Raw genomic sequence first — 112511 nt, forward strand, 5'->3', positions numbered from 1 at the left:
GCCGAAAACACACGCCCAACCCCAGAATCCAAACCCCCGAAGGAATCCATCAACACAGAGCCAGACGCACACAAACGTCACAACAATCTATGCATGACACACTGTTGAGTTCTCAAACATCACACGCTTCGAGGTTTCCCGTTGCCGGTTCGTCCTCGAGCTGATGCAGTCCGCGACTCTAGACTCTGACCCCGGTCTGTACCAAACCCGCAAGGCTTGCTTTTCTGACCGGCGCCCGAACCAGGAGTTCGAGACTTGGTGGTCGCGGGGCCGGAAACCCCCCGGCTGACCGCCGTGTTGTCTCCCGCCGCACCCGGCGACAGAGGGAACATTACGCACTCCCCCGCGGAAGCACAAATCGAAACGACGTGACCCGGGCCACAGGACGCCCCGAGGGGCTGTGCGGGCCCCGGAAGCAGTCGTGGGCGGCCTCCAGGAGGCCGCCCACGAGGGACTCTCTCAGCGCACTCTGACGCCGGCGAACCGCTTCTTCCCGCGCCGCAGCACCAACCACGAGGACGCGATCAGGTCTGCTGTCGCGGGCACGTGGCCGGGATCGTCGACCCGGACGTTGTTGACGTACGCGCCGCCTTCGGCCACCGTGCGTCGGGCCTCCCCCTTGGACTTGGCGAGGCCGGTGATGGTGAGCAGCTCGACCACGTCCGGGATGCCTCCGGTGCCGTCGACGTCGACCGTGCCGGCCTCGCCCAGGGCGGCCGCCAGCGTCGCGGCCGTGAGCGCGGTGACGTCGCCGCCCCCGAAGAGGGCCTCGGCCGCAGCCTTGGCGCTCTCCGTCTCCTCCGCGCCATGCACCAAGGTGGTGACCTCGTCGGCCAGCACCTTCTGCGCCTCGCGGAGGAATGGCTTCTCGGCGTGCCGGGCCTCGAGCTCCTCGATCTGCTCACGCGGCAGGAACGTGAAGACCCGCAGCAGCTCACCGACCTTCTCGTCCTCGACGTTGAGCCAGAACTGGTGGAAGGCGTAGGGCGGCATCATCTCGGCGTCGAGCCACAGCGCGCCGCCCTCGGTCTTGCCGTACTTGGTGCCGTCGGCCTTGGTGATGAGGGGCGTGGCGAACGCGTGGGCGGTACCGCCTTCGGCGCGGCGGATCAGCTCCACACCGCCCGTCAGGTTGCCCCACTGGTCGGAGCCGCCGAACTGGAGCGACACCCCCCGCTCGCGGTAGAGGGTCAGGAAGTCCATCGACTGGAGCAGCACGTAGGAGAACTCGGTGTAGCTGATGCCGGACTCGAGCCGGCGCCTCACCGTCTCGCGGGCGAGCATCCGGTTGACCGGGAAGTGCTTGCCGACGTCACGGAGGAAGTCGATGACCGACAGACCCCCGGTCCACTCGTGGTTGTTGACCATCGTCGCCGCGTTCGCGCCCTCGAAGGAGAGGAAGGGCTCGATCTGGCCGCGGACCCGCGCCGTCCACTCCTGGACGGTGTCCAGCGAGTTGAGCGTGCGCTCCCCCGAGTCGCGGGGGTCGCCGATCATCCCGGTGGCACCGCCGACCAGCGCGAAGGGCGTGTGGCCGGCGCGCTGGAGCCGCATCGCCGTCACGATCTGGACCAGGTTGCCCATGTGCAGGCTCGGCGCGGTCGGGTCGAAGCCCACATAGAACCGGACGCTGCCCGCGCTCAGGGCTGTACGCAGCGCCTCGCGGTCGGTGGACTCGGCCAGCAGGCCGCGCCACTCCAGGTCGTCCAGAAGCGTGGTGTCGACGGACACGTCGATCCTTTCGTCGTGCGGTGAGATGGGACGGTTCCCGCACCAAGGGTGCCCCATGGACGACAGGACGGCCCAGTGGGCCGTCGTCGATCGACGCGGGTACGTTGCGAGGACGATGACCACCAACCAACGGGTAGCGGGGCGGTACGCGCTCCAGCAGGAGATCGGGCGCGGCGCGGGCGGTGCCGTGTGGTCGGCGCACGACGAGGTGCTCGGCCGCCGGGTGGCGCTCAAGCGACTCGGCTCGACCGCAGGGATCGGTGGCGACGCGGTCCGCGCCGAGCGCGAGGCGCGGCTCGCGGCCCAGCTGGGGCATCCGAGCGTCGTCGCCGTCCACGACCTCGTGACCGACGCCGACGGCGCCTGGCTCGTCATGGAGTACGTCGACGGCCAGGCCCTGTCCGCCGTCGTACGGGACGCCCCCCTCGCCGCCGACGACGCGGCCCGGCTGCTGGCGCCCGTCGCCGATGCGCTCGCCCAGGCCCACGCGCTCGGGATCGTCCACCGCGACGTGAAGCCCTCGAACATCCTGGCCGGGCCCGACGGTGCAAAGCTCACCGACTTCGGCATCGCCCGCGGCGCCGAGGACGCGACGCTCACCCGGACCGGGCTGGTGACCGGCTCCCCTGCCTATCTGGCGCCCGAGGTGGCGACCGGCGGCCAGGCGACGCCGGCGAGCGACGTCTGGTCGCTGGGCGCGACCCTCGTGCACCTGCTGACCGGGCGGCCGCCGTACCACCGCGCCGACCTGGACAACGGTCCGCTGGCCGTGGTCTACCGGATCGCCCACGAGGACCCGCCGGTCGTCCCGGACGCGGGGTGGCTGGCGCCGCTCCTGGCCGCGACGATGGCCAAGGACCCGCGGGCACGGCCGACCATGGCGGCGGTGCGCGACGTCCTGTCCCGCACCGCCGTCGCCGCGGAGCAGACGATGGCGCTGCCGGCCGTTCCCCGCACCCGACGCACGACCGGGGTCGTCGCCGGTGCCGCGGTCGCGGTGGTGCTGGTCCTGCTCGTCGTTGCCGTCCTGGTCCTGCGGCCGGGCGGGGACGACGACACGCCTGTCACCCGGGAGACGCCCGGCACGGCCGGCACGCCGAGCGGGCCGGCCACGTCGGCGGCCGCGCGGACGGCCGCCGAGCTCGAGGAGTTCGCCCGCACGTACGTCGCCACGGCCAGCCAGGACCCGGGTGCGGGCTTCGCGATGCTGACGGCCCGGTACCAGGCGAGCAGCCCGGACTACGTCGGATTCTGGGGGCGGGTGAAGAACCCGCGGCTGATCGCGGTCACGGCGGATCCCGCGGCGATGACCGTGACCTACCGCTACGCCTACGTCCTCCAGGGCGAGGGCCGCCGGACGGAGCGGGTCACGCTGCAGCTGGTCGACGAGTTCGGAAAGCTCCTGATCGACGGCGCCACCGCTGGGTAGCCTGCTCGCAATGAGCGGGTACGGCGTGCTGTCACCGGACGACGCGGCCCGGCTGCTGCTGCCGGTGGCCGAGTCGGTCGCGGCCGTGCACGCCGCCTCCGGCCGGCACGGCGCGATCTCGCCCGCGGCCGTCGAGGTCGACGAGAGCGGTCGGGCGCTGCTCGTCGACAGCTCCCGGGTGGCGCCGGACCCCGCCTACACCGCGCCCGGTGGGGCCGACGACGTCTGGTCCCTCGCGGCCGTGCTCCTGCACGCCACGACCGGCCATCCGCCGGGGGCCTACGGCACGCCACCCACCGTGCCGCGGACGACCGGGTGGCTGGCGCCGCTGATCGAGCTCGGGTTGAGGCCTGAGGCGCGCGAGCGCCCCTCGGCCGCCGAGCTCGCCGACTACCTCCGCGCCCGGGTCGCGCCGCCCGCCGAGCGCCGGCCCCTCCCGGTCGGGGCGCTGGTGCTCGCCGGCGCCGCCGTGCTCGCGCTGCTCGGGGTCGTCGGTGCTGCCCTCCTCTTCACCGGCGGCGACGACGCGCCCCGCACCCGGCCGGAGAGCTCGGACGCCGCGAGCACCGAGGCGGAGGAGGAGCCGACGACCGCGGAGCCCTCGGCGGATCCGACGCCACCCACCGCGGCGGAGCTGGAGAGCTTCGCCCGCGACTATGTGGCCACCGCCAGTGGCGACCCGGACCTCGGCTTCACCTGGCTGACGGCGGCCTATCAGCAACGCAGCCCGCGCTACCAGCAGGTCTGGGCATCGATCCGCGACCCGCGGCTGCTGTCCGTGACCGGCGATCCGCGGGCCATGTCCGTCAGCTACACCTACCGCTACCGGCTCGCGGGCGGTGGCACCCGCACGGAGGACATCACCCTCTTCCTGGTCCAGGACGGCGACCGGCTGCTCATCGCGGACGCGACGGCCCACTAGCGCTGGAGCGGGGACTCCTGGGTCCGGATCGCGGCCTCGACCCGGTCCCGCGGCCCGGCGACGAAGACGTACTCGACGTTGCGCAGCCGGCCGACCTGACCGACCCGCTCGCCGGCGGCGTTGTGGATGCCGATCTGCGCGCCGACGTACCGCTTCCGGTCGAAGGCGAGTACCTCGACGCTCGCATGGCCGGCGTCGTGGAGCCAGCGGGTCATCTCCTCGGGACTGACCCAGGACTCGTCGTTGTAGGAGACCAGCACCACCTCCGCGCGCAGGCGGCCGAGCAGGTCGGCGAGAGCCGCCGGCATCGCGCGGCGGTTGTTGAAGACGCTGCGCCGCTCGCGGACGTCGACGCGCTTGCACGCGATGCCGTAGTGCTCGGGTGCGTCCCAGCGGACCAGGGTCTCCCAGATGTGGTAGTTCGCGAAGTAGCGGTGCTGGTTGTAGGGCGGGTCGACGTAGGCGAGGTCGACCGGCTCCAGCTCGTCGACCACGGTCATCGCGTCGCCGTGAACGGTCCGCCCGGGACCGGACAGCAGGGCGGGGCGGCGCAGGTCGAGGTCGGCGTTCGAGCGCGGCGCCCACTGCTTGAGGTAGGCCATCTGCACGCCGGTCGTCGAGTCGACCCGGTCCGCGGCCAGCAGCAGGCTGGTCAGCAGCAGCGGCCGCAACGGGCTCCCCGGTGGGTGGTCCCGCTCGATCGCGTCGCGGATGGCGTCGATGCGGCGGCCGTTGCGCGGCTGGAAGAAGCGCGCCTGCTCACAGAAGGTCGCCGTGACATAGCCGCGCTCGCCGGGCAGGGCGGCGAGCCGCGCGAGCTCGGCGTCCAGGCCGTGGAGGTCCACCGTGTCGGCGTCGGTGGCGACGAAGCAGTCGCTCAGCACCGCGGAGTACGACGCCAGGTCGGCGGCCGTCACCCGCAGCCCCTGGCGCTTGAGCTCCTGCGCGACCCGCGTCGTACCGGTGAACAGGTCCACGGCCGTCCGGGCACCGGTCGCGACCGCCAGCTCCCCCAGCACGGGCACGAGCGTGCGCTTCGAGCCGAGGTACTTGATCACGACGGCAGCCTAGGGCGCCGGCTCGCGGGTACCGCGCGGTGATGGGTCGGATCCGGGTGGGCACGTCGGGCTGGTCCTACGCGTCCTGGCGTGGTGACTTCTACCCGAAGGGCCTCGCACAGCGGCGCGAGCTCGCCTATCTCGCGGAGCGGTTGTCGTCGGTCGAGGTGAACGGCTCGTTCTACGCGCTGCAGCGGCCGTCGACGTACGAGCGGTGGCGGGACGAGACGCCCGACGACTTCGTGCTGGCCGTCAAGGGCAGCCGGTTCATCACCCATCTCAAGCGGCTGCGTGACGTCGAGCAGGGGCTGGCACGGTTCTTCGGCTCCGGTGTGCAGGAGCTCGAGCACAAGCTCGGGCCGGTCCTGTGGCAGCTGCCCGCCTCACTCCCCTACGACGCCGCCCTCATGGGCGACTTCTTCTCTTCGCTGCCGCGCTGGGCACGACATGTCGTCGAGTTCCGGCACCGCAGCTTCTGCGTCGACGAGGCGTTCGCCCAGATGCGCGAGCAGGGGATCGGCTGCGTCGTCTCCGACTCCCCCGGACGCTGGCCGATGGCCGAGGTGGTGACCAGCGACGTCGTCCACGTCCGGCTGCACGGACACACCGAGCTCTACGCCAGCGGCTACGCACCGCGCTCGCTGGACCGATGGGCGCAGAAGTGCCGGCAGTGGGCCGAGCGCGCCGACGTCTTCGTCTACTTCGACAACGACGCCCGTGGGCGCGCACCCCATGATGCCGTGGCACTGAGCCGGCGGCTCGGCCTGACCTCCTGAGTCCCCGCGCCGAGTGCCGCGGGGCCCGGCGGGTACCGCCCGGTCATGTCCATCCTCGTGACCGGCCTGTTCGTGGCGCAGCTGCTCGTCGGGGGCTACCTGTACAGCTTCGTCCTGGGCGCCGGCCAGCGCAGCAGCAACGCGCGCGCGACGCGGATCCCCGATCTCGTGGCGTTCGTGCACCCCCTCGCGGCCATCGTCACCTTCTCCTGCTGGCTGGCCTACCTGGCGAACGACGACAAGACGTTCGCCTGGGCCACCTTCGCCCTGCTGCTGCTCACCGCGAGTGGCGGTGCGGTGATGGCGCTCAAGACGCTGACCGGTTCGCCGGTCGTCGACCGGCCCTCCCCGCGTCAGGGCATCCTGGATCCCGGCGACCCGGCGGAGGTGCGGGTGGCGGAGAAGCAGATCCCACGGGCCGCCGTGGCCGTGCACGGGCTCATCTTCCTGGTGCTGACGGTGGGGACGCTGCTCGTGGCCCTCGACGCCGTGGACTGACATCCTCAGGACATGACCGAGACCCCTTCACCGCTCCAGCCGCTCGACGAGGACTGGCAGCGTGCCCTGTGCGTCGTCGCGCACCCCGACGACATGGAGTTCGGCGCCGCGGCCGCGGTTGCCCGCTGGACCGGACAGGGCAAGCACGTCGTCTACTGCATGGTGACCAGCGGCGAGGCCGGCATCGACGGGCTCGCCCCCGATGCGTGTCGCGAGGTGCGCGAGGAGGAGCAGGTCCGCTCCGCGCAGATCGTCGGCGTCGACGTCGTCGACTTCCTGCGCCAGCCCGACGGCGTCCTGGAGTACGGCGTCGCGCTGCGCGGCGTGATCGCCGCCGAGGTCCGGCGGCACCGGCCGGACATCGTGATCACCGGCAACTTCCGCGACACCTGGGGCGGGCGGAACCTCAACCAGGCCGACCACATCGCGGTCGGCCGGGCGGTCGTGGACGGCGTACGGGACGCAGGGAACCGGTGGGTCTTCCCCGATCAGCTCGCTACCGGGCCGGGCGGTCTCGAGCCGTGGGGCGGGGTGCGCGAGGTGTGGGCGTTCGGCTCACCCGAGTCCACCCACGCCGTCGACACGACCGACACCTTCGACGCCGGCGTGGAGTCGCTGAAGGCGCACGCGGCCTACATCGACGGGCTGGGGTGGGAGAACTGGGACCCACGGGAGTTCCTCGAGGGCATGTCCCGATCGACGGGCTCGCGTCTGGGCGTCGCCTTCGCCGCCCCCTTCGAGGTGTTCCCCATGGGCTGGGGCGAGTGAGCCGCCACTAGGGTGGGGCCCCTCGGGGCGGTAGCTCAGTCGGTCAGAGCAGAGGACTCATAATCCTTGGGTCGTGGGTTCGAGCCCCACCCGCCCTACGCAGACGCACCACCTCGCGCACGCCGAGAGCCAGCACCGACAGCGCCACGATCAGCACGGCACCCCCCTTTGGCCGGTCATTCGGGGCGCCGTCCAACAGCAGTCCGCTCGCGAGGAGGGCCAGGAGAAGGCCCAGGACGAACAGCGGCGCGACATGCCAGCGGCGGGTCTCGCTCACCGGGGCGACCCACATGAGAGCCAGATTGCGCACCAGGCAGTAGCCGAGCCAGGAGGCGAGGAGGGCCGACAACACCCACCAACCCCACGGAGCGCCCTCGGACTCGCGGTGGCCGAACATGCCGACCACCGCGGGAAGGAACAGTCCGCCTTGGAGCAGCACCCAGGGCAGACAGATGCTGATCGCGGTCCCCTGCCGACGTGCCACAGGGTGCAATCTAGTAGGCGGCGGAACCGAGCGGGACGGGATCGAGCAGCGAGGCCAGCCGGACGGCGGGGGCGGAGCCGAACTCGGCCCGCTCCGTCTGCGTCATGGTGGCGACGCAGCGCCGCCAGGACTCCACGCGGGCGAGCCGGCCGAGCTGGAGGGCGGCGGGGAGTGCGGCGCGCAGGTCGGCGGGAGCGGCGAGGTCCGACCAGATCTCGAGGGCGGCGTCGGCGATCCGCCACAGCCGCGGGTCGCCGACGGGCAGGTCGAGGGACTGGCGAGCCATGGCCAGGGGGACGTAGAGGCCGGCGAGCGGGTCGCCGATGACGGCATCGCCGTAGTCGAAGAAGCGCAGGGTGCCGTCGGGAGCCAGCACGACGTTCTCGGCGTGCAGGTCGTTGTGGAGCAGGGTCAGCGGCAGGTCGAGGTCCTCGACCAGGTCCGACCAGCGCTCCACCGTCGGGAGGAGCGCCTCGAGCAGGACGGCGACCTCGGGCGCCAGGCGGCGCGGGTCGTCGGGAGCCAGGGCGGCGAGGCGGCCGACCGCGTCGGCGACGTACGTCGTGGCGTCGGCGGGTGCGAGCACGGTGAGGTGGAGGTCGTCGACCTCGGCGACGACGCGGCGCTGGAGGTCCGCGGCGTCCGCCGCGATGCGGGCCCAGGTCGCGAGATCCCTCGCTCCCCCGCGGTCGTGGACGGTCGGCCCGAGGTCGGCAGTGAGTAGCAGGTCGCGGTCGGCGTCGACCGCGAGGACCGGCACGACATGGTCCGGGGCGAGCCGCGCCAGCCTCGCCATCAACCGGGCCTCGTGGGCCTGGCCCGGGCAGTTCTGCTTGGCGTACGAGGACCGGCCACCGGCGGTGACCCGCCATACGGCCGACCAGGGCCGGACAGCGACGACCTCGACCCGCTCGGGGACCCCGACCGCGGCGGTCAGGAACGCGCACAGCTCGGCGCGGAACTCCTCCGTCGCCCATATCGCGCTCGTCCAGGTGCTCGTGCTCACCCCAGCAGCGTCACCCCGCGAGGGCCGCCGGCGCCACCGGTTTCCTCACGGGCAGCGTCATCGGCGGATGGTGACGCCGGCGGGCGGCCCCATCAGGACCCCGTCGCCACCGCCGAACCCGCCGCTGAGACCACTCCCGAAGCCGCCGGGACCCTGCTGCTGGGAGTCACCGCCGGGCAGCTCAGCATCCAGGTCGGCGAGGACCACCTCGTCCCCCTCGTCGAGGCCGTCGGTGATCTCGATGTCGGTGGCCCCGACCAGGCCCGTCGCGACCCGCGTGAGCTTGGCCTTCCCCGTGCCGTCGACGACCGTGACGGCCCCGTCGCTGACCGCCGAGGCGGGCACCACGACGACGTCCTCGGCGGAGCCCACCACGATCGCGACCGTGGCCGGCATGCCCTCGGCGAGGGCGAGGTCACGGTCGTCGAGCAGGACCTCCACGGCGTACGTGGGGGCGGCGGCGGACGTGGAGGAGCTGGACGCGGTGTGCTCGATCCGGCCCACGGTGCCGGCGAGGGGCTCGGTCGCGCCGGCCGGAGTGACCTCGGCGGCCGTCCCGGTCGCCAGCTCCTCTGCCTGGGCCGCGCTGACCTCGACGGTCACGGTCGTCAGGCCGGGGGCGACCAGGGCGCCGACGGTGTCACCGGTCGCGACCCGGTCGCCGGGACCCACCCCCAGCGTCACGAGCGTGCCGTCGGCGGGCGCGCGGACGATGGCGCCCCGGAGGTCGGCGCGGGCCGACGCCAACGAGGCGGCCGCCTTGTCGATGGCGGCCTGGTCCTCGGCCAGGGTGGCCGCCGTGACGGTACGGGTGGGCTCGCCGGATCCGGCTCCGGCCGTGCCGCTCGGCGAGCTGCTCGCGGCGTCCGGGCCGGCGCTGGGGGTCGCGTCGGGGGTCTCGCTGGGAATCGCGCCGGCGGTCGCGGAGACGCTGCCCAACGCTCCGGTCAGCGTGGCGCCGAGCGTCTCCAGCGCCTTCTGCAGGACGTCCTGCGCGGCGGAGGCGCCGACCTGGGCTGCCTGCACCGCCGTCAGCGCGTCCGCGCAGGCGTCGCTGAGCATCCCCTCGGTCGCGGCGGGTGCCGGGGCCGCGTCCGTCGTGGGGGCATCCGTGGCAGGGCCGCCAGGCCCTGGATCGGTCGCCACCGGGTCGGCGCACGCCTGCTGCTGCGCTCCGAGCTTGTCCGCGGCCACGGCCAGCGCGGCGGTTGCCGCGGACCGGGCAGCGACCACCGCGTCCTGCTGTGCGCTCAGCTGGGCCAGCACCTCGGCGTTGGCGCCGGAGCCGGCGTCACTGGTGCCGGGCTTGTCACCGGTGTCGCCGGTGCCTTTCGCGGGCGAGTCCTGCGCGCTGTCGGCCGACGTCGCCTGGTCGACCGCGGTCGTCTGTGCTTCGCGGTCGTCGGCCAGCTGTGCCTCGGCCGCCGCGACGTCCGACCTGGCCCGGTCGACGGCCGCACGCAGCGACGCCCGGTCGAGGACCGCGATCACCTGCCCCTGCCGCACGTCGTCGCCCTGCTCGACCCGCACGCGGGCGACCGTGCCAGCGGTTCCGAACGCCAGCGCGGAGGTGCCGCTGGGAGTGATCGTGCCGGAGAGGGTGAGCTCCTCGGCCACGTCGCCGCGCGCGGCGGCGACGGTGCGGTAGTGGACGCTGTCGTCGGCGGCCGCACCGTACGCCGCCACGCCGGTCCCGGCGAGGGCCACGACGGCGAGCGGGACGGCGATGCGCCGGGACCGGATCAGAGACCGCACTGGTCGTCCACCTGGTCGCTGACCTGGACGGAGGTGGCCGTCACGGCGCCCGTGTCGTCGGCGTCGCCCTGGACGCGGACGCACCGTCCGACCGTCAGGGCACTCGCCTCGGCCGCCGCCTGCTTCGTATAGGCGGTCGCGGTGCCCACGGTGACCGTGACGGCGCCGTCCAGCCCGTCGATGACGAACCCGCTGTCGCTGACCGAGGAGACCTGGCCGACGGTGCCGAGCCCGACCCGCCCACCGGCACGCATGCCGTCTGGCCGGTCCGACGGGAGATCCGACGGGAGATCCGACGGGAGATCGGTGGGTCGCCCGCCGTCGGGGCCCTCGGGGCCGCCGGGTCCGACGGCAACGCCGAAGCCGCCGGTGCAGCCCCCGTCACCGGCGGGCGACACGGCCACGGAGGCGGCCTCGATCTCGGTCGGCGGAGCGTCGTCGGAGCCCGCGGCATCCGATGTCTCGGCGTCCGCACTGCGCACCATGACACACATGCCCTCGGTGACGTCGGCGACGGTGGCCGCGGCCTGGGTGGTGATGGCCGTGTCGCCGGTGACGGTGACGGCGACCTGTCCGGTCAGCTGGTTCTGGACCTGGAGGACGTCACCGTCGACCGCGGCGATCTCGCCGAAGGTGCCCGGCATGCCGCGTCCGCTGCCGGGGCCGCCGGCAACGTCCAGCTCCTGGGCGTCGCCGCCACCGGCCGCTGTCGAGGTCGGCGCGTCGTCGCCGCAGCCGGTGAGCAGCACCGCAAGGACGGCGCCGGCGGCGAACGAGCGGAGGAGAGGAACGGACATCGGTACTCCTGGGTCGTGGTTCGGGTTGGTCATTCGCTGCGGAGCGCGTCGATCGGGGTGAGACGGGCGGCCCGGCCGGCCGGATAGACGCCGAACCCGACGCCGAGCGCCAGTGACGTGGCCAGAGCGGCGACCGTCGCGAGCCCGGAGACCGCGACGGCCTGGTCGATGAGCTGAGGCAGCACCTGGGCGCCGACGATGCCGAGGAGGACTCCGATCAGCCCGCCCGTCAGTCCGAGCAGCGACGCCTCGACCAGGAACTGGCGCCGGATGACGTTCGGGGCGGCGCCGAGCGCCTTGCGCAGGCCGATCTCGCGCACGCGCTCGGTGACGGAGACCAGCATGATGTTCATGACGCCGATGCCGCCCACCAGCAAGGAGATGGCCGCGACGCCGCCGAGCAGCACCGTGAAGGTCCGGTTCGTCTCGTTGGCGGTCTCGACCAGGGAGTCCTGGGTCGAGATGGAGAAGTCGGCGTCGGCGGTCGTGACGCCGTGCCGGTTGGCCAACAGCGCCCGGACCTCCTGGTAGGCAGCGGAGAGCCGGTCCTCGCTCGCCGCCTCCACGTAGATCGTCGAGACCGTGTCACTGGTGCTGCCCGTCAGTCGGCTGGCGGTGCCGACCGGGACGACCGCCTGGTCGTCCTCGCTGCTCCCCGACGATGAGGCACCCGAGGAGGTGAGGACACCGACCACGGTGACCCGGGTCCCGTTGACGGTGACCTGCTGGCCGACCGGGCTCTGCCGGCCGAACAGCTCCGAGGCGGTGTCGGGACCGATCACCGCGACGGCCGCGCCCTGGGCCGCCTCCTCGGCGGTGAAGAAGCGCCCCGCCGAGAGCCCGCGGCTGCGGACAGCGAGCCAGTCGGTCGTCGTACCGACGAGGGAGGTCGTCCAGTTGGTGTCGCCGTTGACGAGCGACACCGAGCTGGTGGTGGCCGGGGCGACCCCGGCGGCGTCGGGTACGACGTCACGGTCGGCGATCGCCGACGCGTCGGCGTAGGTCAGGGTCGATGCGGAGCCGAATCCGCCGCGGACCCCGGATCCGTCGGTGCTGCTGCCCGGCGACACGATGAGCAGGTTGGAGCCGAGCGCGTCGATCTGGTCCTTGACCTCCTTCTGGGCGCCCTGCCCCAGGCCGACGGTGAGGATCACCGACGAGATGCCGATGACGATGCCGAGGACGGTCAACGACGAGCGCAACCGGTGGGAACGGATCGCGGCCAGTCCCGACCGGACCGTCTCCCACCAGCTCACTGGGCCACTCCCGCGGCAGCGGTGGGCCGGTCCACGGCGATCAGGCCGTCGTCGATGACCAGGTTGCGCCCGGCGCGCGCGGCGACGTCGGGCTCGTGGGTGATCAGCACGATCGTGCGCCCACTGGCGTGGAGCTCGTCGAAGAGGCCGAGCACGTCGCTCGTCGAGCGCGAGTCGAGGTTGCCGGTGGGCTCGTCGGCGAGCAGGAGCGCGGGCTCGGTGACCAGGGCCCGCGCCACCGCGACCCGCTGCTGCTGACCACCGGACAGCTCACCCGGGCGGTGGTCCACGCGGTCGCCGAGCCCGACCCTCTCCAGGGCCGCGATCGCACGGTCCCTGCGCTCGTGGCGCGGCAGGCCGGCGTACACGAGCGGCAGCTCGACGTTGCGCCAGGCGGTCATCGAGGGCAGGAGGTGGAACTGCTGGAAGACGAAGCCGATCCGGCGGTTGCGGATCGCGGCGAGAGCCGCCTCGTCGAGGCTCGAGGTGTCCTCGTCCGCCAGGACGTACCGGCCCTCGGTCGGCAGGTCGAGGCAGCCGAGCAGGTTCATCAGGGTCGACTTGCCGGAACCGGACGGGCCGATCACGGCGACGTACTCGCCCTCGTCGATCCGGATGTCGATGCCGCGCAGCGCCTCGAACGCGAGACTGCCGGAGCGGTAGGTCTTGCGCACGCCCTCGAGCTCGATGATCACGCTCACCGCGGTCCCCCGCCGGACACGCCGCCCTGGACGCCGCCCTGGGGCGGGACGAAGCCCTCGGGGAGCACGCCGCCCTGCTCGATCTGGCGGCGGAGCTCCTGCATCTGCTCGCCGCCGCCGGAGCCGCCGGGGCCGCCGGGGCCGGAGAAGCCCGGGATCTCGACCACGTCGCCCTCGGCGAGGCCGGTGAGGATCTCCGTGGCCAGGCCCGACGTCTCGCCGGTGGTGACCTCGACCCGCTCGGTCGCGCCGGTGGCGCCGTCGGTGACCAGCTCGACGTAGGTCGTCTCCCCGTCGGTCCGCAGTGCGCGACTGTCGACGGTGAGCACGTCGGCGCGCTGGCTGACGACGATCGCGATGTCGGCCGACGTCCCGGTGTAGAGGTCGTCGCGCTCGCCGGTCACCTCGATGGTCACCGGGAAGACGGCGGCGCCGGACGAGTCCGCCTCCGCGACGAGCCCCACCTCGGCGACGGTGCCGTAGACGGTCTCGTCGATCCCGCTGACCGTGATCTCGGTCTGCAGGCCCTTCTTCACCTTCCCGACGTCGCCGCTGGCGACCGTCGCCTCGATGACATAGCTGCCCGTCGAGACGACGGTGACGGTGCCGTCCGCGGTGCCACTGTCGGACGAGGACGAATCCGAGCCGGCGGGCGTGCCGGAGGATCCGGCGGTGTCCCCCACCTCGATGCCCACCGCGGTCACGGTGCCGGCGGTGGTCGACCGGAGCACGGCGTCGGCCACGGCCTCCTTCGCCTGGGCCAGGCTCGACTCGGCGGCGAGGACCGCAGCCTGGTCCGCGCTGGCCTGCTCGTCGGACGCGCCGTCCGCGAGGTGCTCGGAGCGGGCCGTCTCCGCTGCGTCCAAGGCGCTCTCCGCGGCCTCCAGCTCGGCTCGGAGCACGTCGTCGTCGATGGCGGCGAGCCGCTGGCCCCTCGTCACCTTCTCGCCCGGCTCGACGTACACGTCGGTCACGGTGCCGCTGACGTCGAAGGCCAGCTCCGCCGTCGTCGCCGCCTCGACCGTGCCGCTGGCCGTGACGGTCTGCTTGAGGGTCTGGGTCGCCACGGTGGCCGTGGTGGTCGCGGCGGCCGCGGGCTGGTCGTCCCGGAGGAGCAGCCAGCCGCCGATCGCGGCGGCGATCACGAGGAAGGCGACCAGGCCGAGGACGAGCCGCCGGGACCGACGGGCGCCGACGCGGCGCAGGAGCGTGCGTTTCACAGGTCCGACCCTGGCGGCGCCGACTGTGCGGCTCCTCGGTCGGACCTATGCCGGGGCTGTGAGAGCGCCGAGCACGACCGTGACCCGCGTGTCCCCCGGGACGCTGCGCAGGGCGACCGAGCCTCCGTGCGCGCTGACGATCGCCTGGACGAGCGCCAGGCCGAGACCGATGCCGTCGGAACGGTGCCGGGACGCGTCGCCGCGGGTGAAGCGCTCGAAGGCCGTGTCGACCAGGTCCGCAGGGAAGCCCGGACCGTCGTCGTGGACGTCGAAGCCGTCGGCGCGCACGGTGACGGTGACGGTGGTACCGGCGGGGGTGTACTTGCGGGCGTTGGTCAGCAGGTTCGTGACCACCTGGTGCAGGCGATGCTCGTCGCCGATGACCTCGATCGGCTCACCGTCCGCGGGGAGCACGATCCGCCACCGGTGGTCCGGCGCGACCACGCGCGCGTCGTCGACAGCCTCGATCAGCAGCCGGGTCAGGTCCACGGTCTCGGCCGCGAGCGGCCGGCCCGCGTCGATCCGGGCCAACAGGAGCAGGTCCTCGACGAGCGTGGTCATCCGCCCGGCCTCCTCCTCGACCTTCGCCAGCGCCACGGCCGCGGTCTCGGCGTCGCCGCGACGGCGGGCGAGCTCGGTGTACCCGGAGATGGTCGTCAGTGGCGTGCGCAGCTCATGGGAGGCGTCGGCGACGAACTGGCGGACCTGCTGCTCGCTGCGGTGCCGGGCCGACAGCGACGACTCGACGTGGGCGAGCAGCTGGTTGAGGGCGAGGCCGACCTGCCCGGCCTCGGTGCGCGGGTCGGTCAGCCGCTCGGGCACCCGCTCGGTGATGGCGATCTCGCCCTCGTCGAGCGGGATCGCGGAGACGGCGTGGGCCGTGGCCGCGACCTCGGTGAGCGGACGCAGCTGGCGTCGTACGACGGCGGTGCCGGCCATCGCCGCGGCGACGATGCCGAGCAGGGCGAGCGCGAGCTCCCAGCGCACGAGCGACATCGTGGCGTCGTCGACATCTCTGGTCGGCAGCCCCACGATCACGCGAGTGCCGTCGCCCGGGCGCGCGGACATCACGCGGTAGCGACCGTGGTCACCCAGATCGACGGTCTCGGCTCCACCGTGCGCCACGTTCCGCAGCGCGTCGAGCTCATCGGTGCCGAGGAGCGCGAGCTCGCCGCCGTCGGTGACGACGAAACCCTGCCCGGCGGAGTCCGTGAACGTGGCGTCGACCAACCCCGGCTGCCCGATGAACCTCCGTACCGTGCCGCCGGGAAGGGCAGGTGTGGCTGGCACGCTGACGCCCGACATGGAGGCCGAGCGACTCGTCGCGGCACGTACGTCGTCGTCGAGGCGGTCCATCAGCCAGGCGCGCATGCCGACGGCGGTCACGGCCCCGACGAGCAGCGACACCACCGCGACCAGAGCCACGGCCGTGACGACCAGCCGGGAGGTGAGCGAGTGCGGGACGAGGTCCCTCATCAGCCCGCCGGCTTCAGCACATAGCCCGCGCCGCGCATCGTGTGGATCATCGGCGCCCGGCCCACGTCGACCTTCTTGCGCAGGTAGGAGATGTAGAGCTCGACGACATTGGCCTGGCCACCGAAGTCGTAGTTCCAGACCCGGTCGAGGATCTGCGCCTTGCTGAGGACCCGCCGCGGGTTGCGCATCAGATAGCGCAGCAGCTCGAACTCGGTCGCGGTCAGCGTGATCTCCGCACCGGCCCGGGTGACCTCACGGCTGTCCTCGTCGAGGACCAGGTCACCGACGACGAGGGTGGAGCGGCTCTGCTCCACGGCCGTGCCGGCCCGGCGTACCAGCGCGCGGAGCCGGGCGACGAGCTCCTCGAGGGAGAACGGCTTGGTCACGTAGTCGTCGCCGCCCGCGGTGAGGCCGGCGACCCGGTCCTCGACGGCGTCGCGGGCGGTGAGGAACAGGACCGGCACACTGGGGTCGTCGGCGCGGATCCGGCGCAGCACCTCCATCCCGCCGTAGTCGGGCAGCATCATGTCGAGGACGACCACGTCCGGGCCGTGGCTGCGGACCGCGGTCACGGCGTCGCCACCGGTGTGGGCGGTCTCCACCGCCCAGCCCTCGTAGCGCAGTGCCATCGCGACGAGCTCGGCGATGTTGACCTCGTCATCGACGACGACAGCGCGCAGCGGGGTGCCGTCGGGGCGGGTCGCGGTCTCGGTCATGACAGCAGACTGTGCCAGCAACCTGTGCGGATCCTGTGGATCCCTTGTGCGCATCCTGCGGCTCTTCACGGCCCGGTCACAGGGTCAGCACAGGGACCGGGGTGAGCGTGGAGGCATGACCCAGGACGACCAGACCCCGGACCAGACCCCGGACCAGCAGCCGGACCAGCACGCCGCACCCGCCGATCCGGCGGGCCAGGACGCCGCCTCACCGACCGAGCCCGCACCGGTCGCGCCAACCGTGCCTCCTCCCGGCCCGCCCGCACCGGCCGCACCCGTCCCGGCCGCCGCGCCTCCCCCGCCCCGGTCGCGTTGGCGCGACCGCCTGTTCAGCTTCCGCGCGATGCTCGCGGTGACCCTCGCCGGGCTGGTCCTCGGCGCCGGGGCCGGGGCCGGCACCGCCCTGGTCGCCGCCCACGACGACGGTCCCGACTTCCGCCATCAGCGGATGGGCGGCCCCGGCCAGGACGGGTTCCCCGGCTGGGGCGGGCGCAACGGCCGGGACGGGCCGCCGCCCGGACTGGGCCAGCAGCTCCCGCCCGGCATGACGCCCCAGGAGGAGGGCGAGGCTCCCCAGGACGACTCGTCCGAGGGCACCTCGGGCAGCTGAGGTGCGGGTGCCGGCAGGTGTCGCGAACGACGAAGCCCCGCCGGGTGACCCGGCGGGGCTTCGTGCCTGGCTCCCCCGACTGGACTCGAACCAGTAACCCTTCGATTAACAGTCGAATGCTCTGCCAGTTGAGCTACGGGGGAATGCTCGGCTCCACCCGCGAGGTGGAGCGGGGAAACCCTAGCAAGGCAGGGGCGGTCGCCAGAAATCGAGGCCCCCGGAGCTCCGCGTCAGACCTCGTCGTCAGACCTCGTCGTCAGACCTCGACGTCGGCCCGTGCCGTGGCGAGTGCCTCCTGCACGACGGCGTCGACCCGGGGGTCGGCGGGGTCCAGCCCGTCGTCGTACTCGACGAACCAGGCGAGCTCCGCCCGGCTGCCGGGAGCACGGCGGGCGAGGATGCGCACCGAGCGGCGGCCGGACACGGCGACGTGCCGTTGGACGGCGATGCTGGCGGTGACCCGCTCGCGGACCAGCTGCAGCAGGCGGCCGGCGTCGTCGAGGTGCAGCAGATGGACCGGACTGGGCTCGCCGAAGCGGCCCACCTCGACCACGCGCAGCGTCGACTCCTCCTGATCCCAGTCGGCGCTGGCTACCTGCTCCCACGGGACCCGTGCGGGCAGGTAGAGGGCGTCACGGGTGCCGCCGACGAGCGGCGGGCCGCCGTCCGGCTGTCGCACCTGGGCCCAGGCGAGCAGCCGCTCCCCCGGTCCGACGGGGAACGGCGGGCGACGCCACGGCAGCGGAGGCCACCTCATCGGCACGGCCTCACGGAGCGCCCACGATCTTCTCCCGCAGGGTGCGGCGGTGCTGCTCGAGCGCCGCGAGCTCGCCGAACATCTTGTTGTAGTCGGCGGCGTTGTCCAGCGGGTTGGTGCGCTGGAGCCGGGAGCGGACCTCGTCGATCCGCCGCAGCACCGTCAGCTCCTGGAGCCGGTAGACGTGGTGGGCGACATAGTCCGCGTCGATCTCGCGGTGGGCCGGGATCGGCTCGACGGCGAGTGCGCTGATCAGCGACGACACCGCCGGGTCGGTGGCCGCCGCGCGCAGGCGCGTCACCCAGGCGGGATCGTTCTGGCCGGCGACGGTGCCGCCGGCCGCCGCGACGAGATCCCACACCGCGCGGTAGGTCGGGTGGGTGAAGTCGTTGCTGCCGATGTCGGCCGTGGTGCGGCCGATCGCGAGAGGTGCCTGCAGGACCAGCTTGAGGGTCTCGCGCTCGATGCCGAACCGCGGCTCGCGCAGATCGGGTACGGCGGAGCGCGGCGCCGGCTCCGGGGTGGCCTCCGGTTGCTGGCGCCCCCGCTCGTTGCGGTTGGTCCGCTCCGGTCCGCTCGCCGCGGCCCGGCGTACCTCCGCGCGAGCCTGCTCGATGTCGACGCCGACCATCGCGGAGAGCTCCCGGACGAAGGCGTCGACCTTCGACTTGTCACGCACGCTGGCGACGAGCTTGGCACCCTCCCGGATGGCGTCGACCCGGCTGTCGGCGCGATCGAGGTCGTAGCGGCCGATGACGTTCTCGAGGACGAAGCGGTAGAGCGGACGTCGACTGGCGATCAGCTCGCGGACCGCGGCGTCACCCTCCTTGATCCGCAGGTCGCAGGGGTCCATGCCCTCCGGCGCGACCGCGACATACGTCTGGGAGACGAACCGCTGGTCGCCCTCGAAGGTGCGCAGAGCAGCCTTCTGCCCGGCCTCGTCGCCGTCGAAGGTGAACACGACCTCGCTGCGCAGCTCGGCGTGGTCGTCCAGGAAGCGCCGCAGCACCCGGGCGTGGTCGTCGCCGAAGGCCGTGCCGCACGTGGCGACGGCCGTCTCGACCCCCGCGAGATGACAGGCCATCACGTCGGTGTAGCCCTCGACGACGACCGCCCGTGAGCTCAGCGCGATCGGCTTGCGAGCCAGGTCGATGCCGTAGAGCACCTGGCTCTTCTTGTAGATCGGCGTCTCCTGGGTGTTGAGGTACTTGGCCTCGATCCGGTCGTCGTCGAAGATCCGCCGCGCCCCGAATCCGATGGTGTCGCCGTTGGTCTCGCGGATCGGCCACAGCAGCCGCCCACGGAACTTGTCGTAGTGGGAGCGTCCCAACGCCACCAGACCGGCGGCGATCAGCTCCTCCGAGCTGAACTTCCGGCCACTCAGGTGCCGCCACAGCGCCTCGCCGTCGCGCGGCGCGAAGCCGATGCCGAAGGTGAGCGCGGCCTGCTGATCGAAGCCGCGCTCGGCCAGGAACTGCCGGGCCGCCAGTGCGTCGGGACTCCCCAGCTGCTCGGCGTAGAACTCCTGGGCCACGGCGTGCGCCTCGATCAGGCGACGCCGCTGCGGCCCCTTGGGCCGGTCGTCGTGGCCGGTCTCGTCGCGACGCAGGTGGACGCCGTACTTGTCGGCCATCCGCTCGACGGCCTCGCCGAAGGTGAGCCCGTCGACCTTCATCAGGAAGGTGAAGACATCGCCGCCTTCCTGACAGCCGAAGCAATGGTAGAAGCCCCGACTCGGGGTGACGTGGAAGGACGGGGACTTCTCGTCGTGGAAGGGGCACAGGCCCTTCATCGAGCCGCCGCCGGCGTTGCGGAGGGTGACGTACGACGACACCACCTCGTCGATCTTGGCCCGCTCACGGACCGTGGCGATGTCCTCGTCACGAATCCGGCCGGCCATGCCGTGATCCTACTGACGGGGTGCGACCGGGCCGCAGGCAGTGGAGTCGGGCCTGTGGAGGGCCCCTGCTTTTCGCCCGGGGCTGCGTGACCTCGGGCCCCACTGCCTCGTTGGCCCCGCGGGAGGACCGCACGAAGGGGGCATGGGTTCGTGGCGTTCGGGGAGGGACCGGGCATGGATCAGGCATCGGCGCGCAGCGGTACCCGCTGGCCGGTGACCCTCATCGTGCTGCTCTTCGCCGTCTCGGCCCTGGTCATGGTGCTCAAGGACGGCGAGGACGAGACGGCGCCCCAGGCGGCGTCGATCTCCTCGATCGACCTGGACCTGAAGGACCTGCCGGCCAGCTCCACGATGACGACCATCGACGCCGCGCCGCGCGACCCGCGCCCGATGAACGTGCCGAAGGGCACCGTGGTGCACCCGAAGCGGACGACGGCGCTGTACGACGAGCCCGACGGCAAGCCGTTCGGCAAGATCAAGCCGACCCAGTTCGGCGACCTCTGGCTTCCGGTGATCACCCGCAGCCGCGACTGGGTGCAGGTCCTGCTGCCGTCGAAGCCGAACGGCTCGACGGGGTGGGTCCGCGGCTCGGAGCTGACCGAGGCCCGCAGCCGGTTCCTGGTCAAGGTGCACCTGGGCGAGCGCTCCCTGGAACTGTTCGAGGACGACGCACTGGTCGGGACCTGGACCGTGGCGATCGGGGCCGGCGGTACGCCGACACCGGTCGGCCGGACCTTCGTGCTGGGTCAGATCATCGACGACAAGCAGCCGTTCTCGCCGGTCATCCTGCCGCTGGGCAGCCACAGCGAGACGCTCGACTCCTACGGCGGCGGCCCCGGCACCGTGGCGCTGCACGGCTGGACCGACCCGTCCGTGTTCGGCAAGGCGATCAGCCACGGCTGCGTGCGGGTGCCCGATGACGCGCTCGACCTGCTCCGCACCGTGCCACTCGGAACGGTGGTCATGGTCGACGAGGCCTGACCCTCACGTACTGCTCCATCTCGGGGCCACATGATGAAGATGAAGGGAACACCCATGAAGAACAAGCGGCACCTGGCCCCGGTGGCCGGCGCGCTCCTCCTGGTTGCGGGAGCGGCGGCGTCCGTGTCCCTCCTGGCGGGCAGCTCGGCGACCGCAGCGGGCACCCCGTCCTCCGCGTTCGGCCTCGAGCTCTCGATCGCCGACAACGCCGTGATCGAGCCGCTGCCGACCGTTACCTCGACGGACGGCTCCCTCAAGAGCGACTCCCTCGTCGGGCTTCCCAAGAACCCGGTCGCCAGCGGCGGCATCATCAACGCATCCGCCCAGAACGGCGCCGCGACCGCCAGCGTCACGGACCTCGCCGTGGGCGACGGCCTGCTGGCCATCCCTCAGCTCGACGCCCTGACGCAGCCGCTCGGCAAGGCCTGCGACGACCTGACCGCGGCCCTCGGGCAGCTGACCCAGCCGCTCGACACGACAGTGCTCGCGCCGCTCCTCACCAATCTCCAGGGCGTGCTCGACCAGGTCGGCTCGGCCACCAAGGGGACGCCTCTCAACCTCGGCGCCCTCGGTGCGCTCGACATCAGCAAGCTCACCAAGCTCGAGCTCAACGGCCTGTGCGACGTGCTCCGGGGCAAGCTGAAGATCGTCGGTGCCGGTGCCGTCGAGGCGAAGTGCACGGGCAACTCCGGCACCACCACCATCGCCGACCTCGCCGCCCTGGGCCTCCCGGTCAACATCGACACGAAGCAGGCCAACCAGGCGATCAAGATCCCGGACGTCGCCGGTGTCCCGCCGATCATCGAGCTCGTCGTGAACCGCCAGACGGCCAACGCCGACGGCACCTTCACCGTCGACGCGCTCTACCTGAACGTCCTCGACCAGATCAAGCTGACCGTCGCCTCGGCCACCTGCGGCAACGTCACCAGCGACCGGGCGCCCGCACCGGACGACGCCCCGTCGCCGAAGCCGGTCAAGGACCACGTGCCGGTCACCGGCTGACCCGCTCGGGCCCACGCCGCCGATCGACCCGTCGCGTTCGAACGCGACGGGTCGATCGTCTTCAGCCGAGCAGGCGCGCGTGCCAGGCGACGGCGCTGGCATCGGTGAGCGAGGCCACCTGGTCGATGACGACCCGGGTGCGGGCCGCGTCGTCGGCGGCAGCGCGCCAGTCGGCGGCGTACATCTCGTCGAGCGCATCGGCACCGCGGTCGAGGAGCACGTCCACCAGGGCCGTGAGCAGCTCCCGCTGGCGCACCTGGAGGGCGACCCGGTCGGCGTCCTCCATGACGTAGTGCGCGGCGATCCCCTTGAGGACCGTGATCTCGGCCCAGGTGGCGGCCGGGATCACCAGATCTCCCGCGTAGCGGACGAACGGTCCCTCGGCGGTCGCGAAGGTGGCCTGCTGGACGGCGCCGCAGAACCGCCCGATGAGGTCGCTGGTCAGGTTCTTCAGCGCCGCCAGACCAGCCCGCCTGCCGTCGTACGGCGTCCGCGGCCAGCTGCCGACCGCCCGCAGCCGGTCGAGGACGTCGTCGAGCTCCGCATCGGTCGCGTCCGGGTGGTACCAGGCCCGCACCGTGCCCCACACGGCCGCCGTGTCCAGCCGGGTCAGGTCGACCTTGCCGGCGACGGTGCCGTCCTCGACATCGTGCACGGAGTAGGCCACGTCGTCGGCGAGGTCCATCACCTGGGCCTCCAGGCAGCGCCCACCCGCCGGCGCCCCGGACCGGAGCCAGTCGAACGCCGGCCGGTCGTCGTCGTACACCCCGAACTTGCCGGTGCGGTCGGGGGCCTCGTCACGGCCCCAGGGGTACTTCGTGCAGGCGTCGAGCGTGGCGCGGGTGAGGTTGAGCCCGGCGCCCGGCGTCTTGGCCTCCAGCCGGGTCAGCAGCCGCAGCGTCTGCGCGTTGCCCTCGAAGCCTCCGCATCCGGTAGCCAGCTCGGCCAGCGCCCGCTCGCCGTTGTGGCCGAAGGGCGGGTGGCCCAGGTCGTGCGCCAGCGCCGCGGTCTCGGTGATGTCGGGATGGATGCCCAGGGCGCGGGAGAGGTCGCGCGCGATCTGGGCGACCTCCAGGCTGTGGGTCAGCCGGTTGCGGACGAAGTCGTCGCTCTGCGGGCCGACCACCTGGGTCTTGGCCGCCAGACGCCGGAAGGACGCCGCATGCACCACCCGCGCCCGGTCCCGCTCGAACGGCAGCCGCACGGGAGCCTCCACGCGCTTCGGCGGCTCGGGCACGATCCGATCGCGCGCATGCGCGTCGTACCGCTGCTCCACCTCGTCCACGCAGCGACCCTATCGGCGGACACGTCGAGGGGCCGGCCTGCCGTTCAGATGTCGAAGGCGCGCGCCGGTAGCGCGTCGAGCGGCAGCGGCCGGACCTCGCCACCGACGCAGAGGTGCACGACCTCGCAGGCCACCGCGGCCCGTCGCGCCGCGGCGTACAGCGACGTCGCCCACGCCAGGTCGCGCTCGTCGACGGCCTCCTCACCCGGCCGAGTCATGAGGAAGGCAACGCGCCATCCGTCGGTGTCCTCCAGCACGTCCCGGATCCACCGGGCCAGGCGGTACTCCTGGTCCTCGTCCAGCGGGCCGACGACGTCGCTGAAGGTCACCGCCCTCCGCGTGGTCCTGCCGTCCGACCACACGAACAGGCAGGTGGTGCCGACGGGCGGCCGGTCGCACCGGCGGACCCACTGTCGCCAGGTCCGGTCCAGGTCACGCTGGTGGCGGATGCGCGCCCGAGCGTCGCGTCGGATCATCCCTGCAGCATGCCGGGCGGACGCGGGCCGGGCCAGCGGCTCTCCACAGGCCGCGGCCGCGTGCGTCAAGCGGACGCATCGCCCAAGCCTTCGATGCCGATCAGACCAGCGAACCGGGCGTAGTGGCGCGTGTTCTCCGTGACGATGGCGCCGGCACCGTGCGCCAAGGCCACCGCCACGACGTTGGCATCATGGACCTGCTTGCCCAGCACCTCGTGGTGGTCAAGCAGGTCGCGAAGCCACCGCAGCGAAGCATCGCCCTCTGACAGTAGGCTCATGTCGAGAAGGAAGTCATCAACATTCCCCAACGCCTGTGGCATCGACAGGCCGAGTCCGTTCACCTCCGGCGGACGAGTGCCCACCACGAGGTACTCCCGCACGATCTGCGGGGTGATGGCGAGCCGACGCTCGTCATAGCGGACCAGCTCGAGCGCCTGGACATGGTTACGGCGCCCGGCATCTGTTGCCGCGAGCAGCACGTTGGAGTCGAGCACCACATCGACCGGTGCCGGTCGGTCAGCGCCCGTCGTCGCCATAGATGTCTGCGCGGTCGAAAGGCATGTCGTTGCCCGACTCGACGATGGTCAGGGCAAGGCAGCGAGGCGGTCGGCCGCGTTCTGGCTCGTTGGCGAGACGCTCCAAGGCCTCTCGCAACTCCTGCTGCACCGAATGACCGTGCCGAGCCGCGCGCCTCTTGATCGCGGCCACCGTCTCCTCGGGAACGTCCCTGATGTGCAGTGCAGGCATGAGATCATGCTAGCAGTCGGTGCTAGCAGTCCCGACGGCTCAGAAGACCGAGACGTGCACGTGGTCGTAGTGGTTCGCGGTGGCCGAGCCGCGGTTCGACATGCCCCGCCAACCCTCACCGGAGCGCTCCACGGACCAGATCTTCTGCGAGTAGATGACATAGGAGACGCCGAGGGCCGTGTAGTTGGCCCGGACGAACTCCGCGATCTCCCAGCCGACGCCGCCCGAGATCATGATGTCGACCGCCCGGCCGCGGGGGTGGTCGCCGCCGCCACCGCGCAGGGTGCCGTAGACGCTGACCTCCGGGAAGTTCGCGCAGACCGCCGCGTGGACCTTCTTGATGCTGGCGCTGACGCCCGCGGGCACCGAGGTGCCGTTGGTGCACGCGCCGCCGAGGGTCGGGGGCTTCTCGTCGGTGAAGTAGCCGGCGGTCACCCAGCGGGACCGGCCCTCGACGACGACCTCGGCGCGGTCGCCGTAGGTGCGCCCGGTGACGAGGAGCTTCTCGCCCTCCTCGATCTCACCGACCTCCTTGGCCCGCTTGTCGGGGCGGGTCCACAGGTTGAGCGGCGCGGAGGTCCACTGCTGCTTCTTCGCCTCGCCGATCGCCTGGGCGGTCGCGCTGTCGGCCAGCAGGGCGTCGAGCTCGGTGCCGATGGCGTCAGCCGACCGGTCCGTGCTACGGGACAGCACCGGAACCCGTGCACCACTGTCGCCGACGGAGCCGGCAGCGGCCTTCGAGCGGTCGACGGCGATGAGGTCCGCGTCCGGTGCCGGGGAGTTGAGGACGCCTCCCGTGACGACCGCGGTGGTCGCGAGGGCGGCGAGAGAGCCGGCCAGGACGGCGGCTCGGGGCGTACGTCGCGCGGTTTCCCGCTTGTGGCTGGTGGCCACGCGCTGATCCTTTGCTGTCGCTTACAGATGTATCCCGAGGACTCTGACCTTCGCCAGAGCATCGTGCGAGTAGAGCACAGAGATCAAGCCTTCAACCAATTGGTGAGACCGCTCCCTGGGTGAGCCGGGTCACCGGCGTCTCAGCCGCCGGTGGTCTCGTCGACGTCCTCGAGCACCCCGACGCCTCCCCCGCAGAGCCCGTCGGTGTCGTCCAGCCAGCCGTCCGGAAGCACCACCCGGTTGCGCGGAGCGCCCTGCCGGCCCCGCGGCGCGCCCAGCTCGGAGGCCGGGAACGGCTCGGTCGGGTCGAGCGCGGCGAGCAGCCCGTCGAGGGCGGCCAGGGAGTCGACGAGACCGAGCGAGCGGCGCAGCTCGCCGCCCGCTCGGAAGCCCTTGAGGTACCAGGTGACGTGCTTGCGGAACTCCTTGCAGCCCCGCTCCTCACCCATGTGCTCGCACAGCAGCTCGGCGTGGCGGCGCATCATCACCGTGACCTCGCCGAGGGTCGGGAGCGTCGTCACGCCGGGGCCGTCCGCCGAGAAGGCCGCCGCCAGGTCCCGGAACAGCCAGGGCCGGCCCAAGCAGCCGCGGCCGACGACGACGCCCGCGGCACCGGTCTCCTCGATCATCCGCAGCGCGTCGGCGGCCTCCCAGATGTCACCGTTGCCGAGCACCGGGATGTCGACGTGGTCGACCAGCTCGGCGATGGCCGACCAGTCGGCCTGGCCGGAGTAGGCCTGCGCGACGGTGCGGCCGTGCAGCGCGATCGCGGCCACACCCGCCTCCTGGGCGATCCGGCCCGCGTCGAGGAAGGTGAGGTGGTCGTCGTCGAGGCCCTTGCGGGTCTTCATCGTCACCGGCACGCCGTACGGCGCCGCGGCGGCCACCGCCTCCTCCAGGATCCGGCCCAGCAGGTTGCGCTTCCACGGCAGGGCGCCGCCACCGCCCTTGCGGGTGACCTTGGGCACCGGGCAGCCGAAGTTGAGGTCGACGTGCGCGACGGCGTACTCCTCGCACAGGATCCGGGTCGCCTTGCCGACATAGACCGGGTCGGTGCCGTAGAGCTGGACCGAGCGGACCTTCTCGGCCTCGTCGAACACCAGCATGCGGCGGGTGGTCTCGTCGCCCTCGACCAGCCCCCGGCTGGTGATCATCTCGCAGACGTAGAGACCGGCGCCGTGCTCGGCACACAGCCGGCGGTACGCGGCGTTGGTGATGCCGGCCATCGGCGCGAGGACGACCGGCGTGGGCACCTCGAGGGAGCCCAGACGCAGCCCGGTCACGACGCGTCTCCGGACGGCGTCGCCGACGCCGTCTCCGACGTCCCCTCCTGCGCCTTCTCGTCCTTCCTGCCCTTCTTCCCGGGCTTGTCGACCGGGCTCAGCTCACCGCTCCAGCTGACCGCGTCCAGACCGCCGAACGGCGAGAAGGAGACCCGTTCCAGGGCCCGGGTCGGCGCGATGAAGTAGACCTGGCACAGCTGGGCGGTCGCGCCGGCGGCGAAGGGCGTGGGCAGCGGGTCGCCTGAGCACACCGGGAGCTGGTCGGCGCCGTAGTAGTTGGGCGCCTCGAGGGTGGTGCCGTCGTCGCCCCACAGGACGTTGTCGAGACGCATCCCGCCGAGGTCGACGTCACCGACGTTGGTGACCTCGACGCGCGCGAAGTAGGGCGTGCGCGCGGCCGTCGTGCCGTCGATCTCCCAGCCCGCGAAGGACTCCTGGAACGAGGTGCGCTCGATCCGCCGCACGCTCACCGCGAGGACGCCGACCTCGTCCTGGCGCCGCTGGAAGGCCACGACGCCCTCCTCCCCGAGCCCGAGCGCGGTGCCCGGCTCGGTGAGGGTGACGTCGTCGGGCACGGGCAGGTAGGCCTCCGGTGCCGCGCCGGTCGCCGAGGGAGTCGGCGTCGCCTGCTTCTTCGCGTCCTCGCCGTCGTCGGAGCCGCACCCGGCCAGCGCCGTGAGCGCGAGGCCCGCGGCGATCACCGGCCGGGTCGCCCGAAGGACGGCACCTAACATCCGACGAGCCGCTCGGCGAAGTAGGTCGTGAGCTTGTCGAGCGCCACCCGCTCCTGGGACATGGTGTCGCGGTCGCGCACGGTGACCGCCTGGTCATCGAGCGTGTCGAAGTCGACGGTGACGCAGTACGGCGTGCCGATCTCGTCCTGGCGCCGGTAGCGCTTGCCGATGGCGCCGGCGTCGTCGAAGTCGACGTTCCACAGGGCGCGCAGCTCGGTGGCGACCGCCTTGGCCCGCGGCGTCAGGTCCTCGTTGCGGCTCAGCGGCAGCACCGCGGCCTTGATGGGGGCCAGGCGCGGGTCGAGACGCAGCACGGTCCGCTTGTCGACGCCGCCCTTGGTGTTGGGCGCCTCGTCCTCGGCGTACGCGTCGACGAGGAACGTCATCAGGCTGCGCGAGAGGCCCGCCGCCGGCTCGATGACGTAGGGCACGTAGCGGGTGTTGGACGCCTGGTCGAAGTACGACAGGTCCTTGCCCGAGTGCTTCGCGTGGGTCGACAGGTCGAAGTCGGTGCGGTTGGCGATGCCCTCGAGCTCGCCCCACTCGGACCCGGTGAAGTTGAACCGGTACTCGATGTCCGTGGTGCCCTTCGAGTAGTGGCTCAGCTTGGCCGACGGGTGCTCGAAGTGACGCAGGTTGTCGGGGTTGATGCCGAGGTCGACGTACCAGCGGGTGCGCTCCTCGATCCAGTAGCGGTGCCACTCCTCGTCCTCGCCGGGCTTGACGAAGAACTCCATCTCCATCTGCTCGAACTCGCGGGTGCGGAAGATGAAGTTGCCCGGCGTGATCTCGTTGCGGAAGCTCTTGCCGATCTGGGCGATGCCGAACGGGGGCTTCATCCGCTGCGAGGTCACCACGTTGGCGAAGTTGAGGAAGATGCCCTGCGCGGTCTCGGGGCGCAGGTAGTGCAGGCCAGACTCGTCCTCCACCACGCCGAGGTGGGTCTTGAGCATGCCGGAGAACTCACGCGGCTCGGTCCAGGCGCCCCGGGTGCCGCAGTTGGCGCACACGACGTCCTTGAGGTCCACGTCGTCGGGGTTCGCGATCCCCTTCTTCTCGGCGTACTGCTCCTGGAGGTGGTCGTAGCGGTAGCGCTTGTGACACGACAGGCACTCGGTGAGCGGGTCGTTGAAGGTCGCGACGTGGCCCGAGGCCTCCCAGGTCTGCCGCGGCAGGATCACGCTGGAGTCGAGACCGACGACGTCGTCGCGGCTCTGCACCATCGAGCGCCACCACTGCCGCTTGATGTTCTCCTTGAGCTCCACACCCAGCGGGCCGTAGTCCCACGCGGAGCGGGTGCCTCCGTAGATCTCCCCACAGGGGTAGACGAAGCCTCGGCGCTTCGCGAGCGAGACGACCTGATCGACGGTGGACGGGGGCGGCTTGGCCACTGGGGTTCCTTATGGGACGAGCCCGGCTGGCTGCCGAGCGGGTTTGTGAGCTGACTCGCGAGCAAGCACCTAGGTTACGCGAGACTCCGCCACGTTGAGGACCGCACCGGGCTCCACCACCTCGTAGGCGCCGGGCTCGTCGATCGCCCGGCTCAGCACGGGGACGCCGTGCAGCTTGAGGTCGTACGCCGACAGGGCGCGCCGGTACGCCCCGACGTTGACCCAGTGCGTGGTCAGTGTCCACAGGTCCGGGTCGTCGACGTTGCGCCCGACCCAGCCACTGACATACCCGGTCTGCTCGGCCAGCAGGCCGTGGACGAGCTCGAGGTCGGCGCGGAGGCCGGCCGGGTCCTCCCCTGCACGGAAGCGGTTGACGACGAGCACGTCCGCACTCTACGCAGCGTCCTCGTGCCGCGGCGCGTCGGCGACTTGACCTGGACTCCGGGGTACTTGAGAATGATTCTCATGCGCTTGACACCCCGTCCCCTCGCCCTCTCCGCCCTCGCTCTTCTCGCGCCGTTCGCGACCGCCTGCTCGGCCTTCAGCGACGACGGCGGCGGGAACGCCGGCAACGGCGAGGTCACCGTGGCGGCGGCGTTCTATCCCCTGGCCTATGTCGCCGAGCGGGTCGCCGCGGGCACGGACACCGAGGTCACCCTGCTCACCCAGCCCGGCACCGAGCCGCACGACCTCGAGCTCACCGTGAAGGAGACCGCCGACCTCGCCGGGGCCGACCTCGTCGTCTACGAGTCGCAGTTCCAGCCGGCCGTGGACGACGCGGTCGAGCAGAACGCCTCCGGCGCGATCCTCGACGCGGCGACGGTGGTCGACCTGATCCCGTTCGAGGAGTCCGCCGAGGAGCACGAGGAGCACGGAGAGCACGAGGAGGAGGGCGAGGAGCACGCCGAGGAGGGCGAGGACCACGAGCACGGCGACGTCGACCCGCACTTCTGGCAGGACCCGCTCCGGGTCGCCGACCTGGCCGACGCCGTCGCCGACGAGCTGGCCGAGGTCGACAGCGCCCACGCCGACCGGTACCGCTCGAACGCCGAGGCGCTGCGCGCGGACCTGACCACGCTCGACGAGGAGTACGCCGCTGGCCTGGCCCAGTGCGAGCGTGACACCATCGTGGTGTCCCACGACGCGTTCGGCTACCTGGAGAAGTACGGCCTGCACGTCGCCTCCATCGTGGGGCTCTCCCCCGACGCCGAGCCCACGGGCGCCGCGCTCGGGGAGCTGCAGGAACTGATCCGGACGGAAGGCATCACCACGGTGTTCAGCGAGCCGCTCAAGCCGGCGCTCGGCGAGAACTTCGCCGACGACCTCGGACTGACCAACGGGGTCCTCGATCCCGTCGAGGGACTCACCGACGCCACCACCGACGAGGACTACCTGACGCTCATGCAGGCCAACCTCGGGGCCATCGTCGCCGCCAACGGCTGCCGATGACGGACTCGGTCGCGGTCGAGGTCGAGGACGTCAGCGTCGCCCTCGGTGGACGCCCCGTGCTGCGCGGCATCGACCTGGCCGTCCACCCCGGCGACTTCATGGCGCTGATGGGCGCCAACGGCTCCGGCAAGTCCACGCTCGTGCGGGCCATGGTCGGACTGCGTCCGCTCGTCGGCGGCCGGGTGCGGCTGTTCGGGACGCCCTTGGACGAGTACGACGACTGGTGCCGCATCGGGTACGTGCCCCAGCGCGCCACCGCCGGATCGGGCATCCCCGCCTCCGTGTGGGAGGTCGTGGCGGCCGGCCGGCTGACCCGGCGCCGTCTGCTCCGGCCGCTGTCGAGGGCGGACCGGGCCGTGATCGACGACGCGCTCGAGGTGGTCGGACTGGCCGACCGGCGACGCGACGCGGTCACCAACCTGTCGGGCGGCCAGCAGCAGCGGGTGCTCATCGCCCGTGCCCTGGCCGGTGAGCCGGAGCTGTTCTTCCTCGACGAGCCCACCGCCGGGGTCGACCTGCCCAACCAGCAGGTGCTGGCCGACACGCTCGGACAGCTCAAGGAGCGCGGCGCGACGATCGTGCTCGTCGCCCACGAGCTCGGGCCGCTCGCGCCGCTCGTCGATCGGGCCGTCGTCCTCCGCGACGGGCGGGTGGCCTACGACGGCGCCGCGCTGCTCGACCACGAGGTGCACCAGCCGTGGTTCGCCGAGCCGCACACGCACCACCATCACCACGAGCGCCCCGCCGCGGACCATGTGCCGCAGGTGTCCTCCCCCGTCGACCGTCCGCGAGGTGAGGGCTGATGTCCCCCGTCGAGCTGTTCAGCCAGCCGTTCATGCAGCGCGCCCTCATCGCCGCCCTGCTCACCGGGCTCGCCGCCCCCGCGATCGGCACCTTCCTCGTCCAGCGGCGGCTCGCCCTGATGGGCGACGGGATCGGACATGTCGCGGTCACCGGCGTCGCGCTCGGTCTGGCGACGCAGACGTCGCCGCTGTGGACGGCCGTGCTGGTGGCCGTGCTCGGCGCCGTACTGATCGAGATCATCCGCGAGCGCGGTCAGACCAACGGCGACGTCGCGCTCGCCCTGCTCTTCTACGGCGGTCTCGCCGGCGGCATCTTCATCAGCGGGCTCGCCGGGGAGAGCGCCGCTGCCCTGAACCGCTATCTCTTCGGCTCGCTGACCACCATCTCACCGCAGGACGTGCTGGTGACCATGGTGCTCGCCATCGCGGTCGTCGGCCTGTGTGTCGGGCTCGCGCCCCAGCTGTTCGCGGTCGCCCAGGACCAGGAGTTCGCCCGGGTCGCCGGGCTGCGGGTGCGCACCTACAACGTGCTCGTCGCGGTCCTCGCGGCCGTCAGCGTCACCGTCGCGATGCGCACCGTCGGCCTCCTGCTCGTCTCCGCGCTGATGGTCGTCCCCGTCGCCACCGCTCAGCAGCTCACCCGCTCCTTCCGCACGACTCTCGGAGCCGCGATGGTGCTCGGCACCCTCGCCTCGGTCGGCGGACTGGTCGCGGCCACGTTCGCGTCGTACGAGGTGACCGTGGCGCCGGGCCCGACCATCGTCCTGCTCGCCCTCGCCGGGTACGCCGTCGCCTGGCCGATCGGGATCTGGCTGCGCCACCGGGCCCGCCTGCGCGAGCCCTTCGCCTCCGGGCAGGCCGCGCCCGAGCACGACGCCTGCGGAGAGCATCCGCACGCCCACGGCCCGGGCTGCGGGCACCTCGCAGTGCCCCACGACGACCACGTCGACTACGTCCACGACGGGCATCGCCACGCCGTCCACGGCGCCCACTACGACGAGCACTGAGCCCGAGGGGCTACTTGACCCACTGCAGCGACGCGTCCCGGGCGGCCTCGATCTGCGATCCCGTCTGACGGCGGGCCATCCGCCGGAGCAGGACCGGGGTGACCAGCGCACCGACGACCGCCCAGCCACCCAGCACGGCGACCGTCTCCCAGGTCCGCCACGATCCCCCGATCTCGGCGTCGGCGGCGGAGTCCGGGAGGAAGGCCGAGCGCATGCCCAGGCCGAGCCAGTAGACCGGGAAGCACTGGACGACGACCTCCGCCCAGTCCCAGAGCCGCTGCAGGGGGTAGAAGATCCCCGACGTGCCGGCCAGCAGCATGACCGGCAGCATGCCCCAGGTGCCGACCTTCTGGCTGCTCGGCACCAGGGCGCCGATCGCCATCCCGAACGGCATCGTCGCCAGGACGCCCAGCACGATCACCCAGGTGACCGTGAGCCAGCCCGACGGATGGTCCATGAGGTCGTCGAAGAGCAGGAAGCTCGGCACCAGGATGACCACCATCTGGGGCACCAGCGACAGCGACTGGAACGTCAGCTGGCCGGCGAAGTAGCCCTTGAGCCCGTGCGGCACCGCCTTGTGGCGCAGCAGCGTGCCGTCCTCCTTCTCCATCGCCAGCGCGTACGCCGGCCCGATCACGGCTCCGAACGCGATCAGCAGGCCCAGGATGCTGGGCAGGGTGACCGAGGGCAGCAGCAGGCCGGTGCCCTCGACCTCGGAGTCGCGGCGCAGGTAGAGGTAGCCGACGGCCGCCAGCGCCGTGAAGATGTAGAAGCCCTGGTCCTGGGTGCTCCGGACGCTCTTGCCGAACTCGCCCAGTCCGCGCCGCACGCCGATTCCGACCGCGTGCATCACCGGGTTGGTCGCGCTCATCGGCTCGGCTCCTGATCGAGTTCGGTGGCGGGCTGCCCCGATGCGCCGGCGAAGAGCCGGGCCGCGGCGTCGGCGTGGCCGGCCTCGTGCTGCTGCACCAGCGCGATGTAGGTGTCCTCGAGTCGGGAGGGCCGGACCTCGAGGTCACGGATCTCGTCCCCGTGGACGGCGAACAGGTCCCGCGCGAACGCCGTGCCGTCGGCCACGCGCTCGGCGAAGACCTCCTCGCCCCGGCGCCAGCGGACCTCCGTCTCCCCCGCCACCCGACGGGCGAGCCCGTCGGCGGTGTCGTCGGCGACGATCCGGCCACCGGCCAGGACCAGCATCCGGCTGGCGAGCCGCTCCGCCTCGTCGAGATCGTGGGTGGTGAGCAGGATGGTGGTGCCGTCGACCGCGGAGAGCCGGCGGATCAGGTCGTGGAACTCACGCCGCGCCTGCGGGTCGAAGCCCGCCGTGGGCTCGTCGAGGAAGAGCACCTCGGGCCGGCCCACGATCCCGATCGCGACGTCGAGGCGACGCCGCTGGCCTCCCGAGAGGGTGTTGATCTTCTGGTCGGCCAGCCGGGACAGCCCGACGGTCTCCAGCAGGTCATCGGTGTCGTGCGGCCGCGCCCGCTCCGGGGTGCTGTAGGGGCGGTAGTACTCGCCCAGCTGCGCGAGGAGCTGCCGGGGCGTCCAGCGCGGGTGGTCGCGCCACGACTGGAGGACGACGCCGGTGCGCGCCCGCCAGTCCTCGGACGCCGCCGCGGGGTCCTCCCCCAGCACGACGGCCTCGCCGGCGGACCGGATCCGGAAGCCCTCCAGGATCTCGATCGTCGTGGTCTTGCCGGCGCCGTTGGGGCCCAGCAGGCAGACCACCTCACCGGCACGGATCTCGAAGTCGACGCCGGACAGCACGTCCTTGTCGCCGTACCGCATGCGCAGGTCCCGGGTCTCGACCACGACGTCGTCCACGGTTTCCACGCTAGGTGCTCGCCGCGGGGCCGGCATCGGACTTTGGTCGGTGGTGCGTGGCCCCGGACCCCGACCAAAGGACCGGGCGACGGACCGGGCGAAGGACCGGGCGCGTCAGGCGCTGCCGTAGCGGCGGTCCCGGCGGGCGTACTCGTCGATCGCCGCCCACAGGTGACGGCGGTCGACGTCGGGCCAGAGGACGTCGGAGAAGACGAACTCGGAGTACGCCGCCTGGTACAGCATGAAGTTGGACAGCCGCTGCTCGCCGGACGTGCGCCAGACCAGGTCGGCGTCGGGGAGCTCGGGGACGTAGAGGTAGCGGCCGAGGGTGCGCTCGTCGACCTTGTCGGGGTTGACCTTCCCCGCAGCGACGTCGCGGGCGAGGGCCTTGGCCGCGTCGCCGAGCTCGGAGCGGCCGCCGTAGTTGACGCACATGGTGAGCGTCAGGACGTCGTTGTGCCGGGTCAGCTCCTCGGCGACCTGCAGCTCGGAGATGACCGACTTCCACAGCCGCGGCGCGCGCCCGGCCCAGCGGACCCGGACACCGAGCTCGTGCATCTCGTCGCGGCGGCGGCGGATGACGTCGCGGTTGAAGCCCATCAGGAACTTCACCTCGTCCGCGCTGCGCGACCAGTTCTCCGTGGAGAAGGCGTACGCCGAGACGGCCTTCACACCGATCTCGATCGCGCCCTCGACGACGTCGAACAGGCTGGACTCGCCCTCCTCGTGGCCCTTCGTGCGCGGCAGCCCGCGCTCGTTGGCCCACCGGCCGTTGCCGTCCATCACGATCGCCACATGGCGCGGGACCAGCTCGGCGGGGAGCGCCGGCGGCCGCTCGCCCGACGGGTGCGGCGTGGGCGGGCGGACCGGGCCACGCGCGGCAGCGGCCGCCGCGGCGGCACGGGTACGACGGGAGGAGCGGGTCACGGCGCCAGTCTGTCAGCGCTCGACATACGCGAGCGACCGGAGCCCCCGCTCCAGCTGCCACTGCACGAACGCGGCGATCAGACCGCTGGCCTCACGGACATGACGCGGGTCGGCGGCCTCGACGACCGGCCAGTCGCCCGCGAGCAGGCCCCCGAGCAGGGTCAGGGTCTCCGGCGCCGGAGTGGCGGAGCCGGGGATCCGGCAGGTGGAGCAGAGCACGCCGCCCATCGACGGGTTGAACCAGCGGTGGTGGCCGAGCTCACCGGTCACCGTGACGGGCGGGCGGGCGCAGTGGGCGCAGTCGACGAAGGCCGGGGCGTACCCGGCGATGGCCAGGGCACGCAGCAGGTAGGAGTCGAGGACGTGGCACGGATTGCGCGCGCCCGCCGCCATCGCGTTGAGCCCTCCGAGCAGCAGCGCGAACTGCTGGCGCGCGGGCTCGCGCTCCTCGACGACCAGCCGCTCGGCGGTCTCGAGCATCGCGGTGCCCGCGGTGTAGCGGTCGTAGTCGGCGCCCAGCGGGGCGGCGTACGCAGCCCGGGTCTCGGCCTGGGTGATCGTGTCGAGGTTGCGACCCTCAGCGAGCTGGAGGTCGACGTGGGTGAACGGCTCGAGTCGCGACCCCCACCGCGACGTCGTCCGGCGCACCCCCTTGGCCACCGCGCGGACCACGCCGTTGTCACGGGTCAGCAGCGTGACGATGCGGTCCGCCTCACCCAGCTTGCGGGTGCGCAGGACGATCGCCTCGTCACGGTAGAGCGGCACCCCTCCATTGTGCTGCCTCGGCCGGGCGAAAGCCCGGCGCCACCCCGGCTCTGAGCCGGGCGTCGTCCTTCGCACCCGGCGTCTCGGTCGCGGATCCGTCGCATCGACGACCGGAATGCCGGGTGCGATGCAACCGCCGCGGGTAGGCGCTTTCAGGACGACCGGGTACGACGCCCGCGGCGTGCCGGACGCGTGCACTCCCGGGCGAACCGGGTGACCACGAGATCGAGCCGCTCGGGGCGGCGGCGCCACTCCAGCGGCGCCGCGGCACGCTCGAGCGTGGCTCCGGCGATCTCGCCGGCGACCAGCTCGGCATCGCCGGCCGGGTGGAACGGGTCGCCCGTCCGGGCGAGCACGAGCGTCGGGACGGTCAGGGCCGCGCGCTCGGCGCTGGGCGGCGCGAACCTGCCGAAGAGGACGCCGTGGACGACGGCGGCGACCTGGGCGGGGCGCGCGTCGAGGGTCTCCAGGGACAGCCGCACCCACTCCGGGGCGAGTCGCCGCGGAAGGGGCCGGGTGACCAGTCGCAGCGCGGTCAGGGCGAGCGGGGCGAACCGCGCCGTCGCCAGGACCGGGGCCAGCAGCGAGAGCTGGGCACCGAGCGCGTTCTCCAGGACCGGCCCGTCGAGCAGGAGGCCGGCGACCCGCTCGGGAGCGATCACCGCCACCTCGAGGGCGACGTTGGCGCCGAGGGAGCTCCCGCCGACGACCGCCCGGCTCGCGCCCACGTGGTCGAGCAGCGCCACGACCTGCTCGGCGAACGCGGTCACCGAGTAGGACAGCGGGTCCGCGGGGCCGTCCGAGCGCCCGTGGCCGAGCGGGTCGAGGGCCAGCACGTGCAGGCCGTTCGAGGCGAGCATCCGCGCGGTGCGGTCGTGCACCCGCCGCGGTACCAGCAGCGGCGGCACCAGGACGACCCACGCGTCCCCGGCGCCGTACTCGGTGAACTCGAGGCGGTCGCGGCCGCGCCGGCCGGAGACGAAGACCTGTCCGACCTGCTCGGAGGCCAGCGCGGCGCGACCCATCTCAGTCGGCTGCCGGCTCGACGGGCGCCGTCGGGATCGTCGTCGCGCGCGCCCGGTTGGCGGCGCACACCACGGCACGCAGCGAGGCCGTGACGATGTTGTGGTGCAGGCCGATGCCCCAGACGATCTCGCCGGCGACCTCGCACTCGACGTACGCCGCCGCGACGGCGTCGCCACCCGAGGACAGCGCGTGCTCGGCGTAGTCGAGGACGCGGATGTCGGCCCCGGCCTGACGCATGCCGTCGATGAACGCGGCGACCGGGCCGTTGCCCATGCCGGTGAAGGTCTGCTCCTCGCCGCGGACCACGAGGCGGACCTCCTGGCGGTCGTCGCCGTCCTCGCTGGTGACCGACGAGAACGAGACCAGGCTGTAGGGGGCCTCGCGGTCGAGGTACTCCTTGCGGAAGATCTCCCAGATCGCCTCGGGCGTGACCTCGCCGCCCTGGGCGTCGGTGTGCTGCTGGATGACCCGGCTGAACTCGATCTGCGCGCGGCGGGGCAGGTCCAGGCTGTGCTCGGCCTTGAGGACGTAGGCCACGCCGCCCTTGCCGGACTGGCTGTTGACCCGGATGACCGCCTCGTAGGTGCGGCCGACGTCCTTCGGGTCGATCGGCAGGTACGGCGCCTCCCAGGGGATCTCGCCGACGGGCTTGCCCTGCTCGGCAGCGATCCGGTCGAGGTCCTCCAGGCCCTTCTTGATGGCGTCCTGGTGGGAGCCGGAGAAGGCGGTGTAGACCAGGTCTCCTGCCCACGGGTGGCGCGGGTGGACCGGCAGCTGGGTGCAGTACTCCACCGTGCGGCGGACCTCGTCGATCTCGGAGAAGTCGACCTGGGGGTCGATGCCCTGGCTGAACAGGTTCATGCCGAGGGTGACCAGGTCGACGTTGCCGGTGCGCTCGCCGTGGCCGAACAGGCAGCCCTCGACCCGGTCGGCACCGGCCATCAGCGCGAGCTCGGTCGCGGCGACGGCCGTGCCGCGGTCGTTGTGCGGGTGCAGGCTGATGATCGAGTGGGCGCGACGGGACAGGTTGCGCCCGAAGTACTCGATCTGGTCGGCGTAGGTGTTGGGCGTCGACATCTCGACGGTCGCGGGCAGGTTCAGGATGATCTCCCGGCCCTCCTCGGGCTGCCACACGTCGGAGACCCGCTCACAGACCTCGAGCGCGAAGTCCGTGGGCGTCTGCGTGAAGATCTCGGGGCTGTACTGGTAGCCGAAGTCGGTGCCCCCGGCCGCACCGAGCAGCTGGTCGGCGTACTTCATGACCCACTCGGTGCCGCGGGTCGCGATCGCGATGCACTCGGCCTCGGTGACGCCGAAGACCACCCGCTGGAAGAGGGGGGCGGTCGCGTTGTAGAGGTGCACGGTCGCCTTGGCGGCGCCCTGGAGCGACTCGACGGTGCGCGCGATCAGGTCCTCGCGGGCCTGGGTCAGCACCGAGACCCGGACGTCGTCGGGGATCCGGTCCTCCTCGACGAGCTGGCGCACGAAGTCGAAGTCGGTCTGGCTCGCGGCTGGGAACCCGACCTCGATCTCCTTGTAGCCCATCTTCACCAGGAGCTCGAACATCTTCATCTTGCGCGAGGGGCTCATCGGGTCGATGAGCGCCTGGTTGCCGTCGCGCAGGTCGGTGGACAGCCACCGGGGGGCGCGGGTGATCTTCTGGTCCGGCCAGGTGCGGTCCGGCACGGTGACGGGCTCGAAGGCGGTGTAGCGGTGGTACGGCATCCCGCTCGGCTGCTGGCTGGGGATGGTGACGCGCTGCTGGTTCATGACTTCCTCGGGTTCGTGAGTGACGAGATGGCGCCGGGCGCGCGACTCACTCCGCAACGAGGGGGTCCGGCTTCAGACCTCGCTGCGGCCGCTAAGAAGGAGGGCTCGCGTCATGATGGGAGGCACTCTAGCAGGACCCGGTCTCCGGAGCGGGCGCTCGGGTACCACGCGGGGGTCCGCAACCCGAGGAGCCCCCATGAACGCGAAGGACCCGAAGCACGACCTCGTCCCCGGCGCGCCCGCCGCCGTGCCACCCACCCTCGCCGAGCCGACCGATCCGGTCGAGCCGCTCCCGCCCAAGCCCGACCAGGGCACTCCCGAGACCCGCACCCCCACGGGCGCCGAGACCGGCACCGACCCGCGCACGGCCGGCCAGCAGGGCCGGTGGCTGACCACCGCGACCGGCGTACGCGTGCACGACACCGACCACTCGCTCAAGGCGGGCGAGCGTGGACCGACGCTGCTGCAGGACCACCACCTGCGGGAGAAGATCACCCACTTCGACCACGAGCGCATCCCCGAGCGGGTCGTCCACGCGCGCGGCGCCGGCGCCCACGGCCACTTCGAGGGCTACGGCACCGCCGACACGGTGACCTGCGCCGGGCTCTTCGCGGAGGGCAAGCGGACGCCGGTCTTCGTGCGCTTCTCGACCGTGCTGGGCTCGCGGGGCTCGGCCGACACGGTGCGTGACACCCGCGGCTTCGCCACGAAGTTCTACACGGACGAGGGTGTGTGGGACCTGGTCGGCAACAACATCCCCGTCTTCTTCATCCAGGACGGGATCAAGTTCCCCGACATCATCCACGCCGGCAAGCCGCACCCGGACCGGGAGATCCCCCAGGCGCAGAGCGCGCACGACACCTTCTGGGACTTCGTCTCCCTCCACACCGAGGCGCAGCACCACACGCTGTGGAACATGTCCGACCGGGGCATCCCGCGCTCCTACCGGATGATGGAGGGCTTCGGCGTCCACACCTTCCGGCTCACCCGCGCCGACGGCACGACCTCGTTGGCCAAGTTCCACTGGAAGCCCAAGCTCGGCATCCACTCCCTCACCTGGGAGGAGGCCCAGCTGGTCGGCGGCCTCGATCCGGACTTCCACCGCCGTGACCTGGCCGACGCGATCGAGTCCGGCGCCTTCCCCGAGTGGGAGCTCGGCGTCCAGGTCTTCGAGGACACCCCGGAGCAGATGTTCGAGGGCATCGACCTGCTCGACCCGACGAAGATCGTGCCCGAGGAGCTCGCACCGGTGCAGCCCATCGGCCGGATGGTGCTCGACCGCAACCCCACGAACTTCTTCGCCGAGACCGAGCAGGTCGCCTTCCACGTCGGGCACCTCGTCCCCGGCATCGACGTCACCGACGACCCGCTGATGCAGGCCCGGCTCTTCTCGTACGTCGACACGCAGCTCACCCGCCTGGGCGGGCCGAACTTCGACCAGATCCCGATCAACCGCACGCACGCGCCGGTCAACGACATGCTCCGCGACGGCCTCCACCAGCACGCGGTGCACGCCGGCGTGGCGCCGTACCGTCCCAACTCGCTGGACGGCGGCTGCCCCTTCCACGCCGGCACCGAACTCTCCGACGAGGAGACCCGCGCCTTCGTGGAGGCTGCCCACGCGGTCGAGGGACGCAAGGTGCGCGCCCAGCCCGCGTCGTACGACGACCACTTCAGCCAGGCGCGGCTGTTCTGGGCGAGCGTGAGCCCGGTCGAGCAGGAGCACATCGTCCGCGCCTACTCGTTCGAGCTCGGCAAGTGCTACGAGTCGGCGATCAAGGAGCGGCAGCTCCAGGCGCTCGCCAACATCGACGCGACGCTGTGCGCCGAGGTCGCGACCGCGCTCGGGCTTCCCGCGCCCGAGCCCACCGAGGAGCCGGCGGACGTCGTACCGAGCCCGGCGCTCTCGCAGCTCACCGGCGGGCCGTGGCCCGGCGACGGCCGCGTCGTCGGGATCGTGATCGACCCCGACGGCGCTCTCGACGACGTGTCCGAGGTGCGCGCCGCCGTCCTCGCCGCGGGGATGCTCCCGCTCCTCATCGCGCCCCGCGGCGGCACGCTCGGCGAGCTCGACGTCCAGCGCACGTTCGCCACGGCCCGCTCCGTGGAGTACGACGCCGTCCTCGTCGCCGGCTGCCCGCCTCCGGCACCCGACGCCCTCCCGGCGCGGGATGCCAAGGCCGGCGCCGCCGACAGCGCGCGACTCGACCCACGCGTCGTCCTGCTGCTCGAGGAGGCGTTCCGGCACGCCAAGGCCCTCGGTGCCTGGGGCACCGGTCTCCAGGCGCTGGAGATCGCCGGCATCCCCACCGACGTGGCGGGCGTCGCGACCGGCAGCGCCGGGCCCGACGTGCTGAGCCAGGTGCAGGACCTGATCGGCACCCACCGGACCTGGGAGCGCTTCGCGACCGCGGTCTAGCCTGGTGGGGTGCCGACGCTCCTGATCGTCCACCACTCCCCCAGCCGCTCGATGCAGACGCTGCTCGCCCAGGTCGTCGCCGGGGCCAACGACGAGGACGTGCAGGCCGGCACCGCGGTCGAGGTCGTGGTGCGCCCCGCGCTCGACGCCACGGCCGACGACGTCCTGGGAGCCGACGGGTACGTCCTCGGGACGACGGCGAACTTCGGCTACATGAGCGGGGCGCTCAAGCACTTCTTCGACTCCACCTTCCTCGCCGTCGGCGGCGCCCTCGACCCGACCGGGGCGCCTGCCGACGGCGGCGGTGAGACCGCCGGCCGGCCGTACGGCCTGTGGCTGCACGGCCGCTACGACCTCACCGGCGCCGAGCGGTCCGTGCAGTCGATCGTCGGTGCCCTCGACTGGCGCCAGGGGTACGACGTGCTCGGCGTGCTCGGTCCCGTCGACGACGCCGCCCTGGAGGCGGCCTATGCGCTGGGCGCTACGATCGCGGCACTCCTGACCGACTGATCACCGACCTGCGACCGACCTGTTCTCCGACCTGGATGCCGACGTCACGAGAGGGGCTCTGACACCGGATGCTGCACCGTGCCGTCCGCGTGGTCGGGATGCTCGCGCTCGCCCTGCTCGTGCCGGCCCTCGCCGCCTGCGGCAGTGAGAGCCAGGGCAAGAACACCGACGACGACCTGGTCGACGCGCTCGAGGTCCCCGAGAGCGGTGTGTGCCGCAATCTGACCCCCGACGACGTCGCGCTGCCGGCCAACGCGACCGCGACGGTCCCCTGCTCGGAGGAGCACACCGCGGAGACCTTCGCGACCGGAGAGCTCCCCGAGGAGTTCGACGACGCCGAGTACGACGACACCGAGCTCGGCCACTACGCGTACCGCACCTGCTCGACCGCCTTCGCGACGTTCGTCGAGGCCGACGAGAGCCTGGTGCTGCGCACGACGCTGAGCTGGGCCTGGTTCCGCCCCTCGGCGAAGGCCTGGGGCAAGGGCGCCCGCTGGTACCGCTGCGACGTGCTCGGCGGCAGCACGGCCAGCGCGACGTACCGCCCCCTCCCGGAGACCGCGAAGGGCATGCTCGCCGGACGCCCGCCGGACGTCTGGCTCAGCTGCGCGCGCGGTCCCTCGGTCGGGGAGGGCGAGAAGGTGCCGTGCTCGCAGAAGCACGACTGGCGTGCCGTGACGACGGTCAAGCTCGGCCAGCCCGAGGACACCTACCCCGGTGACCGGGTGATGGAGAGCCGCACCCGGTCGTTCTGCTCGACGTCGGTCCAGGCGTGGCTCAACTACCCGGCGGAGTACGAGTACGGCTTCACCTTCTTCCACAAGGCCGAGTGGGAGGCCGGCGTCCGGCGGTCGGTGTGCTGGGCGAGGACGAGTGAGTGACGACATGAGCGACCCCAGGATCCGCCGGGCGGGTGTCGCCGTCGCGGCGCTGTTGGCGCTGACCGGCCTCGTCGCCTGTGGCGACGGCGGGGACAAGGAGAAGGACCCGCCCCCGGAGGCCCCGTCGACGCAGACCACCGCGGCCGAGCCCGACCCCGGGCCGGCGACCGGCGCCTGCTACGTGCTGCAGTACGACGCCGCCGTCGCCCCGACCTCGACGGTCGACGCCGTCGACTGCGCCCAGCCGCACACCAGCGTCACCTTCGCGATCGGCGCCATCGACGCGGTGGTCGACGGCCATCTGCTCGCCGTCGACTCCGACCGGGTCCAGGCGCAGGTGTCCTCGGCGTGCCCGAGCCAGCTGCTGACGTACGTCGGGGGCACGCTCACGAACCTCCGGCTGTCCATGATCCGTTCGATCTGGTTCACGCCGACCGTGGAGCAATCGGACGACGGCGCGACCTGGTACCGCTGCGACGCGGTGCTCCTCGACGGCGCCTCGAAGCTCGCCGACCTCGACGGCGACCTCAAGGGCGTGCTCGACGCACCGACCGTGCCCGACCGGTATGCCATGTGCGGCACCGCAGCGCCCGATGCCCCGGACTTCGAGCGGGTGCGCTGCTCGGCGAAGCACTCCTGGCGGGCCATCGACGTCGTCGTCTTCGACGCCGCGGACTACCCCGGCGTCAAGCAGGTCCGTGCCGCCGGCCGGACCCGTTGCGAGGACGCCGCCGCCGACGTCGCCGAGGACCCGTTGACCTTCAAGTGGGGCTATGAATGGCCCACCAAGGAGCAGTGGGCGATGGGCCAGAAGTTCGGCCGCTGCTGGACCGCTGACTGAGCTTTCCTGCGCGAGCGTGTCGGCGCTTCGCTTGACACGCTGCCGCGCCGCGGTTGGCTTCCGTAGGCCCGACCTTGACGTGGCGGCAAGACGGTCGGCTCGCGGAAAGGCTCGCCTCCTCCGCTCCGGTCGCTCGTGCCTCGCTCCCTGCGCTCCGTCGCCCTCGCTTCCCGCGAGGACCGACACGTGGGGTGACGGGCGCGCGCTAGAAGCCCAGTTTGCGGAGCTGACGCGGGTCGCGCTGCCAGTCCTTGGCGATCTTGACGTGCAGGTCGAGGTAGACCGGGGTGCCGAGGAGGGCCTCGATCTGGTGGCGGGCGGTGGTGCCGACCTGGCGGAGGCGGACACCCTTCTTGCCAATCATGATGCCCTTCTGGGAGTCGCGCTCGACGTACAGGTTGGCGTGGATGTCGAGCAGCGGCTTGTCCTCGGGACGGTCCTCGCGCAGGCCCATCTCCTCGACGACCACGGCGATGGAGTGCGGGAGCTCGTCGCGGACGCCGTCGAGGGCGGCCTCGCGGATCAGCTCCGCGACCAGGATCTCCTCGGGGGCATCGGTGAGATCGCCGTCGGGGTAGAGCGGGGGCCCTTCAGGCATCAGCCCGACGAGGAGGTCGCCGAGGAGCGCGATCTGGTCGCCGCCGACCGAGGAGACGGGCACGATCTCGGCCCACTCCGTGCCGGTCTCGCGGCCCAGCTCGGCGATGTCGAGCAGGTGCTCCCCGATCCGCTCGGGGGTGGCGAGGTCGGTCTTGGTCGCGACCGCGATCTTCGTCGTCCGGCGGACCTTGGCCAGCTCGTTGACCAGGAACCTGTCGCCGGGACCGACCTTCTCGTCCGCCGGGAAGCAGACGGCGACGACGTCGACCTCGGCCCAGGTGGTCTTGACCAGGTCGTTGAGCCGCTCCCCCAGCAGGGTCCGCGGGCGGTGCAGCCCGGGGGTGTCGACGAGCACCAGCTGACCGTCGGCACGGTGCACGATGCCGCGTACGACGGTCCGGGTGGTCTGCGGCTTGTCGGAGGTGATCACGATCTTCTGTCCGACGAGCGCGTTGGTCAGCGTGGACTTGCCGACGTTGGGGCGGCCGACGAAGCAGGCGAAGCCGCTGCGGTAGCCCTCGGGCACGTCGCCGAGCCCGAAGACCGGCGCCGCCGGCGGGGGCAGCGCGCCGAAGTCCTCGTCGAACTCGTCCTCGTGGTCGAAGTCGTCGTCGTGCTCGCTCATCACGGTGCCTCCCGGGCAGCGTCGTAGTCGGCCCAGATCTCCTCGTCGGACTTCCCGGCGGCCTTGCCGGCCCGCCAGATGGGGCCCGGGTCGACGGCGCGCGGCTGGCGCTTCGTGACCGAGCGCCAGTAGCCCATGACGTCGTAGTGGGTGCTGGGGAGCTTCCGCTCCCGCATGAGGTGCTTGCGGATCGCCCGCATCTGGGCGGACTCGCCGGCCATCCAGAAGTAGCCGTCGCCCGCGGGCCAGTCGATCCCCTCGACGACCTCGGCGAGCCGGCTCTCCTCGCCGAGCGGGAGCCAGGTGACGGCGGCGGAGGGAGGGAAGTAGCCCTCGATCCTCGAGTCGGCCGGCACCTCGGCGTGGATCCGGACCGGCAGCCGGTCACCGTGCTCGGCGGCGATCCGCGCCATCGCGGGCAGCGCGGTCAGGTCTCCGACGAGCAGCAGCCACTGCGCGTCGTCCGGCGGCAGGAAGGAGCCCTTGGCCTCGGTGAGCACGACCTGCTGACCGATCACGTCATCGGGGTCGCCGGAGCCGCCGGACGCCCACTCCGTGACCAGCCCGACCTCGTGCACGACGACGTCGAGCACCATCCGGCCCTCGGCGAAGGAGCGCACCGTGTAGTAGCGGCTCTGGAACTGGCCCGGCACGACCAGGCCGACCCACTCGTCGGCGATCCCGGTCGACACGAAACCGGGGACGTCCAGCACCAGCCGCACCAGGTGCGGCGTCACCTGCTCACGCCCGCGGACCGTGGCGTCGTACTGCTGGGCCCGGGTGCTCACCCACCAAGGCTAGTGGTCACGGCTCCGGACACCCACTCACCGGTTGTCGCCTCACCGGTTGTTGACGGTGGCGCGGTACCTGCGGTGGGACGCGTCGGTGGGGACGAGGAACAGCGAGGTCGCCTTGAACTTGCGGCGCTTGACGGTGTAGGTCCCCTGCCCCGGACCGGGCCGCTTGGTGGTGAACGTGAGCTCGAAGCTGCGGTTGGAGCCGCGGGTGACGAGCGGGATGTTGGAGATGTCGACCAGCTTCATCCTCAGGCGGACACCCGGCCCGGTGACCGTGAACCTCGCCTTGCGGTGCTTCTTGAACCGCGTGCGGCGGTAGAGCCTCGCGTTGCGGGTGAACGCCCGCTCCTCGACCGAGGCCGGAGCGGCGGCGAGCTCGGGGACGGCGACGGCGCGCGGCGCGGGCAGGCCGATGACGGCGACGGCCGCACCGGTGGCACTCGTCGCGAGAACGGCACGGCGGGTCAGGTCGGTCATGGGTTCCTCCTGGTACGACGCGGGCGGTGGCCTCGGACGTGGCCTAGCATCGGCGCGTGGGTACGAACGGGTGGCTGGGCCACGAGGACTTCGCCGGACTGGTGGGTGACACCTTCGAGCTGGTGCTCCCGGATGCGGAGCGGCTGGCCCTGGTGCTGCGCGAGACCTCGCTGGTGGGCCAGGTCGGCGGCGTCGGCCCGGACGGCGTCGCCCGGGAGCAGTTCTCGCTGCTCTTCACGGGGCCGGAGGCTCCGGTCCTGGCACAGGCGACCTGGGCGGTCAGCCACGTGGGCCTCGGCGACCTGGAGCTGTTCCTGGTGCCGCTCGGCCCCGCCCCGGGCGGCATGCGCTACGAGGCGGCATTCGCCTGATCGTGCTGCCCGGAGACGGCTCACGTCGCGCTCCGTTCCATCAGCACGTAGACACCGCGCTGGGACACGGGACGGAACCCGAGACGCCGGTAGAGGGACGCGGCCGGGTTGTGCACCTCGACGTGGATGCTCGTCGAGCGGCCCGACGCGACCGCCTCGTCGATGACCCGGGCCACCAGCGCTCCCCCGATCCCGCGACCGCGGAACTCGGCGGTCAGGGCGACGTCGACGATCCGGACGTCGGCGTCGCGACGGCTGACGTAGAGACGCCCGGCGGACCGGCCGTCGACCTCGACGATGTCGAAGCTCCCTTGCGGGTGGGCGCCGCGGTACTGCGCCGTCTGGAGGTCGTGCTGCATCCGCAAGAAGGCCTCGCGCTGACCGGGCTCCCAGACGACCTGGTCGAGCTCGGTGGCCCGGATCTCGCCGTACAGGGCGAGCAGGAAGGCGTCGTCCGCGTCGGTGACCGGACGCAGCGCCACCCGCTCGAGGATCGTCGTGCCCATGGCCGGCTCCGTCCTCACCCGCGCGGCGGGAACACGCCCTGCAGGGCGATGCAGAAGTAGAAGGTGAGATAGGGCTGCATGTTGTTGTGCGCCTGGTCGCCGCCGGCCGGGCTCAGCGCCTCGGGGCCGAGGTGGTGGCCGGTGGGCGGTCCGGCCCGGTAGAGCGCGCCGCCCGAGGACGCCGTCAGTGCGGCCTCCTCGCTGGGCACGCTCGTGTCGCCGATGCCGTCGAGGTTGGCCTGCAGCGCGTGCGTGTGGGACGGGATCTCCGACTCCAGCAGCGTCACGGTCTCCGAGCCGCCGGTCTCGCCGAGGTCGTGCAGGCTCAGCCCCGGTCCCTGCCCGGGATGCATCGGCGCCCGGCCCTGGAGGTCGGGCAGCGCGAAGTTGGACTTGCCGTCGCCGCCGTACGTCGTGCCGAGGAGCGAGAACAGCGCCGTGTTCTGCGACAGCGGCAACAGCTGGCCGTCGCACCACGCCCAGCCCCGCGGGGCGAAGTTGAAGGGAAAGATGCGGATCTCCGCAACGAAGGGGTCTGCCATGACAGGTCCTGGTCCTAGGTGGGCGACGGGAAGATCCCGAAGAGGGAGATGATGAAGCTGACGCACAGGTACGGCTGGAGGTTCGGGTGCGGCTGGCTGCCCCCGGTCGGGGTGATCGCCGCCGGGCCGAGGCGGTCTGCGCCCTGCGCGGCCGTGCCCGGGGTGGCGTTGACGTAGGGCACCACGTTCAGCGACATCGCGGGCAGGTTGCCGGCGGGGCTGACCTGGGTGCCGGGCCTGCCGTCGACGGCCGGCAGCCGGTGCGTGTGGCTCGGGATCTGCTGGGGGCCGAGGGTGACCTCCTCCGCGCCACCCGTCTCCGCGAGGAGGTAGCTGCCGCCACCGCCGGCACCCTGGTGGACCGGGATCCGGCCGCGCAGGTCGGGGAGAGCGAACGTGCTCTCGCCGTCCCCGCCGTACGTCGTCCCGACGAGCTGGAACATGGTCTCGTTCTCGGAGATCGGCAGGAGCTGTCCCTCGCAGAACATCCAGCCGGCTGGGGCGAAGTTCCCCGCGAACATGCGGATCTCGCCGACATAGGGTTGGGCCACGACTGCTCCTAGGTGGGGCTCGGGAAGATGCCCTGCAGCGCGATGCAGAAGCTGAGGGTCACGAAGGGCTGCAGGTTGAGGTGGGCCTGGCTACCGCCGGTGGCCGTCACGGTCTGCGGGTGCAGGGCCGTGCTCGCCGGTCCGGGACGGTAGGCGTTGTTGGCACCGCCGAGGTAGGCACCGGCCGGGCTGGTCACGCCGCCCGCTGCGGTCGTCGACACCGCGACCTGGTGCGTATGGGTGGGCAGCTCAGCGATGCCGAGGGTGTGGGCCGGCTCCCCGCCCCGCTCCCCCAGGGTGTGGCCCGCTCCCACGTGGATGGGGGTACGACCGCGCAGGTCGGGGAGCGCGAAGTTGACCCGGCCGTCACCGCCGAAGGTGGTGCCCAGCAGCGAGAACAGCGCCTGGTTCTGGTTGATCGGCAGGAGCTGGCCGTTGCACAGCGCCCAGCCCTTCGGGGCGAACCCGAACGACATCAGCCGGATCTCGGAGAGGAACGGCTCAGCCACGGGGCCTCCTGGTGGGACGTGGGATCGAGGTCATGGTGCGGGCAGGACCGGGCACGACGCCCCGTCGAGGCTGGCGGGCAGGTCGGCGGTCGCCCGGACGACGGGCAGGTTGGTCGGGTTCGCAGCGACGATCCGGGCCTCGGCCGCCGCGGTCCCGGTGCCGACCGCTCCGGGGACGTGGACGCGGGTGTTCTGCCGCTGGCGCACCAGGACGTCGGTGATTGGACTCCCGAGAGCCCCGCTGCCGCCGAGGTCGTTGTCGCGGACGTCGGCGCAGACCTCGAAGGTGTCCCCGGGCCGGGTGCCGACGTTGTAGTGCACGCCCTGCTTGGGCAGGGTCGCGGTGGCCGCGGCGGTGCCGGGCTCGCTGATGACGTTGCCGGTCACGACCGTGTTGACGACTCCGGCCTCCGCACCGGCACCTCCACCGGCGAGGACCTCGACGCCGTAGTTGTTGTAGCCGCGGATCTGGTTGCCGGTGACCGCCCACTCGATGGAGCCGCGGCCGAGCTGCTGGAGCTTGAGCGCGGAGCCCGACAGCGAGCCGGAGTCGGCGACGCCGGACGCCCCGATGGTGTTGTTCGCGAAGGTGCCCTGCTGCCGGGCGGCACCGGGTCCCTTCGCGATCAGCACGCCCGTCCCGACCGCGCCGCGGAAGGTGTTGCCGGTGATGTTCATGGTGGTGCCGCCGGCCGCGCCGTCCTGGTAGACGGTCACCCCGCCGCCGCCCGACGAGATGGCCGGGTGCGCGTTGACGAAGCTGTTCGCGGTGAGCACGAGGTCGCCGGCGCCGGACGCGGAGTGGCCGTACTGGAGCAGGTCGCCCGCGGCTCCCTGGACCGTGCTGTTGCTGATCGTCACGGGGAAGTCGCCGGTGCCGCTGGAGTCCAGCGCGATGGCGTCGTTCTCGGGTCGCCCGCCGGCCGAGCCGAAGGTGACCCGGTCGAGCGTGAGACGCACCAGCGAGGTGTTCACGTTGGTCACCCGCAGCGTGTCCTCGAGCCCACCGGCGAGGAACGTGTCGGTGATCGACGCCGTGCCGGAGAGGTTCGTGAGGAGCACCGTCGACTCGTCGTACGGGGTCACACCGGAGGTGCCGATCACGCCGTTGACCACGCTGTGGGTGAGCGTGAGTCCCCGGGTGCGGTCGCCGCGGAGGCCGTAGTTGCCGGCGTCCTGGACCCACATCCGGGTCAGGGAGGGCGTCGCGGTGTCGGTGAGCACGATGCCGGTGCCGGCCGGCGCCGTACCGGAGTCGTCGCCACCGGTGCTGCCGGCGATCTTGCCGCCGGTGCAGCCCGAGGTGTCGGCGGCGGTGCAGGTGCCGCCGGCGCCGGTGACGACCAGCGAGCCGGCGTCACCGGTGCCGTTGAGCACGATGCCGTTCGGCGCTCCGGTCGAGCTGATCCGCTCGAAGGTCAGGTCGTCGGCGCCGATCCGGGTAGCGGTCAGGCCCAGGGCGCGGCCGGTCCCGCTGCTGATCCGGTTCACGGTGCCGGTGACGACCAGGGTGCCTCCGCTGGCGTCGACTCCCTTGCCGCTCGTCGTGGTGATACCGAGGCTGCCACCGGTGAGGCGGAGGGTGTGGCCGCCGCCGGCTCCGTTGTTGGTGAACGCGATCGCGTCGCCGGTCCCGGTGTCGAGCGTGGTGCCCGCGGCGCTCAGCACGGTGCTGCCACCGAGGTTGCCGCTGACGAGCAGGCCGCCGCCGTCGTCGGCGGAGTCGGTGACCTTCTTGCTGATCGTGACGGTCCCGCCGGTGCGGCCGGTGACCTCGAGCGAGCGGCCGGCGCCGTTGGCGAGGGTGCCGTCGTAGGTCACGGCACCGCTGCCGCCGTCCACCACGAACGCGGCGCCGGTGTGGCCGGTGACGGTGCCGTCGTGGGCGACGAAGGAGCCGCCGCCGAGCCCGCTGAGCCGGATGCCCCGGCCCGCGCTGCCGGTCGAGCTGACGCTGGCGAAGGCCAGGGACGACTCGAGGGCGGTGGCCACGTCGATCGCCGGTCCGCCGTTGGCGTCGAGTGTCGAGGACCCGGTGTCGGGCACGGTGATCGCGCCCGTGCTCTGGAGGCTGAGCGCGGGCGTGGCGCCCGAGATCGTCCGCAGCGCGAGCCTGCCGAAGGTGACCGGACCCCCGGCACCGACCAGGCTGACGCCGCCGCTGCCGGAGCCGGTGACCGTGATGTCGTCGAAGGCGCTGCCCGTGAGCGTGGTGCCGACGACGGAGAGTGCCTTGGCGCCGGCGGTCGTGATGCTGATCGTCGTGCTCGGGGTGAAGGTGACCGTCCCGGTCGAGGTGAGCTCGACGCCGACCGAGCCGCTGGTGACGCCTGTCGCGGCCGTGTTGTCGACGACCAGGTCGCCGACGACGAACGTCCCGGACGTTCCGGCCAGCCGCAGCGCCGCCTGCGTGGCTGCCGCGCCGGTGTCGATGATCCGGAGGTCGGTGAGCGTGCCGCCGATGTCGGTGCTGCCACCGTCGATCGCGCTGCCCGCTCCGGACGGGTCGAGCAGGAGACCCGTGACGGTGTTGCCTGCGTTCAGGTTCACGACGCTGCCGGACATGGCCGTCAGGCGCGGTCGTGAGGAGGGTACGGCGGGGGCCAGCGTGCTGGTGCCGATGCTGAGCGCGACGGCCTGGCCGACCAGGCGCTGGTCGGCCTTGAGGGTGACGCCGGCGTCGTACCCGGCGCCGGTGCCGTCGCCGCCGAGGACGTAGATCGTCTGGCCGGCCAGCGAGGCCGCCTGCGCCTGGGCGAGGGTGTTGAAGGGAGCGGTCGACGTGCCGGCGTCCCCGGCGGCGTCGTTGGAGACGTACCAGACGCACCCGGCCAGCGCGATGCTGACCGTGGCAGTGGCGGTGCGGGCTCCGGCGGGGTCCTGGTCGGTCACGGAGTAGGTGAACGTGTCGCCGGTAGCGACACAGCCGGTGGGCGGGGTGTACCTGAAGTCGCCGTCCGCCTCGAGGGCCACCGATCCGCCCGCGGTGGTGGTGACGGTGCCGGGGACGACGGCGAGCGAGCCGGCGGTCTCGACGTCGGTGGCCCCGGCCAGCAGGTCGCGGGTCAGGGACTTGTGCGGTCCGCCGGCGGCCATCGCCGCGTCGGTCGGGTCGTCGACGACCAGGACGGTGTTGCCGACGGCAGCGTCCGCTCCGCCGACGGAGAGCGGAGCCGCGGTCGGCGCGTCGTTCACGCAGGTCACGGTGACGGTCACCGTGGCGGTCGAGCCGCCGGTGATCGTGTAGCCGAAGCTGTCGAGGGTCGTGCCCGGCGGGTCGTTGCAGTAGTTCGCGGCCGGCGTGTAGGTCACCCGGGTGCCGTCGATCGCGGTGGTGCCATGGCTCGGCTGGCCCACCTGGGTGACGACGGGGTCCAGGTCGCCGGGGAGGTCGTTGGCGAGCACGTCGATGGTGGCCGCGGTGTCCTCGGTCGCGGTCGCGGCATCCGGCTTGGCGACCGCGGGGTCGATGACGCAGGTGACGGTGACCGTCACCTGGGCGGTGTCACCGCCGGTGACGGTGTAGCCGAAGGTGTCGGGCGCGGTTCCGGGCGGGGCGTTGCAGTAGTCGGCATCCGGCTCATAGGTCAGGCCGGTGCCGCCGCCCGTGATCACGACGCTGCCGTTCACCGGCTGGGTCACGGCGGTGATCTCGATGCCGGTGCCGTCCGGGTCCAGGTCGTTGGCCAGCACGGGGATGGCGGTGGCCGGATCGTCCTCGGTCACCGTGGCCGTGTCGTCGACGGCCACGGCCGGCTCGGCGACACAGGTGATGGTGACGGCCACGGTGGCGGTCGAGCCGCCGGTGATCGTGTACGTGAAGGTGTCCGACGCACCGCCCGGGCCGGTGGTGCAGTAGTCGGCGTCCGGTGTGTAGGTGATCGTGGCGCCGTTGGTGGTCGCGGTGCCGTGGCCCGGGGTGCCCACGGCGGTGATCGACGGCGGGGTGTCCCCGATCCGGTCGTTGGCGAGGGCGGCGATGATCTCGACGGCGTCCTCGTCGATGGTGACGTCGTCATCGACGGCCTCGGACAGGTCCTCGACGCAGGTGACCGTGACGCTCACGGTCGTGGTGGGACCGTCCGCCAGGGTGTAGGTGAAGGTGTCGGCGGCGCCGCCCGGCCCGGTCGTGCAGAAGTCCGCGTCGGGTGCGTAGGTGAGGCCGGTGCCGCCGCCGGTGACGACGACCGTGCCGTGGGCGGGCTGGGTCACCGAGGCGATCGCGAGGGGGTCATCGTCCGCGTCGACGTCGTTGGCGAGCACGGGGATCGCGGTGGCCGGGTCGTCCTCGGCGAGGGTCACGACGTCGGGGTGCGCGACGGGGGCGTCGGCGACGCAGGTCACGGTGACCCGCACGGTCGCCTCGTCCCCGCCGGGCGCGAGCGTGTAGGTGAACGAGTCGTACGCCGGCGCCGGGGTGCAGTGGTCGGGGTCCGGCTCGTAGCTCAGGCCCGTGCCGCCGCCGGTCACCACGACCGTGCCGCCCGTCGGCTGCGTGATCGACCCGATCGTGAACGGGTCGCCTTCGACGTCAGTGTCGTTGGCCAGCACGTCGAACGAGGTCGCTGCGGAGTCCTCCGTGACGGTGCGGGTGTCGTCGACGGCGACCGGGGCGTCGTCGACACAGGTGACGACGACCACGACGTTCGCGTCGTCGCCGCCGGGAGCGAGGGTGTAGCCGAAGGTGTCGGCCGGTCCTGCCGGCTGGGCGTTGCAGTAGTCGGCGTCCGGCTCGTAGGTGAGACCGGTCCCGCCACCGGTGACGACGACCGTGCCGTGGGCCGGCTGGGTCACCGAGGCGATGCGCTTGTCTCCCCCGTCGACGTCGGCGTCGTTGGCCAGGACGTCGATCGCGGTGGCGGGATCGTCCTCGGTGAGGGTCTCGGTGTCGCCGACGGCGACCGGCGGATCGTCGACGCAGGTGACCGCGACGGAGACCGCGGCCGTCGCCCCACCGGGCGTCAGCGTGTAGGTGAACGTCTCGGGCGTCGTCCCGGGCGGGGTGGTGCAGTGGTTCGTGGCGGGCCGATAGGTCAGCCCGGCACCCCCGCCGGTGATGACGACGGTGCCGTGGGTCGGCTGGGTCACCGACGCGATGACGAGCGGGTCGCCGTCCGCGTCGGCATCGTTGGCGAGGACCGGGACCGCCGTGGCGTCCGCATCCTCGGCCACGGTCGCGTCGTCGTCCCGGGCCGTCGGGTCGTCGGCCAGGCAGGTGATGTCGACGGTGACCCGGCCGGTGTCGGTGCGCCCGGTGCCGTCGTCGACGGTGTAGTCGAAGTGACCGGCGCCGGGGCCGCAGAGGTCTGCCTCGGGGTGGAACCGGATCGTGGTGCCGGCCAACTGGACCGTGCCGCCGGCCGGGCTCGCGACCCCGGTGACCGCGAGCGGGTCGCCGTCGGGGTCGGTGTCGTTGGCCGCGGGACTGCCGGCACCGCCCACCGACAGGTCCAGCGCGGTGTCCTCGTCGGTGCCGACTGTGTCGTCGACGGCGACCGGGGCTCCGGGCAGCTTCGGCGCCGGGGGCGGGGGTGGCGGCGTGGGCGGGCCCTGCTCGTCGGCTCCCCCGTCGAGCCGGTCCTTGCCGGGGCCACCACGCAGGTCGTCGTCGCCCCGACCGCCCTGGAGCCGGTCGTCGCCGGGCCCGCCCCGGAGCTGGTCCGCTCCGACACCGCCGCGGAGGAGGTCATTGCCCGCGCCGCCGTACAGCTGGTCGGCGCCACCACCGCCGCGCAGCAGGTCGTCGCCGCCGCTGCCCCACAGCACGTCGTCACCGGGGCCGCCGGCGATGACGTCGTCACCCGGGCCGCCGCTGATGACGTCGTCACCCGCGCCGCCGTCGATCCGGTCGTCGCCACCCCGTCCGCAGATGACGTCACGCCCGGGGGTCCCGGTCAGCACGTCCGGGCCGGGGGTGCCGACGATGGTGCAGGCACTGCGTGCCGGTGGCGCGGGCCTCGCGGGTGTCGCGGAGGCGCCCGCCGGTGCCGTCGCCAGGACCAGGGCCGTCAGCCCGATCCAGCTCGTCGTCCTTGCTGCACGCGTGGTCGTACGACCGAACGCCATTGACCGTCCCCAGCCTGTTGTCCCCACCAGTGCGCACGACGCAGCACCGAACCCCCGAGATCTCCGCATTCTCGCACCACCACGTCCTCGTGGGGGTGAAAACCGGGACGACCCGGGACCAAGGTCCCGGGTCGTCGCGATGGACGGGTTCAGAAGTCGTGCCGGAGGGGGTACCCACTGACCCCGTCGTCGCTCCGGGTCGCCAGCACGTGGTGCAGCTGGATCTCGTCGCGCTCGAAGGCGATCCGGGAGCCGGCCATGTAGAGCCCCCACACCCGGGCCGTGCCCTCGTCGGTCTCGGCGACGCAGGCGTCCCAGTTGTCGGCGAGGTTGCGGCACCACCCGGCCAGGGTCTTCGCGTAGTGGACCCGGAAGTTCTCGTGGTGCTGCACCTCGAGACCGGCGTCCTCGACAGCCCCCACGATCGTGCCCGACCCGATCAGCTCCCCGTCGGGGAAGACGTAGCGGTCGATGAACGCGCCGGTGCGGCGGTCGACGTTGTCGCGGCGCGTGATGCAGTGGTTGAGCATCCGGCCCTGGGGCTTGAGCTTGTCGCGGATGAAGCCGAAGTAGGCGGGGTAGTTGGCGACGCCGATGTGCTCGGTCAGGCCGATCGAGCTGACGGCGTCGAACCCGCCCTCCTCGACGTTGCGATAGTCGGAGTGGCGCACCTCGGCCAGGTGGTCGAGGCCCTGCTTCTTGATCTCCTCCTGGGCCCAGGTGGCCTGCTCACGCGAGAGGGTCACGCCGAGCACCTGCACCCCGTAGTGCTGGGCGGCGTGGCGCACCATGCCTCCCCAGCCGCAGCCGATGTCGAGCAGGCGCTGCCCGGGCTGGAGACCGAGCTTGCGGCAGATCAGGTCGTACTTGTGCTCCTGCGCCTCCTCGAGGGTGGCGTCCTCCGTCGGGAACACCGCGCAGGTGTAGGTCATCGACGGGCCGAGGACGTGCTCGTAGAAGGTGTTCGACACGTCGTAGTGGTGCTGGATCGCGTCGGCGTCGCGCTCGGCCGAGTGCCGGCCCCACCGCCCCAGCGAGCGCAGGCCCTCGAGCCGGTGTCGCCAGGCCGGAAGGTGCTCCTGCGGCGGCGGCGGGGGCGGGACGAGGTGGCTCAGGCCGAGCGTGCGCAGCACGCCGACCAGCTCGAGCGGACCGGGGATCCCGAAGTCGGTGTGGTCCTTGAGGAGCGAGAACGCGGCGTACGGGTCGCCCGGGTGGGCGCCGTGGAGGATCAGGTCGCCGGCGACATAGGCCCGGGCGAGCCCGAGGTCGCCGGGCGCCGTCATGATGTAGGAGAGCCCGCGCTCGTTGACCAGCTCCACGCCGTACGGCAGGGACTGGTCTCCGGCCACCGAGCCGTCGTAGGCCTTGAGCCACAGGGGCAGGCCGCCCGGGAAGAGGGACGCGATCGTGGGCGCGATGCCCCCACCTGTCTGATCTGTCATCGGCTTCGCACCGCCTTGTCATAGAGGGTCGTCAGTCGGTCATCGGGATCGTGGACGCGCTTGACCGCCGCGAGCCGGGCGGTGTTGTAGAGCGCGTCGAAGGTGTCCTTGTCGTAGTAGGCGTCCGAGTAGAGCGACTTGTGGCCGCCGAGCTCGTCGACCTTGGCCTCGATGGCGCGGTTGCGCGGGCCGTCGGGAGCGTCGGGGCCGACATGGACGGTGCCCCAGAAGCCGACGTTGACGTAGGTCTTGCCGGTCTCGAGCGGGTACAGCGGCCACGGGCGGGTGGTCGCCAGGGGGCACATCCACACCGGCCGCATGCCGATCTCCTCGTCGAACCAGGTGAGGAACTCGCCCAGCCGCTCGACGGGGACCTCGATGTCCTGCACGACCCGCTCGCGCATCGGACGACCGGCCCGCCTGTCGAGGCGATCGGCGATGCCGAAGCGCCGATCGAGGTGGAGCATCCGCATGTAGACGTCGGAGCGCCGGTAGCGTCGCGGCCAGAACCGGCGGATCCGCGGGTTCTGGGCGCCGAAGGCGCCCGAGCACCAGAACCAGTCGGTGTCCCAGCGCCACAGGTAGTCGTGGAAGGTCAGCCGGTCGCGGTCGCAGGTCTGCAGCGAGCGGTAGTAGATCTGCTGCCCGGCGTAGTCGGATGTGGGGCCCGGCTCGTCGGTCCAGCGCGCGAGCGTGAGCACGTGCTCGCCGGGACCGAAGGAGACCCCGTCGAGGCCGTGGACCGGCTCCCCGTCGTACTCCTGGGTGGCGGTGATCTCGGCGATCGTCTTCGCGAGCAGGCCGGCGTCGTCGATGCGCAGGTGGCGCAGCGCGACGTACGGCGGCACGGCGGCCAGCTTGATCCGCAGTCGAGTGGCGTAGCCGAGCGATCCGTAGGAGTTGGGGAAGGCGTCGAAGAGGTCACCGTGTGGACCTTCAGGGCCGGGGCGCGTCGTGACGACCTGCCCGCTGCCGGTGAACACGTCCATCTCCAGCACCGACTCGTGCGGCAGCCCGAGCCGGAAGCTGGTCGACTCGATCCCGAGACCGGTCACGGCACCACCGAGGGTGATCGTGCGCAGTTGCGGCACGACGAACGGGACCAGGCCGTGGGGCAGCGTCGCATCGACCAGATCCTCGTAGGTGCACATGCCCTGCACCTCGGCCACCGGGCCGTCGGGGCTGTCGGGCAGCACCTCGATCACGCCGTCGAGACCGCTCACGTCGAGCCCGGGAGCGTCCGTGGCCGCGCGCGCCCGGAACAGGTTGGTCGTGCGCTTCGCGAGCCGCACGGGCTGGCCGGCGGGAATGGCGGCGTAGGAGTCCGCGAGCCGCTGAACGGCCCGTTCATGCTCCGCCCAAGCACGGTTTGCCATAGTTCGAAAATACTCCTACCCGGGGACAACGGGTTCGCTGGGGTTGGTTGACCTCACTCAACCAGTTGCTGTCTCGTAGGGCCAAGTCGATTTCAGGGCCAACCATTCCCGTAGGGCGATCAGGACCGCCCACGCGGGCGGTTCGTAGACTGGCCGGGTGGAGATCCTGACGGCGGCGCGATCCGGGAGCGGCCTGCGGGGCGCCTCGCGGTACCTGCTGCTGGGCGGTCTGCTGGCGGGAGCGGTCATCGTCGGCCTGGTGACCATGCACACCGTGAGCCTGCACGGCACTCCGGCCGCGCACGCGGCCGCAGCCGCGGCAGCCCGCGTCTCCAGCACCGTCTCCAGCACCGTCTCCAGCACCGAACCGGGCGCCGGCGACCATGAGCCCGCCGGGCACGCGGGCGCGGCGTGCGTGGGCTGTGGGGCCGACGGCTCGCTGGACATGGCGATGGTGTGCACCCTCGCGCTCCTGCTGGTCCTGGTCGTGCTCGTGCCGCCCCGGCTCCTGTCCCGGTGGACGCACACGCCGCCTCGGCGTACTCCCTTCGCGCGCCTCCTCGCGCGGACGCTGGCGCGAGCGCCGTCCCTGCACCTCCTCTGCATCAGTCGCACGTGAGGGACGGCCACCCGCGCGTCCCCATGGCGCGGGTGGCTCCCCCACCCCACCGGCGTGCGGTGCCGTCCGGGCCCGCGCGTCTCCAGCGACTTCTTGCACCAGGAGAGACACACCCATGAAGCGACCTATGGCAGCGCCCGCTGCCCTGGCCCTGTCCGCTGCGCTGATCCTGGCCGGCTGCTCGTCCGAGGACGATGCGATGCCCGGCATGGACCACGGCTCCTCCGAGCAGGCAGCGGACGTCAACGACGCCGACATCATGTTCGCGTCGATGATGATCGTCCACCACGAGCAGGCCATCGAGATGAGCGACATCGTCCTCGCGCAGGACGGCGTCGCCCCGGAGGTGATCGAGCTCGCCGAGGCGATCAAGACCGCCCAGGGCCCCGAGATCGATCAGCTCCGGGGCTGGCTGGACGACTGGGGCGTCGACCCCGACGACCAGGGCGCGGACGGGATGGACCACGGCGACGGGATGATGAGCGAGGAGGATCTGGCCGCTCTGGAGGCGGCCGACGGCGCCGAGGCGTCGCGGCTGTTCCTGGAGCAGATGATCGTGCACCACGAGGGGGCCGTCGCGATGGCCCGGGCCGAGGTCGACGACGGGAGGAACCCCGATGCCGTGGAGCTCGCCCGAGGCGTCATCGACGCGCAGACCACCGAGATCCAGGAGATGAACGACCTCCTGGCCGCCCGCTGACCTGACCGACGACCGGTGCCGGGACACCCGTGTCCCGGCACCGCCCCGTCGGTCCCTCGCCGAAGGACCCATCATGACCCGCCCGACCATGACCCACCCCGCCCTGCCCCGACGGCGCATCCTCGCCCTCGCCGCCGCCCTGCCGGTCGCCGGGCTCGTTCTCACCGGATGTGGATCCGGCCCGTCCGAGTCCGTGTCGCCCGCCACGTCAACCCCACCCGGCGCCGCGAAGTCGGCCGACGAGCTCCTCGCCGAGCACGGCCTGTCCGGTCTCGGCACCGCGCAGCTGGTCGACCGACTCGACGCCCTCCCCGTCGCCGAGCGACCTCGGGACCTGATCGCATCCGTGCGGCCCGACAGCCTGGTGCTGACCGACGGCGAGGGACGCGAGACCCGGATGCCGATGCCCGAGGACCGGTTCTACGTCTCGGTGGCGCCCTACCAGGAGCAGACGCACGAGTGTCACTTCCACAGCCTGACCACCTGCCTCGGCGAGCTCGCTCGGGCCGAGATCCGGGTGACGCTCGTCCGCGATGACGGCGCGGTCCTGCTCGACGAGGTGCGGGAGACGTTCGCCAACGGCTTCACCGGGCTCTGGGTGCCTCGTGGCATCGAGGCCACCCTCACCATCGAGTACGACGGCCGGTCGGGAACCGCGCCCGTCTCCACCGTGGAGCGAGAGGACCCGACCTGCATCACCACGCTGCGACTCAGCTGAGCGGGCGTCGTCCCCCGCCCGGTGCTCAGAGCCAGCCGTTCCCGACGGCGAGCGGGACCGCCTCGGGCCGGCTGCTCGCCTCCGTCAGACGCTGAGCGTGGCGGCGACCGTGCCGCGGGCGTCGCCGACGTGGATGACGACACCACCACCGCCGGCGAAGTCCGCGAGTACCGCGGCGTCCGGCTCGGTGAGGTCCCGGGCGTCCCCGAGGACGACGCAGGCGTCGACACCTGTGGAGCCCGAGGCGACCGCCATCGCGACGACGGCCTGGACCGCGGTCAGCCGGAGCGACGGCAGGTCGACCGTGGCGGCGGCGTACGTGCGGCCGTCGGTGTCGCGCACCGCCGCGCCCTCCGCTGCCTGGATGCGGGCCCGGGTGGCGCGGGCGAGGGTGACGAGCTTCTGGTCCTCGGCGGACAGGTCGGACATGGATCCATCCTCTCAGCCGGGCGGGGTGGTCCGGCAGGATGGGGTCATGCCCGCCTACTGGATCAGCAGCTACCGTGCCATCGACGACGCCGAGCGGATGGCGGCCTACGCGGCCCTCGCCGTGCCGGCCCTGACGGGAGCCGGCGGCCGGTTCCTGGCCCGGGGCCTGCCGGAGCAGGTCTACGAGGCCGGGCTCGAGGAGCGCGTGGTGCTGATCGAGTTCGACAGCGTCGAGGCCGCGCGCGCGGCACACGACACCCCGGCCTACCAGGAGGCCCTCGCCGCCCTCGGCGACGGTGCCGAGCGCGACATCCGGATCGTCCCCGGCGCCTGATGGGGCTCCACCTGCGCCTCCGGCCGGGACGGCCCGACATCGGCCGGTACGCCGACAGGTTCGGCCTGCCTCAGTCCGCGGACGGCGTCGGGGTGACCTTCCTCGGCGTCGCCAGCCTGCTGATCGAGGACGGGACGTCGGCCGTGCTGACCGACGGGTTCTTCAGCCGCCCCTCGCTCCCCCGCGTGGCGCTGGGCAGGCTCGCCCCCGACGAGGAGCGGATCGCGCAGACCCTGACGCGGGCCGGGATCGACAGGCTCGACGTCGTCACACCGGTGCACACCCACTACGACCACGCGATGGACTCGGCGGTCGTCGCCGCACGCACGGGCGCCCGGCTGCTCGGAGGCACCTCGGCCGCGCAGGTCGGCCGGGGCGGTGGCCTGCCCGAGGACCGGATCGGCGTCGTCGTCCCCGGGGAGCCGATCCGGGTCGGCAGGTTCACCCTGACCTGGGTCGAGGGCGAGCACTGCCCGCCCGACCGCTACCCCGGGCGGATCACCGGTCCCGTCGTGCCGCCGGTACGGACCACCGCCTACCAGTGCGGGGAGACGTGGTCGATCCTCGTCGAGCACGACGGCGGTCGCACGGCACTGGTCCAGGGCAGCGCCGGATTCCGCCCGGGTGCGCTCGCCGGCCGGCGGGCCGACGTGGCCTACCTCGGCATCGGGCAGCTCGGCATCCAGGACCGCGCCTACATCGAGCAGTACTGGGCCGAGACCGTGGAGGCGGTGGGCGCCCGGCAGGTGGTGCTGATCCACTGGGACGACTTCTTCCGGCCCCTCGACCGGCCGCTGCGCGCCCTGCCGTACCTCGGTGACGACCTCGACGCGACGATGTCCGTGCTCACCGCGCTGGCCGATCGGCAGGGAGTCGGCCTGCACCTCCCGACCGTGTGGCGTCGCGAGACCCCCTGGGCGCTCCTCGGCTAACGCCCTCCGAGGACAGCCCGGCAGGGAATGATGGCCGCCCAGGCCGCCGGCGCGATCCCGACCACGATCGAGCCGGCCGGGCGTCCCTCGCAGCGCGCGACGAGGTCGCGCGTCGTGGGCCACGCCTCTCCGCTCTCGCGGGCGACGCCGTACGACCGTCCGGCCGCCAGCGCGGCCCCGAGGACACCGACCGCGACACCGACCGCGAGCACCTGCTGCCAGCGCACTCGCGCCAGGTCGAGGGCGACGACCAGCAGCGCGCACAGGAACAGCCCGGAGGTGGTGGCGTAGCGGAGCAGTCCGGAGGCCCGCCACTGCTGTGGCTCCCAGGAGCCGAAGGTCATCCACGAGTCGAAGTTCAGGACCACGCTGGCGCCCCACACCAGGGTCGAGGTCGACACCAGCCCGACCGCCAGGGTCCGGTGCCGCGCGTCTCCCCGACGCACCAGCACCGCGAGCGCCACGGCCGGCGGCACCAGGAGCACGAGAAGGCCGGCGGAGCCTGCCGTCTCCACGACGCGCGCGGCCAAGCCACCGGTGTCGGTCCACGACGCCGATCCGGTCTGACCGGCGAAGCCCAGCACGAGGTCCGCGGGCGACCACCCGTCGCCACCCCGCGGCGGGCGCGGCTGCACCCGGCTCACGACCACCTGGGCCAGTCCCCCGGCAAGCAGCGCACCTCTCGGCAGCCAGCGCTCCCGGTCACGCCAGCCGACCAGCATGAGCGGCGCGAGCAGGACGACGACAACCTCCGTCAGACCGACCAGCAGCCCGGCGACGGCCCACCCGGCCGCCGCGGAGCGTGACTGCGGTCGGTGCAGGACCAGCCAGAACCCGAGCCACAGCCCGAACCCGTGCAGATTGGCCAGGTTCCCGAGCGCCTCGAACCCGGCCGAGGGCAGCAGTACCGGCACCATCGCGACCAGACAGCGGACCATGACCCGGTCGATCAGGTCCTCGGTGAGGACGTAGGTGAGTGCGCAGACGAGTCCGACCGTCGCGACGGCGGCGCCGGTGGTCGCGACGGCGTACTCGGCCGGCGGCACCACAGCGACGACCGCCTCGGCGAGCAGGCGCGGGACCAGGTGCAGGTAGCCGTCGTACGACGCCCAGGGCGGCACGCCGGCCAGGGCGTCGCTCAGGAAGATCCGGCCGTCCTCCGCCCAGAGGCGGTTGCGGGCCGGCACGGGGACCCGCCACCAGCCGTACGCCGTGGCGACGATCCCGAGCACGAGCGGGACGGCGACGCGGCGGGGTGGGAGCACGCCGGAATCCTGTCAGTCGTCGGCGGGGGCGACCTGCGGAACGCGGGAGATCAGCACCGTACCGATCTTGTTGCGCCGCCCCGCCGCCTGCTCGGCCTCGAAGCGCAGGCCGTGTGCCTCGACCACCGAGCCCGGGATCGGGACCCGGCCGAGGTGCTTGGCGAGCAGGCCGCCGACCGAGTCGACGTCCTCCTCCTCGATCGCGAAGCCGAAGATCTCGTCGAGGTCGTCGACCGGGTAGCGCGAGGACACCCGGACCTCGTCGTCCCGGCCGTCGCCCACGCGCTCGACCTCGACCTCAGCCTCGTCGTACTCGTCGGTGATCTCGCCGACGATCTCCTCGAGCAGGTCCTCGATCGTGATCAGTCCGGCCGTGCCGCCGTACTCGTCGACGACGATCGCGACATGGAGTCGGCGCAGCTGCATCTCGCGCAGGAGGTCGTCGACCGGCTTCGACTCCGGTACCCAGACGGCGGGACGCATGACCTCCTCGACCTTCTGGGTGAGCTCGACGTCCGGCGCCTCGAAGTCGCGGCGCACGACGTCCTTGAGGTAGGCCATGCCGAGCACGTCGTCGAGGTTCTCACCGACCACCGGCACCCGGGAGAAGCCCGAGCGCAGGAACAACGACATCGTCTGGCGCAGGTTCTTGTGGTTCTCGATGTAGACCACGTCGCCGCGCGGCACCATCACCTCGCGCACGGTGGTGTCGCCGAACTCGAAGACGGAGTGGATCATCCTCCGCTCGCCGGCCTCGATCAGCTCGCTGGCCTCCGCGATGTCGACCAGCTCCCGCAGCTCGGTCTCGGTCTGGAACGGTCCCTCGCGGAATCCCCGCCCCGGAGTGATCGCGTTGCCGACCAGGATCAGCAGCCGCGGGATCGGTCCGAGCACCGTCGTCAGCGCCGACAGGGGCCAGGAACACCAGATCGCGACGGTCTCGGCGTGCTGCCTGCCCACGGTCCGCGGAGCCACGCCGATGACGACGAACGACACGACCAGCATCACCGCGAGGACCAGGCCCGCGCGGGCCCACCAGGACGCGTCGAGCCGGTCGTCGACGTACAGCGTCACCACGACGATCGCCGCGATCTCGCACAGCAGCTGCAGCAACAGCGCGGTGTTCAGGTGACGCGGCGCATCCTCGAGGAGGACGACCAGGCGCCGGGCACCTGCGCGCCCCTCGCCCACCATCTCCTGCGCGCGGGCGCGCGAGAAGCCCGCCAGCGCGGCGTCCGCCGCGGCGAACAACCCCGAGAGCACCACCAGGACGGCCGCTGCACCCAGCGGCCACAGACTGTCGGCGATCATCCCCGCTGCCCCGGCATCACGAGGCGGCCACGTGGGCGCGCCACTGGGCCAGGAGCTGGTCCTGGAGACCGAACATCACCTTGTGCTCCTCCGGCTCGGCATGGTCGTAGCCGAGGAGATGGAGGATGCCGTGGGTGGTGAGCAGCTCCAGCTCGGCGAGCGTGCCGTGTCCGGCCGCCTCGCCCTGGCGCTCGGCGACCACCGGGCAGAGCACGAGGTCGCCGAGGACACCCTCCTCGGGCTCCTCGGTGACCAGGCCGGGACGCAGCTCGTCCATGGGGAAGGCGAGCACGTCCGTCGGCCCCTCCTTCTCCATCCACTTCTCGTTGAGCTCGGCGATGGTGTCCTCGTCGACCGCCTTGATGCAGAGCTCGGCGAGCGGATGGACGCGCATCTGGTCCATCACGAACCGCGCGAGCCGCGAGAAGTGCTTGACGTCGAGCCCGCTGCCGGACTCGTCGAGGATCTCGATGGTCACTGCTCGCCCGGCTTCCCGGCCTTGTGGGCCGCCTTCTGCTTCTCCGACCGGGCATCGAACTCGTCGTAGGCCGCCACGATCCGGCCGACCAGCTGGTGACGGACGACGTCGTGGCTGGTCAACCGGACGAAGGCGAGGTCCTCGACACCGTCGAGGATCGACTCCACGACCCGCAGCCCGGAGTTGGTGCCGGAGGGCAGGTCGACCTGGGTGACGTCGCCGGTCACCACGATCCTCGACCCGAACCCGAGCCGGGTCAGGAACATCTTCATCTGCTCGGGCGTGGTGTTCTGCGCCTCGTCGAGGATGATGAAGGAGTCGTTCAGGCTACGCCCGCGCATGTAGGCCAGCGGGGCGACCTCGATGGTGCCCGCGGCGAGCAGCTTGGGGACCGACTCCGGGTCGAGCATGTCGTGGAGCGCGTCGTAGAGCGGGCGCAGGTAGGGGTCGATCTTCTCGCTCAGCGTGCCCGGCAGGTAGCCGAGCCGCTCGCCCGCCTCGACCGCCGGGCGGGTGAGGATGATCCGGTTGACCTGCTTGGCCTGCAGCGCCTGGACCGCCTTCGCCATGGCGAGGTAGGTCTTGCCGGTGCCGGCCGGGCCGATGCCGAAGGTGATCGTGTGCTGGTCGATGGTCTCGACGTAGCGCTTCTGGTTCAGCGTCTTGGGCCGGATGGAGCGGCCCCGGTTGCTGAGGATGTTGAGCGAGAGGATGTCCGCCGGCCGCTCGGAGGTGGCGGTCTGCACGCGCAGCATCGCCTCCACGCGCTCGACGACCTCGGGCGTGATGCCCTGACCGGTGCGCAGGATGGCGACCAGCTCGTCGATCAGCTTCTCGGCGAGCTCGATCTCGTGGACGTCGCCGGACAAGGAGATCCGGTTGCCGCGGACGTGGACCTGGACACCGAACCGCTTCTCGATGATGCCGAGGTGCTCGTCGCCCGGGCCGAACAGCGTGACCATGTCGATGCTGTTGGGCACGACCACGGTGTGGCGGGTGGGAGCGGGCCGGGTGGCTGCGGTGACGTTGGGGAGTGAGTCGGTCATGGAGGCCCGAGGACGGGCGGCCTTTCAGGTACGACGATGCGGCCTCTCCATGGTACGTGGCGGGGCCCCGGCGCGCCCACTCGTTTGCTCAGCCCGGGGGCCAGGTCATCGGCCGGCCGGCGAGCACGTGGCAGTGGGTGTGGAAGACGGTCTGCCCGACACCGGCTCCCGTGTTGAACACGAGCCGGTAGTCGTCGTACCCCTCCCCGGTGGCGACGGCGCGCGCGGTGGTGGCGATCTCGGCGAACATCGTGGCGTCGGCGCCGGCCGACGCCGCGGCGTTCGGCTCGTGGTCGCGCGGCACGACGAGGACGTGCAGCGGGGCCTGCGGGTTGATGTCGCGGAAGGCGACGGTGCGCTCGGTGGTGTGGACGACCTCGGCGGGGATGTCCCCCGCCACGATCTTGCAGAACAGGCAGTCGGGTGCGGCGGTCACGGGGACAACCATGCCACCATCGGCAGATGCGTACTCGCCCCCGCCGTCCGCACTCCCTCCTCGTCGCCCTCGCCGCCACGGCGTGCCTGCTCGCCGCCTGCGGTGACGACTCCGATCCGGAGTCGGAGGAGACCCCGTCCGCCACCCCGTCGACGTCTCCGGTGGCCTCCGACACCCCCACCGCGAGCGAGGAGCCGGCGGGCGAGCTGTCGGTCACCGCCTACTACGTCGGCGACACGCCCCGGAGCCGGGCGCTGTACGGCGAGCAGCACGCCCAGGCCGTGCCCGACGACCCGATCGGGTTCCTCCTCGACGGCCCGGTGGACCCCGACTACCGCACGCTGCTGCCCGCCGGCAGCATCGAGCCCGGTGTCAGCTTCGACGGCGTCGGCGCGGGCGGCACCTTCCAGGTCGAGCTGACGGACGCGTCCTGGTCCGAGCGCCCCGACGGGATGACCCGCCGCGACGCCCGCCTCGCGGTGCAGCAGCTCGTGTGGACCCTGAACTCGGTGCAGGGCGGTGCCGGTGCCGATCCCAGCCTGCGCACCGGCGCCGGGGTCGCCTTCCACCTCGACGGGGCGGAGGTCAGCTATCTCGGCATCCCCAGCGGCGTGCGGGCCGCGCCGGAGCTCGACGTCCTCGCCGCGGTCAACGTCACCGCGCCCGCCGACGGCACCGCCGTGGACGACACCTTCACCGCGACGGGCATGGCCAGCTCCTTCGAGGCGACCGTGCCGTGGGAGGTGCAGGACGCCTCCGGCAAGGTCGTCCTCGACGGCTTCGCGACCGCCGAGGGCTGGATCGAGAGGCTCTACCCGTGGTCCGCCGAGGTCGACGTGAGCGAGCTCCCAGCCGGCGCCTACACCTTCGTCGCCCGCACCGACGACCCGTCCGGCGGCGAGGGCGGTGGGCCGACGGAGGACACCAAGCGGATCACGGTCCGGTGAGGTTCTCCCGGCTCCGGCTGAACCGGACCCTGCTGCTGCGCCAGCACCTCCTCGAACGGGTCGCGATGCCGCCCGTCGCCATGGTGGAGCACCTGATCGGCCTGCAGGCGCAGGAGCCGCTGTCGCCGTACCTCTCCCTGGCGGCGCGGCTGACCGACCTCGACCCGCACGCCGTGAGCGCGGCGATCGAGGACCGCTCGCTCGTGCGGGTGCTGAGCCTGCGCGACACCGTCCACCTCCACCGGCCGGCGGACGCCGTCACCCTGCCGGTGTGGGCGGCACCGGTCCGTGAGCGGGAGATGAAGGCCAGCCAGACCATCGGCGCCGCCCGGTCGGTCGACCGGGACGCCTTCGCGGCGGCCGTGCGGGAGGTGCTCGCCGACGGGCCACTCCCCCAACGGCAGCTGGGCGCTGAGCTCGCCGAGCGGTTCCCCGAGCACACCGCGGCCCAGCTCGGCGGCGTGGCACGGCTGCTGGCGGTGCTCGCCCAGCTGCCGCCCCGCGGCTGCTGGAAGCCGTCCGGGTCGACGGCGGTCGCCTACGACTTCGCGGACCGCTGGACCGGTCGGTCGCTGGCGGAGCCGGACGTCCCCGACGTCGTCCGGCGCTACCTGCGCGCCTACGGCCCCGCGTCCGCCTCCGACGTCACCGCCTGGTCCGGCATCACCCGCCTCGGCCCGGTGCTCAAGGCGATGACCGACCTCGAGGTGCATGAGGACGAGAACGGCAGGCCGCTCTATGACGTCGCGGGCGCCCCCGTGGCCGAGGAGGACCGGCCCGCACCCGCCCGTCTGCTCGGCTGCTACGACAACGTCTGGCTCTCCCATGCAGCCCGCGACCGGGTCACCGCCGCCGAGCACCGTGGCCTGTGGATGGGCGTCAACGGGGCCCAGGCGATGTCGGTCTACGTCGACGGTTGGCTTGCCGGGCTGTGGCGGGCCGAGGACGGCCGGGTCGCGCTGATCCGGTTGGTGCGCGACCTGAGCCGGTCCGAGCAGGCGGAGCTGGACGCCGAGATCGCGCGCGTGGAGGACCTGCTGGCGCGCTGAAAGATGCTGCGGTTTGGGACCAAACCGCAGCATTTCCGGCCGATCACGTGCGGTTCGTGCCCAAACGCTAACTGGTCAGACCACCCCAGCGGGGGGTCCGCGCGAGGAGCGCCGCGACGGCGGCGACACCGGCGGTCGAGGTACGGAGCACCTCGGCGCCCAGGCGGACGGGCACGGCCCCCGACGCGGCGAGCAGGGTCACCTCGTCGTCGGTGAGCCCGCCCTCCGGCCCGACCACGACGAGCAGGTCGCCGTCGGGCGGCAGGGCGAGGGCCGCGAGCGGCTCGGTGGCGTCCTCGTGGAGCACGACGGCGACCTCGGCCGAGGCGACGAGCGCGGCCACCTCGTCGGTCGTGGCGAGCGGCAGCACCTCGGGGTGCCAGGCACGCCGGGACTGCTTGGCCGCCTCGCGGGCGGCGGCCTGCCACTTCGCGTGCGACTTGGCGGCGCGCTCACCCTTCCACACCGCGACGCTGCGCGCGGCGGCCCACGGCACGATCCGGGCGACGCCGATCTCGGTGAGGACCTCGACCGCCAGCTCGCCGCGCTCGCCCTTGGGCAGCGCCTGCACCACCGTCACCGACGGGCGCGGCTCGGCGTGGTCCTCGACGGCGGTGACGGCGACGGTGAAGGCCCGCTTGCCGGTCGCGGTGACCTCACCGGTCGCGACCCGCCCCATCCCGTCGGCGAGCAACAGCCGCTCACCGACCCGGAGCCGCCGGACGACCACCGCGTGGTGCGCCTCGTCGCCCTCGACGGTGACGGGGTCACCGACCCGCACCCGGTCGAGGGACGGCACCAGGTGCTGCGGGAGGGTCATCGCTCAGTGGGCGGTGAACGCGTCGCGGAGGCGACCGAACATCGACTTGTGCGTCGGCCGGACATCGCCGGTCGGCCGCTCCTCGCCACGGATCGCGGCGAGCTCGCGCAGCAGCTCCTCCTGGCGCGGGTCGAGCCGGGCCGGAGTGTCGACCCCGATGGTGACCGCGAGATCGCCCCGCCCGCCCCGCAGGCCAGGGACGCCGCGACCGCGGAGCACGACCTGGTGGCCGGACTGGGTGCCGCTGGGGATCTGGAGCTCGAAGGACGTCTCCACGCCGGATTCCTCCCCAGGGTCGAGGTCGGCCTCGAGGGTGGGCAGGGTGATCGTCGTCCCGAGCGCGGCCGCGGTCATCGGCACGGACACGGTGCAGTGCAGGTCGTTGCCGTGGCGCTCGAAGACCTCGTGCGGCGCGACGTGGATCTCGACGTACAGGTCGCCGGCGGGGCCGCCCCCCGGGCCGACCTCGCCCTGCTCGCTGAGCTGGACGCGGGTGCCGTTGTCGACGCCGGCGGGGATCTTGACGGTGAGGGTACGACGCGAGCGGACCCGGCCGTCACCCGCGCACTCGCGGCACGGGTCGGGGATGACGCTGCCGAAGCCGCGGCAGGCCGCGCAGGGGCGGAGCGTGCGGATCTCGCCGAGGAAGGAGCGCTGCACGTGGGCGACCTCGCCCGCCCCGCGACAGGTCTCGCACGGGACGGGATGGCTGCCGGGCGCGGCACCCTCGCCGCCGCAGGTCGTGCAGCGCACGGCCGTGTCGACCTTGAGCTCGCGGGACACGCCGAAGGCTGCCTCGGCGAGCTCCACCTCGATCCGGATGAGTGCGTCCTGCCCGCGGCGCACCCGCGGCCGGGGGCCGCGGCCGCCGCCCGCGGCACCCGCGTTGCCGCCGAAGAAGGCGTCCATGATGTCGGTGAAGGAGAAGCCGGCGCCCTGACCGCCGAAGCCGCCGCCGAACGGATCGCCGCCACGGTCGTACGCCGCCCGCTTGTCCGGGTCGGACAGCACCTCGTAGGCGGCGGTGACCTGCTTGAACCGCTCCTGGCTCTCCGGGTCGGGGTTGACGTCCGGGTGCAGCTGGCGGGCGAGCCTGCGGTAGGCCTTCTTGATGGTGTCGGCGTCGGCGTCACGGCCGACGCCGAGCAGCTCGTAGGGGTCCTGACTCACGTGGTGTGCTCTCTCAGCTCTCGTCGAGGATGCGGGAGACGTAGCGCGCGACTGCGCGCACCGCCGCCATCGTTCCGGGGTAGTCCATGCGGGTGGGGCCGACGATCCCGAGCGCGGCGAGCGCGTCGTCGGGGCCGTAGCCGGTGGCGACGACACTGGTCGAGGCGAGGTTCTCGTAGGGACCCTCGGCACCGATCCGTACGGTGACCGCGCCGCCGCTGGTGGCCTCGCCGAGCAGTTTGAGGAGCACGACCTGCTCCTCCAGCGCCTCGAGCAGCGGGCGCACCGACGTCTCGAAGCTGTCGCCGAACCGGGCGAGGTTCGCGGTGCCGCCGACCACGACACGCTCGTCGGAGCGGTGGTCGCTCATCGCCTCGACCAGCGTCTCCACGACAGCGGCGGTCGGGGGCGTCGCCGCCGGCGTGGCCTCGTCGCCGCGGACCAGCGCGTCGAGTGCCGCGGCGGCGTCGGCGATGACCTCGCCGGTGGCCGCGAGGTTGATCCGGGAGCGGAGGGCGCCGAGCTCGTCGTCTCCGATGTCGGCGTCGAGCTCGACGAGACGCTGCTCGACCCGGCCGGAGCTGAGGATGAGCACCAGCAGCAGGCGGGTCGGCGTCAGCGCCACGACCTCGATGTGACGCACAGTGGAGCGCGACAGCGTGGGGTACTGCACCACGGCGACCTGCCGGGTCAGCTGGGCGAGCAGGCGCACGGAGCGGTGCACGACGTCGTCGAGGTCGACGGCCCCCTCGAGGAAGCCCGCGATGGCGCGACGCTCGGCCGAGGAGGTGGGCTTGACCGTGGACAGCCGGTCGACGAAGAGCCGGTAGCCCTTGTCGGTCGGCACCCGCCCGGCGCTCGTGTGGGGCTGGTGGAGGTAGCCCTCGTCCTCGAGGGCCGCCATGTCGTTGCGGATGGTCGCCGGCGACACGTTGAGGTGGTGGCGCTCGACGAGTGCCTTCGAGCCGACCGGCTCCTCCGTCGCGACGTAGTCCTCGACGATCGCGCGCAGCACGGCGAGCCTGCGGTCCTCCTGCATGGCCCACCTCCTGGCTGTCGTCTCAACGAGCACGCGCGGACCTGGCACTCCGCCGCCGTGAGTGCCAATCCTAGCGCTCACTCGCGCACCGGCTGAGTTGCGAGCGCCCAGCGCGCCCCGAAACGTCGGCCGGGCGAGGCACACCCTTCCCCGACTCCGCGAGATCGAGTAGGTTAGGCTCACCTAATCTTCCCGAGAGGATCCCGGAGCAAGGTCCGGGTCGAAGGAGCGGGCATGACGGTCGACCCCGGTCTCGACGTACGACGCATCGCCGCCGCGGCGCGCAGCATCCTGGCCTGCCCCGCCGAGGTCCAGCTGGTGGTCGACGGCATCGACGACGTCGCCGGCGACCTCGACGCGGCCGGCCTCGAGATGCAGGACCACGGCGGCCGGCCACTCCTCTCCTGCCCGGCGGACTCGGCGCTCGCGGTCGCGGCCACCGATCGGCGCGGCGCCCTGCTGACCCTGACCAGCGGACTCGGCGCCGTCGGCTCCGTGGAGCGCGACGCCACACTGACCCTCTCCGGGCGGCTCGAGGCGCTCGGGCTCGAACAGTGCGAGTGCTGCGACGAGGTCCGGATGCGGGTCGGCGTCCACCTCGACTTCGTGCTCCTCTCCCGCGCCAGCGCCCCCCCGGCCGCGCCGGACGAGACCCGGGTCCGGGTCCCCCTCGGCGCCTTCTCCGACCCCGAGCACGACCTCAACCGAGGCTTCCTCCAGCGCTCGACCGAGCACGCCAACCTGTGCCACCAGGACGAGCTGCGCCGGGCGATCGCCTCGATGACCCAGACCCGGCTCGGCGAGGTCGTCGGCGTCCACCTCGCCGACCTGCATGCCGGCGGCGTCACCCTCCGATGGGTCGACCTCACCGGCGCCCACAGCGCCGAGCTGCGCTTCCCCCACCCCGCCGCGACAGCTCCCGAGCTGGGCGACCTGCTGCGCGGGGAGCTGCACGCGGGACTCTGCTGAGCCCTCCGGTGCCGGGCGTCGCTACGGTGGGCGGGTGCCGTTCATCGAGGTCGCGGACCGGGTCTGGGTCCGCCGTGTGCCGTCCTACGACGTCAACCTGACCATCGTCGGCGGCGAGCGCGGACTCGTGGTGGTCGACACCCTGGCCACCGCCGCGGAGGCCAGGGCCGCGATCGCCGCGATCGGCGACCTCCGGGCGGGGCCGGTGATCGCGGTCGTCAACACCCACGACCACTTCGACCACGTGCTCGGCAACGCCACCTTCCGCGAGCGGTACGACGACCCGCCGGTGCACGCGACCGAGGAGGCCGCCGCCCGGACCGACCCGGCGGCGCCCCCCGCCGACCGCACCTTCTCCAGCGCCGCGGTGATCGACCTGGGTGACCGCCAGGTCGAGCTGGTCCACCCCGGGCGCGGTCACACCGCGGGCGACCTCGTGGTCCGCGTCCCCGACGCCGACGTACTGCTCGCGGGCGACCTGGTCGAGGAGTCGGCGCCCCCGTCGCTCGGCGCGGACTCGTGGCCGCTGGACTGGCCGCAGAGCCTCGATCTGGTGCTCGGCCTGCTCACCCCCGACTCGGTGGTCGTGCCCGGCCACGGCGGAGTCGTCGACCGACGGTTCGTCGAGCAGCAGTGCGACGACCTGCGCGCGGTGGCCGAGACGATCCGCGACCTCGCCACCCGCGGCGTCCCCGAGGCCGAGGCCCTGGCGGCGGCGGAGTGGCCGTTCCCCGGCGAGGCGCTGCATCACGCGATCGCTCGCGGGTACGCCCAGGTGCCTCGCGGGCATCGCCAGCTGCCGCTCGCCTGACCACCCGCGCAGCGGGTCGGACCCGGGGCACCGGGCGCGCCGCCGCCGCGTGCCGCCGCGCCGGTCCTAGGGTGGTTCGTCGTGGATCGCTATGGGACCGACGTGCTGTCAGGCGACTGGAAGGTCCCCAAGCGGGGCCGGGCCGTGGAGACGGCCGCCGACCTCGGCATCGTGGTCGAGGAGGTCACCACGCAGTGGTGCGGCGAGATCGTCACCGTCGACCGCGACCTGCACACGGTGACGCTCGAGGATCGGCGGATGAAGCGGCGTACCTTCCCGCTCGGGGCCGGATTCCTGCTCGACGGCAGGCCGGTCATCCTCACCCCGCCGATCACGAACGCCGGGCCGGTGCGGCCGACGCGTACGGCGAGCGGGTCGATCGCCGTCCACGACGCCAAGGCCCGCGTGGCCCGGGCCAGCCGGATCTTCGTCGAGGGCCGCCATGACGCCGAGCTGGTCGAGAAGGTCTGGGGGGACGACCTGCGGATCGAGGGCGTGGTCGTGGAGTACCTCGGCGGCGTCGACGACCTCGCCGACCACCTGCGCGACTTCGAGCCGGCACCTCAGCGCCGGGTCGGCGTGCTCGTCGACCACCTGGTGCCGGGCTCGAAGGAGAGCCGGATCGCGCAGAACATCATGAAGTCGCCGGTCGGCAAGCACGTCCTCATCGTCGGCCACCCGTTCATCGACATCTGGCAGGCGGTCAAGCCCGAGCGGCTCGGCTTCACGACCTGGCCCAAGGTGCCCAAGGGCATCGACTGGAAGAAGGGCACCTGCCAGCAGCTCGGCTGGCCGCACCGCGACCAGGCCGACATCGCGCGGGCGTGGAAGCACATCCTCGGCGGCGTCCGCGGCTTCCAGGACCTCGATCCGGCCCTGCTCGGGCGGGTCGAGGAGCTGATCGACTTCGTGACCACGGAGTGAGACGGACGCTGCGGTTTGGGACCAAACCGCAGCATTCCGGGCCGATCAGTTGCAGTCTCTGCCCGATCGATGCCGGTTCACAGGCCGGTCCGGAACCGATCCAGCACCTCGTCGACCCGGGCGTGGTCGCGCGCCTCGAGCGGGACCAGCAGCTCGGCCACGACGTCCGTGAGCTCGGCGATGCGGCGGTTGAGCTGCCGGTTCTCCTGCACCTCGGCCTCGAGCACGCGCACCCGGTCGCGCAGCGTGCCGCGGTCGCGGATCCGGGTGCGCACCCGTCGGGCCAGGTCGGTGGTCGTCATCGCAGCTCCTCGCTGTCGGGCGCCGGCCAGGCGGCGCGGATCCGGCACACGTCCGGCACGGGCAGGTCGAACATGTCCTCGCCGCGCCCGGTGGTCAGGCGCTCGACGATGCCACCGGCCGCCTCGATGGCCGCCCGGATGACCTCCGGGGACGTCGTGGGCGACGTCGAGAACTCCAGGAACAACCGCCCCCCGCCGGGCCGCAGCGCCATCCGGGCGAGCAGCCAGAGCTGCTCGAGCGCGGCGGGATCGAGGCAGTCGACGAGGTGGCGGGCGTAGAGGTGGTGCGGGTCGCGGGCCAGCCGCGTGCCGTGCACCAGGGTGGAGCGGAGCTCGCCGAGGATCAGCTGGTCGACCGCGACCTCGCGCCGCAACCGCCGCGCGCGGCGGCGGATCACGTTGAGGCTGCCGCGGGAGAAGTCGACCGCTCCGGTACGACGCCCCGAGCGGGCGAACCACAGCGCGTCGCGCCCGGTGCCGGCTCCGACGTCCAACACCGGCAGGTCGCTCAGCTGCGGCTCCACCCACTGCGCGAACGGCGACGGACCGCGCGGGATCGCGGCGCGGCGCGGGCCGTTGTAGAGCTCGGTCCAGCGCCCCATGTCGGTGCGGAAGCCGCGCAACCACCCGTCGAGGCGCCGGACGCCGGACGCCGGGTCGGCGTACTTGAAGGACGGGTCGGGGGTGCGCCAGTGCGGGCCGTAGAGGAACGCGAGCATGGCCTCGGGGTCGCGGGGCGCCGGGAACTCGTGCCCGTGCAGCGCGATCGTCGAGAACGGCTCGATCGCCGAGCGCGGCAGGTCACCGCTGCGGTTGCCGAGCTGGAAGAACGTCTCGCCGACATGGAACGCGGCGAACACGTCGATGTGGCAGACCCGGCCGTCGGAGAGCGGCAGCAGCAGCTTGACGTCGCCGCCGGACATCCGCAGCACCCGCCAGCCACGGGCCCGCATCGCCCGGGTGATCCGGTAGGACTCGGTGACGACGTCGGCCGGCGAGCCGTGCTCGGACAGGTAGCACAGGTCGGTGTCGGAGTCGTGGGCGAGCATCCGGCCCTCGCGGACCGCGCCGAGCAGCGCCCCGTAGTTGAGGTACGCCGCCACGCCGGCGTGCTCGCGCAGGTCGTCGACCGCGCGGCGGGTGCCGGCCAGGATCTCGTCGCGGACGGCCTCGTCGGTGGCGGCGAAGGAGCGGGCGAGGTGTCCGACCTTGTCGACGCTGAGCCGGTGACCGGAGCCGTCGACCACCGCCAGCACGCCCTCCCCGGTCCCGAGAGCGACCTCGTCGTCGTACAGGACGGCCGCACCGGTGGCGTCGGTCACCCGGATCCGGCCGCGACCGCTGAGGTGAGGCCGGAGCACACCGGGCCACGGCACCAGGACTCCCCCGGCGGCGGGCCGGCCGTCGCGCAGCGGAGTCAGCGACCAGACGTAGTGGCCGCCGATCTCGACCACCAGCGGCTGGCGGCCGGGCGGCACGAGGAGGCCCTCGTCGGACACCGCGACGGCCACGCGGGGTCCCCGCGGCGTGGTTCGGAGGAGCTGAGCGGAGGAGAAGGACGTCGTGGGGTGGTTCACGACGCCCCACGATGGGCGAGCGCCGTGCGCAGCGCGGTGGAGGAGGTCTGCAAGGTGTAGGGGAAGTAGGTCACCTCGACGCCGAGCACGGCCATCTGCTCCTCCAGGCGCCGGCCCTTGGGGGTCCCCTCCCAGTCGTCGCCCTTGAAGATCCGGTGGAAGCCCACGTCGCGCCACGCATCGGTCTTGTGGGGCGTGCTCTCCGCGTAGACCGCGTCGACGATGCCGATCGCCTCGACGATCTCGAGCCGCTCGGCGAGCGGGACGGTCGGGCGCACACCCTTCGTCTCGACGCACACCTCGTCGGCGACCACGCCGGCCACCAGCACGTCACACCACTGGCGTGCCTGGCGCAGCGCGTTGAGGTGGCCGACGTGGAACAGGTCGAAGGCGCCCGGCACGTAGCCGATCACGGGGCCGACGACGTCACCCGACTTCTTCATAAAGTCGAGTGTAACACTATAATTAGTCGATATTGGACCCGGCTCAGGCGAGGAGGCGGTGCACGACCCCGTCCGCGAGCAGCCGGCCGCGCAGGGTCAGCACGACGCGGTCCGGACGATCCTCCACGAGCCCGTCCGCGACCAGCGCCGGCAGCACGGCTCGGCCGGCGTCGTCGAGCACGTCGACCGGGAGGCCTGAGCGCAGCCGGACCTCCAGCAGCACCCGCTCCACGCGGCGCGTCTCCGCGTCGAGGACCTCCCGCGCGTGGGCCGGCGTGACCCCCTCGGCGAGCCGGCCGGCGTACGCCGCCGGGTGCTTGACGTTCCACCAGCGGACGCCGCCGACATGGGAGTGGGCGCCCGGCCCGATCCCCCACCAGTCCGCGCCCGCCCAGTAGCCCAGGTTGTGACGGCAGCGGGCGGCGTCGTCGCGCGCCCAGTTCGAGACCTCGTACCAGCCCAGGCCCGCCGCGACGAGCCGCTCCTCGGCCTGGACGTACTTGTCGGCCAGGTCGTCGTCGTCCGGCATCGGCAGCTCACCGCGCCGCACCCGGCGGGCCAGCGCGGTGCCGTCCTCGACGATCAGGGAGTACGCCGAGACGTGGTCCGGCGCGCACGCGAGCGCCGCGTCCAGCGTCTCCTCCCAGTCTTCGTCGCTCTCCCCCGGCGTCCCGTAGATGAGGTCGAGGCTGAGCTGGTCGAAACCCGCGCGGCGGGCGGCGTCGACCACCCCCGGAACCCGGAGCGGGTCGTGGGTGCGGTCCAGCACCGCGAGGACATGCGGCACCGCGGACTGCACCCCGAGGGAGACCCGGGTGTAGCCCGCCTCCCGCAGCCGCTCCAGGGAGGCCAGGTCGACCGAGTCCGGATTGGCCTCGGTCGTCACCTCCGCGCCCGGCAGCAGCCCGAACTCGTCGTCGATCGTCCGCAGGATCCGGCCGAGGTCCTCGGGCGGCAGCAGGGTGGGGGTGCCGCCACCGAGGAACACCGTGCCCACCGGGAGGTCGCGCTCACCCAGCACGCGCCGGGCCAGCCGGACCTCGGCGACCGCCTGGTCGGCGTACGACGCCCGGGAGACGCCGGGCCCGAGCTCCTCGGCCGTGTAGGTGTTGAAGTCGCAGTAGCCGCAGCGTGCCCGGCAGAACGGGACATGCACGTAGAACGCGAACGGGCTGGTCCCCAGCTCCTCGAGCGCTGGGGCGGGCAGCGACCCGTCGCTCGGGACGGGGTCGCCGAGGGGCAGGGCGTACGGCACAGAGATCGGCAGACGTCAGGCGGGGTGGGCGATCAGGCCGGGCACGTCGAGCCGCACCCACACCCGGTTGCCGTCCCGGCCGACGACACGCGCGCGAAGGTCCTCGCCGTCGACGTCGGTCACACGCACCAGATCGGCCGGTTGCGGGTCGAAGGTGGCGTCCCCACTCCGGGGCCCCTGCGAGATCCAGGTGAGCACGACCAGATCGGCCCCCACCTCGTTGGGGTCGTAGATCAGGTCGATGTCCACCACACCCACCATCCTACGCTCGCCCCGGATCGAAGGCGGGGTTGTCGACGGGCGCCGAGAAGAGGGCGCGAATCCGTTCGAACGTCGAGTCCTCCGGCGCAGGGACGACAACCGTCCAGTGCGGATGGTCGAACGTCGGAACCAGCGGAAAGCCGTCGTCGATGAGCTCCCGGCCCGATGCCAGCATGACCTTGCGCCGCACCCGGAGCAGCGGCCGCAGCCGAGCAAGCTCGGCGAAGCCACCGCCGGGCACCTCCAAGACCGAGAACCCGTACATGCCGATCTCGGCGTGGGCGCGCTCGCACGCTGCCGCAAGCGAATCGTTGCTCAGCGTGTTCGTGCCCTCACGCAGGACGAGCAGCGTACGTGGGATGTCGTCGCTGCGGATCGGGACCAAGCGGGCCATCCGACCACCTCCACGGGCAGCCTTCACACGACCCCAGACACAAACCTGCCCCAGCCGCCGAATCTCAGACCGGCACGTTGAGCGTGACGGTGTAGCCCTCGTCGACCGAGCCGGTCACCTTGGCCAGCTGCAGGGAGTACCCGTCGCTGAAGATGCCGTCGGTGTCGAGGCTGAGCTGGGACAGGTTCGTGACGCTCTGCTCGTAGCCTTCGGTGGCGTAGACGTCGTCGCACACGTCCTCCGGCAGCGCGAGCTGCGAGGTGCGCAGCTTGTTGTCGGCACTGGTCGCCGCGGCGAGGCTCTCGTAGACCTCGAAGTGCATGTGCGGCCAACGTCCCGCGTAGCAGGCCGGGAAGACGGTGGTGAAGGTGAGATTGCCGTCCGCGTCGGCCTCCTGCACGCCACGCAGGTAGTTCTCGTCGGCGATCTCGTCGTCGTACATCGAGTACCGGCCCTCGCGGTCGCAGTGCCACAGGTAGACCGCCGCGCCGGCCAACGGCGTCACCTCGTCGCCGTTGAGGTCGTAGACCTTGAGCCGGACCGTCGTCGCGATGCCCGCCGCGACCCCGGACGCGGTGCCGAAGCTGGCGGTGATGTCGCTGCGGACCACCCCCGACTGCGTCAGCGCGTTGGGGCCGTTGCTGCCGTCGCCGGGGTACGGGCCGGCGGTCTCCTCGGGGATCTCGCCCTCGGCGACCTCGACGCCGCTGTCACCGCCAATGCCCCCGCCCATCCCCCCGTCGGGCGGAGTGCCCTGCCCGTTCGGGCCCGACGTCGTTGCCGACGCGCTCGGGCCCGACGTGTCGTCGGCGCCGCAGGCGCTCAGCGCGGCGACCGCGCCGACCCCGCCCAGCAGGCCGAGCAGCCCGCGCCGCGCCATGATCCGCGGCAGGTCGTGAGACAGCCCGAGGTCGTGCTCGTCGGTCTCGTCGGTCTCGTCGGTTCCGTGATGGCTCATGTCCTCGAGTCTGGGCGCAGTTCCTGTGCGACTCCTGTGCGGCCGTTGTGCGCCGTCGACGAGAGACAGTTTCACCGGTCGGCCGGTGAAACTGTCTCCGGCCCGCCCTGAAGACTCAGCCGTAGAAGCTGGCGATGAGGTCGGAGTTGTTGGCCTCGACGACGTTGCGCTTCACCTTCAGCGAAGGCGTGAGCTCACCGGACTCGATGCTCAGGTCGTGGTCGAGGAGCTTCCACTTCTTGATCGTCTCCCAGCGGTTGAGCTGGGTGTTGAGCTCGTCGACGTACTCCCCGACCATCGCCTGCACGGCGTCGTCGTTGACGAGGGCGGTGTAGTCCTTGCCCTCCTTGCCGTTCTCGGCGGCCCATCCGGCGATCGCGTCGGGATCGAGGGTGATCAGCGCGGAGACGAAGTTGCGCTCCGCGCCGAAGACCATGAACTGGCTGACGTAGGGGCAGATCGCCTTGAACTTGGCCTCGATCGCCGGCGGCGCGATGTACTTGCCGCCGGAGGTCTTGAAGAGCTCCTTGATCCGGCCGGTGATCGTGAGGAAGCCGTCCGCGTCGACCTCGCCCTTGTCACCGGTGCGCAGCCAGCCGTCCTCGGTCAGCGCGTCCCGGGTCGCCTCGGCCCGGTTGTGGTAACCGGCCATGACGTGCGGGCCCCTGAGCTGGACCTCCCCGCCGTCGCCGATGCGGACCTCGGTGCCGGGGAGCGGCGGGCCGACGGTGCCGAGCTTGTAGGCGTCGGGGTGGTTGACCGTGGCGCCGGCGGCGTTCTCGGTCATGCCGTAGCCCTCGAGGATCAGGATGCCGGCGGCGTGGAACCAGGCCGCGATGTCGGCGTTCAGCGCGGCCGAGCCGGAGATGAAGAACCGCACCCGGCCGCCGAAGCGCTCGCGCACCTTGCTGAAGACCAGCTTGTCGAACAGCCGGTGCTGGATCTTGAGCGGCAGCGGGACCGACTTGCCGTCGCGGCGGAGCGCGTCGACCTTGCGGCCGACCTCGAACGCCTTGAGGAAGATCTTCTCCTTGGCGCCCCCCTCGGCCGCCTGCATCGTGACGATGCGGGCGTAGGCCTTCTCGAAGATGCGGGGCGCGGCGCCCATGAAGGTCGGCTTCACCACGCCCAGGTTGTCGACGATCTTGTCGACGCGGCCGTCGATGGCGGTCGCGAAGCCGCACGCGAGCTGCGTGGAGAGCAGCACCTTGCCGAAGGAGTGGGCCATCGGCAGCCAGAGGAACTGCAGGTCGTCCTCGTGCAGGATGTCCTGGGCCTTGATCGCCTCGCCCTCGAAGACCCAGGTGCGGTGCAGCAGCCGCACGCCCTTGGGCTTGCCGGTCGTGCCCGACGTGTAGATCAGGGTCGCGAGCTGGTCGGGCTCGATGCCCTGCGCCACCGCGTCGACGGCGTCGGGACGCTCGGCCAGGTGGGCATCCCCCAGCTCGGCGAGCTGGTCGAGGGAGATCACCCAGTCCCCGTCGGCGCCGTCGGCCAGGGCCTCGTCGAAGCTGATGACCTTCGCCAGCTCCGGCAGCTCCCCGCGGTGCTCGCGCAGCTTGGCCAGCTGCTCGTCGTCCTCGGCGAACACGAACCGGCACTCGGCGTCGCCGATGATGTACGCCGTGTCGTCGCCCCCCGTGGACGGGTACACGGTCGTGGTCGCGCCACCGGCGCACATCACGGCGAGGTCGGCGAGGATCCACTCGTAGCGCGTGGCCGACGCGATGCCGACCCGCTGCTCCGACTCGAGTCCGAGCGCGAGCAGGCCCGCGGCGAGGCGGCGTACTCGATCGCCGGCCTGGCGCCAGGTCACCGACTCCCACGCTTCGCCGCGGGGGAAGCGGAAGGCCTCCCGGTCCGCACTCTTCTCGACCCGGTCGAGGAACTGCACCGCGCAGTTCTTCGGCATGCGGTCGAGGAAATGGGTGTCGTGGTTGATGGGCATGGCGCTCCCTGCGTCTGCTCGTCCGAGACCGACGTGCCCACGATCCGTGGACCGTGGATCGTGGACAACTGGGCAGTAACCTAAGCCACAGGCTCCGCGGGGGGTAGGGAACGGGCCGTCCTCGATACGAATTCCTCCGCTTTCGCCCGCACCTTGGGCAGCAGCCCGTCCACCACGAGCAGGTCGGGCAGGCGGCTCCGGTCGGTGTTGAGGGCGACGAACATGTCGCGGATGGTCCGCCCGTGGCCCGGTCGGTGCACCACCTCGATGGCGTCGCCGGGCGCGATCGTGCCCGTCTCGAGCACGCGCAGGTACGGGCCGGGCCGGGCTTCCGCCGTGAACCGCCTGACCCAGGCCCGCGGGTCGTAGCCGCTCTCCCCCATCCAGCCCTTGAAGTCGTTGCAGGGCGTGCGGACGTAGACCGCCTCGACGAGGATGCCGACGCCGGGCTCGCCGACCCGCAGCCGGGTGCCGATCTCCAGGTCGTTGACGTCGATGCCCTCGGTGGTCAGGTTCTCACCGAACTGGCCGTCGCGGATCGGCATGCCGAGCTCCCGCTCCCAGAAGTCCAGGTCCTCACGAGCGTAGGCGTAGACAGCCTGGTCCGGGCCGCCGTGGTGCCGGGTGTCGGAGACCTGGTCGCCCTCGATCCCGAGCTCGCCGACGGCCACCGGCCCGGTCACGGGGCGCTTGTCGATCGAGGTGCGCCCGATGCCGGCCCACTCCTTGTCCCGCGGGAGGCCGACACTGACGGTGCGCACGAACTGCATGCCTCGGAGGCTACCGTCGGGTCATGGCCCGGCTCCTGCTGATCTCCGGCCTGGCGCTGGCGTCCGGGCTCGCCGGACTCGCCGGGTGCGGCGGGAACGACCGGCCGTCCCCGGACCGCCCGCCAACCAGGGTCGACCCCCCGCAGCCCTTCCCTGCCGCGTCGGCCGACGTGCCGGCCGGGTTCCGGGAGGTGCTCTGCCCGGACCTGCGCCGCGACGGCACCGGCCTGACCGTGCGCCTCGTGGTGCCGGTCGCGACCACGGGCGGGCAGCAGTCCGAGGACGGCTGCTCGTTCAGCCACGGCTCGGTGCGCAGCGTCGGCGTGCAGATCGGGCCGGAGCGGACACTGGCCGCCTTCCGCGCCCAGGAGCTCGATCCCTTCGAGGACATCGGTGGCGACGACGAGGTCAGCGACATCACCTACCGTGGCGACGCCCCCGGCCTCGACGGCAAGGCCGCCGAGGAGCTGACCTGGCGCGTCTACAACGACGGCCTCCCCTACTGGGAGGCTGCCATCCAGGTCGCCGGCGTCCGGCTGAGCTGGACCGTCCCGGACGACAAGCCTCGCCGGCTGGACTCCTTCGACGTCGTCCGCCGCTCGGTCGCCGTGCTCCACGGGACCGGGTCACTGTGTCCCAGCTGGGGCGCTGCCGACCGACCGTCCCTCACCTTCTCCCCGCCGAAGGAGGCCGGCTGGGTCGAGCGCGACGGCGACCGCTGCCGGATCTACCGCGAGGAGGCACCGACTCTGCTGGAGTACGGCGCCGTGGACCCCACGCCCGGCGACCTCGACACGCTGGCGGCGCAGGTCCGTCGGGATCCCGAGGTGGTGCGGGTCCGGCTCCGACGAGATGCCGGCCGGATCGACGGCGAGCCGGCCGACCTGCTGACCTGGGTGGTCGTGCGCACCGAGGAGACCGAGAGCTACGAGCCTCCGGGGACCTGGCGGATCGTGGCACTGCAGAGCGCGAGCGCACGGGTCGAGTGGGGCGCGACCCCGCAGTGGTGGCACGACGACCGATCGACGTACGACGACCTGGTGGCGTCGGTCCGGATCAGTCCTGCACGGCCTTCGCCACCGTGATGCAGGCCGTGACGTGCTCCCGCTCGTCCGCGTCCAGCCGGCGATGGGCGCGCACGGCGTCCTCGTGGGCCCAGTGCGCGTTGAGCACCGAACGGATGACGACCCAGTCCCGGGCACGGTCCTCGTCGAAGCCGGCGGCATCGACGAGCGCGTGGAAGCGCCGGCGGACGCCGTCGCGGACGGACCCCGCCGCTCCGGGCGCGGCGTACTCCGCGAACCGGTCGCGCAGCATCGGCTCCAGCTCGTAGTGCGGGTCGCCGTTGGTCGGCTTCGGGTCGATGACCAGCCAGGTGTCCTCGCCGTCGCGCCGGCCGCGCAGCACGTTGCCGTAGTGGAGGTCGCCGTGGATGACCGCCGTCGCCGGCTCCGTGACCAGGTCTCGTCCCAGCGCGAGCGCCTGCTCGACCAGGCGCCGCGGGATCGGCACCTCCTGGGCATCGCGGGCGAGCGCCGCCAGCCACGTCTCGACGTACGACGCCTGCGCGCGCAGCTGCGGCATCGCGGCGACATGCAGGTCGGCGTAGCGGCTCGCGACCACCGCGCAGGCCTCCAGGTCCCAGCTCTCGGTGAGGTCCTCGCGATCCAGCCGCTCGAGCAGCAGTGCCCGGCGGCCCGGGTCGGCGCGGAGCAGCCGGACCGCGCCGCGTCCGCCCCACCGCTGGAGGGCGAGATGCTCGTGCTCGGACTCGTCGTCGGGCAGCCCGACCTTGAGCGCGGCGAGTGTGCCGTCACCGGTCGTGACCGGGAGGACCAGGGAGCAGAAGCCGTGCCAGCTCGTGCCCTCGGGCGTCAGCTCCCAGTCGTCGAGGACCGACCGCGTGATCGCCGGGAGGCGGTCCAGCCAGGCCGCCCACTCGGGCCCGAGCGCACGCTGGCCGTCGAGGTCGGCGGGGACCACGACGGAGGGAGGCACGCAGTCATCCCAGCAGAGCGGGCCAACCCGGCTGCCGTGGGACGGCTACTTCTTGGGCTTGTCGCCCGCCGGGCCGCTGGTCGCGAGCGCGGCGACGAAGGCCTCCTGCGGCACCTCGACCCGGCCGACCATCTTCATCCGCTTCTTGCCTTCCTTCTGCTTCTCGAGCAGCTTCCGCTTGCGGGTGATGTCACCGCCGTAGCACTTGGCGAGGACGTCCTTGCGGATGGCGCGGATGTTCTCGCGCGCGATCACCCGGGCGCCGATGGCGGCCTGGATCGGCACCTCGAACTGCTGGCGCGGGATGAGCTCCTTGAGCTTGCCGGCCATCATCACGCCGTAGGAGTAGGCGGCGTCCTTGTGGACGATCGCGGAGAACGCGTCGACCGGCTCGCCCTGCAGCAGGATGTCGACCTTCACCAGGTCGGCGGCCTGGTCGCCGGAGCGCTCGTAGTCGAGGCTGGCGTAGCCCTTGGTGCGGCTCTTGAGCTGGTCGAAGAAGTCGAAGACGATGTCGCCCATCGGCAGCGTGTAGCGCATCTCGACGCGGTCCGCGGAGAGGTAGTCCATCCCCTGCAGGTTGCCGCGCTTCTCCTGGCACAGCTCCATGATCGCGCCGATGTAGTCCGACGGGCTGAGGATCGTGGCGCGCACGACGGGCTCGCGCACCTCGGCGACCTTCCCGTCGGGGTACTCGCTCGGGTTGGTCACCTCGAGGACCTTGCCGTCCTCCATGTGCACCTCGTAGACCACGTTGGGCGCGGTCGAGATGAGGTCGAGGTTGAACTCGCGCTCGAGGCGGTCGCGGGTGATCTCCATGTGGAGCAGGCCGAGGAAGCCGATCCGGAAGCCGAAGCCGAGCGCGCCGGAGGTCTCCGGCTCGTAGGTGAGGGCGGCGTCGTTGAGCTGGAGCTTCTCCAGCGCGTCGCGCAGCACCGGGTAGTCGTCGCCGTCGATCGGGTAGAGACCGGCGTAGACCATCGGGTTCGGGTGCTCGTAGCCACCGAGGGACTCGGTCGCGCCGTGGTGCTGGGAGGTGACGGTGTCACCGACCCGCGACTGGCGGACGTCCTTCACCCCGGTGATGAGGTAGCCGACCTCGCCGACGCCGATCTCGCCCGTCTTGACGGGCTCCGGGCTGATCACGCCGACCTCGAGCATCTCGTGCACGGCGTTGGTCGACATCATCTTGATCCGGTCGCGGTGGCTCAGCTTGCCGTCGACGACGCGGACATAGGTGACCACGCCGCGGTAGGTGTCGTAGACGGAGTCGAAGATGAGGGCGCGCGCCGGGGCGTCCGGGTCACCGACCGGCGGCGGGGTCTGCTTGACGATCTCGTTGAGGACCGTCTCCACGCCGAGGCCGGTCTTGGCGCTCACCCGGAGCACGTCGTCGGGGTCGCAGCCGACGATGCCGGCCAGCTCCTCGGCGTACTTGTCCGGGTCGGCGCTGGGCAGGTCGATCTTGTTGAGCACCGGGATGATGTGGAGGTCCGCGCCCATGGCGAGGTAGAGGTTCGCCAGCGTCTGCGCCTCGATGCCCTGGGCGGCGTCGACGAGCAGGATCGCCGCCTCGCAGGCCTGCAGCGAGCGGGACACCTCGTAGGTGAAGTCGACGTGGCCCGGGGTGTCGATCATGTTGAGGACGTAGCTGCCGGGCTCCGCGCCCTCCTCGTTGCCCTCCGCGACCGTCCACGGCATGCGCACGGCCTGCGACTTGATCGTGATGCCGCGCTCGCGCTCGATGTCCATCCGGTCGAGGTACTGGGCGCGCGCAGCGCGCGCGTCGACCACGCCGGTCAGCTGCAGCATCCGGTCAGCGAGGGTCGACTTGCCGTGGTCGATGTGCGCGATGATGCAGAAGTTGCGGATGATCGCGGGGTCGGTGTGACCCGGCTTCGGGGCGGAGGCTGGCATGGTGCCGCCCATTGTCCCGGATGCCGCTCCGGTTCGCTAAACCCGGAGCCGAACCGCTACGGACCGGCCATGGCCGGTCAGCGATGATGGGCCGCGTGTTCCCCACCGTCATCCCCCACGGCCGGACCGCCCGGCGCCTGGCCTGGTCGCACCTGCCGCCGCTGGTCCGTCGCGCGGTCGAGCAGCGCCTCGGCACCCCCGTCGTGGAGGCCGTGTCCCAGGACGGCGGGTTCACGCCTGGATTCGCTTCGGTGCTCACCGGCACCGATGGCACCCGGGTGTTCGTGAAGGCAGCCTCCATCAAGGCCCAGCGGGTGTTCGCCGACGCCTATCGCGAGGAGGCACGCAAGCTCGCTGCCCTGCCCGCCGGCGTGCCTGCGCCGGCGCTGCTGTGGACCGAGGAGGTCGCCGACTGGTTCCTGCTCGCCACCGAGTACGTCGACGCCCGCGCTCCCCACCGCCCGTGGCGTGCCGAGGACCTGGCCGCCGCCTCGGCGATGGCCGTCGCCATGGCGGGCGTCCTGACCCCCGCTCCCGCCGCGCTCGACAGCGCGGTCGAGGAGTTCGCCTCCTGGCCGGCGCTGTGGGACCGGATCGCCCACCCGCGCGCAGCCGAGATCCGGGCGCTCGCCGACAGGTACGCCGAGGTGGTCGCCGGCGACACCCTCGTCCACACCGACATCCGCGACGACAACATCCTGGTTCGCCCCGACGGCACCGCCCTGCTGTGCGACTGGAACTGGCCGATCGTCGGCGCCGCCTGGCTCGACTCCCTGCTGCTGCTCGTCGGCCCGCGGGGCGACGGACTCGACGTCGACGCCCACATCGCGGACCACCCGCTGCTCGCGACGGTCCCCGCCGAGGACGTCGACGTCTTCCTCGCCCTGATCCTCGGCTACTTCACCACCTGTGCCGACCAGCCGGTCCCGCCCACGTCGCCGCACCTGCGCGCCGCCCAGGCCTGGCAGCGCGACGTGATCGACCACTGGCTGGCCGAGCGGCGCGGCTGGTCGGACGAGCGCTGATTTGGGCGCGATGTCGACCCGCTGTTAGCCTTGCTGGTCGCGTCTCCGCGTTCCCGCCTGCCCGTCCTCCGCTCACCGAGCCGGGTGGTCAGGACCAGGGCGACCGAGGCGCGCTCCGGACCAGAACCAGCATCCCCACACCTGACACAGAGACGAGTACCCGTGGCGAACATCAAGAGCCAGATCAAGCGCAACAAGCAGAACGAGAAGCGTCACGAGCGCAACAAGGCCGTCAAGTCCGGCCTCAAGACCGCGATCCGCAAGTTCCGCGAGGCCGCCGAGGCCGGCGACAAGGACGGCGCTGCCAGCCTGGCCCGCGAGGCCGGCAAGAAGCTCGACAAGGCTGCCTCCAAGGGCGTCATCCACAAGAACCAGGCCGCGAACCGCAAGTCGTCGATCGCGAAGCAGGCCGCCTCTCTCTGAGACCACCCAGCTGGCTCCGGTCCTGAGCCCCGGTTGAGTCGTCACCGTGAGCACGAGCCGCTCCAGGGCGTACGACGCATCGCTGGCGGCACCCTTGATGTCGGCATCGGCCTGGGCGACCGCGCGGATCGCCCGCGCCAGTCCGGCATCGGTCCAGCCCCGGGCCTGGTCGCGCAGCGAGCGCAGCTTCCACGGTGGCACGCCGACCTCGCGCGCCAGGTCCGCGTCGCGCATCCCGCGCGGGGCACTGACCAGCCGTGCCAGGCCGCGGGCGCTGCCCGCGAAGGCGGAGGTGATCAGCACGGCCGCCGTACCGGAGTCGAGCGCCCAGCGCAGCTCCTCCAGAGCGGCCCGGTCGCGTCCGGCGAAGGCGGCGTCGGCGACCGCGAAGGACTTCGCCTCGGCCCGGCCACCGAAGTAGCGACGGACCTGTGCCTCGCTGATCCGCTCTCCCGGGAAGTCGCTGGTCAGCTGGTGGGCGGCGCCGGCCAGGGAGCGCAGGTCACGCCCGATCGACTCGATCAGCGCGTCCGCGGCCTCGCGGTCGATCCCGGCGCCGAGTCGCCGAACCTCGCCGGCCACGAATCCCGGGTAGTCGGACGCCCTGAGCTCCTCGGACTTGTGCTCGGTGACCGCCGGCAGCTTGCGCAGCTTGGTCAGCACGCCGCTGCCCTTCTGGCCGCCGCCGTGGACGAGGACCAGGGCGACGTCCTCGACCGGCGCGCCGGCGTACGCCAGCACGCCGTCGACCGACTCGTCGGGCAGGTTCTCGAGGCCCCGGACCACGACGCAGCGCACCGCGGAGAACAGCGACGGCGCCGCCATCTCCCCGAGCGTAGCGAGGGTCAGCTCGGCCGCTGAGCTGTCGGCGAACTCGGCCTCGGGGTCGTGTCCGCGCACCGCCGCCTTGACGTCGTCGACGGTCCGGGCGCCGAGGAACTCCTCCTTGCCGGTGACCAGGATGACCCGACCCAGCACGTCCTCGGCCCGCATGCGACCACCTTCCCACACCGTTGCGACACGGGTCTCGCCACCTCGCCTCCCCGCAGCGAGGGTCGGTCCCGTCAGCGTCGGGTGACCGTGTGGAGCCCGTCGGCACCGCCGGCCACCACCGCGACGTCGCCGTCGCGATCGGTCCGCAGGACCCGGGCGCCGGCGGCCTCCAGGCCGCGCACGACCACCGACGACGGATGGCCGTAGTCGTTGTCCGCCCCGACGGAGACCAGTGCGACCTCCGGGCGCAGCCCGACCAGCCACGCGAGGTCCTGGTGGGAGCTGCCATGGTGCGGGACCTTGAGCACGTCGATGTCCAGCTCCCGCACCAAGGACGCCACCTCCGCCTGTCCGGGCGGCTCCAGGTCGCCGGTGAGCAGCATCCGCACGCCGGCCACCTCGACCAGGAGCACCACACTCGCGTCGTTGGCGGTGCTGCCGTCGCCGGGGCCGTCGACCGTCGCCGGCAGGTCCGGGTGGAGCACCTGCACGACCACGTCCCCGATGCGCCGCGTCACACCGTAGGGCGCCACCGCCACCGGGACGCCCGCCTCGTCCGCCGCCCGCCGGACCAGGTCGACGCCACCCGCCGGATCGGCCAGCGCCGTGGTCTCGACCCCGTCCACCCGGCGGCCGTCGAGGACCCCGGCCAGGCCGTCGACGTGGTCGGCATGGAAGTGGGTGAGCACGGCCAGCGGCACCCGCTCGACGCCCAGCCCGTCGAGACAGTCGTCGACCGCCCGTGGCTCGGGACCGGCGTCGACCACGATCGCCGTCCGCCTCCCGACCGACACGGCCAGCGCGTCACCCTGGCCGACGTCGCACGCGACGAGGACCCAGCCGGGCGGCGGCCAGCCACCCGTCACCGTCGACCAGAGCCGGCCCGGCACACCGAGAACGACCAGGAGCAGCAGGACGGCCAGGAGCGCCCCCGCCGTGCGGGACCGCACGAGCCGCGGCAGTACGACACCGACCGCCAGGCAGATCAGCGCCAGCACACCGACCGCGAGCGCACCGCTCCCCCAGTCGAGGGCGGCGCCGGGCAGGTCGGCGGCGTGCTCGGCGACGGCGATGATCCAGCCCACGCACCATCCGGCCGCGGTGCCGCACAGCCGGCCCGCCCACGGCCAGACGAGACCGACCAGTCCGCCGACCAGCCCGAGCACCGTGGCCGGCCCGACCGCCGGCCCGGCCAGCAGGTTGGCACCGATCGCCACCAGGCTCACCTCGCCGGACAGGCCGGCGATCACCGGGGTGCAGGCCAGCTGGGCGGCCGTCGGCACCGCGACCGCCTCCGCCAGGCCTCGCGGCAGCCAGCGGGCGAGCGCCCGCGCCAGCGGTGGACCGAGCAGCACGATCCCCGCGGTGGCGAGCACCGACAGGGCGAACCCGGCGGCGACCGCGAGACCGGGCTGGACCAGCACCAGGCCGGCCACGGCGACTCCCAGGGCCCGCAGCCCACGGCGCCGTCCGTCCGGGCCGAACGCGAACAGCCCGACCGTCCCCATCACCGCTGCCCGGAGCACACTCGGCTCGGTGCGGGCAAGCAGCACGAACCCGGCGATGCCCGCCAGACCGACCACGGTCAGCCAGCGCCGGCGGACCCCCAGCGCCCGGGCGAGCAGCAACAGCGAGCCGACCACGAGAGTCAGGTTGGTGCCGCTCACCGCCGTCAGGTGGGTGAGACCGGTGGTCCGGAAGTCCTGCTCCACCTCCTCCGGCAGCCCGGCGTCGTCGCCGTCCACGAGCGCCGGGACCAGACCCGCCTGGTCGGGTGGTCGGTGCTCCACCGCGCGCCGGATCGAGGCACGGACGGCCGCCGAGGCACGCCACCAGACATCGGGGCCGCGGATCCGGACCGGGGCGCGGGCGCCGACGAGCAGCGCCACGGTCCCGGGATCGTCCGAGGCGGCGAGACGCCCCTCGGCGAGCACCCGCTCGCCGAGGCCGATCCGGGTCCAGCCCGGGTCACCGATGACCACGATCGCGCCGCCGGTGCGCAGGCGATGACCGCGCGCGGTCACCTCTCGCACCCGGATCCGGACCACCGCCTGGGGGCCGGAGCGCCCCTCGATCGCGCGCGGGTCGGACGCCACCGTCCCGACGATGTCGGCCGTGGCGCGCTCGGCCGCGAGATCGTGGAGCGGCGACCCGCGGACCGCGTCGTGGCGCAGCACGGTGCCGGTGACGGCCGCCGTGGCGACGAGCAGCGCGGCGCCGGCCAGTCTCACGACACCGGGCGACAGTCGGCCCGCGAGCACTCCGACGACGCCGACCAGGAGGGCGACCCCGGCGTAGGCGGTGGCGCCGACACCCTGCGCGGCGATGCCGCCCAGCCAGGCTGCCGCGCCCAGCGCTGGCATCCGCAGGTCCGGCATCCGCAGATCCGGGCTCCGCAGGACCGGAGTGGGTTCCTTGCCGGTCCGCGCGGACTCGACGATCGCGGCGGGAGCCGGCGCCACCTCGATCACACCGTCACATGAGGGGTGATCTGGGCGAGGGTCTTGTCGCCGATGCCGTCGACCTCGAGCAGCTCATCGACGCTGGTGAAGCCGCCGCGGGCCTCGCGCCACGCGATGATCGCCTGGGCGGTGACCGGCCCGACCTGGGGCAGCGACTCCAGCTCGGCCAGACCGGCGGTGTTGAGATTGACCAGCGGTCCGGCCGGGCCACCGCCGCCGGCCCCCGGGCTCCCGGAGGGCACCGTGGCTGCCGGCGCACCGACCACGACCTGCTCCCCGTCGACGAGGACGCGGGCGAGGTTGAGCGGGGTCAGGTCGACCCCCTTGCGGGCACCGCCGGCCGCCTCGACCGCGTCGGTGACCCGCGCCCCCGCGTCGAGGACGACGATGCCGGGCCGGCGCACCTTCCCCGCGACGTCGACCGTGACGGTCGCCGGTGCCGACGCGGCGGCCGCCGATCCCGTCGGCGGTGTCGGGGCGGCCGATGAGCCCGGCTCGGGCGGGAGGGTGGTGACGAGGGGGTCGGCCGGCGCGGCGGACACGGGCGCGAGCGGTCCGGGCCGGTCCCGCAGCACCCACCAGGTCGTGACGGCGAGTCCGAGGGCGACCGCGATGGCGACGACGGCGACCTGGGGCATCCCGAGGGCGGGCAGCCGATCGGCGACGGAGGGCACCACGGCCCGCGGCCGTGGTCGTCGGCCCCGGCGCCGGGCCGCATGACGTCCCGGCAGCGGCAGCGCCGGCACCTCCCCGACCTCCACCTCGCGCACCGGGACCGCCGGGTCCACCGGGTGCGCCGGGTCCGGCGGCGCCGGGGCGGCCACCCGGGTGTGGTCCGCCCACCACGGCTCTGCCGTCTCCTCTGCCGGCTCGTCGGCCGCCTCCGGTGACGGCGTCGACCGGGCGACCCCCAGGTCCGCCGCGATCAGCGCCAGGCGGCGCGCGGCGGCATCGGCACCGGGCGGATCGGGGCGGGCGGCAGGGCGTCGGACGGGCATGACGGCACGCTAGGTGCCGCGACCGGCGACCCCTCCGGAGACCCGGTCACCTGTGGACGGTCCGCAGGTGGATCCGGCCTGGGGACGAACGAGGTCGCCTGTCGTGACTGTTGGGGCTGGAGCGACCCGCTCGGCCCGGCTCAACGGCGGCCGCCGGCACGCTCCGCCGGTCAGCTCAGGACCGGCGCCACACAGATCGCCAGCATGCCGGGACCGACGTGGGCGCCGAGCACCCCGCCGAGCTCGACGCAGCGCACCGGCTCACCGGACCGCGCGGGGACCAGTCGCTCACCGACCTGCTCGACCAGGCGGGCCGCCATCGCCTCCGCACGCTCCGCGGCGGCCAGATGGGCGACGCACACCTCGACCTGCCGCTCCCCGGCCGCCTCGATCGCGAGCGCCTCGAGCCGGGCGATCGCCTTGGCCGCGGTGCGGACCTTCGCCTGCGGCGAGATCACGCCGTCGACGATGCCGAGCAACGGCTTGACCGCCAGCGCACCACCGAACACGGCCGCCGCGGCGCCGACCCGGCCGCCGCGACGCAGGTGCTCCAGGGTGTCGACGTAGAACAGCGACGTCGCCACCGCGGCTCGCTGCCGGGCGGCCTCGGCCGCCTCGGCCGCCGTGCCCCCGGCCTCGATCACGTCGAGGGCGGACTCGACGGCGTACCCCGTCGCGACGCCGACCTGCCGGGAGTCGACGCAGGTCACCGGGACCGGCGCCGCGCGGGAGGCGACGAGCGCGGACTCGAAGGTGCCGCTGACCTCTGCGGACAGGTGCACCGACACGATCTCGGTCGCGCCCTCGGCGGCGAGCCGCGCGTAGAGGTCGGCGAACACCGCCGGCGAGGCCCTCGACGTGCTGACGGCGCGCTTCTCCTTCAGCGCCACCGCGAGCCGCTCGGGCGTGACCTCCTCGGCACCCTCGTCGTAGACGTCGTCGTCGATGACCACCTGCAGCGGGACCACGTGCACCCCACTGGCCTCGGCGACCTCCGCCGGGACGGTCGAGGTGGAGTCGGTGACCACGACGATCGACATGCGCAGAGGCTATCGCTAGGCGCCCGTCCAGGGACGCTGCCGGACCCCGGCCGCTACAGTCGCGCCATGGCGACGATCAAGGCGCAGCCGGACGACACCACGCTGCTGGTGTTCGACGGCCAGGTGCTGGAGATGTTCGGCCGCGTCGACGCCCACCGCATCCACGTCTGGCAGCAGCCGGTGCTGGAGCTGCGCGACGGCAAGCGCCCACAGGCACGGATCCGGTGCGAGATCGGCACCGAGTACACCTTCCCGTTCGACACCCACCGCCGCGCCGAGCTCGAGGCCCTCGCGGCCGCGCTGGCCGACGCCGACGGCACCGGCAGCACCGGCAGCACCGACGTCGACTGACCCGCGGCGCGCCGATCTGCTCAGACGACGATGTTGACGAGCTTCGGCGCGCGCACGATCACCTTGCGGACCTCGCGGCCGTCGATCGCCTTCACCACGGCCGGGTCGGCGAGCGCCGCTGCCTCCAGGTCGGCCTCGCTGATGTCGGGCGAGACCTCCAGCCGGCCGCGCACCTTGCCCTGGATCTGGACGACGGCGGTGACGGCGTCATCGACCAGCAGCTCGGGCTCCACGCCCGGCCACGGCGCCTGGGCGACGGACGGCTGGTGGCCCAGGCGCTCCCACATCTCCTCGGCCGTGTAGGGCGCGACCACCGACAGCAGGATCGCGACGGTCTCGGCCGCCTCGCGGACCGCCGGGTCGGCCGGACCGCAGCCCGAGTCGATGGCCTTGCGAGTGGCGTTGACCAGCTCCATCACGCGGGCGACGACCACGTTGAACCGGTACGACTCCAGCAGCTGGGCGGCCTCGTGCACCGTCTTGTGGGTGACCTTGCGCAGTGCGACGTCACCGTCGGCGGCAGGCGCACCGGGCGCCGAGGTCACGTCGCCGGCCAGGCGCCAGGCGCGCTGCAGGAACTTCGCCGAGCCGGCCGGCGAGACGTCGGCCCAGTCGACGTTGTCCTCGGGCGGGCTCGCGAAGACCAGCGTCAGCCGGATCGCGTCGACGCCGTACTCGGCAAGTTGTCCCCCCAGACTGACGCCGTTGCCCAGCGACTTGCTCATCTTGCGGCCGTTGTTGATGACCTTGCCCTGCGACAGGTACGCCGAGAACGGCTCGTCCCAGTCGATCAGGCCCATGTCGCGCAGCACCTTGGTGAAGAACCGCGCGTAGAGCAGGTGCAGGACGGCGTGCTCGTCGCCGCCGATGTAGAGGTCGATCGGCCCCCACGCCTCGGCCAGCGCGGGGTCGAACGCCTGGGTGCTGTCGTGGGCCGACAGGTAGCGGAAGAAGTACCACGACGAGTCGACGAAGGTGTCCATCGTGTCGGTGTCGCGGGTTGCGGGCCCACCGCACCGCGGGCAGCTGACGTTGACCCACTCGGTCGCCGCGCCCAGCGGGGAGGTGCCCTTGGGCTTCAGGTCGGCACCGCGCAGCTCGGGCAGCTCGACCGGCAGCTGGTCCTCGGGGACCGGGACCTCGCCGTCGACCGGGCAGTGGATGATGGGGATGGGCGCGCCCCAGTAGCGCTGGCGCGACAGCAGCCAGTCGCGCAGCCGGAAGTTCACCGTGCCGTCGCCGCTGCCCTGCTCGGCCAGGTAGGCGATGGTCGCGCTCTTGGCCTCGGCGACGGGCAGCCCGTTGATGTCGAGACCGGAGGTGATGCCGGGGGCCGGCGAGTTGATCGCCGGGCCCTCACCCGAGAAGGCCTCGCCGTCCCAGTCGGCCGGCGGCTGCGTGGTGCGCAGGATCGGCAGGCCGAACGTGGTGGCGAACTCCCAGTCGCGCTGGTCGCCGCCGGGGACGCCCATGACGGCGCCGGTGCCGTAGTCGGCCAGCACGTAGTCGGTCGCCCACACCGGCAGCTTCTCGCCGGTCAGCGGGTTGGTCGCGTGGACGCCCAGGAAGACGCCCGTCTTGGGCCGGTCGGTGGCCAGCCGGTCGATGTCACTGGCCTTGCGGATCTCGTCGCGGTAGGCCTCGAAGTCGGCGCGGTGCTCGTCGGTGACCAGCTCCTCGGCCAGCTTGGCGTCGACGGCGACGACCATGAACGTCGTACCGAAGAGGGTGTCGGGCCGCGTGGTGAACACGGTGACCGGCTCGTGGTTCTCGACGTCGAAGGTGACGTGGGCACCCTCGGAGCGGCCGATCCAGTTGCGCTGGGCGTTGACGACCTTGCCGATCCACGACCCCTGCAGGTCGTCGAGGCAGTCGTAGAGCTCCTGGGCGTACTCGGTGGTCTTGAAGTACCACTGGGTCAGCTCACGCTTGGTGACCACGGCGCCGCAGCGCTCGCAGGTGCCGTCGGCGAGCACCTGCTCGTTGGCCAGCACGGTCTGGTCGTTGGGGCACCAGTTGACCGGTGAGTTCTTGCGGTAGGCCAGGCCCTTCTCCCGGAACTTCAGGAACAGCCACTGGGTCCACTTGTAGTACTCGGGGTCCGAGGTGTGCAGCCGGCGGGACCAGTCGAAGCTGACGCCGTAGCGCTTCATCGACGCGTACTGCGTCTCGATGTTGGCGTAGGTGTACGCCGCGGGGTGCTCGTCGTTCTTGATCGCGGCGTTCTCGGCGGGCAGGCCGAAGGAGTCCCAGCCCATCGGGTTGAGGACCTCGTAGCCGCGCAGCCGCCAGTAGCGCGAGATCACGTCATGGATGGCGAAGACCTCGGCGTGACCCATGTGCAGGTCTCCGCTCGGGTAGGGGAACATCGTCAGCGCGTAGCGCTTCTCCTTGGTCCCCGAGGTCACCGCCGCGTCGTCGGCACGGAAGAGGTCGAGCGACTCCCAGACCGGCAGCCACTTCTCCTCGACGGCGTGGACGTCGTAGTGGACGTCGTTCTCGCTGCTCATCTCAACTCTCTCGTCTCGGTCCGGCACCCCGTTGTCGCGCAGACCACGCTCCGGACATGCAAAAGCCCCTCGCCAGGGAGGGGCCGCCGCGTCGACCGGTCTGGTCGCCGACGCGGCTAGGTAAGGAGCAGGATCATCCGCACACGGTCATGCTACTCCTCTGCCGGTCCACACCCGCCACGGCGCCGCACGGACCGGCGTACGGCGACCGTCTCACTCGGGGCGGTCCTCCGGACCCGCGGACCCGCGGGCCCACGCCGCCCACAGGCGGGCGTAGACACCCTGCGCAGCCGTGAGCTCCTCGGGCGTGCCCAGCTCGACCAGTCGGCCGTCCTCCATGACGGCGATCCGGTCGCACCGTGCGGCCTGGCTGAGCCGGTGGGCCACGATGATCGTCGTGCGGCCGGTGGTGGCCCGCTCGATCGCGTCCTCGAGCTGACGGGCGCCGGCGCTGCCGGCCTCCGCCGTCGCCTCGTCGAGGACGACGACAGGCGGGTCGGCGAGCACGAGCCGGGCCAGGGCGACCTCCTGGGCCTGGAGCGCGGTGAGCGGGTGTCCCCCGGCACCGATGGACGTGTCGATCCCGTCGGGCAGCGCGGCGACCCAGGCCCGCGCGCCGACCAGGTCGAGCGCAGCGACGAGGTCGTCGTCGCTCGCGTCGGGCGCGACCAGGAGCAGGTCCTCACGCAGGCTGCCGCGGAAGAGATGCACGTCCTGGGTCACCAGCGCGGCCGTGTGCCGCAACACCTCCGGTGACAGCTCGGCCGTCGTCGCGCCGCCCAGCCACACCGTGCCGTCGGTCGGCAGCCGCAGCCCGGTCACGAGCGCGCCGAGCGTGCTCTTGCCGGCACCGCTCGCCCCCACGACGGCCAGCCGCTCCCCGGGCGCGATCTCGAGCGAGAGGTCGTGGATGACCGGGTGGTCCCGGTGATAGCCGAACCCGACCCCCTTGAAGGCCACGGAGCGGTCGGCGACCGCGACCTCGCCCGGCGGCACCGACCGGCGCGGCACCTCGAGGACACCGACGAGGCGGCCGAGGCCGGCGGCGGCCGACTGCACGTCCTCCAGCAGGGCCAGCACGATGTTGATCGGGTTGAAGAGCCGGATGAACATGAGCGCAGCCGCCGTCGCCGCGCCGGCCGTCACGGCGTCACGCGCCACGAGCCAGCCGCCGACGGCGAGGATCGCGCCGGTGCCGACGTACTCGGCGAGGTTGAGGCGCTGGAAGAACACGGTCCGCATCCGCACCGCGTCCAGGCGCAGTCCCCGCGTCGTCATCGCGCGGCGACGGACGGTGTCGCGGTGCCGCTCCCCGAGCCCGAGTGCACGCACCGTTCCGCTGGCCTGGACCGACTCGAGGATCTGTTGCACCTCGGCACCCTCGGCGCGCGACAGGGAGCGATAGGTCGGGCCGGCGAGACGCAGGTAGCCACGGGTGGCCCACACCTGGATGGGTACGGCGAGCAGCGCGGCCAGCGCGAACCGGTAGTCGACGACGGCCAGGCCCACCAGGCTCAGGACGAGGGTGATGGCGGCGCCACCGAACCTGCTGAGGACGGCCCGCACGACGTCGGCGAGCGCCCGGACGTCCTGGCTGACCCGGGCGAGGAGATCGCCGGTGCCGGAGTCCTCCACGACGCCGTACTCCAGATGCAGGGCGTGGTCGAGCACCTCCTCGCGCAGCTCGGCGACCGCGGGCTCGCCGACGCGGGCGATGAGCAGCTCGGCCACCAGGCCGGCGACACCGGCGAGCGCGGCCAGCGCCACCAGGGCGACGACCGGTCCGACCACGGAACCGCCGTCGGCGCCGGGCGCGAACACGTCGTCGACGACCCGGCCGATCACGACGGGGACGGCAATGCCGGCAGCGGCGGCGACGACCATCATCAGCACGGCGCCGAGGGCGAGCCCGGCCCGCGGGCGCATGATCCGGCGCAGCACGCGCAGCGTGGCCCGGCCGGAGGCGACGCCGATCAGGGCGGTGATGGGCTCGCTCGTCGGGGCCGTCATCGCAGCACCGCCGTTGCGTAGCCCGCGTGGTCCAGCAGCGCGTGGTGGGTGTCCGCGGGCAGACCGTCGGTCAGCCACACGACCTCGTCGCAGGCGTCCAGCAGCACGGGGCTGGTGGTGAGCACCACGGTCGTCAGACCCGCGCGGAGGGCAGTCATCCGCTCGGCCACGAGTGCCTCGGTGACCGAGTCGACGGCGCTGGTCGGCTCGTGCAGGACGAGCGCCGGGGGCTGCAGGGCGAGTGCCCGGGCGAGGCCGACCCGCTGGCGCTGACCGCCGGAGAGCAGGTGACCGCCCTCCCCGACCTCGGCGTCGAGACCGCCCGGCAGCACCTCGATGACGTCGGTGACGGCGGCCGCCTCGAGCGCGGCCTCCACCGCGGCCGGCTCCCGCCCGGCACCGTCGACGTTCGCGGCGAGGGTGCCGGTGAACAGCCGCACGTCGTGCGGGGCGACGACCAGCGTCGCGCGCAGGGCGGCCGGGTCGGCGGCGCTCAGGGGCAGGTCGCCCAGACGCGTCAGGTCCCCGTCGGGGCGAGGCTCGCCGGTCAGCGCGGCCGCCAGGCGCTCGAGCTGCTCGGGGCTGCCGACGACGCCCGTCGTCGCGCCGGCCCGCAGCCGCAGGGTCTGGCCGGCCAGGCCGACCACCACGCCGTCCACGTCGATGGGCTGCGGGTGCGACGGCACGGCCCTGTCGCCGTACGCCGGCGGGGTGGTCACGAGGACCCCCGCGACCCGCGCCGCCGCCGCCCGCACGGTCGCCAGCTCCGCGAAGGTGTAGGCCACCATCTGCAGCGGCCCGGCGAGGAACTGGGCCAGGCCCAGTGCCGCGACCAGCGCGCCGAGACTCAGCTGCCCGTCGAGGGCGAGCGCGCCGGCGACGGCGACCGTCACCGCGACCAGCAGGGCCGGAGCAAGGGCAGCCAGCGCCTCGAACCCGGCGTTCGCGCGGGCGCTGCGCAGCGAGGCGATCAGGGCGCGACCACTCACCAGGCGGAAGCGCCGGCTCGCGGCGTCCTCCGCCGAGAGCCCCTTGAGGACCCGGAGGCCGGTGAGCAGGTCCGAGGCCGCGTCGGCCGCCTCGGCACCGGCCCGGCGGTCCGCGATGATCCGCCGCTCCAGGATCGCGGAGACCCGGTGCAGCAGGAACGCGACCACGACGACGCCGACCACGACGACGACGCCGACCACGAGGTGGATCCGCAGCAGGGCGACGACGGCGACGACCATGCCCGCCAAGCCGGCGGCGAACATCTGCAGCACCCCCGAGGTCTCCGCAACCGCCCGGACGTCGGAGGACGCGACCTCGGCGAGACCACCGGAGCCGGCCTCATGCGAGCCCACACCGCGGACGTCGAGCAGGTGGGCGGCGACCCGGCCACGCAGGGCGACCTCGGCGTCGGCGACCACCCGCGTCGCCGTCCGGTCGAAGCAGAAGTAGGAGAAGGACAGCAGCGCGAAGGTCGCGCCGAGCACGACCAGCCACAGCAGCAGAGCCTGGTCGTCCCGGGCGCTGACCCCGCGGTCGAGCGCGAGGCCGACGACGACGGGGACGAGCGCCTCCCCCGACTGGTGGCCGATCGCGCACACCGTCGCGAGCGTCACCCGCCACGGTTGGGCGGTCACGGCATCGCGCAGCAGGCCACGGGCCTCGGGGGTGGTCGGCTCAGACATCGCTGCCCAGCGGGAGGGCGAGCGGCGCGCCGGAGACCGGGGCAGAGCAGAACGTCAGGTCCTGTGCTTCGAGGGTCATCGGGTCTCCTTGCGTGCCTGGACGAGCAGCACCCGGGCCAGGCAGGCGCCCATCGCTGCCGAGGGAACCCTACGGACACCGGCCGACCGGTTCAGCCGCCGGGCCAGCCGGGGCCGGGACCCGACGAGCAGGACCGCGACCAGGACCAGGGCGAGCAGCGTCCGGCCGATCCCGCGCAGGTCGTTCCTCACAGCCCGAGCTCGGCCAGCCGAGCCTCGTACTCGTCCTCCAGATCCTCCTCGTCGCCGCCCTTCTCCCAGATGGCGTCGAGGGCGGCACGGGTGTCCGCGCCGAGGCCGTCGTAGCGCTCCCGCCACTTCTCGGCGTCCTCGATCCAGTACCCCACGGTCTTGTACGCCGCCGCGGGCAGCCGCAGCTCGTGACGCAGGTGCTTGCGCACGCCGCGCAGCACCTTCGACTCGCCCGCGACCCAGACGTAGCCGACGCCCTCGGGCCGCGGCAGCGCCCGCACGATCTCCTCGAGCCGGCTCGGCGCGTGGCCGTTGCCGCCGTGGACCCACACGACCTCGAGGCCGGGCCGGGCTCGGACGTCGATCTCGTGCTCCGGCCCGGGGACCTCCAGCACCAGCCGGGTCGCCGCGGTGGTGGTCTCGGCCAGGCGCACCGCGGCCGGCAGGCCGGCGTAGTCGGCGATCAGCACCTGCCAGTCCAGCCCCGCTGGCGGACCGTAGAGGGCGGTCGGCGTGTTGAGCCCGATCACCTGGCCGGGCGTGGCCTGGCGCGCCCACGTGGCGGCCACGCCGCCCTCGTGGACGACGAAGTCGACGGTCAGTCGCCGTGCCTGGGCGTCCCAGTGGCGCACCGTGTAGGTCCGGAGCCGGTCGAGGTCGATCGAGCCGTAGTCGAGGTTGCCGTCGACGATGCCCGGGAGCTGCGGTCGCCGGTCGGGGTCGGTCGGGAAGAGCAGTCGGATGTACTCGTCGCCGACCCCCGTCGACCGGTAGCCGGCGAGCCCCTCGCCGCCGAACACGACACGCCGCATGCCGGCGGTCAGGTCGACCGCGTCGAGCACCTCGGCGTGATGCACCGCCATCTCCACGTCGGTCCCGCTCACTTCGCCTCCTTGCCGCTGCGATTAGGCAAGGCACACCTTAGTGAGGTCGGGAGACCTGTGTCCTGCGGGTCCACATCGCGGCCGGCGTCGGCGACCCACTACCGTGCGGGCCATGACCGTTACCGACCTGTTCCGCCTCGACGGCAAGGTCGCCGTCGTCACCGGCGCCAGCTCCGGCCTGGGCGTCGACTTCGCCAAGGCCCTGGCCGAGGCCGGCGCCGACGTCGCTCTCGGCGCCCGGCGTGTCGACCGGCTCGCCGACACCGCCGCCCTCGTCGAGGCCGCCGGCCGCCGCGCCCTCGGCGTCGCGACCGACGTCGCCGACCCCGCGTCCTGCCAGGCCCTCGTCGACGCCGCCGTCGCCGAGTTCGGCAAGGTGGACATCCTCGTCAACAACGCCGGCATCGGCACCGCCGTGCCCGCGACCCGCGAGGCGCCGGACGAGTTCCGACAGGTCATCGACATCAACCTCAACGGCAGCTACTGGATGGCCCAGGCCTGCGGCCGGGTGATGGCGCCGGGCTCGAGCATCATCAACATCTCCTCGGTCCTCGGCATCACCACCGCCGGGCTCCCCCAGGCGGCGTACGCCGCGTCCAAGGCGGGCGTCATCGGCCTGACCCGCGACCTCGCGCAGCAGTGGACGGGCCGCAAGGGCATCCGGGTCAACGCCATCGCTCCGGGGTTCTTCGCCTCCGAGATGACCGACAGCTACCCGCCGGGCTATCTCGACGCGCAGAAGCAGCGGATCCCGGCCGGCCGCAAGGGCGACGCCCGCGAGCTGGCCGCGACGCTCGTCTTCCTCGCCTCGGACGCCGCCGGCTACATCACCGGGCAGACGCTCGCCGTCGACGGCGGACTCACCATCACCTGACCCGTCGCAGACTGAGCCCGGGAATGCACCGACCCGGCGCAGATTGAATTCGTGCGGATTCAATCTGCGCCGGGTCGGCGCGGATTCGGGTTCAGTCTGCGACGGGTCAGCGGGCCTTGAAGGCCACCACGACGGAGGGGCGCGGGAAGGCGTCGGTGTGGGGCCAGGTGCTGGCCTGATTCTCGAAGGTGGCCCCGTCGATCTCGCCGGGGTGCTGCACTGCGACGAACAGCGACCGGTCGTCGTCGGTGACCAGCGGACCGCAGGCCTCGGCACCCTTGGGCACGGTGCAGAACTGCTGCACCTGACCGCGGTTCGGACCGGAGACGGGCACCCGGAAGACACCGTCGTTGCTGCCGAGGACGTTGCCGTCGGTGGAGATCCACAGGTTCCCGGCCGAGTCGAAGGCGACGTTGTCGGGACAGCTGATCGGGCTGACCTTCGACTTGTCGAACCCGCCGAACCAGGTCTCCGGCGCGGCCGGATCACCGCAGACCAGGAACAGGTCCCAGGTGAAGGTGGTTGCCGCGTGGTCGCCACCCCCGGGCGTCATCTCCAGGACGTAGCCGTTGCGGTTGCCACTGGCGTTGGTCAACGGAGCGCCGATGCTGGCACGGACCTGCGAGCCGGCCAGCGGGTTGGCCTCGTCGACCGGCATCGCCGCGTTGCCACGGTTGGAGTTGTTGGTGAGAGCGGCATAGACCTTGCCGTTGACCGGGTTCGGCTCGACGTCCTCGGGCCGGTCCATCTTGGTCGGGGCGACCTTGTCCGCGGCCAGGCGGGTGAACAGCAGTACGTCGGCGACCGACATGCCGGGCACGAAGGACTCCGTCTCGGTGGCCAGCGGGATCCAGGTGCCGGTGCCGTCGAACCGGCCGTCCTCGGTGCCGTCGCCGACCAGCCGGGCGACGTAGAGCGTGCCCGTGGTGAGCAGCTCGAGGTTCCTCGCCCGGGCCGCTCTCGTCCCGCTGGCGTCGTACCTGCCGGCGGAGACGAACTTGTAGAGGTAGTCGCCGCGCTCGTCGTCGCCCATGTAGGCCACGGCGTGCCCGTCGGTCGAGATCGCGATATTGGCGCCCTCGTGCTTGAACCGGCCGAGCATCGTGTGCTTGCGCGGCGTGGACCTCGGTTCGTAAGGGTCGATCTCGACGATCCAGCCGAAGCGGTGCGGCTCGTGCGGCTCCTTCGACAGGTCGAAGCGCGGGTCGACGCTGCTCCAGCCCTTGCCCGAGCCGTTGATGCCGTAGCGGGCGTACTCGGCGGCGTAGCGGGAGTCGAGGCCGGCACCCTTGTCGAAGTACTGGTTGAAGTTCTCCTCCCCCGAGAGGACGGTGCCCCACGGGGTGCTGCCGCCGGCACAGTTGTTGAGCGTGCCGAGGACGCTCGTGCCCGCCGGGTCGGCGGAGGTCCGCACCCGGGCGTCGCCGGCGACCGGGCCGGTGAGCTCGAAGGTGGTGGCGTCGTGGATGCGACGGTTCTGCTTCGCGTGGCCCAGGCCGGCGCGCTTCCACGAGCCGGCCCGGTTGTGCCGGCGCAGCTTCACCACGGACATGCCGTGGCTGGCGATCGCGATCCGCTTGATCTCGTCGGCGGAGTAGGCGCCCGTCGGGAACATCAGGTTCTCGTCGGTGTACTCGTGGTTGACCACGAGCAGAGCCTCGTCGCCGTCGAGGGGCAGCAGGCCCACGTAGTCGCAGTTGTAGCCGAACTGCCGGCGCGCGGACGCGACCGACTGGGCGTGCGGGTCGAACTCGGGCGCCCCCTTGACGACGGGGTCGCCCCACCGGATGACGACGTCGTGGTCGAAGCCCTTGGCGGTGACGAACGCGTCGCGCTTGTTGGGCTCCACCGGCACGAAGGCCGCCTGACCGAGCGCGCCGTGCCCGGTGGGACCGCCTGGCCGGCGCGGCGCCTGGGTCGCCGCGGCAGCGAGACCACCCGACTGGACGACGCCGCCGACGATGAGCGCGCCGGCGGTGAGGGTGCCGCCGCGAAGGAAGCTGCGCCGTCCGACGGCCTTGGCGATCTCGTCGCGGACGTGGCCGTGAGCGGTGGGGTTGGGCTCCGGCTGGTCGCAGGCATTGCCGCACCGGAAGAAGCAGGTCATGTGGGAGCGCGAGCCGTGCCGGTTCCCCTCAGGGACGACGGCGAGCAACAGGCGGTTCTCGGGGCGCACGGAGGTCATGGTGGTAGGCGACCAGAGGCCGGTGAACATCGCCCGACCCGCCGGTGACCCACCAGTGAAGTGACGACTCCAGGTGACCCGACACTCGGCCGGACCGGCATGATCAGCCGCATGGACCCACGGTCTGCGGGCTCCCCCCGTGAGGTGGCGACCGTCTTCCTCCGGCTCGGGCTGATCGCCTTCGGCGGCCCGGCCGCGCACGTGGCCCTGATGCGCGAGGAGCTGGTCCGCCGGCGCGGTTGGGTGAGCGACCAGCGCTTCGCCGACCTGATGGGCGCCACGAACCTGATCCCCGGCCCCAACTCGACCGAGCTCGCGATCCACCTCGGCCACGACCGTGCCCGCTGGCGCGGTCTCGTCGTCGCGGGCGTCTGCTTCATCCTGCCCGCAGCCCTGATGGTCGGCGTACTGGCCTGGGCCTACGTGGAGTACGGCGACACGCCTGCCATCGGGTCCGTCCTGTACGGCGTGGTGCCGGTCGTCGTCGCGATCGTCGTCTGGGCATTGGTCGGCCTGGGCCGGACGGTCCTCGCCTCACGCTGGCTGGCGCTGCTGGCGGCGGCCGCCCTCGCGGCGTACCTGTGGGGGGCGCCGGAGCTCGCCGTGCTCTTCGCGGGCGCCGCGGTCGCCGCGCTGGTCCACGGCGCTCGCGCGCTGGCGCGCCGCGGCGGTCACGCGCTGCTCGGCCTCCCCCTGCTCGCCCTGACGACGACCCCGGACGGCCGGCTGACCGAGCTGTTCTGGACGATGCTCAAGATCGGCGCGGTGCTCTACGGCAGCGGCTACGTGCTGATCGCCTTCCTTGAGGGCGACTTCGTCGACCGGCTCGGCTGGGTCACCCAGCAGCAGCTGCTCGACGCCGTGTCGATCGGCCAGGTGACGCCGGGACCGGTGTTCACGACCGCGACCTTCCTCGGGTACGTCGTCGCGGGACTGCCGGGTGCGGTCATCGCGACGGTCGCGATCTTCCTGCCGTCGTTCGTGTTCGTCGGTCTGCTGACCCGGCTGACCGACTGGCTGCGCGCACGGGCCTGGACCTCGGCGCTCCTCGACGGTCTCAACGCCACCGCCCTGGCCCTGATGGCCGGTGTCGCCCTTCAGCTGGGCCGCACCGGACTGGTCGACGTCGTCGCCGTCGTCCTGGCGATCGGCACGCTCGTGCTGCTGTGGCGCACGCGGCTCAACAGCGCCTGGTTCATCGCGGCGGGCGCGGCGGTCGGCGTGGGCCGCTACTTCACCGGGTGATGACTGGTCATCGAGATCCGGTTGAAGGTGTTCATGGTCAGCGCGACCCAGGCGACCGCGGCGAAGGCGTCGTCGCCGAGCACGGTCCGGCTCTCCGCCTCGGTGCGCCGGCGCCGATCCGGATCGGGCAGCAGCGTGACCGACTCGGCGAGCGCGAGTGCCGCCCGCTCCTGCACGGTGAACAGGTCGGTCTCCGACCAGGCCGGCAGGAGAGCGAGACGCCGCTCCGACTCCCCCGCCCGCACGGCCCGCCGCTGGTGCAGGTCGATGCAGAAGGCGCAGCCGTTGATCTGCGAGACCCGCATGTTGACCAGCTCGACGAGGATCCGGTCGAGGCCGGCGGCCTCCGCCGCGACGCCGGCCTCGCGGGCGAGATCGGTCGCGGCGGCGTACGCGGCGGGAACGGCCTTGTCGAGGTAGAGGGGCGCGCTCACCGGCTCACGCCACGGGGTCGTTGATGTCGTCGTAGTCGGGGTGCTTGGTGAGCCACTTCGCGACGTAGGGACAGTGCGCGATGATCCGCTTGCCCTGCGCCCGGACGTCGGCCACCGCCATCGCCACCAGCTCGCCCGCGAGCCCCCGGCCGCCGTACGCGTCGTCGACCTCGGTGTGCACGAAGTCGACGTGCACGTCGTCGGGGAGGCGGTACTGCGTGAAGCCCGCGAGCGTCTCGCCGTCGCGGATCTCGTAGCGGTGCTTGTCGGGCGCGTGGACGTAGGCGATGCCGCTGTTGTCGGATGCGTCGGTCATGGGCACATCCTGCCGGGCACCCCCGGAAAAGACACGGAGGCCGTCCCGAGCGGGACGGCCTCCGGTCGATCAGCGTGGGGCGATGCTCAGCGCAGGTCCCAGCGGTCGGCGTCCATGACCTTCGTCCAGGCGGCGACGAAGTCGCGGACGAACTTCTCCTGGGCGTCGTCGCTGGCGTACACCTCGGCCACGGCACGGAGCTCGGAGTTCGAGCCGAACACCAGGTCGTTGCGGCTGCCGGTCCACGTCGTGCCGGACTCGGTCGTGCCCCGGAAGACCTCTTCCGAGGCGTCGGTGGCGGTCCAGGTGGTGCCGAGGTCGAGCAGGTTGACGAAGAAGTCGTTCGTCAGCACGCCCGGCCGGTCGGTGAGCACGCCGAGGTCCGAGCCGTCCCAGTTGGTGCCGAGCACCCGGAGGCCGCCGATGAGGGCGGTGAGCTCCGGCGCGCTGACGCCCAGCAGGTTGGCCCGGTCGACGAGCGCGAACTCGCTCGGGTACTTGCTCGACTTCGGCAGGTAGTTGCGGAAGCCGTCGGCCTTGGGCTCGAGGTAGCCGAACGACTCGACGTCGGTCTGCTCCTGCGTGGCGTCGCCGCGACCCGTGGTGGTCGTGACGGTGACGTTCACGCCCGCCGCGGCGGCGGCCTGCTCGACACCCACGGAGCCGGCGATCACGATCGTGTCGGCCAGCGAGGCACCGTGGGCGGTCGCGATCTCCTGCAGCGTCGTCAGGATCGGCGCGAGCTCGGCCGGGCGGTTGATCGCCCAGGACCGCTGGGGCTCCAGGGCGATCCGCGCGCCGTTGGCGCCGCCGCGCTTGTCGGAGCTGCGGTACGTCGACGCGGAGGCCCACGCCGTCGAGACGAGCTGCGACACGGACAGGCCGGCCTCGGCGATCGCGTTCTTGAGCCCGGTCACCTGGGCGTCGGTGAGCGCGGTGCCGGCGGGGATCGGGTCCTGCCAGACGAAGTCCTCGGCCGGGACGTCGGCGCCGAGGTAGCGCGACTTCGGGCCCATGTCACGGTGGGTCAGCTTGAACCACGCGCGGCCGTAGGCGTCGGTGAAGGCGTCCTGGTCGTCCTTGAACCGCAGCGAGATCTCCCGCATCTCCGGGTCCTCGCGCAGCGCGATGTCGGAGGTCAGCATGCGCGGCTCGCGCTTCCCGTCGCCGAACGACTCGGGGACCAGGTCCGCGCCGCCGTTGTTCTTCGGCCGCCACTGCTGCGCGCCGGCGGGCGACTTGAAGAGCTCCCACTCGTAGCCGAACAGGATGTGGAAGAACTCGTTGTCCCAGCGGGTCGGGTGATAGGTCCAGGTGACCTCCAGGCCCGAGGTGATGGCGTCGATGCCCTTGCCCGAGGCGTGCGAGGAGCGCCAGCCCAGGCCCTGCTCCTCGATCGGGGCCGCCTCCGGCTCGGGGCCGACGGCCTCGGCCGGGCCGTTGCCGTGGGTCTTGCCGAAGGTGTGGCCACCGGCGATGAGCGCCACGGTCTCCTCGACCGTCATGCCCATCCGACCGAACGTGTCCTTGATGTCGACGGCCGACGCCAGCGGGTCGGGGTTGCCGTTGGGACCCTCGGGGTTGACGTAGATCAGGCCCATCTGGACGGCGGCGAGCGGGTCCTCGAGATCGCGCTCACCGGTGTAGCGCTCGTCCTCGAGCCACTCGGTCTCCGGGCCCCAGTAGACGTCCTCGTCGGCCTCCCAGACGTCGGGGCGACCGCCGCCGAAGCCGAAGATCGGGAAGCCCATGTCCTCCTGCGCGACGTTGCCGGCGAGGATCATCAGGTCGCCCCAGGACAGGGACTTGCCGTACTTCTTCTTGACCGGCCACAGCAGGCGGCGGGCCTTGTCGAGGTTGCCGTTGTCGGGCCAGGAGTTGGTCGGCGCGAAGCGCTGCTGACCATGGCCGGCACCGCCGCGACCGTCGGTGGCGCGGTAGGTGCCGGCGGCGTGCCACGCCATCCGCACGAAGAGCGGGCCGTAGTGACCGAAGTCGGCCGGCCAGAAGTCCTTGGAGTCGGTCAGCACGGCCTTGACGTCGGCCTTGACCTCGTCGAGGTCGAGCGCCAGGAAGGCGGCCTTGTAGTCGAACTCACCGCCGAACGGGTCGGCGACGGCCGGGTTCTTCGCGAGGATCCTCAGGTTCAGCTTGTTGGGCCACCACTGCTGGTTGGCCGAGCCCTGGGTCGGGTGGGTCAGACCATGCATGACCGGGCACTTGCCGGCCGCCTGCTGTGCGTCCTGCGGCTCCTCCGTGACGAGGGGCTCGGTGTGCTGGGTGTTGTCGGGCATCGGGAACCTTTCCGGGAACCTGTCGTACCTACTGGGGGCGGGATGTGCAGTCGGGGCAGAGGCCCCAATAGATGACCTCGGCCTCGTCGATCACGAAGCCGTGGGAGTCGGAGGCGGTCAGGCACGGCACGTGGCCGACCGCGCAGTCCACGTCGGCGATCTCGCCGCAGGAGCGGCAGACCACATGGTGGTGGTTGTCGCCGGTGCGGGTCTCGTAGCGCGCGACCGAGCCGGCCGGCTTGATGCTGCGCACGAGCCCGGCGCCGGTCAGTGTGTGCAGCGAGTCGTACACCGCCTGGTGGGACACCTCGGGCAGCAGCGCCCGCGCCGCCGCGATGATCGACTCGGTGTCCGCATGGGGATGCGCGTGCACCGCCTCGAGGACCGCCAGCCGGGGCCGGGTGACCCGGAGCGCGACGTCCCGCAGCTGCTTCTGGAAGTCGGGCCTGGGCATGTCCCCCAGCATGCCATCTTTCTTGAATCAGTCAAGATCTCGCGGGGTGTGTCGCGGTCCGAGGAGACTGTCGCGCCCGCGCGCCCGCGCGCCCGGTCGCGTCTCATGCCCCGACGACCGACAGGAGCTGCAGCCTGTCGTAGCTGTCGCTGCCGGGGACCGCGGTGTAGACGAGCAGCGCGTGCGACTGCTCGGGGTCGACCAGTCGCTGACAGGTCAGCTCGAGCGCGCCGACCTCGGGGTGCACGAAGTGCTTGACCTCGCGCGGACGTACGCCGATCTCGTGGGTGTCCCAGACCTGCCGGAACTCCTCGCTCTGGGCGAGAAGCAGCTTCGCGAGGTGGGCCGCGCGGGAGTCGGGGCCACGCAGCGCGATGATCTCGCGCAGCCCGGAGCAGTACAGCCGGGTCAGGAACGCGTGCTCCTCGGGCGCGTAGAGCCGTCGCGCCGCCGGATCGGCGAACCACCGGTATCCGATGCTGCGCTCGGGGCCCGCGTAGCGCGTCAGATCGCCGGTGAGGGCGACGCCCACGGGGGTCTGGCGCAAGGTCTCGCCGAGCTCGGTGACGATCTCCGCCGGGGTGTCGCTCAACCGGTCGAGAACCCGGAGCAGCCCGGGGCTGATGTGGTCGCCGCTGCCGCCACGGGCAGGTGGCTGCTGGCCCCCGACGCGGAACAGGTGGTCCCGCTCGTCAAGCGTGAGGTGCAGGCCCAGCGCGATCGACGCGAGCATCTGGCTCGAGGGCCGGGGGCCGCGCTCCCGCTCGAGTCGCGAGTAGTAGTCGACCGACATGTGGCACAGGAGCGCCACCTCCTCGCGCCGCAGGCCACGGGTCCGCCGGCGTGCGCCGCGAGGCAGCCCGACGTCCTCCGGTTGCAACGCCTCCCGGCGCGTGCGCAGGAACTCCGCCAGCTCGGCGCGATCGATCACAGGCGTCCCCTCCTCGATGTCAAGGTCGTTTGTACTCGACGCGAACGCCGTTATCCACGGATCGTCAGGCCGTGGCTGCGCGGCCGTGGTCGCGCGAGGATCGAGGGGATCACCGAAATCCGAACGAGGAGCACAGCGATGGCGCGTCGATCCGTCGATATCACGATTCCGAACCTGTCCGGCAGACGGGCGTTGGTGACGGGGGCCAGCGACGGGATGGGACTGGTGATCGCCACCCGCCTCGCCGCTGCCGGCGCCGAGGTCGTGATGCCCGTCCGGAATCTCCGCAAGGGCGAGGCCGCCATCGCGAGGATCCGCGAGGAGGTGCCCGGTGCGGACGTCTCACTGCGCGATCTCGACCTGTCGTCACTGGAGTCCGTCGCGGCCCTCGGCGAGACCCTGCGCGCGGAGGACCGGCCCATCCACGTGCTGATCAACAACGCGGGCGTGATGACGCCGCCGGACCGACAGGCCACTGCCGACGGCTTCGAGCTCCAGCTCGGCACCAACCATCTCGGCCACTTCGCTCTCGTCGGCCGGCTCCTGCCGCTGCTGCGGGCCGGGCGGGCACGGGTGACCTCCCAGGTCAGCATCGCCGCCCGGCGCGGCACCGTGAACTGGGACGACGTGAACTGGGAGCGGGGGTACGACGGGAACGCGGCCTACAGCCAGTCGAAGATCGCGTTCGGGCTGTTCGGCCTGGAGCTCGATCGCCGCAGCAGGGCCGGCGACTGGGGCATCACGAGCAACCTCGCCCACCCCGGCGTCGCGCCGACCAGCCTGCTGGCGTCGCGGCCCGAGATCGGCCGCACCTCGGACACCTCGATGGTGCGCGTCATCCGCTGGCTCTCCGCCCGCGGCATCCTCCTCGGCACCCCCGAGACCGCCGCCCTGCCCGCGCTGATGGCCGCCACGGCACCCGACGGGAGGGGCAGCGCGCTGTACGGCCCCCGTGGGCCCGGCCATCTCGGCGGCGCTCCCGCGGAGCAGGAGCTCTACCGACCGCTGCGCAGCGTCGAGGACGCCACGCGGGTCTGGCAGCTCTCCGAGGAGCTCACGGACACGGCCATCCCCGCTCGGTGACCCCGGATCCGGGTACGCCCTCCCCGTCGTTCCCGGCGACTGCCCTCGCGACGGTCGGGTACCGCCCGGGGCATGGACATGTCACCTGCCTGGCTGATCATCGGCGTGGTCGTCGCCGCCTTCATCGTCCTGGGCCTCGTCTGGGCATTCGTCGCCGACCGCCGGCGCAACGAGGATGTCGCCCACGACCCGGAGCGCTTCGACCCGGACGCCGACCGGGCCGACCACACACCGCCGCCCGACCTCGCCGACCCTGACCGAGAACGCCTCCACGTCGACCCGCGCCACCGCGGGCCGGGTGAGACCTGACCACGTCCCGCCAAGGACACGGCCGCTCCCGCCATCGGCGGGGCCGGCCGTGTGCCGTCGGGCAGGACGTCGGTTCGGGTCAGGCCTTCTTGGTGGCCCAGAAGATCTCGGCGATCTCGTCGATCTTGGCGAGGAGCTCGTCGGCCTTGGCCGGGTCGAGGGTGCCCTTGGTGCCGCTGGCGCCGGCGAGCTTGGTGGCCTCGTTGACCAGGGTGTGGAGCTGGGGGTAGGCCTCGAAGTGCGGGGGCTTGAAGTAGTCGGTCCACAGCACCCAGAGGTGGTGCTTGACGAGCTCGGAGCGCTGCTCCTTGATGAGGACGGCGCGGGTGCGGAAGTCGGGGTCGTCGCTGTCGAGGGCCTTGGCGATGACGGCCTTGATGGACTCGGCCTCGATGCGGGCCTGGGCGGGGTCGTAGACGCCGCAGGGCAGGTCGCAGTGGGCGGAGACCTCGACAGTGGGGGCGAACAGGCGCATGAGCGCTTTCCTCTCGGTTGGGTACCACGGTGCGGCCGGTGTGCCGCGGGACGGAAGGGCGGGGCTCAGCCCTCGACCGCGCGTAGCGCGCGACGGGCCCCCGGGAGCGGGGCGGGGGTCCAGTAGTCGCGGTCGTGGTGGACCAGCGGCGCCGCCGCGGCACCCGGCTCGACCCGGTCGACCTCGAGCAGCACCAGCCAGGAGCCGCCCGCCGGGATAACGCGTCCGGGCCGGCCGCGGAAGGTCGCGACGGCCTCCGGCAGCACCAGTCCGTCGTCGTCCCGGACCCAGCCCTGGGCCGCGGTGAAGCGCTCGGCCCGCCGGTCGGCGTACGCCATCGCGAGATCGGTCTGGGAGGCGGCGAGCAGGAACACCGACAGGGCATCGCAGCCGACGAGCTGTGGGCCCGCCGTACTGGTGCGCGCCAGGGAGAACGACAGCAGCGGCGGGGCGGCGCTGACCGACGCGACGCTCGACACGGTGGCGCCGACCGGGCCCTCCGCGGTCTCCCCCACCACGATCGCGACCCCCGCCGCGTGGCGGCGGAATCCGGCCTTGAACCGGTCGGCCAACGAATGCGAGACGACGTGCGTCATCGGCTCTCCCTTCACTCGAAGGGAGCATAGAACCTCAACCGCGCTTGAGGTCCAGTCGACATGACACACCTCACACGGTGGCGGCCGCCTCGGATGCGGGGGCCTCGCGGTCGATACGGCGCCCGGACACTGCGTCGAAGACGTGGACGTGCGCAGGGTCGGTGGTCACGTGGACGGTATCGCCGGGCGCGGCGCGGCCATGCCCCTCGACCCGGATGACGACGTCCTGCACCGCCCCCTCGATCGTCGAGCGGCCGTAGAGGTAGGAGTCCGCGCCCAGGTTCTCGACGACACCCACCTCGACGGGGAGCCCACCCTCGCCCGAGCCCACCAGCCGCCAGCTCTCGGGACGGACGCCGACCACGACGTCCCCAAGGACAGATGAGGGCAGGGCCGCCGCGGTCGGCACCGCGTAGCGGCCGACCCGAACCCCGCCGATCTCGGCATGGCCTGCCATCAGGTTCATCTGCGGCGACCCGATGAAACCGGCGACGAAGCTGTTGGCCGGGCGCTCGTAGAGTCGAAGCGGCGTGTCCACCTGCTGGATCTCACCGTCCTTCATCACCGCGACCCGGTCGCCCATCGTCATCGCCTCGACCTGGTCGTGAGTGACGTACACCGTCGTGACGCCCAGCTCGCGCTGCAGCCGGGCGATGTCGGTGCGCGTCTGCACGCGCATCTTCGCGTCCAGGTTCGACAGCGGCTCGTCCATGCAGAACACCTGCGGCTGACGCACGATCGCCCGCCCCATCGCGACCCGTTGGCGCTGGCCGCCCGAGAGTGCCTTGGGCTTGCGGCCGAGGTAGTCCGTCAGCCCGAGGATCCGCGCCGCGTCGGCGACCCGGGCGTCCCGCTCCGCGCGGGGCATCTTGGCCATCTTCAGTGCGAACCCCATGTTCTCTGCGACCGTCATGTGTGGGTACAGCGCGTAGTTCTGGAAGACCATCGCAATGTCCCGGCTCTTGGGAGGCAACCGGGTCACGTCGCGCTCGCCGATCCGGATCCGGCCGGCGTCGACCGTCTCCAGGCCCGCGAGCATCCGTAGGGTCGTGGACTTGCCGCATCCCGACGGTCCCACGAGGACCAGGAACTCGCCATCGCCGACCTCCAGGTCCAGTCCGGGTACGGCGGGCCCGTCAGCGCCCGGATACCAGCGCTGCGCGCCGTCGAAGGTGATCGTGGCCATTGGTGCTCTCCTTGGTGTGGTCCGGTGCCGTCGTGGCAACGTCGTGGTCAGTAGCCGCGTCCCGGGTTGAGGATCCCGAACGGGTCGAAGGCCTGCTTGACGCCGCGCATGAGGGCTCGCTCCACCGAGCCGACCTGGCGGTCGAGGTGGGCGGTCTTGAGGCCACCGATGCCATGTTCTCCGGTGACCGTGCCGTCGAGGTCGAGGGCCGCTTCGACAATCCGGTCGAACGCCGTCCGGGCCCGGCCGCGGGCGCGGTCGTCCGCGGCGTCGAAGACGATCGTCGGGTGGAGGTTTCCGTCGGCGGCATGCCCGAAGGAGCCGATGGTGACCTGGAGGGCGGCCGCGACCTCCTCGACCCGAACCTGCATCTCGGGCAGCCGGTGCACGGGCACGCAGACGTCGTCGAGAATGACCGACCCGAGCTGCTCGAGCGCGGGCAGCGCCATCCGGCGCGCCTGCATGAGCGCCGTGCCGTCCTCCTCGTCGTGCGCGACGAAGACGTCCCAAGCGCCGGACGCGCGGGCGAGATCAGCGCAGGCCTCGAGATCGGCCTGGGCGTGCGGACCGTCGCACTGCAGGACCAGGGTCGCCCCTGCGTCCTCGTCGAGTCCCATCCGGGTCGACCGGTTCACCGCCCGGACAGTGGTCCGGTCGAGGAACTCCAACGTGCTCGGCGTGGCCGCCGCGGTCATCGCCAGTACCGCGTCCAACGCGGCGGCCGGCGAGGCGAAGGTGACAGCCGCCGTGGAGGTCCGCCCAGGCACCGGTATCAACCGCATGGTGGCCTCGACGATCACGCCGAGAGTGCCCTCCGAGCCCACGAGGAGCGAGCGCAGGTCAAGCCCGGCGACGTCCTTGCGAGTGGCGCGTCCCACCTCGATGACCTGACCGCCGGCGAGCACGGCGGTCACCTGGAGGACGTGGTCG

General features: G+C 72.4%; 109 protein-coding genes, 2 tRNA genes and 1 pseudogene (1 of these 112 running past the window's edge). 35 read left to right on the forward strand and 77 right to left on the reverse strand.

Going from position 1 to position 112511, the window contains the following annotated elements:
• Positions 1–459 precede the first annotated feature (459 nt).
• Positions 460–1731: a tyrosine--tRNA ligase gene (gene tyrS, locus KVF89_RS06890; RefSeq protein WP_257424494.1), complete on the reverse strand. Its 1272-nt coding sequence runs from the start codon at positions 1729–1731 to the stop codon at positions 460–462.
• A gap of 55 nt (positions 1732–1786) precedes the next feature.
• Here tyrS and KVF89_RS06895 point away from each other — a divergent pair, with 55 nt between their 5' ends.
• Both KVF89_RS06895 and KVF89_RS06900 read left to right on the forward strand, forming a co-directional pair.
• Positions 1787–3160, forward strand: coding sequence for a serine/threonine-protein kinase (locus tag KVF89_RS06895; protein WP_257424495.1), 1374 nt, complete (start codon positions 1787–1789; stop codon positions 3158–3160).
• A gap of 10 nt (positions 3161–3170) precedes the next feature.
• Positions 3171–4082, forward strand: a complete 912-nt coding sequence (locus tag KVF89_RS06900; protein ID WP_257424496.1) for a protein kinase family protein — start codon at positions 3171–3173, stop codon at positions 4080–4082.
• Here the strand turns inward: KVF89_RS06900 and KVF89_RS06905 are convergent.
• Positions 4079–5140, reverse strand: coding sequence for a DNA adenine methylase (locus KVF89_RS06905; protein ID WP_257424497.1), 1062 nt, complete (start codon positions 5138–5140; stop codon positions 4079–4081). The two genes, KVF89_RS06900 and KVF89_RS06905, sit on opposite strands and share 4 nt — an antisense overlap.
• Positions 5141–5181: 41 nt before the next feature.
• Between KVF89_RS06905 and KVF89_RS06910 the strand changes: the two genes are divergently transcribed.
• From KVF89_RS06910 to KVF89_RS06925, 4 genes are all read left to right on the forward strand, one after another.
• Positions 5182–5916, forward strand: coding sequence for a DUF72 domain-containing protein (locus KVF89_RS06910; RefSeq protein ID WP_257424498.1), 735 nt, complete (start codon positions 5182–5184; stop codon positions 5914–5916).
• Positions 5917–5961: 45 nt separating this feature from the next.
• Positions 5962–6414 (forward strand): hypothetical protein, encoded by a 453-nt coding sequence (locus KVF89_RS06915; RefSeq protein ID WP_257424499.1) that lies wholly within the window; start codon positions 5962–5964, stop codon positions 6412–6414.
• A gap of 12 nt (positions 6415–6426) precedes the next feature.
• Entirely contained in the window at positions 6427–7182 is a 756-nt protein-coding gene (locus KVF89_RS06920) for a PIG-L deacetylase family protein (protein ID WP_257424500.1), read from the forward strand.
• Positions 7183–7206: 24 nt separating this feature from the next.
• Positions 7207–7280, forward strand: a tRNA-Ile gene (locus KVF89_RS06925).
• A gap of 396 nt (positions 7281–7676) precedes the next feature.
• Here KVF89_RS06925 and KVF89_RS06930 read toward each other — a convergent pair.
• From KVF89_RS06930 to KVF89_RS06965, 8 genes are read right to left on the reverse strand one after another with little or no spacing between them, the layout of a single operon-like run.
• Positions 7677–8672, reverse strand: coding sequence for a phosphotransferase (locus tag KVF89_RS06930; RefSeq protein WP_257424501.1), 996 nt, complete (start codon positions 8670–8672; stop codon positions 7677–7679).
• 57 nt (positions 8673–8729) lie between these two features.
• Positions 8730–10427, reverse strand: a complete 1698-nt coding sequence (locus tag KVF89_RS06935) for an efflux RND transporter periplasmic adaptor subunit (RefSeq protein WP_257424502.1) — start codon at positions 10425–10427, stop codon at positions 8730–8732.
• A complete protein-coding gene (locus tag KVF89_RS06940; protein ID WP_257424503.1) occupies positions 10415–11224 on the reverse strand; it encodes a DUF5666 domain-containing protein in 810 nt (269 codons plus the stop codon). The genes KVF89_RS06935 and KVF89_RS06940 overlap by 13 nt, the downstream gene beginning before the upstream one ends.
• Positions 11225–11253: 29 nt before the next feature.
• Positions 11254–12480, reverse strand: a complete 1227-nt coding sequence (locus KVF89_RS06945) for an ABC transporter permease (protein WP_257424504.1) — start codon at positions 12478–12480, stop codon at positions 11254–11256.
• A complete protein-coding gene (locus KVF89_RS06950) occupies positions 12477–13172 on the reverse strand; it encodes an ABC transporter ATP-binding protein (protein WP_257425245.1) in 696 nt (231 codons plus the stop codon). Before KVF89_RS06950 ends, KVF89_RS06945 begins: the two co-directional genes overlap by 4 nt.
• A gap of 5 nt (positions 13173–13177) precedes the next feature.
• Positions 13178–14401: an efflux RND transporter periplasmic adaptor subunit gene (locus tag KVF89_RS06955; protein ID WP_257424505.1), complete on the reverse strand. Its 1224-nt coding sequence runs from the start codon at positions 14399–14401 to the stop codon at positions 13178–13180.
• Positions 14402–14446: 45 nt separating this feature from the next.
• Complete coding sequence (locus KVF89_RS06960) at positions 14447–15877, reverse strand: sensor histidine kinase (protein WP_257424506.1); 1431 nt, start codon at positions 15875–15877, stop codon at positions 14447–14449.
• Positions 15877–16593, reverse strand: a complete 717-nt coding sequence (locus KVF89_RS06965) for a response regulator transcription factor (RefSeq protein ID WP_257424507.1) — start codon at positions 16591–16593, stop codon at positions 15877–15879. Before KVF89_RS06965 ends, KVF89_RS06960 begins: the two co-directional genes overlap by 1 nt.
• A gap of 115 nt (positions 16594–16708) precedes the next feature.
• Between KVF89_RS06965 and KVF89_RS06970 the strand changes: the two genes are divergently transcribed.
• Positions 16709–17203, forward strand: a complete 495-nt coding sequence (locus KVF89_RS06970) for a hypothetical protein (protein ID WP_257424508.1) — start codon at positions 16709–16711, stop codon at positions 17201–17203.
• Between the two features lie 67 nt (positions 17204–17270).
• Here KVF89_RS06970 and KVF89_RS06975 read toward each other — a convergent pair.
• From KVF89_RS06975 to dnaG, 3 genes are all read right to left on the reverse strand, one after another.
• Positions 17271–17346, reverse strand: a tRNA-Asn gene (locus tag KVF89_RS06975).
• 113 nt (positions 17347–17459) lie between these two features.
• On the reverse strand, positions 17460–17960 hold the full coding sequence (locus tag KVF89_RS06980) for a hypothetical protein (RefSeq protein ID WP_257424509.1): 501 nt from the start codon (positions 17958–17960) through the stop codon (positions 17460–17462).
• 10 nt (positions 17961–17970) lie between these two features.
• A complete protein-coding gene (gene dnaG / locus KVF89_RS06985; protein ID WP_257424510.1) occupies positions 17971–19860 on the reverse strand; it encodes a DNA primase in 1890 nt (629 codons plus the stop codon).
• A gap of 174 nt (positions 19861–20034) precedes the next feature.
• Here dnaG and ldt-CoaP point away from each other — a divergent pair, with 174 nt between their 5' ends.
• Together ldt-CoaP and KVF89_RS06995 are read left to right on the forward strand one after the other, a co-directional pair.
• Positions 20035–20841 carry a L,D-transpeptidase gene (ldt-CoaP, locus tag KVF89_RS06990; protein ID WP_257424511.1) on the forward strand — a complete coding sequence of 269 codons (807 nt, stop codon included), beginning with the start codon at positions 20035–20037 and terminating at the stop codon, positions 20839–20841.
• A 54-nt stretch (positions 20842–20895) separates the two neighbouring features.
• Positions 20896–21843, forward strand: a complete 948-nt coding sequence (locus KVF89_RS06995; RefSeq protein WP_257424512.1) for a hypothetical protein — start codon at positions 20896–20898, stop codon at positions 21841–21843.
• 61 nt (positions 21844–21904) lie between these two features.
• Here KVF89_RS06995 and KVF89_RS07000 read toward each other — a convergent pair whose 3' ends face one another.
• The 9 genes from KVF89_RS07000 to KVF89_RS07040 all read right to left on the reverse strand — a co-directional run bounded on the left by KVF89_RS07000 (position 21905) and on the right by KVF89_RS07040 (position 29037).
• Positions 21905–23128, reverse strand: coding sequence for a deoxyguanosinetriphosphate triphosphohydrolase (locus KVF89_RS07000; protein ID WP_257424513.1), 1224 nt, complete (start codon positions 23126–23128; stop codon positions 21905–21907).
• A gap of 44 nt (positions 23129–23172) precedes the next feature.
• Positions 23173–23604, reverse strand: a complete 432-nt coding sequence (locus tag KVF89_RS07005; protein ID WP_257424514.1) for a hypothetical protein — start codon at positions 23602–23604, stop codon at positions 23173–23175.
• 65 nt (positions 23605–23669) lie between these two features.
• The gene (locus tag KVF89_RS07010) at positions 23670–24140 is read right to left on the reverse strand and encodes a type II toxin-antitoxin system VapC family toxin (RefSeq protein WP_257424515.1); all 471 of its coding nucleotides are present in this window, start codon (positions 24138–24140) and stop codon (positions 23670–23672) included.
• Positions 24121–24351, reverse strand: coding sequence for a FitA-like ribbon-helix-helix domain-containing protein (locus KVF89_RS07015; RefSeq protein ID WP_257424516.1), 231 nt, complete (start codon positions 24349–24351; stop codon positions 24121–24123). Before KVF89_RS07015 ends, KVF89_RS07010 begins: the two co-directional genes overlap by 20 nt.
• Before the next feature lie 39 nt (positions 24352–24390).
• Positions 24391–25245 carry a VldE C-terminal domain-containing protein gene (locus KVF89_RS07020; RefSeq protein WP_257424517.1) on the reverse strand — a complete coding sequence of 285 codons (855 nt, stop codon included), beginning with the start codon at positions 25243–25245 and terminating at the stop codon, positions 24391–24393.
• Between the two features lie 140 nt (positions 25246–25385).
• Complete coding sequence (dusB, locus tag KVF89_RS07025; RefSeq protein ID WP_257424518.1) at positions 25386–26528, reverse strand: tRNA dihydrouridine synthase DusB; 1143 nt, start codon at positions 26526–26528, stop codon at positions 25386–25388.
• On the reverse strand, positions 26525–27262 hold the full coding sequence (locus KVF89_RS07030; protein WP_257424519.1) for a hypothetical protein: 738 nt from the start codon (positions 27260–27262) through the stop codon (positions 26525–26527). Before KVF89_RS07030 ends, dusB begins: the two co-directional genes overlap by 4 nt.
• A complete protein-coding gene (locus KVF89_RS07035) occupies positions 27256–28653 on the reverse strand; it encodes a glycine--tRNA ligase (protein ID WP_257424520.1) in 1398 nt (465 codons plus the stop codon). The genes KVF89_RS07030 and KVF89_RS07035 overlap by 7 nt, the downstream gene beginning before the upstream one ends.
• Positions 28654–28722: 69 nt before the next feature.
• The gene (locus tag KVF89_RS07040; protein WP_257424521.1) at positions 28723–29037 is read right to left on the reverse strand and encodes an antibiotic biosynthesis monooxygenase family protein; all 315 of its coding nucleotides are present in this window, start codon (positions 29035–29037) and stop codon (positions 28723–28725) included.
• 81 nt (positions 29038–29118) lie between these two features.
• Between KVF89_RS07040 and KVF89_RS07045 the strand changes: the two genes are divergently transcribed.
• Genes KVF89_RS07045 through KVF89_RS07055 form a run of 3 tightly spaced genes read left to right on the forward strand, consistent with a single transcriptional unit; the run spans position 29119 to position 31912 of the window.
• A complete protein-coding gene (locus tag KVF89_RS07045) occupies positions 29119–30102 on the forward strand; it encodes a metal ABC transporter substrate-binding protein (protein ID WP_257424522.1) in 984 nt (327 codons plus the stop codon).
• Positions 30099–30905 carry a metal ABC transporter ATP-binding protein gene (locus tag KVF89_RS07050; protein WP_257424523.1) on the forward strand — a complete coding sequence of 269 codons (807 nt, stop codon included), beginning with the start codon at positions 30099–30101 and terminating at the stop codon, positions 30903–30905. Before KVF89_RS07045 ends, KVF89_RS07050 begins: the two co-directional genes overlap by 4 nt.
• Positions 30905–31912: a metal ABC transporter permease gene (locus KVF89_RS07055; RefSeq protein ID WP_257424524.1), complete on the forward strand. Its 1008-nt coding sequence runs from the start codon at positions 30905–30907 to the stop codon at positions 31910–31912. The genes KVF89_RS07050 and KVF89_RS07055 overlap by 1 nt, the downstream gene beginning before the upstream one ends.
• A gap of 10 nt (positions 31913–31922) precedes the next feature.
• On the opposite strand, the gene KVF89_RS07060 is transcribed toward KVF89_RS07055, so the two are convergent.
• The 6 genes from KVF89_RS07060 to leuA form a co-directional block, all read right to left on the reverse strand.
• A complete protein-coding gene (locus KVF89_RS07060; protein WP_257424525.1) occupies positions 31923–32783 on the reverse strand; it encodes an ABC transporter permease in 861 nt (286 codons plus the stop codon).
• Positions 32780–33736 carry an ABC transporter ATP-binding protein gene (locus KVF89_RS07065; protein ID WP_257424526.1) on the reverse strand — a complete coding sequence of 319 codons (957 nt, stop codon included), beginning with the start codon at positions 33734–33736 and terminating at the stop codon, positions 32780–32782. The genes KVF89_RS07060 and KVF89_RS07065 overlap by 4 nt, the downstream gene beginning before the upstream one ends.
• 114 nt (positions 33737–33850) lie before the next feature.
• Positions 33851–34663 carry an isoprenyl transferase gene (locus KVF89_RS07070; RefSeq protein WP_257424527.1) on the reverse strand — a complete coding sequence of 271 codons (813 nt, stop codon included), beginning with the start codon at positions 34661–34663 and terminating at the stop codon, positions 33851–33853.
• Positions 34664–34675: 12 nt separating this feature from the next.
• The gene (gene recO, locus KVF89_RS07075; RefSeq protein WP_257424528.1) at positions 34676–35428 is read right to left on the reverse strand and encodes a DNA repair protein RecO; all 753 of its coding nucleotides are present in this window, start codon (positions 35426–35428) and stop codon (positions 34676–34678) included.
• A gap of 152 nt (positions 35429–35580) precedes the next feature.
• Complete coding sequence (locus KVF89_RS07080; protein WP_257424529.1) at positions 35581–36453, reverse strand: alpha/beta fold hydrolase; 873 nt, start codon at positions 36451–36453, stop codon at positions 35581–35583.
• Between the two features lies 1 nt (position 36454).
• Complete coding sequence (leuA, locus tag KVF89_RS07085; RefSeq protein ID WP_257424530.1) at positions 36455–38224, reverse strand: 2-isopropylmalate synthase; 1770 nt, start codon at positions 38222–38224, stop codon at positions 36455–36457.
• A gap of 196 nt (positions 38225–38420) precedes the next feature.
• On the opposite strand from leuA, the gene KVF89_RS07090 reads away from it, so the two are divergent.
• The 4 genes from KVF89_RS07090 (at position 38421) to KVF89_RS07105 (ending at position 42875) form a co-directional block, all read left to right on the forward strand.
• Positions 38421–40643, forward strand: a complete 2223-nt coding sequence (locus tag KVF89_RS07090; RefSeq protein ID WP_257424531.1) for a catalase — start codon at positions 38421–38423, stop codon at positions 40641–40643.
• Between the two features lie 9 nt (positions 40644–40652).
• Entirely contained in the window at positions 40653–41153 is a 501-nt protein-coding gene (locus tag KVF89_RS07095; protein ID WP_257424532.1) for a flavodoxin family protein, read from the forward strand.
• Positions 41154–41221: 68 nt separating this feature from the next.
• A complete protein-coding gene (locus KVF89_RS07100; RefSeq protein ID WP_257424533.1) occupies positions 41222–42034 on the forward strand; it encodes a septum formation family protein in 813 nt (270 codons plus the stop codon).
• A 4-nt stretch (positions 42035–42038) separates the two neighbouring features.
• Positions 42039–42875 carry a septum formation family protein gene (locus KVF89_RS07105; RefSeq protein WP_257424534.1) on the forward strand — a complete coding sequence of 279 codons (837 nt, stop codon included), beginning with the start codon at positions 42039–42041 and terminating at the stop codon, positions 42873–42875.
• A gap of 205 nt (positions 42876–43080) precedes the next feature.
• On the opposite strand, the gene era is transcribed toward KVF89_RS07105, so the two are convergent.
• Genes era through KVF89_RS07120 form a run of 3 tightly spaced genes read right to left on the reverse strand, consistent with a single transcriptional unit; the run spans position 43081 to position 45374 of the window.
• A complete protein-coding gene (gene era, locus KVF89_RS07110) occupies positions 43081–44100 on the reverse strand; it encodes a GTPase Era (RefSeq protein ID WP_257424535.1) in 1020 nt (339 codons plus the stop codon).
• Positions 44100–44888, reverse strand: coding sequence for a siderophore-interacting protein (locus tag KVF89_RS07115; protein WP_257424536.1), 789 nt, complete (start codon positions 44886–44888; stop codon positions 44100–44102). Before KVF89_RS07115 ends, era begins: the two co-directional genes overlap by 1 nt.
• Positions 44889–44939: 51 nt before the next feature.
• Positions 44940–45374, reverse strand: a complete 435-nt coding sequence (locus KVF89_RS07120) for a DUF6916 family protein (protein WP_257424537.1) — start codon at positions 45372–45374, stop codon at positions 44940–44942.
• A gap of 56 nt (positions 45375–45430) precedes the next feature.
• On the opposite strand from KVF89_RS07120, the gene KVF89_RS07125 reads away from it, so the two are divergent.
• Positions 45431–45745, forward strand: a complete 315-nt coding sequence (locus KVF89_RS07125) for a DUF6916 family protein (RefSeq protein WP_257424538.1) — start codon at positions 45431–45433, stop codon at positions 45743–45745.
• Positions 45746–45765: 20 nt separating this feature from the next.
• Here KVF89_RS07125 and KVF89_RS07130 read toward each other — a convergent pair whose 3' ends face one another.
• From KVF89_RS07130 to KVF89_RS07160, 7 genes are all read right to left on the reverse strand, one after another.
• A complete protein-coding gene (locus KVF89_RS07130) occupies positions 45766–46251 on the reverse strand; it encodes a GNAT family N-acetyltransferase (protein ID WP_257424539.1) in 486 nt (161 codons plus the stop codon).
• A gap of 14 nt (positions 46252–46265) precedes the next feature.
• On the reverse strand, positions 46266–46793 hold the full coding sequence (locus KVF89_RS07135; protein ID WP_257424540.1) for a phage tail protein: 528 nt from the start codon (positions 46791–46793) through the stop codon (positions 46266–46268).
• A 14-nt stretch (positions 46794–46807) separates the two neighbouring features.
• Positions 46808–47344 (reverse strand): phage tail protein, encoded by a 537-nt coding sequence (locus KVF89_RS07140; protein WP_257424541.1) that lies wholly within the window; start codon positions 47342–47344, stop codon positions 46808–46810.
• An 8-nt stretch (positions 47345–47352) separates the two neighbouring features.
• On the reverse strand, positions 47353–47853 hold the full coding sequence (locus tag KVF89_RS07145) for a phage tail protein (RefSeq protein WP_257424542.1): 501 nt from the start codon (positions 47851–47853) through the stop codon (positions 47353–47355).
• Between the two features lie 30 nt (positions 47854–47883).
• Positions 47884–53919, reverse strand: coding sequence for an Ig-like domain-containing protein (locus tag KVF89_RS07150; protein WP_257424543.1), 6036 nt, complete (start codon positions 53917–53919; stop codon positions 47884–47886).
• 149 nt (positions 53920–54068) lie between these two features.
• Positions 54069–55364, reverse strand: a complete 1296-nt coding sequence (locus KVF89_RS07155) for an SAM-dependent methyltransferase (RefSeq protein ID WP_257424544.1) — start codon at positions 55362–55364, stop codon at positions 54069–54071.
• Positions 55361–56740: an FAD-binding oxidoreductase gene (locus KVF89_RS07160; protein ID WP_257424545.1), complete on the reverse strand. Its 1380-nt coding sequence runs from the start codon at positions 56738–56740 to the stop codon at positions 55361–55363. Before KVF89_RS07160 ends, KVF89_RS07155 begins: the two co-directional genes overlap by 4 nt.
• A gap of 157 nt (positions 56741–56897) precedes the next feature.
• On the opposite strand from KVF89_RS07160, the gene KVF89_RS07165 reads away from it, so the two are divergent.
• The 3 genes from KVF89_RS07165 (at position 56898) to KVF89_RS07175 (ending at position 58777) form a co-directional block, all read left to right on the forward strand.
• Entirely contained in the window at positions 56898–57359 is a 462-nt protein-coding gene (locus tag KVF89_RS07165) for a DUF6153 family protein (RefSeq protein ID WP_257424546.1), read from the forward strand.
• 127 nt (positions 57360–57486) lie between these two features.
• Positions 57487–58059 carry a DUF305 domain-containing protein gene (locus KVF89_RS07170; protein ID WP_257424547.1) on the forward strand — a complete coding sequence of 191 codons (573 nt, stop codon included), beginning with the start codon at positions 57487–57489 and terminating at the stop codon, positions 58057–58059.
• A gap of 73 nt (positions 58060–58132) precedes the next feature.
• Positions 58133–58777 carry a CueP family metal-binding protein gene (locus KVF89_RS07175; protein ID WP_257424548.1) on the forward strand — a complete coding sequence of 215 codons (645 nt, stop codon included), beginning with the start codon at positions 58133–58135 and terminating at the stop codon, positions 58775–58777.
• 84 nt (positions 58778–58861) lie between these two features.
• Here the strand turns inward: KVF89_RS07175 and KVF89_RS07180 are convergent, their stop codons facing one another.
• A complete protein-coding gene (locus KVF89_RS07180; RefSeq protein ID WP_257424549.1) occupies positions 58862–59206 on the reverse strand; it encodes a cytidine deaminase-like protein in 345 nt (114 codons plus the stop codon).
• A gap of 46 nt (positions 59207–59252) precedes the next feature.
• On the opposite strand from KVF89_RS07180, the gene KVF89_RS07185 reads away from it, so the two are divergent.
• Together KVF89_RS07185 and KVF89_RS07190 are read left to right on the forward strand one after the other, a co-directional pair.
• A complete protein-coding gene (locus KVF89_RS07185; RefSeq protein ID WP_257424550.1) occupies positions 59253–59540 on the forward strand; it encodes a DUF1330 domain-containing protein in 288 nt (95 codons plus the stop codon).
• Positions 59540–60472 (forward strand): MBL fold metallo-hydrolase, encoded by a 933-nt coding sequence (locus KVF89_RS07190; protein WP_257424551.1) that lies wholly within the window; start codon positions 59540–59542, stop codon positions 60470–60472. The genes KVF89_RS07185 and KVF89_RS07190 overlap by 1 nt, the downstream gene beginning before the upstream one ends.
• Here KVF89_RS07190 and KVF89_RS07195 read toward each other — a convergent pair.
• The 5 genes from KVF89_RS07195 to KVF89_RS07215 all read right to left on the reverse strand — a co-directional run bounded on the left by KVF89_RS07195 (position 60469) and on the right by KVF89_RS07215 (position 65008).
• Positions 60469–61737 carry a hypothetical protein gene (locus KVF89_RS07195; RefSeq protein ID WP_257424552.1) on the reverse strand — a complete coding sequence of 423 codons (1269 nt, stop codon included), beginning with the start codon at positions 61735–61737 and terminating at the stop codon, positions 60469–60471. The two genes, KVF89_RS07190 and KVF89_RS07195, sit on opposite strands and share 4 nt — an antisense overlap.
• Positions 61738–61749: 12 nt before the next feature.
• Positions 61750–63048, reverse strand: a complete 1299-nt coding sequence (locus KVF89_RS07200) for a hemolysin family protein (RefSeq protein WP_257424553.1) — start codon at positions 63046–63048, stop codon at positions 61750–61752.
• 16 nt (positions 63049–63064) lie between these two features.
• Entirely contained in the window at positions 63065–63526 is a 462-nt protein-coding gene (gene ybeY, locus KVF89_RS07205; RefSeq protein WP_257424554.1) for an rRNA maturation RNase YbeY, read from the reverse strand.
• The gene (locus KVF89_RS07210) at positions 63523–64572 is read right to left on the reverse strand and encodes a PhoH family protein (protein WP_257424555.1); all 1050 of its coding nucleotides are present in this window, start codon (positions 64570–64572) and stop codon (positions 63523–63525) included. The genes ybeY and KVF89_RS07210 overlap by 4 nt, the downstream gene beginning before the upstream one ends.
• Before the next feature lie 88 nt (positions 64573–64660).
• Entirely contained in the window at positions 64661–65008 is a 348-nt protein-coding gene (locus KVF89_RS07215) for an HIT domain-containing protein (RefSeq protein WP_257424556.1), read from the reverse strand.
• Positions 65009–65034: 26 nt separating this feature from the next.
• On the opposite strand from KVF89_RS07215, the gene KVF89_RS07220 reads away from it, so the two are divergent.
• On the forward strand, positions 65035–65955 hold the full coding sequence (locus KVF89_RS07220; RefSeq protein WP_257424557.1) for a Gmad2 immunoglobulin-like domain-containing protein: 921 nt from the start codon (positions 65035–65037) through the stop codon (positions 65953–65955).
• On the forward strand, positions 65952–67004 hold the full coding sequence (locus KVF89_RS07225; RefSeq protein WP_257424558.1) for a winged helix DNA-binding domain-containing protein: 1053 nt from the start codon (positions 65952–65954) through the stop codon (positions 67002–67004). The genes KVF89_RS07220 and KVF89_RS07225 overlap by 4 nt, the downstream gene beginning before the upstream one ends.
• 67 nt (positions 67005–67071) lie before the next feature.
• Here the strand turns inward: KVF89_RS07225 and KVF89_RS07230 are convergent, their stop codons facing one another.
• Genes KVF89_RS07230 through hrcA form a run of 3 tightly spaced genes read right to left on the reverse strand, consistent with a single transcriptional unit; the run spans position 67072 to position 70033 of the window.
• Positions 67072–67824 (reverse strand): 16S rRNA (uracil(1498)-N(3))-methyltransferase, encoded by a 753-nt coding sequence (locus tag KVF89_RS07230; protein WP_257424559.1) that lies wholly within the window; start codon positions 67822–67824, stop codon positions 67072–67074.
• A gap of 3 nt (positions 67825–67827) precedes the next feature.
• Positions 67828–68994 carry a molecular chaperone DnaJ gene (gene dnaJ / locus KVF89_RS07235; protein WP_257424560.1) on the reverse strand — a complete coding sequence of 389 codons (1167 nt, stop codon included), beginning with the start codon at positions 68992–68994 and terminating at the stop codon, positions 67828–67830.
• Positions 68995–69007: 13 nt separating this feature from the next.
• Complete coding sequence (gene hrcA, locus KVF89_RS07240) at positions 69008–70033, reverse strand: heat-inducible transcriptional repressor HrcA (protein ID WP_257424561.1); 1026 nt, start codon at positions 70031–70033, stop codon at positions 69008–69010.
• Between the two features lie 234 nt (positions 70034–70267).
• Here hrcA and KVF89_RS07245 point away from each other — a divergent pair, with 234 nt between their 5' ends.
• The 3 genes from KVF89_RS07245 to KVF89_RS07255 all read left to right on the forward strand — a co-directional run bounded on the left by KVF89_RS07245 (position 70268) and on the right by KVF89_RS07255 (position 72737).
• Positions 70268–71002, forward strand: a complete 735-nt coding sequence (locus tag KVF89_RS07245) for a hypothetical protein (protein WP_257424562.1) — start codon at positions 70268–70270, stop codon at positions 71000–71002.
• A 34-nt stretch (positions 71003–71036) separates the two neighbouring features.
• Positions 71037–71813 (forward strand): MBL fold metallo-hydrolase, encoded by a 777-nt coding sequence (locus KVF89_RS07250; protein WP_257424563.1) that lies wholly within the window; start codon positions 71037–71039, stop codon positions 71811–71813.
• Between the two features lie 81 nt (positions 71814–71894).
• Positions 71895–72737 carry a DUF3097 domain-containing protein gene (locus KVF89_RS07255; RefSeq protein WP_257424564.1) on the forward strand — a complete coding sequence of 281 codons (843 nt, stop codon included), beginning with the start codon at positions 71895–71897 and terminating at the stop codon, positions 72735–72737.
• A 77-nt stretch (positions 72738–72814) separates the two neighbouring features.
• On the opposite strand, the gene KVF89_RS07260 is transcribed toward KVF89_RS07255, so the two are convergent.
• The 9 genes from KVF89_RS07260 to KVF89_RS07300 form a co-directional block, all read right to left on the reverse strand.
• Entirely contained in the window at positions 72815–73039 is a 225-nt protein-coding gene (locus tag KVF89_RS07260) for a DUF6752 domain-containing protein (RefSeq protein WP_257424565.1), read from the reverse strand.
• Positions 73036–74616 carry a class I SAM-dependent methyltransferase gene (locus KVF89_RS07265; RefSeq protein WP_257424566.1) on the reverse strand — a complete coding sequence of 527 codons (1581 nt, stop codon included), beginning with the start codon at positions 74614–74616 and terminating at the stop codon, positions 73036–73038. Before KVF89_RS07265 ends, KVF89_RS07260 begins: the two co-directional genes overlap by 4 nt.
• Complete coding sequence (locus KVF89_RS07270) at positions 74613–75059, reverse strand: FAD synthase family protein (protein ID WP_257424567.1); 447 nt, start codon at positions 75057–75059, stop codon at positions 74613–74615. The genes KVF89_RS07265 and KVF89_RS07270 overlap by 4 nt, the downstream gene beginning before the upstream one ends.
• Positions 75060–75102: 43 nt before the next feature.
• Complete coding sequence (gene hemW / locus KVF89_RS07275; RefSeq protein ID WP_257424568.1) at positions 75103–76314, reverse strand: radical SAM family heme chaperone HemW; 1212 nt, start codon at positions 76312–76314, stop codon at positions 75103–75105.
• Positions 76315–76329: 15 nt separating this feature from the next.
• Positions 76330–76566, reverse strand: coding sequence for a hypothetical protein (locus tag KVF89_RS07280; protein WP_257424569.1), 237 nt, complete (start codon positions 76564–76566; stop codon positions 76330–76332).
• A gap of 10 nt (positions 76567–76576) precedes the next feature.
• Positions 76577–76969, reverse strand: a complete 393-nt coding sequence (locus tag KVF89_RS07285) for a hypothetical protein (protein ID WP_257424570.1) — start codon at positions 76967–76969, stop codon at positions 76577–76579.
• A gap of 64 nt (positions 76970–77033) precedes the next feature.
• Complete coding sequence (locus tag KVF89_RS07290; RefSeq protein WP_257424571.1) at positions 77034–77927, reverse strand: dioxygenase family protein; 894 nt, start codon at positions 77925–77927, stop codon at positions 77034–77036.
• A gap of 115 nt (positions 77928–78042) precedes the next feature.
• Positions 78043–79875, reverse strand: coding sequence for an AMP-dependent synthetase/ligase (locus KVF89_RS07295; protein WP_257424572.1), 1833 nt, complete (start codon positions 79873–79875; stop codon positions 78043–78045).
• A gap of 80 nt (positions 79876–79955) precedes the next feature.
• A complete protein-coding gene (locus KVF89_RS07300) occupies positions 79956–80645 on the reverse strand; it encodes an MOSC domain-containing protein (RefSeq protein ID WP_257424573.1) in 690 nt (229 codons plus the stop codon).
• Between the two features lie 23 nt (positions 80646–80668).
• Here KVF89_RS07300 and KVF89_RS07305 point away from each other — a divergent pair, with 23 nt between their 5' ends.
• Positions 80669–81730: a hypothetical protein gene (locus KVF89_RS07305; protein ID WP_257424574.1), complete on the forward strand. Its 1062-nt coding sequence runs from the start codon at positions 80669–80671 to the stop codon at positions 81728–81730.
• Here KVF89_RS07305 and KVF89_RS07310 read toward each other — a convergent pair.
• Both KVF89_RS07310 and lepA read right to left on the reverse strand, forming a co-directional pair.
• Positions 81702–82643 (reverse strand): aminoglycoside phosphotransferase family protein, encoded by a 942-nt coding sequence (locus KVF89_RS07310; protein WP_257424575.1) that lies wholly within the window; start codon positions 82641–82643, stop codon positions 81702–81704. The two genes, KVF89_RS07305 and KVF89_RS07310, sit on opposite strands and share 29 nt — an antisense overlap.
• Positions 82644–82688: 45 nt before the next feature.
• Entirely contained in the window at positions 82689–84560 is a 1872-nt protein-coding gene (lepA, locus tag KVF89_RS07315) for a translation elongation factor 4 (protein WP_257424576.1), read from the reverse strand.
• A gap of 95 nt (positions 84561–84655) precedes the next feature.
• Between lepA and KVF89_RS07320 the strand changes: the two genes are divergently transcribed.
• Both KVF89_RS07320 and rpsT read left to right on the forward strand, forming a co-directional pair.
• Positions 84656–85585, forward strand: a complete 930-nt coding sequence (locus KVF89_RS07320) for a phosphotransferase family protein (protein ID WP_257424577.1) — start codon at positions 84656–84658, stop codon at positions 85583–85585.
• Positions 85586–85747: 162 nt separating this feature from the next.
• Entirely contained in the window at positions 85748–86008 is a 261-nt protein-coding gene (rpsT, locus tag KVF89_RS07325; RefSeq protein ID WP_257425246.1) for a 30S ribosomal protein S20, read from the forward strand.
• Positions 86009–86065: 57 nt separating this feature from the next.
• Here rpsT and holA read toward each other — a convergent pair.
• From holA to KVF89_RS07345, 4 genes and pseudogenes are all read right to left on the reverse strand, one after another.
• Positions 86066–87001 (reverse strand): annotated as a pseudogene (holA, locus tag KVF89_RS07330) (DNA polymerase III subunit delta); the annotation flags it as partial.
• Positions 87002–87072: 71 nt separating this feature from the next.
• Positions 87073–89472: a ComEC/Rec2 family competence protein gene (locus tag KVF89_RS07335; RefSeq protein ID WP_257424578.1), complete on the reverse strand. Its 2400-nt coding sequence runs from the start codon at positions 89470–89472 to the stop codon at positions 87073–87075.
• Positions 89469–90461, reverse strand: a complete 993-nt coding sequence (locus KVF89_RS07340; protein WP_257424579.1) for a ComEA family DNA-binding protein — start codon at positions 90459–90461, stop codon at positions 89469–89471. The genes KVF89_RS07335 and KVF89_RS07340 overlap by 4 nt, the downstream gene beginning before the upstream one ends.
• A 170-nt stretch (positions 90462–90631) precedes the next feature.
• Positions 90632–91501: a DegV family protein gene (locus KVF89_RS07345; protein ID WP_257424580.1), complete on the reverse strand. Its 870-nt coding sequence runs from the start codon at positions 91499–91501 to the stop codon at positions 90632–90634.
• Between the two features lie 66 nt (positions 91502–91567).
• Between KVF89_RS07345 and KVF89_RS07350 the strand changes: the two genes are divergently transcribed.
• Positions 91568–91852 (forward strand): hypothetical protein, encoded by a 285-nt coding sequence (locus KVF89_RS07350; protein ID WP_257424581.1) that lies wholly within the window; start codon positions 91568–91570, stop codon positions 91850–91852.
• A 20-nt stretch (positions 91853–91872) separates the two neighbouring features.
• Here KVF89_RS07350 and leuS read toward each other — a convergent pair whose 3' ends face one another.
• The 5 genes from leuS to KVF89_RS07375 all read right to left on the reverse strand — a co-directional run bounded on the left by leuS (position 91873) and on the right by KVF89_RS07375 (position 99199).
• Complete coding sequence (leuS, locus tag KVF89_RS07355) at positions 91873–94362, reverse strand: leucine--tRNA ligase (protein ID WP_257424582.1); 2490 nt, start codon at positions 94360–94362, stop codon at positions 91873–91875.
• A gap of 213 nt (positions 94363–94575) precedes the next feature.
• A complete protein-coding gene (locus KVF89_RS07360; protein WP_257424583.1) occupies positions 94576–96372 on the reverse strand; it encodes an ABC transporter ATP-binding protein in 1797 nt (598 codons plus the stop codon).
• Positions 96369–98045, reverse strand: a complete 1677-nt coding sequence (locus tag KVF89_RS07365) for an ABC transporter transmembrane domain-containing protein (protein WP_257424584.1) — start codon at positions 98043–98045, stop codon at positions 96369–96371. Before KVF89_RS07365 ends, KVF89_RS07360 begins: the two co-directional genes overlap by 4 nt.
• Positions 98046–98120: 75 nt before the next feature.
• On the reverse strand, positions 98121–98315 hold the full coding sequence (locus tag KVF89_RS07370; protein ID WP_257424585.1) for a hypothetical protein: 195 nt from the start codon (positions 98313–98315) through the stop codon (positions 98121–98123).
• Positions 98312–99199, reverse strand: coding sequence for a siderophore-interacting protein (locus KVF89_RS07375; RefSeq protein ID WP_257424586.1), 888 nt, complete (start codon positions 99197–99199; stop codon positions 98312–98314). The genes KVF89_RS07370 and KVF89_RS07375 overlap by 4 nt, the downstream gene beginning before the upstream one ends.
• 112 nt (positions 99200–99311) lie before the next feature.
• On the opposite strand from KVF89_RS07375, the gene KVF89_RS07380 reads away from it, so the two are divergent.
• Positions 99312–100073 (forward strand): SDR family NAD(P)-dependent oxidoreductase, encoded by a 762-nt coding sequence (locus KVF89_RS07380; protein ID WP_257424587.1) that lies wholly within the window; start codon positions 99312–99314, stop codon positions 100071–100073.
• Between the two features lie 106 nt (positions 100074–100179).
• Here KVF89_RS07380 and KVF89_RS07385 read toward each other — a convergent pair whose 3' ends face one another.
• Positions 100180–102258: a PhoX family protein gene (locus KVF89_RS07385; protein WP_257424588.1), complete on the reverse strand. Its 2079-nt coding sequence runs from the start codon at positions 102256–102258 to the stop codon at positions 100180–100182.
• Between the two features lie 111 nt (positions 102259–102369).
• Between KVF89_RS07385 and chrA the strand changes: the two genes are divergently transcribed.
• Complete coding sequence (gene chrA, locus KVF89_RS07390) at positions 102370–103503, forward strand: chromate efflux transporter (RefSeq protein WP_257424589.1); 1134 nt, start codon at positions 102370–102372, stop codon at positions 103501–103503.
• On the opposite strand, the gene KVF89_RS07395 is transcribed toward chrA, so the two are convergent.
• From KVF89_RS07395 to KVF89_RS07415, 5 genes are all read right to left on the reverse strand, one after another.
• Positions 103488–103937 carry a carboxymuconolactone decarboxylase family protein gene (locus KVF89_RS07395; protein ID WP_257424590.1) on the reverse strand — a complete coding sequence of 150 codons (450 nt, stop codon included), beginning with the start codon at positions 103935–103937 and terminating at the stop codon, positions 103488–103490. The two genes, chrA and KVF89_RS07395, sit on opposite strands and share 16 nt — an antisense overlap.
• Positions 103938–103941: 4 nt before the next feature.
• Positions 103942–104253 (reverse strand): GNAT family N-acetyltransferase, encoded by a 312-nt coding sequence (locus KVF89_RS07400; protein WP_257424591.1) that lies wholly within the window; start codon positions 104251–104253, stop codon positions 103942–103944.
• A gap of 86 nt (positions 104254–104339) precedes the next feature.
• Complete coding sequence (gene katG / locus KVF89_RS07405) at positions 104340–106547, reverse strand: catalase/peroxidase HPI (protein WP_257424592.1); 2208 nt, start codon at positions 106545–106547, stop codon at positions 104340–104342.
• A 28-nt stretch (positions 106548–106575) separates the two neighbouring features.
• Entirely contained in the window at positions 106576–107001 is a 426-nt protein-coding gene (locus tag KVF89_RS07410) for a Fur family transcriptional regulator (protein WP_257424593.1), read from the reverse strand.
• A gap of 103 nt (positions 107002–107104) precedes the next feature.
• A complete protein-coding gene (locus KVF89_RS07415; RefSeq protein WP_257424594.1) occupies positions 107105–107932 on the reverse strand; it encodes a helix-turn-helix transcriptional regulator in 828 nt (275 codons plus the stop codon).
• A 138-nt stretch (positions 107933–108070) separates the two neighbouring features.
• Between KVF89_RS07415 and KVF89_RS07420 the strand changes: the two genes are divergently transcribed.
• Entirely contained in the window at positions 108071–109015 is a 945-nt protein-coding gene (locus KVF89_RS07420; RefSeq protein WP_257424595.1) for an SDR family oxidoreductase, read from the forward strand.
• 72 nt (positions 109016–109087) lie between these two features.
• The gene (locus KVF89_RS07425) at positions 109088–109324 is read left to right on the forward strand and encodes a hypothetical protein (RefSeq protein ID WP_257424596.1); all 237 of its coding nucleotides are present in this window, start codon (positions 109088–109090) and stop codon (positions 109322–109324) included.
• Between the two features lie 79 nt (positions 109325–109403).
• Here KVF89_RS07425 and sodN read toward each other — a convergent pair whose 3' ends face one another.
• The 4 genes from sodN to KVF89_RS07445 all read right to left on the reverse strand — a co-directional run.
• On the reverse strand, positions 109404–109799 hold the full coding sequence (sodN, locus tag KVF89_RS07430) for a superoxide dismutase, Ni (RefSeq protein ID WP_257424597.1): 396 nt from the start codon (positions 109797–109799) through the stop codon (positions 109404–109406).
• A 65-nt stretch (positions 109800–109864) separates the two neighbouring features.
• Positions 109865–110395 carry a flavin reductase family protein gene (locus KVF89_RS07435; protein ID WP_257424598.1) on the reverse strand — a complete coding sequence of 177 codons (531 nt, stop codon included), beginning with the start codon at positions 110393–110395 and terminating at the stop codon, positions 109865–109867.
• A gap of 70 nt (positions 110396–110465) precedes the next feature.
• On the reverse strand, positions 110466–111581 hold the full coding sequence (locus KVF89_RS07440; protein ID WP_257424599.1) for an ABC transporter ATP-binding protein: 1116 nt from the start codon (positions 111579–111581) through the stop codon (positions 110466–110468).
• 47 nt (positions 111582–111628) lie between these two features.
• Positions 111629–112511 carry the 3' portion of an FAD-binding oxidoreductase gene (locus KVF89_RS07445; RefSeq protein ID WP_257424600.1) on the reverse strand. Its footprint extends 491 nt past the window's final position, so only the last 883 of its 1374 coding nucleotides appear in the window; the start codon falls outside the window, past its right edge — the gene reads right to left on this strand; its stop codon occupies positions 111629–111631.

It is taken from the genome of Nocardioides carbamazepini, from assembly GCF_024614185.1.
Classification (GTDB): domain Bacteria; phylum Actinomycetota; class Actinomycetes; order Propionibacteriales; family Nocardioidaceae; genus Nocardioides; species Nocardioides carbamazepini.

What these genes read in the sequence shown, in the direction of transcription:
- KVF89_RS07175 (WP_257424548.1), top strand. Translation starts at nt 58,133, where the DNA reads ATGACCCGCCCGACCATGACCCACCCCGCCCTGCCCCGACGGCGCATC.
- KVF89_RS07420 (WP_257424595.1), top strand. Translation starts at nt 108,071, where the DNA reads ATGGCGCGTCGATCCGTCGATATCACGATTCCGAACCTGTCCGGCAGA.
- dnaG (WP_257424510.1), bottom strand. Translation starts at nt 19,860, where the DNA reads ATGGCCGGCCGGATTCGTGACGAGGACATCGCCACGGTCCGTGAGCGG.
- KVF89_RS07285 (WP_257424570.1), bottom strand. Translation starts at nt 76,969, where the DNA reads ATGGCCCGCTTGGTCCCGATCCGCAGCGACGACATCCCACGTACGCTG.
- KVF89_RS07055 (WP_257424524.1), top strand. Translation starts at nt 30,905, where the DNA reads ATGTCCCCCGTCGAGCTGTTCAGCCAGCCGTTCATGCAGCGCGCCCTC.
- KVF89_RS07005 (WP_257424514.1), bottom strand. Translation starts at nt 23,604, where the DNA reads ATGATCCGACGCGACGCTCGGGCGCGCATCCGCCACCAGCGTGACCTG.
- KVF89_RS07170 (WP_257424547.1), top strand. Translation starts at nt 57,487, where the DNA reads ATGGCAGCGCCCGCTGCCCTGGCCCTGTCCGCTGCGCTGATCCTGGCC.
- KVF89_RS07400 (WP_257424591.1), bottom strand. Translation starts at nt 104,253, where the DNA reads ATGACCGACGCATCCGACAACAGCGGCATCGCCTACGTCCACGCGCCC.
- KVF89_RS07435 (WP_257424598.1), bottom strand. Translation starts at nt 110,395, where the DNA reads ATGACGCACGTCGTCTCGCATTCGTTGGCCGACCGGTTCAAGGCCGGA.
- KVF89_RS07135 (WP_257424540.1), bottom strand. Translation starts at nt 46,793, where the DNA reads ATGGCAGACCCCTTCGTTGCGGAGATCCGCATCTTTCCCTTCAACTTC.
- KVF89_RS06995 (WP_257424512.1), top strand. Translation starts at nt 20,896, where the DNA reads ATGAAGAACAAGCGGCACCTGGCCCCGGTGGCCGGCGCGCTCCTCCTG.
- KVF89_RS07130 (WP_257424539.1), bottom strand. Translation starts at nt 46,251, where the DNA reads ATGGGCACGACGATCCTCGAGCGGGTGGCGCTGCGTCCGGTCACCGAC.
- KVF89_RS07190 (WP_257424551.1), top strand. Translation starts at nt 59,540, where the DNA reads ATGGGGCTCCACCTGCGCCTCCGGCCGGGACGGCCCGACATCGGCCGG.
- hrcA (WP_257424561.1), bottom strand. Translation starts at nt 70,033, where the DNA reads ATGCAGGAGGACCGCAGGCTCGCCGTGCTGCGCGCGATCGTCGAGGAC.
- KVF89_RS07015 (WP_257424516.1), bottom strand. Translation starts at nt 24,351, where the DNA reads ATGCCTGCACTGCACATCAGGGACGTTCCCGAGGAGACGGTGGCCGCG.
- KVF89_RS07050 (WP_257424523.1), top strand. Translation starts at nt 30,099, where the DNA reads ATGACGGACTCGGTCGCGGTCGAGGTCGAGGACGTCAGCGTCGCCCTC.
- KVF89_RS07160 (WP_257424545.1), bottom strand. Translation starts at nt 56,740, where the DNA reads ATGGCAAACCGTGCTTGGGCGGAGCATGAACGGGCCGTTCAGCGGCTC.
- KVF89_RS07105 (WP_257424534.1), top strand. Translation starts at nt 42,039, where the DNA reads ATGAGCGACCCCAGGATCCGCCGGGCGGGTGTCGCCGTCGCGGCGCTG.
- KVF89_RS07345 (WP_257424580.1), bottom strand. Translation starts at nt 91,501, where the DNA reads ATGTCGATCGTCGTGGTCACCGACTCCACCTCGACCGTCCCGGCGGAG.
- KVF89_RS06940 (WP_257424503.1), bottom strand. Translation starts at nt 11,224, where the DNA reads ATGTCCGTTCCTCTCCTCCGCTCGTTCGCCGCCGGCGCCGTCCTTGCG.
- KVF89_RS07185 (WP_257424550.1), top strand. Translation starts at nt 59,253, where the DNA reads ATGCCCGCCTACTGGATCAGCAGCTACCGTGCCATCGACGACGCCGAG.
- KVF89_RS07090 (WP_257424531.1), top strand. Translation starts at nt 38,421, where the DNA reads ATGAACGCGAAGGACCCGAAGCACGACCTCGTCCCCGGCGCGCCCGCC.
- KVF89_RS07220 (WP_257424557.1), top strand. Translation starts at nt 65,035, where the DNA reads ATGCGTACTCGCCCCCGCCGTCCGCACTCCCTCCTCGTCGCCCTCGCC.
- KVF89_RS07100 (WP_257424533.1), top strand. Translation starts at nt 41,222, where the DNA reads ATGCTGCACCGTGCCGTCCGCGTGGTCGGGATGCTCGCGCTCGCCCTG.
- KVF89_RS07295 (WP_257424572.1), bottom strand. Translation starts at nt 79,875, where the DNA reads ATGCCCATCAACCACGACACCCATTTCCTCGACCGCATGCCGAAGAAC.
- KVF89_RS07290 (WP_257424571.1), bottom strand. Translation starts at nt 77,927, where the DNA reads ATGAGCCATCACGGAACCGACGAGACCGACGAGACCGACGAGCACGAC.
- KVF89_RS07270 (WP_257424567.1), bottom strand. Translation starts at nt 75,059, where the DNA reads ATGAAGAAGTCGGGTGACGTCGTCGGCCCCGTGATCGGCTACGTGCCG.
- KVF89_RS07245 (WP_257424562.1), top strand. Translation starts at nt 70,268, where the DNA reads ATGACGGTCGACCCCGGTCTCGACGTACGACGCATCGCCGCCGCGGCG.
- KVF89_RS07010 (WP_257424515.1), bottom strand. Translation starts at nt 24,140, where the DNA reads ATGGCGACGACGGGCGCTGACCGACCGGCACCGGTCGATGTGGTGCTC.
- KVF89_RS07210 (WP_257424555.1), bottom strand. Translation starts at nt 64,572, where the DNA reads ATGACCGACTCACTCCCCAACGTCACCGCAGCCACCCGGCCCGCTCCC.
- KVF89_RS07350 (WP_257424581.1), top strand. Translation starts at nt 91,568, where the DNA reads ATGGCGACGATCAAGGCGCAGCCGGACGACACCACGCTGCTGGTGTTC.
- KVF89_RS06970 (WP_257424508.1), top strand. Translation starts at nt 16,709, where the DNA reads ATGACCCAGGACGACCAGACCCCGGACCAGACCCCGGACCAGCAGCCG.
- KVF89_RS06960 (WP_257424506.1), bottom strand. Translation starts at nt 15,877, where the DNA reads ATGAGGGACCTCGTCCCGCACTCGCTCACCTCCCGGCTGGTCGTCACG.
- sodN (WP_257424597.1), bottom strand. Translation starts at nt 109,799, where the DNA reads ATGCGCCTGTTCGCCCCCACTGTCGAGGTCTCCGCCCACTGCGACCTG.
- KVF89_RS06980 (WP_257424509.1), bottom strand. Translation starts at nt 17,960, where the DNA reads ATGAGGTGGCCTCCGCTGCCGTGGCGTCGCCCGCCGTTCCCCGTCGGA.
- leuS (WP_257424582.1), bottom strand. Translation starts at nt 94,362, where the DNA reads ATGAGCAGCGAGAACGACGTCCACTACGACGTCCACGCCGTCGAGGAG.
- KVF89_RS07385 (WP_257424588.1), bottom strand. Translation starts at nt 102,258, where the DNA reads ATGACCTCCGTGCGCCCCGAGAACCGCCTGTTGCTCGCCGTCGTCCCT.
- lepA (WP_257424576.1), bottom strand. Translation starts at nt 84,560, where the DNA reads ATGCCAGCCTCCGCCCCGAAGCCGGGTCACACCGACCCCGCGATCATC.
- KVF89_RS07260 (WP_257424565.1), bottom strand. Translation starts at nt 73,039, where the DNA reads ATGACGACCACCGACCTGGCCCGACGGGTGCGCACCCGGATCCGCGAC.
- KVF89_RS07180 (WP_257424549.1), bottom strand. Translation starts at nt 59,206, where the DNA reads ATGTCCGACCTGTCCGCCGAGGACCAGAAGCTCGTCACCCTCGCCCGC.
- KVF89_RS06965 (WP_257424507.1), bottom strand. Translation starts at nt 16,593, where the DNA reads ATGACCGAGACCGCGACCCGCCCCGACGGCACCCCGCTGCGCGCTGTC.
- KVF89_RS07230 (WP_257424559.1), bottom strand. Translation starts at nt 67,824, where the DNA reads ATGACCCTCCCGCAGCACCTGGTGCCGTCCCTCGACCGGGTGCGGGTC.
- KVF89_RS07360 (WP_257424583.1), bottom strand. Translation starts at nt 96,372, where the DNA reads ATGACGGCCCCGACGAGCGAGCCCATCACCGCCCTGATCGGCGTCGCC.
- KVF89_RS06910 (WP_257424498.1), top strand. Translation starts at nt 5,182, where the DNA reads ATGGGTCGGATCCGGGTGGGCACGTCGGGCTGGTCCTACGCGTCCTGG.
- KVF89_RS07155 (WP_257424544.1), bottom strand. Translation starts at nt 55,364, where the DNA reads ATGACAGATCAGACAGGTGGGGGCATCGCGCCCACGATCGCGTCCCTC.
- leuA (WP_257424530.1), bottom strand. Translation starts at nt 38,224, where the DNA reads ATGAACCAGCAGCGCGTCACCATCCCCAGCCAGCAGCCGAGCGGGATG.
- KVF89_RS07340 (WP_257424579.1), bottom strand. Translation starts at nt 90,461, where the DNA reads ATGCCCGTCCGACGCCCTGCCGCCCGCCCCGATCCGCCCGGTGCCGAT.
- KVF89_RS07045 (WP_257424522.1), top strand. Translation starts at nt 29,119, where the DNA reads ATGCGCTTGACACCCCGTCCCCTCGCCCTCTCCGCCCTCGCTCTTCTC.
- KVF89_RS07380 (WP_257424587.1), top strand. Translation starts at nt 99,312, where the DNA reads ATGACCGTTACCGACCTGTTCCGCCTCGACGGCAAGGTCGCCGTCGTC.
- katG (WP_257424592.1), bottom strand. Translation starts at nt 106,547, where the DNA reads ATGCCCGACAACACCCAGCACACCGAGCCCCTCGTCACGGAGGAGCCG.
- KVF89_RS07300 (WP_257424573.1), bottom strand. Translation starts at nt 80,645, where the DNA reads ATGCAGTTCGTGCGCACCGTCAGTGTCGGCCTCCCGCGGGACAAGGAG.
- era (WP_257424535.1), bottom strand. Translation starts at nt 44,100, where the DNA reads ATGAGCGAGCACGACGACGACTTCGACCACGAGGACGAGTTCGACGAG.
- KVF89_RS07060 (WP_257424525.1), bottom strand. Translation starts at nt 32,783, where the DNA reads ATGAGCGCGACCAACCCGGTGATGCACGCGGTCGGAATCGGCGTGCGG.
- KVF89_RS07440 (WP_257424599.1), bottom strand. Translation starts at nt 111,581, where the DNA reads ATGGCCACGATCACCTTCGACGGCGCGCAGCGCTGGTATCCGGGCGCT.
- KVF89_RS06915 (WP_257424499.1), top strand. Translation starts at nt 5,962, where the DNA reads ATGTCCATCCTCGTGACCGGCCTGTTCGTGGCGCAGCTGCTCGTCGGG.
- ldt-CoaP (WP_257424511.1), top strand. Translation starts at nt 20,035, where the DNA reads ATGGATCAGGCATCGGCGCGCAGCGGTACCCGCTGGCCGGTGACCCTC.
- KVF89_RS07120 (WP_257424537.1), bottom strand. Translation starts at nt 45,374, where the DNA reads ATGACCGACCTGACCCGCCGTGCCGTTCTCGCGACGAGTGCCACCGGT.
- KVF89_RS06895 (WP_257424495.1), top strand. Translation starts at nt 1,787, where the DNA reads ATGGACGACAGGACGGCCCAGTGGGCCGTCGTCGATCGACGCGGGTAC.
- KVF89_RS07080 (WP_257424529.1), bottom strand. Translation starts at nt 36,453, where the DNA reads ATGGGTCGCGCCGCGCTGGCCTCCGAGCAGGTCGGACAGGTCTTCGTC.
- KVF89_RS06920 (WP_257424500.1), top strand. Translation starts at nt 6,427, where the DNA reads ATGACCGAGACCCCTTCACCGCTCCAGCCGCTCGACGAGGACTGGCAG.
- KVF89_RS07200 (WP_257424553.1), bottom strand. Translation starts at nt 63,048, where the DNA reads ATGATCGCCGACAGTCTGTGGCCGCTGGGTGCAGCGGCCGTCCTGGTG.
- KVF89_RS07425 (WP_257424596.1), top strand. Translation starts at nt 109,088, where the DNA reads ATGGACATGTCACCTGCCTGGCTGATCATCGGCGTGGTCGTCGCCGCC.
- KVF89_RS06900 (WP_257424496.1), top strand. Translation starts at nt 3,171, where the DNA reads ATGAGCGGGTACGGCGTGCTGTCACCGGACGACGCGGCCCGGCTGCTG.
- KVF89_RS07410 (WP_257424593.1), bottom strand. Translation starts at nt 107,001, where the DNA reads ATGCCCAGGCCCGACTTCCAGAAGCAGCTGCGGGACGTCGCGCTCCGG.
- KVF89_RS07150 (WP_257424543.1), bottom strand. Translation starts at nt 53,919, where the DNA reads ATGGCGTTCGGTCGTACGACCACGCGTGCAGCAAGGACGACGAGCTGG.
- KVF89_RS07030 (WP_257424519.1), bottom strand. Translation starts at nt 27,262, where the DNA reads ATGTTAGGTGCCGTCCTTCGGGCGACCCGGCCGGTGATCGCCGCGGGC.
- KVF89_RS07305 (WP_257424574.1), top strand. Translation starts at nt 80,669, where the DNA reads ATGGCCCGGCTCCTGCTGATCTCCGGCCTGGCGCTGGCGTCCGGGCTC.
- chrA (WP_257424589.1), top strand. Translation starts at nt 102,370, where the DNA reads ATGGACCCACGGTCTGCGGGCTCCCCCCGTGAGGTGGCGACCGTCTTC.
- KVF89_RS07365 (WP_257424584.1), bottom strand. Translation starts at nt 98,045, where the DNA reads ATGTCTGAGCCGACCACCCCCGAGGCCCGTGGCCTGCTGCGCGATGCC.